90 protein-coding genes, 1 tRNA gene and 1 riboswitch (2 of these 92 cut by a window edge) are annotated in these 115343 nt (G+C 46.3%); of the genes, 20 read left to right on the forward strand and 71 right to left on the reverse strand.

Annotated features, from left to right (window positions below):
- Together C170_RS11260 and C170_RS11265 are read right to left on the reverse strand one after the other, a co-directional pair.
- Window positions 1-164 carry the beginning of a UxaA family hydrolase gene (locus tag C170_RS11260; protein WP_200868498.1) on the reverse strand. Its footprint begins 1351 nt before the window's first position, so 164 of the gene's 1515 nt are visible here — the first part of the coding sequence; its start codon is at window positions 162-164; its stop codon lies beyond the left edge, outside the window.
- Entirely contained in the window at window positions 161-1678 is a 1518-nt protein-coding gene (locus tag C170_RS11265; RefSeq protein WP_036609504.1) for a tagaturonate reductase, read from the reverse strand. Before C170_RS11265 ends, C170_RS11260 begins: the two co-directional genes overlap by 4 nt.
- A 192-nt stretch (window positions 1679-1870) precedes the next feature.
- On the opposite strand from C170_RS11265, the gene C170_RS11270 reads away from it, so the two are divergent.
- The 3 genes from C170_RS11270 (at window position 1871) to C170_RS11280 (ending at window position 5569) form a co-directional block, all read left to right on the forward strand.
- Entirely contained in the window at window positions 1871-2746 is an 876-nt protein-coding gene (locus C170_RS11270) for an AraC family transcriptional regulator (protein ID WP_036609506.1), read from the forward strand.
- Between the two features lie 142 nt (window positions 2747-2888).
- Complete coding sequence (locus C170_RS11275) at window positions 2889-4877, forward strand: elongation factor G (protein ID WP_036609508.1); 1989 nt, start codon at window positions 2889-2891, stop codon at window positions 4875-4877.
- 14 nt (window positions 4878-4891) lie between these two features.
- Window positions 4892-5569 (forward strand): tetratricopeptide repeat protein, encoded by a 678-nt coding sequence (locus tag C170_RS11280; protein ID WP_026081149.1) that lies wholly within the window; start codon window positions 4892-4894, stop codon window positions 5567-5569.
- A gap of 113 nt (window positions 5570-5682) precedes the next feature.
- Here the strand turns inward: C170_RS11280 and C170_RS11285 are convergent, their stop codons facing one another.
- From C170_RS11285 to rpiA, 12 genes are all read right to left on the reverse strand, one after another.
- Window positions 5683-6744 (reverse strand): phosphotransferase, encoded by a 1062-nt coding sequence (locus C170_RS11285; protein WP_051447126.1) that lies wholly within the window; start codon window positions 6742-6744, stop codon window positions 5683-5685.
- Between the two features lie 92 nt (window positions 6745-6836).
- Window positions 6837-7463, reverse strand: a complete 627-nt coding sequence (locus C170_RS11290) for a GDSL-type esterase/lipase family protein (protein ID WP_017689264.1) — start codon at window positions 7461-7463, stop codon at window positions 6837-6839.
- Between the two features lie 200 nt (window positions 7464-7663).
- Window positions 7664-10831, reverse strand: coding sequence for an MMPL/RND family transporter (locus C170_RS11295; protein ID WP_036609510.1), 3168 nt, complete (start codon window positions 10829-10831; stop codon window positions 7664-7666).
- Complete coding sequence (locus C170_RS11300; protein WP_036609512.1) at window positions 10828-11286, reverse strand: MarR family winged helix-turn-helix transcriptional regulator; 459 nt, start codon at window positions 11284-11286, stop codon at window positions 10828-10830. Before C170_RS11300 ends, C170_RS11295 begins: the two co-directional genes overlap by 4 nt.
- A gap of 219 nt (window positions 11287-11505) precedes the next feature.
- The gene (locus C170_RS11305; RefSeq protein WP_036609514.1) at window positions 11506-11943 is read right to left on the reverse strand and encodes a GNAT family N-acetyltransferase; all 438 of its coding nucleotides are present in this window, start codon (window positions 11941-11943) and stop codon (window positions 11506-11508) included.
- A 290-nt stretch (window positions 11944-12233) separates the two neighbouring features.
- Window positions 12234-12947: a class I SAM-dependent methyltransferase gene (locus C170_RS11310; RefSeq protein ID WP_036609516.1), complete on the reverse strand. Its 714-nt coding sequence runs from the start codon at window positions 12945-12947 to the stop codon at window positions 12234-12236.
- Between the two features lie 68 nt (window positions 12948-13015).
- Window positions 13016-13969 carry an alpha/beta hydrolase gene (locus tag C170_RS11315; protein WP_036609518.1) on the reverse strand — a complete coding sequence of 318 codons (954 nt, stop codon included), beginning with the start codon at window positions 13967-13969 and terminating at the stop codon, window positions 13016-13018.
- A gap of 36 nt (window positions 13970-14005) precedes the next feature.
- Window positions 14006-15715: an ATP-binding protein gene (locus tag C170_RS11320; RefSeq protein ID WP_036609520.1), complete on the reverse strand. Its 1710-nt coding sequence runs from the start codon at window positions 15713-15715 to the stop codon at window positions 14006-14008.
- 15 nt (window positions 15716-15730) lie between these two features.
- Window positions 15731-16819: a cobalamin B12-binding domain-containing protein gene (locus tag C170_RS11325; RefSeq protein WP_036609522.1), complete on the reverse strand. Its 1089-nt coding sequence runs from the start codon at window positions 16817-16819 to the stop codon at window positions 15731-15733.
- A gap of 286 nt (window positions 16820-17105) precedes the next feature.
- On the reverse strand, window positions 17106-17567 hold the full coding sequence (locus C170_RS11330; protein ID WP_017689273.1) for a MarR family winged helix-turn-helix transcriptional regulator: 462 nt from the start codon (window positions 17565-17567) through the stop codon (window positions 17106-17108).
- 15 nt (window positions 17568-17582) lie between these two features.
- Entirely contained in the window at window positions 17583-18182 is a 600-nt protein-coding gene (locus C170_RS11335; protein ID WP_051447127.1) for a GNAT family N-acetyltransferase, read from the reverse strand.
- A gap of 25 nt (window positions 18183-18207) precedes the next feature.
- On the reverse strand, window positions 18208-18879 hold the full coding sequence (rpiA, locus tag C170_RS11340; RefSeq protein ID WP_017689275.1) for a ribose-5-phosphate isomerase RpiA: 672 nt from the start codon (window positions 18877-18879) through the stop codon (window positions 18208-18210).
- A gap of 510 nt (window positions 18880-19389) precedes the next feature.
- On the opposite strand from rpiA, the gene C170_RS11345 reads away from it, so the two are divergent.
- Window positions 19390-21132, forward strand: coding sequence for a methyl-accepting chemotaxis protein (locus tag C170_RS11345; protein WP_036610901.1), 1743 nt, complete (start codon window positions 19390-19392; stop codon window positions 21130-21132).
- Between the two features lie 79 nt (window positions 21133-21211).
- On the forward strand, window positions 21212-24886 hold the full coding sequence (locus tag C170_RS11350; protein WP_051447188.1) for a non-ribosomal peptide synthetase: 3675 nt from the start codon (window positions 21212-21214) through the stop codon (window positions 24884-24886).
- A 135-nt stretch (window positions 24887-25021) separates the two neighbouring features.
- Here C170_RS11350 and C170_RS11355 read toward each other — a convergent pair whose 3' ends face one another.
- The 3 genes from C170_RS11355 to C170_RS11365 form a co-directional block, all read right to left on the reverse strand.
- Window positions 25022-25642 (reverse strand): TraX family protein, encoded by a 621-nt coding sequence (locus C170_RS11355; protein WP_235200754.1) that lies wholly within the window; start codon window positions 25640-25642, stop codon window positions 25022-25024.
- Window positions 25643-25719: 77 nt separating this feature from the next.
- Entirely contained in the window at window positions 25720-26361 is a 642-nt protein-coding gene (locus C170_RS11360; RefSeq protein ID WP_235200755.1) for a GNAT family N-acetyltransferase, read from the reverse strand.
- Between the two features lie 126 nt (window positions 26362-26487).
- Complete coding sequence (locus C170_RS11365) at window positions 26488-26961, reverse strand: RbsD/FucU family protein (protein WP_036609525.1); 474 nt, start codon at window positions 26959-26961, stop codon at window positions 26488-26490.
- A gap of 231 nt (window positions 26962-27192) precedes the next feature.
- Between C170_RS11365 and C170_RS11370 the strand changes: the two genes are divergently transcribed.
- Window positions 27193-27639 carry a MarR family winged helix-turn-helix transcriptional regulator gene (locus C170_RS11370; protein WP_235200756.1) on the forward strand — a complete coding sequence of 149 codons (447 nt, stop codon included), beginning with the start codon at window positions 27193-27195 and terminating at the stop codon, window positions 27637-27639.
- A 30-nt stretch (window positions 27640-27669) separates the two neighbouring features.
- Entirely contained in the window at window positions 27670-29013 is a 1344-nt protein-coding gene (locus C170_RS11375) for an MFS transporter (RefSeq protein WP_036609527.1), read from the forward strand.
- A 158-nt stretch (window positions 29014-29171) separates the two neighbouring features.
- On the opposite strand, the gene C170_RS11380 is transcribed toward C170_RS11375, so the two are convergent.
- The 4 genes from C170_RS11380 to yicI form a co-directional block, all read right to left on the reverse strand.
- Window positions 29172-30473 carry an MFS transporter gene (locus C170_RS11380; protein ID WP_036609529.1) on the reverse strand — a complete coding sequence of 434 codons (1302 nt, stop codon included), beginning with the start codon at window positions 30471-30473 and terminating at the stop codon, window positions 29172-29174.
- Window positions 30474-30555: 82 nt separating this feature from the next.
- A complete protein-coding gene (locus C170_RS11385) occupies window positions 30556-33504 on the reverse strand; it encodes a glycoside hydrolase family 3 C-terminal domain-containing protein (RefSeq protein WP_036609531.1) in 2949 nt (982 codons plus the stop codon).
- Window positions 33505-33523: 19 nt separating this feature from the next.
- Complete coding sequence (locus C170_RS11390; RefSeq protein ID WP_036609533.1) at window positions 33524-34534, reverse strand: phosphotransferase family protein; 1011 nt, start codon at window positions 34532-34534, stop codon at window positions 33524-33526.
- A gap of 99 nt (window positions 34535-34633) precedes the next feature.
- The gene (gene yicI / locus C170_RS11395; protein ID WP_036609535.1) at window positions 34634-36952 is read right to left on the reverse strand and encodes an alpha-xylosidase; all 2319 of its coding nucleotides are present in this window, start codon (window positions 36950-36952) and stop codon (window positions 34634-34636) included.
- 172 nt (window positions 36953-37124) lie between these two features.
- Between yicI and C170_RS11400 the strand changes: the two genes are divergently transcribed.
- Window positions 37125-38045: an AraC family transcriptional regulator gene (locus C170_RS11400; protein WP_036609538.1), complete on the forward strand. Its 921-nt coding sequence runs from the start codon at window positions 37125-37127 to the stop codon at window positions 38043-38045.
- Window positions 38046-38226: 181 nt separating this feature from the next.
- Here C170_RS11400 and C170_RS11405 read toward each other — a convergent pair whose 3' ends face one another.
- The 20 genes from C170_RS11405 to C170_RS11500 all read right to left on the reverse strand — a co-directional run bounded on the left by C170_RS11405 (window position 38227) and on the right by C170_RS11500 (window position 67576).
- Window positions 38227-39147 (reverse strand): hypothetical protein, encoded by a 921-nt coding sequence (locus C170_RS11405; RefSeq protein WP_036609539.1) that lies wholly within the window; start codon window positions 39145-39147, stop codon window positions 38227-38229.
- Between the two features lie 385 nt (window positions 39148-39532).
- Window positions 39533-41392, reverse strand: coding sequence for an adenine deaminase (locus tag C170_RS11410; protein WP_036609541.1), 1860 nt, complete (start codon window positions 41390-41392; stop codon window positions 39533-39535).
- A gap of 310 nt (window positions 41393-41702) precedes the next feature.
- Window positions 41703-44078 carry an RNA polymerase recycling motor HelD gene (gene helD / locus C170_RS11415; protein WP_036609543.1) on the reverse strand — a complete coding sequence of 792 codons (2376 nt, stop codon included), beginning with the start codon at window positions 44076-44078 and terminating at the stop codon, window positions 41703-41705.
- Window positions 44079-44322: 244 nt separating this feature from the next.
- Window positions 44323-44784, reverse strand: coding sequence for a hypothetical protein (locus C170_RS11420; protein WP_036610913.1), 462 nt, complete (start codon window positions 44782-44784; stop codon window positions 44323-44325).
- Window positions 44785-44964: 180 nt separating this feature from the next.
- Entirely contained in the window at window positions 44965-46032 is a 1068-nt protein-coding gene (locus C170_RS11425; protein WP_017689291.1) for an FUSC family protein, read from the reverse strand.
- A gap of 300 nt (window positions 46033-46332) precedes the next feature.
- Window positions 46333-47055, reverse strand: coding sequence for an HD domain-containing protein (locus tag C170_RS11430; RefSeq protein ID WP_081745915.1), 723 nt, complete (start codon window positions 47053-47055; stop codon window positions 46333-46335).
- 1 nt (window position 47056) lies between these two features.
- Window positions 47057-48496: an NAD-dependent malic enzyme gene (locus C170_RS11435; protein WP_036609544.1), complete on the reverse strand. Its 1440-nt coding sequence runs from the start codon at window positions 48494-48496 to the stop codon at window positions 47057-47059.
- A gap of 207 nt (window positions 48497-48703) precedes the next feature.
- Window positions 48704-50776 (reverse strand): beta-galactosidase, encoded by a 2073-nt coding sequence (locus C170_RS11440; RefSeq protein WP_036609546.1) that lies wholly within the window; start codon window positions 50774-50776, stop codon window positions 48704-48706.
- Window positions 50777-50891: 115 nt separating this feature from the next.
- Window positions 50892-51977 carry a glycoside hydrolase family 53 protein gene (locus C170_RS11445; RefSeq protein WP_081745916.1) on the reverse strand — a complete coding sequence of 362 codons (1086 nt, stop codon included), beginning with the start codon at window positions 51975-51977 and terminating at the stop codon, window positions 50892-50894.
- 32 nt (window positions 51978-52009) lie between these two features.
- Window positions 52010-52888, reverse strand: coding sequence for a carbohydrate ABC transporter permease (locus tag C170_RS11450; RefSeq protein WP_036609548.1), 879 nt, complete (start codon window positions 52886-52888; stop codon window positions 52010-52012).
- A 29-nt stretch (window positions 52889-52917) separates the two neighbouring features.
- On the reverse strand, window positions 52918-53808 hold the full coding sequence (locus C170_RS11455) for an ABC transporter permease (protein WP_017689297.1): 891 nt from the start codon (window positions 53806-53808) through the stop codon (window positions 52918-52920).
- Between the two features lie 189 nt (window positions 53809-53997).
- Complete coding sequence (locus C170_RS11460) at window positions 53998-55683, reverse strand: extracellular solute-binding protein (RefSeq protein WP_036609551.1); 1686 nt, start codon at window positions 55681-55683, stop codon at window positions 53998-54000.
- A 123-nt stretch (window positions 55684-55806) separates the two neighbouring features.
- Complete coding sequence (locus C170_RS11465; protein ID WP_036609553.1) at window positions 55807-57435, reverse strand: response regulator; 1629 nt, start codon at window positions 57433-57435, stop codon at window positions 55807-55809.
- Window positions 57436-57497: 62 nt separating this feature from the next.
- Window positions 57498-59252 (reverse strand): sensor histidine kinase, encoded by a 1755-nt coding sequence (locus tag C170_RS11470; protein ID WP_036609555.1) that lies wholly within the window; start codon window positions 59250-59252, stop codon window positions 57498-57500.
- A gap of 300 nt (window positions 59253-59552) precedes the next feature.
- Window positions 59553-60251 (reverse strand): hypothetical protein, encoded by a 699-nt coding sequence (locus C170_RS11475; RefSeq protein WP_036609558.1) that lies wholly within the window; start codon window positions 60249-60251, stop codon window positions 59553-59555.
- A gap of 181 nt (window positions 60252-60432) precedes the next feature.
- The gene (locus tag C170_RS11480) at window positions 60433-61962 is read right to left on the reverse strand and encodes an ABC transporter substrate-binding protein (protein ID WP_036609560.1); all 1530 of its coding nucleotides are present in this window, start codon (window positions 61960-61962) and stop codon (window positions 60433-60435) included.
- Between the two features lie 133 nt (window positions 61963-62095).
- Window positions 62096-63004 carry a carbohydrate ABC transporter permease gene (locus C170_RS11485; protein WP_017689303.1) on the reverse strand — a complete coding sequence of 303 codons (909 nt, stop codon included), beginning with the start codon at window positions 63002-63004 and terminating at the stop codon, window positions 62096-62098.
- Between the two features lie 17 nt (window positions 63005-63021).
- Window positions 63022-64008 (reverse strand): ABC transporter permease, encoded by a 987-nt coding sequence (locus C170_RS11490; protein ID WP_036609563.1) that lies wholly within the window; start codon window positions 64006-64008, stop codon window positions 63022-63024.
- 180 nt (window positions 64009-64188) lie between these two features.
- Window positions 64189-65802: a response regulator transcription factor gene (locus C170_RS11495; protein ID WP_036609565.1), complete on the reverse strand. Its 1614-nt coding sequence runs from the start codon at window positions 65800-65802 to the stop codon at window positions 64189-64191.
- Window positions 65795-67576, reverse strand: a complete 1782-nt coding sequence (locus tag C170_RS11500; protein ID WP_036609567.1) for a sensor histidine kinase — start codon at window positions 67574-67576, stop codon at window positions 65795-65797. The genes C170_RS11495 and C170_RS11500 overlap by 8 nt, the downstream gene beginning before the upstream one ends.
- A gap of 401 nt (window positions 67577-67977) precedes the next feature.
- Here C170_RS11500 and C170_RS11505 point away from each other — a divergent pair, with 401 nt between their 5' ends.
- The gene (locus C170_RS11505; protein ID WP_036609569.1) at window positions 67978-69420 is read left to right on the forward strand and encodes a membrane protein; all 1443 of its coding nucleotides are present in this window, start codon (window positions 67978-67980) and stop codon (window positions 69418-69420) included.
- A gap of 22 nt (window positions 69421-69442) precedes the next feature.
- On the opposite strand, the gene C170_RS11510 is transcribed toward C170_RS11505, so the two are convergent.
- The 5 genes from C170_RS11510 to C170_RS11530 form a co-directional block, all read right to left on the reverse strand.
- On the reverse strand, window positions 69443-70042 hold the full coding sequence (locus C170_RS11510; protein WP_051447129.1) for a DUF4269 domain-containing protein: 600 nt from the start codon (window positions 70040-70042) through the stop codon (window positions 69443-69445).
- Between the two features lie 2 nt (window positions 70043-70044).
- Window positions 70045-70251, reverse strand: a complete 207-nt coding sequence (locus C170_RS11515) for a YwbE family protein (RefSeq protein WP_036609571.1) — start codon at window positions 70249-70251, stop codon at window positions 70045-70047.
- A 214-nt stretch (window positions 70252-70465) separates the two neighbouring features.
- On the reverse strand, window positions 70466-71254 hold the full coding sequence (locus tag C170_RS11520) for a polysaccharide deacetylase family protein (RefSeq protein WP_051447130.1): 789 nt from the start codon (window positions 71252-71254) through the stop codon (window positions 70466-70468).
- A gap of 66 nt (window positions 71255-71320) precedes the next feature.
- Window positions 71321-72259 carry an aldo/keto reductase gene (locus tag C170_RS11525; RefSeq protein ID WP_036609573.1) on the reverse strand — a complete coding sequence of 313 codons (939 nt, stop codon included), beginning with the start codon at window positions 72257-72259 and terminating at the stop codon, window positions 71321-71323.
- A gap of 109 nt (window positions 72260-72368) precedes the next feature.
- Complete coding sequence (locus tag C170_RS11530) at window positions 72369-74393, reverse strand: Na+/H+ antiporter (RefSeq protein WP_036609574.1); 2025 nt, start codon at window positions 74391-74393, stop codon at window positions 72369-72371.
- A 214-nt stretch (window positions 74394-74607) separates the two neighbouring features.
- On the opposite strand from C170_RS11530, the gene C170_RS11535 reads away from it, so the two are divergent.
- Window positions 74608-74907: a hypothetical protein gene (locus C170_RS11535; protein ID WP_036609577.1), complete on the forward strand. Its 300-nt coding sequence runs from the start codon at window positions 74608-74610 to the stop codon at window positions 74905-74907.
- Window positions 74908-75005: 98 nt separating this feature from the next.
- Here C170_RS11535 and C170_RS11540 read toward each other — a convergent pair whose 3' ends face one another.
- Window positions 75006-75488, reverse strand: a complete 483-nt coding sequence (locus tag C170_RS11540) for a MarR family winged helix-turn-helix transcriptional regulator (RefSeq protein WP_036609579.1) — start codon at window positions 75486-75488, stop codon at window positions 75006-75008.
- Between the two features lie 270 nt (window positions 75489-75758).
- Here C170_RS11540 and C170_RS11545 point away from each other — a divergent pair, with 270 nt between their 5' ends.
- Window positions 75759-76874, forward strand: a complete 1116-nt coding sequence (locus C170_RS11545; protein ID WP_036609581.1) for an FAD-dependent monooxygenase — start codon at window positions 75759-75761, stop codon at window positions 76872-76874.
- Window positions 76875-77023: 149 nt separating this feature from the next.
- Here C170_RS11545 and C170_RS11550 read toward each other — a convergent pair whose 3' ends face one another.
- The 9 genes from C170_RS11550 to C170_RS11590 form a co-directional block, all read right to left on the reverse strand.
- Window positions 77024-77251, reverse strand: coding sequence for a hypothetical protein (locus C170_RS11550; RefSeq protein ID WP_036609583.1), 228 nt, complete (start codon window positions 77249-77251; stop codon window positions 77024-77026).
- Between the two features lie 213 nt (window positions 77252-77464).
- Window positions 77465-80041, reverse strand: a complete 2577-nt coding sequence (locus tag C170_RS11555) for a glycoside hydrolase family 2 protein (protein WP_036609586.1) — start codon at window positions 80039-80041, stop codon at window positions 77465-77467.
- Between the two features lie 90 nt (window positions 80042-80131).
- Entirely contained in the window at window positions 80132-81718 is a 1587-nt protein-coding gene (locus C170_RS11560) for a helix-turn-helix domain-containing protein (protein WP_036609588.1), read from the reverse strand.
- Entirely contained in the window at window positions 81715-83496 is a 1782-nt protein-coding gene (locus C170_RS11565) for a cache domain-containing sensor histidine kinase (protein ID WP_036609589.1), read from the reverse strand. Before C170_RS11565 ends, C170_RS11560 begins: the two co-directional genes overlap by 4 nt.
- A gap of 30 nt (window positions 83497-83526) precedes the next feature.
- Window positions 83527-84381, reverse strand: coding sequence for a carbohydrate ABC transporter permease (locus tag C170_RS11570; protein WP_164783106.1), 855 nt, complete (start codon window positions 84379-84381; stop codon window positions 83527-83529).
- A 36-nt stretch (window positions 84382-84417) separates the two neighbouring features.
- On the reverse strand, window positions 84418-85299 hold the full coding sequence (locus tag C170_RS11575; protein WP_036609591.1) for a carbohydrate ABC transporter permease: 882 nt from the start codon (window positions 85297-85299) through the stop codon (window positions 84418-84420).
- Between the two features lie 101 nt (window positions 85300-85400).
- The gene (locus tag C170_RS11580; RefSeq protein WP_036609593.1) at window positions 85401-86714 is read right to left on the reverse strand and encodes an extracellular solute-binding protein; all 1314 of its coding nucleotides are present in this window, start codon (window positions 86712-86714) and stop codon (window positions 85401-85403) included.
- A 258-nt stretch (window positions 86715-86972) separates the two neighbouring features.
- On the reverse strand, window positions 86973-89066 hold the full coding sequence (locus C170_RS11585; RefSeq protein ID WP_036609595.1) for an acyltransferase family protein: 2094 nt from the start codon (window positions 89064-89066) through the stop codon (window positions 86973-86975).
- A gap of 575 nt (window positions 89067-89641) precedes the next feature.
- On the reverse strand, window positions 89642-90202 hold the full coding sequence (locus C170_RS11590) for a flavin reductase family protein (protein WP_036609597.1): 561 nt from the start codon (window positions 90200-90202) through the stop codon (window positions 89642-89644).
- Window positions 90203-90434: 232 nt separating this feature from the next.
- Here C170_RS11590 and catA point away from each other — a divergent pair, with 232 nt between their 5' ends.
- Window positions 90435-91082, forward strand: coding sequence for a type A chloramphenicol O-acetyltransferase (gene catA / locus C170_RS11600; RefSeq protein WP_036609601.1), 648 nt, complete (start codon window positions 90435-90437; stop codon window positions 91080-91082).
- An 82-nt stretch (window positions 91083-91164) separates the two neighbouring features.
- On the opposite strand, the gene C170_RS11605 is transcribed toward catA, so the two are convergent.
- On the reverse strand, window positions 91165-93804 hold the full coding sequence (locus C170_RS11605; RefSeq protein WP_036609603.1) for an adenosylcobalamin-dependent ribonucleoside-diphosphate reductase: 2640 nt from the start codon (window positions 93802-93804) through the stop codon (window positions 91165-91167).
- Between the two features lie 502 nt (window positions 93805-94306).
- Here C170_RS11605 and C170_RS11610 point away from each other — a divergent pair.
- The 3 genes from C170_RS11610 (at window position 94307) to C170_RS11620 (ending at window position 98435) form a co-directional block, all read left to right on the forward strand.
- The gene (locus tag C170_RS11610) at window positions 94307-96070 is read left to right on the forward strand and encodes a DEAD/DEAH box helicase (RefSeq protein WP_051447131.1); all 1764 of its coding nucleotides are present in this window, start codon (window positions 94307-94309) and stop codon (window positions 96068-96070) included.
- Between the two features lie 3 nt (window positions 96071-96073).
- On the forward strand, window positions 96074-97273 hold the full coding sequence (locus C170_RS11615; protein WP_036609604.1) for a YqhG family protein: 1200 nt from the start codon (window positions 96074-96076) through the stop codon (window positions 97271-97273).
- 277 nt (window positions 97274-97550) lie between these two features.
- Complete coding sequence (locus tag C170_RS11620; protein WP_036609605.1) at window positions 97551-98435, forward strand: hypothetical protein; 885 nt, start codon at window positions 97551-97553, stop codon at window positions 98433-98435.
- A 120-nt stretch (window positions 98436-98555) separates the two neighbouring features.
- Here the strand turns inward: C170_RS11620 and C170_RS11625 are convergent, their stop codons facing one another.
- Complete coding sequence (locus C170_RS11625) at window positions 98556-98774, reverse strand: YqzE family protein (protein ID WP_036609606.1); 219 nt, start codon at window positions 98772-98774, stop codon at window positions 98556-98558.
- Window positions 98775-98969: 195 nt separating this feature from the next.
- On the opposite strand from C170_RS11625, the gene C170_RS11630 reads away from it, so the two are divergent.
- A complete protein-coding gene (locus C170_RS11630; protein ID WP_036609607.1) occupies window positions 98970-99716 on the forward strand; it encodes an N-acetylmuramoyl-L-alanine amidase family protein in 747 nt (248 codons plus the stop codon).
- Here the strand turns inward: C170_RS11630 and C170_RS11635 are convergent.
- A complete protein-coding gene (locus C170_RS11635; RefSeq protein ID WP_442789428.1) occupies window positions 99691-100485 on the reverse strand; it encodes a divergent polysaccharide deacetylase family protein in 795 nt (264 codons plus the stop codon). The two genes, C170_RS11630 and C170_RS11635, sit on opposite strands and share 26 nt — an antisense overlap.
- A gap of 451 nt (window positions 100486-100936) precedes the next feature.
- Here C170_RS11635 and C170_RS11640 point away from each other — a divergent pair, with 451 nt between their 5' ends.
- Window positions 100937-102631, forward strand: coding sequence for a carbohydrate-binding protein (locus tag C170_RS11640; RefSeq protein WP_036609608.1), 1695 nt, complete (start codon window positions 100937-100939; stop codon window positions 102629-102631).
- A gap of 145 nt (window positions 102632-102776) precedes the next feature.
- Here the strand turns inward: C170_RS11640 and C170_RS11645 are convergent.
- Together C170_RS11645 and pelA are read right to left on the reverse strand one after the other, a co-directional pair.
- A tRNA-Leu gene (locus C170_RS11645) sits at window positions 102777-102860 on the reverse strand.
- Between the two features lie 176 nt (window positions 102861-103036).
- Complete coding sequence (pelA, locus tag C170_RS11650) at window positions 103037-103990, reverse strand: pectate lyase (RefSeq protein ID WP_200868499.1); 954 nt, start codon at window positions 103988-103990, stop codon at window positions 103037-103039.
- Window positions 103991-104418: 428 nt separating this feature from the next.
- Window positions 104419-104550: riboswitch (cyclic di-AMP (ydaO/yuaA leader) on the forward strand.
- 5 nt (window positions 104551-104555) lie between these two features.
- Here pelA and C170_RS11655 point away from each other — a divergent pair.
- On the forward strand, window positions 104556-105020 hold the full coding sequence (locus tag C170_RS11655; RefSeq protein WP_036609611.1) for a C40 family peptidase: 465 nt from the start codon (window positions 104556-104558) through the stop codon (window positions 105018-105020).
- Window positions 105021-105093: 73 nt separating this feature from the next.
- Here C170_RS11655 and C170_RS11660 read toward each other — a convergent pair whose 3' ends face one another.
- The 4 genes from C170_RS11660 to C170_RS11675 all read right to left on the reverse strand — a co-directional run bounded on the left by C170_RS11660 (window position 105094) and on the right by C170_RS11675 (window position 106911).
- Window positions 105094-105423: a carboxymuconolactone decarboxylase family protein gene (locus C170_RS11660; RefSeq protein WP_017689352.1), complete on the reverse strand. Its 330-nt coding sequence runs from the start codon at window positions 105421-105423 to the stop codon at window positions 105094-105096.
- A 141-nt stretch (window positions 105424-105564) separates the two neighbouring features.
- Window positions 105565-105783 (reverse strand): hypothetical protein, encoded by a 219-nt coding sequence (locus C170_RS11665; protein ID WP_036609613.1) that lies wholly within the window; start codon window positions 105781-105783, stop codon window positions 105565-105567.
- A gap of 119 nt (window positions 105784-105902) precedes the next feature.
- Entirely contained in the window at window positions 105903-106232 is a 330-nt protein-coding gene (locus tag C170_RS11670; RefSeq protein ID WP_036609615.1) for a hypothetical protein, read from the reverse strand.
- 97 nt (window positions 106233-106329) lie between these two features.
- A complete protein-coding gene (locus tag C170_RS11675) occupies window positions 106330-106911 on the reverse strand; it encodes a xanthine phosphoribosyltransferase (RefSeq protein ID WP_036609617.1) in 582 nt (193 codons plus the stop codon).
- Window positions 106912-107115: 204 nt separating this feature from the next.
- Here C170_RS11675 and C170_RS11680 point away from each other — a divergent pair, with 204 nt between their 5' ends.
- Window positions 107116-108171, forward strand: coding sequence for a YkvI family membrane protein (locus C170_RS11680; protein ID WP_036609619.1), 1056 nt, complete (start codon window positions 107116-107118; stop codon window positions 108169-108171).
- Window positions 108172-108306: 135 nt separating this feature from the next.
- Here the strand turns inward: C170_RS11680 and C170_RS11685 are convergent, their stop codons facing one another.
- The 6 genes from C170_RS11685 to C170_RS11710 form a co-directional block, all read right to left on the reverse strand.
- A complete protein-coding gene (locus C170_RS11685) occupies window positions 108307-109437 on the reverse strand; it encodes a glycosyltransferase family 4 protein (protein ID WP_036609621.1) in 1131 nt (376 codons plus the stop codon).
- Window positions 109438-109630: 193 nt separating this feature from the next.
- Window positions 109631-110179 (reverse strand): GNAT family N-acetyltransferase, encoded by a 549-nt coding sequence (locus C170_RS11690; protein WP_036609623.1) that lies wholly within the window; start codon window positions 110177-110179, stop codon window positions 109631-109633.
- 106 nt (window positions 110180-110285) lie between these two features.
- Window positions 110286-111326 (reverse strand): hypothetical protein, encoded by a 1041-nt coding sequence (locus tag C170_RS11695; protein ID WP_036609625.1) that lies wholly within the window; start codon window positions 111324-111326, stop codon window positions 110286-110288.
- Window positions 111327-111423: 97 nt separating this feature from the next.
- A complete protein-coding gene (locus C170_RS11700; RefSeq protein ID WP_036610933.1) occupies window positions 111424-112227 on the reverse strand; it encodes a Cof-type HAD-IIB family hydrolase in 804 nt (267 codons plus the stop codon).
- A 267-nt stretch (window positions 112228-112494) separates the two neighbouring features.
- Window positions 112495-113241: a pseudouridine synthase gene (locus C170_RS11705; protein WP_036609628.1), complete on the reverse strand. Its 747-nt coding sequence runs from the start codon at window positions 113239-113241 to the stop codon at window positions 112495-112497.
- Entirely contained in the window at window positions 113238-114932 is a 1695-nt protein-coding gene (locus C170_RS11710) for an RsmB/NOP family class I SAM-dependent RNA methyltransferase (protein ID WP_036609630.1), read from the reverse strand. Before C170_RS11710 ends, C170_RS11705 begins: the two co-directional genes overlap by 4 nt.
- 221 nt (window positions 114933-115153) lie before the next feature.
- On the opposite strand from C170_RS11710, the gene C170_RS11715 reads away from it, so the two are divergent.
- Window positions 115154-115343 carry the start of a thioredoxin family protein gene (locus tag C170_RS11715; RefSeq protein ID WP_036609632.1) on the forward strand. 359 nt of this gene lie beyond the right edge of the window, so only the first 190 of its 549 coding nucleotides appear in the window; its start codon is at window positions 115154-115156; its stop codon lies off the right edge, out of view.

Here is a 115343-nt window from a genome sequence, read left to right on the forward strand (position 1 = left end):
TGCACAGCAATCTTATGCCCTTTGGGCACGTCATCCAGCAAGGTAAAAGAAACACCGTCTGGCAGGGTAATGCATTCTCCTTTCGCATAATCCCGAAGCGCTATAATGACATCATCCTGTGGTTGAATGGCAATCCAGTCATTGATTGTACTTGTTGTGTTCATTTCCCTTCACCTTCCAACAATCCGATTTCACGAACAAGTGCTGCACGCAGCCCTTCTCTTGCATCCAGATTTTCGCCCCAGATCAGGGTATCTGACAACACAGCCGCTACCCGGTTATCCAGTTGGTTCTGATCCCTGTTAAGCGTGTCATAACCGTCCCAGTGTGCAGCCAAAGTAGCCAGGACATCCGGGTCATCCCGCAGCAGAATGTCCTCTCCATTCAGTCGTTGTGCCTTGTAACCTTCTGGCGTATTTACCGGACGATAGAGACACAATAATCCAGCAAACCCTTGAATTAAACGTTCTGGCCAACTTCCCTGATTTTGCTCGTAAGACAATAGTGTTGGCAGCACACGCACCTTGAATTTTCCGATCGTATTCAAAGCAATATCTTGCAATTTGTGATCAATATATGGGTTAAGGAACCGTTCGAACACTTCTTCTGCATACTGGTCCAGCTGATGATCGGGCATATCCAGAGCAGGCACGATCTCCTGATGCACAGCTTCCCTGATCCATGAGCCAAAATACGGATCTTCCATCGTTTCTCTCACATGCTGCTTACCTTGCAGAATGCCGAGGGATGACATTAAGGTATGTGACCCATTCAAAATACGAACTTTGCGTACCTGAAAAGGCTTCAGATCTTTCACCCAATGTACATTGAGACCTGCCTGCTTGAGAGGAAGTTTTTTGTCCAATGATTCATCACCCTGAATGGCCCAGAAATGATATGGCTCTGCCGTATTAATCAACTGGTCCTCATACCCCCAGCGATTCGTCAGGGAATCGGCTTCCTCCTGGGTCGGCGCACCTGTTACGATTCGATCTACCAGATTGTTCAAGAAGTGATTATGGTTCTCGATCCATGAGCGGAAGCCTTCCGAATACCCATAATCCTCACTATGACGGAGAACACAACTGCGAAGCACGTCACCATTGCCTTCAAGCAGCTCGCATGGCAGATGAATCAAACCTCTGGATGGATCACCATCAAATTTCAAATATCGCTGATGCAGGAAAACTGTTAATTTCCCCGGAAATGATTGGACGGGTTCACCCTCGATATAGTCCGCATACGTATATTTCAATCCTGATTCGGTTGTATTGGAAATAACGAACTCAAGTGAAGGCAGTTCCGCCAAGTTCAGAAAGGCATCCCATTCCTCATACGGATTGATACACTGTGAGAAAATGGAGATCAACTCTGTCCGCTCAACCGGCTTTCCTTGAGACAGCCCACGCGTAATCATCGTATATAATCCATCCTGATCACGAATCTGCTCCAGCTTGGCTTTGCCTCCCGGTCGTGGTTGGGTAACAGCTACACTTCCATGGAATTTGCCTTGTCTGGCACTCTCATGAAGCATCCAGTCTGCAAATCCCCGCAAGAAATTACCTTCTCCAATCTGCAAAACCTTCACGGGACGCTCCATAATCTCCTTGCACTTGCGCTGACCATCGCTCCCCAGTAAATTCAGCTTCAACCTTGGCCGTTTCGTGCTTGCCGACATGGACACTCACCTCATCGATTATTTGTACTGTCGGAATGCAGCTCGAAGGCTCTGCACCCTTTTATTGTAAACGCTTTAAATTCATTGTATCATCAATAAAAGGAAATTAAATTGCTTATATTGCGGTAAATATACTCTCTCATGACCAGGTATAACATCTCGTTGAAGACGATCGTCTGGAAAGGAGTCTTTATGGAACGTTCACCTGTTCGTACGACTATTCAAGCAGAATCCGGTATTCCCTTCCGCCTGGTGTACAGCGATACCAAATCCCCTCAGAACGAATTGCCAGATCACCTTCACGACTGGCATGAAATTATCTATGTATATCGGGGTCAGGGAAGCATCTTTATTGATACGGGACTTGAGAATATGCAGGAAGGAGATCTGTTCATTATACCGGGCAGCACGGTTCATCGAGCTTTGCCGGATGCAGGCAATCCTGTCACATCTTCCGCATTGTTCTTCAGCCCGGGCTTACTGGCATCGACCGCCGGAGGCGCTGCTTCTTCCTTGCTAAGCCTGTTTGAACGTTGTCGTAAACAACGTGTGTATAAGAGGCATTTGAACACAGAGGAGCAATTACAGGTGGCCGCCCTCATTGATGATATTCAGACCGAATTCCAGCTCGGTCATCATCTAAGCGCACATGCGGCCCTGTTAAGGCTGCAACTGTTGCTCATTTTTCTGGAACGTCTGGAAGCTGCTGGACCTGCGAATCCGGGTAAATCCGCTCCGGGTCCCTCATGGCTCTCTTCTACGATCTCTCATATTGACGAGAACCTTCGGAATGGCCTTTCCCTCCCTGAACTGGCGCAGTACGCCTCTGTATCCCCTGCCCATTTCAGTCGTGCCTTCAAACGATACACGGGAATGACTCTAACGGATTACGCATTAGCACGAAGGGTCATTATGGCGAAAGAGCATCTGGTGCAAGGTGATGAGACGATGGCAGCCGTTGCCGATGCTTGCGGGTTCGACAGCCTGCCCCACTTTTACCGTCAATTCAAAAAATTAACCGGCACAACACCCGCAGCATACCGCAGAACCATGAACAGTTCTCGTTAAAATAGAACCAGACTGGAACATAGGTGCCTGGGCCTAATCATATATATCCACATATTCTTCCATATGGAAGATGTGGTATGATAATCTGGATTATTACTTGTCGGAAACATTGCATTCCGTTGTCAGAGGAGCTTAGCATTCCATGTTAAACGAATTGAATCGCAGGAATATTGGTATCTTCGCCCATGTGGATGCGGGGAAAACAACCACCACCGAGCATATGTTATTTGAGAGTGGTGTCGTCCGCAGTCCGGGACGTGTAGATGACGGAACAACAGCCACAGACTCCCTGGACATTGAGAAAGAACGTGGCATATCCGTTCAGGCAGCCATGACCTCTCTGATCTGGAAGAACACCATCATTGACCTCATTGATACGCCTGGTCACATTGATTTTAGCTCCGAAGTAGAGCGAACGCTACGGGTAATGGATGGAGCTATTCTCATTCTGTCGGCAGTAGAAGGCATTCAGTCCCAGAGTGAAGCCATCTGGCATGCCCTTCGTTCACTTCGCATCCCAACCATCATTTATATTAATAAAATGGATCGGATTGGTGCGTCTGCCCCAGCGGTAATGGAGCAGATTCGTTCCACCCTGTCCCCTTTCGCATGCGAAATCCAAACGTATCAGTTCCACGAAGATTCATTTCATGGCATCGACTCGCTATGGAACCCGAATCAAGATTCTCTGTCAGATGGCACACCTTCCATTCCAGGTCTGGTCGAGATACTTGCCGAGCTGGACGAAAAGGTCATGGAAGCCTACATCCAGGAGACTCCGTTATCACAAAGGGATCTGAATGAAGCATTCCTGCGGTATGTGCATCAGGGTGAGATGTTCCCTGTGTGTTATGGGGCTTCCGGCAAAGGAATTGGCGTCACGGGATTGCTGGACACGGTCCTTGCATTTCTGCCTCCACCTGCACAACCAGTGGACTCTCCCGTATCCGGTGTTGTGTTCAAAATTGAACGTGACCGTACGATGGGCCGCACGGCATACGTCCGTATGTATGGTGGCAGCTTACACAATCGGGATACCATCCATAATTCGACGCGGGAGCTTGAAGAGAAAGTGACGCAGATTCGCCGTATGGATGGACGGAAATGGGCGGATACCGGTGCCGTTCACGCGGGGCAGATTGCTGCGCTGTATGGACTGAGTGACACACATGTGGGTGACATTATCGGCAATCCTGAAGGTGTACCTCCTCTGCCACAGATGGCTGTGCCTTTGCTGACCGTACAAGTACATGGCAAGGACCCGGCACGTTACCCCGATCTTGTCGCAGCATTGCAAGAATTGACGGATGAAGACCCCTTACTCGACCTGCAATGGTTGCCGGAGGAACGAGAACTGCATCTCAAGGTCATGGGAACCATTCAGCTTGAGATTTTATCCAGCCTGTTGCTGAGTCGTTTTGGATTGGATGTCGTGTTTGATCCGCCATCCGTCATCTATAAGGAGACACCACGTACAGCCGGAGAAGGTTACATCGCTTATACGATGCCTAAGCCCTGCTGGGCCATCCTTCGCTTCAAGATTGAACCTTTGCCTCGCGGAAGCGGTCTGATCTATGCCTCAACCGTAAGGACAGAAGATCTGCTGTTACGTTATCAGAATGAAGTTGAACGACGAATTCCGGAAGCCTTGTCTCAAGGTATGCTCGGTTGGGAAGTAACCGATCTGCGCATCACGCTGGTGGAAGGGGAACATCATGTCTGGCATACACATCCGCTGGATTTTGTTGTAGCCACGCCTATGGGAATCATGGATGGATTGGCGAGAACAGGTACCACGTTGCTGGAACCCCTTCTTCAGTTCCGGCTGACGGTCCCGGAGGAATACGGCGGTAAGGCCCTTAGTGATCTGGTACATATGCGGGCAACCTTCGAAGCCCCCGTCATTGGTAGCGGACGTTGTATTATTGAAGGAGTTATGCCTCTTGCCACCTCAATGGATTATCCGGTGAAACTGCGTTCCGAGACAAGCGGCCGCGGAGTGCTTACGACTTCGTTTGCCGGATACCAAGATTGTCCTGCGGATGTGAATCATACTTGCAAACGCAGAGGAGTTAACCCGCTGGATCAGTCGAAATATATTTTAAGTGTACGAAACGCGATTACATCATAAATGGAGTTGAACCTGTGCTTATTAAATTTCTTATCTTTGGCCTTCTATGGCGGATTGTAGGTAATCCGTTCATTGCCATCCTCATTTTACTCGTTATACTGTATTTCCTGGATCGTCGTTACGTTGGGGTGTTCCCAAGCTTCACGAAACCTCTCAAACGTATGCGTAACATCTCACGGCTTCGGCAACAGCTTGCGATGAGTCCCAATGAAGTTTCTTCCAAGCTGGAACTGGCTCGCCTGTTAATTGAGCGCAAGCGTTACAGCGAGGCACATGCCTTATTGCTTGAACTGGAGCGCCCATACGAACAATCAGCTGAGTACTGGGAGGCATTAGGGACAACTGAGCTTCATTTGGGCAACATCGAAAAAGGCGAACGTCATATTTTGCAAGCCCTCGAGATCAACCCCAGAGTCAAGTACGGACGCCCGTACCTAACCCTTGCTGGAGCCTTCAAAGATACGCATGAGGACAAAGCGCTGGATTATGTGCATCAGTTTCAGGAGATTCATTCCTCTTCCAGTGAAGCTTATTATCTGCTCGGTTCGGTTCACCGTTCCCTTGGGCGCAATGCTGATGCAAAACAGGCTTACGAGCAATCCTTGAACGTGTATCGTTCGTTGCCCAAATACAAAAAACGCCAGGAGCGCCGCTGGGCTGTCCGCAGTTGGTTCCGCAAACGTGGATTGTAATGTCATTCGCTATACGCTGTAATCTTCATATATCACTTTTCTAACCAATAAAAGTGCACTGATCTCTGCCCTCGTATGAGCAGAACCAGTGCACTTTATTCTTAATAACGATATTAATACACCAATATCTCACGCAGTCGTTCTTCATGGAGATGCATCCAGTCAATCCGCTGTTTGAGTTTCACAATCTGCTCCACAGCCACTTCCGGGTCATCTGTACCCTCGAACATCCGACTGATGAAATGCATGACCACATCCAGACTACGCAGCAAAATCAATCGAGGTATAGCCAGCAATTCTTCCGGTTTCAGGCTGACCTGTTCCCGAAATCCCCTGATCAGTCCCTCCTGTGCCTGCCACATCCAATCTTCACTCTTGTCCATGGTAAGGAGGTCAGACATCGGAACAGCCAGCTCCATTACCCGCAAATCCCATGTCGCAAATTCAAAATCCAAAATGGCACAGATTTCACCATCCTGCTGATCTACCAATACATTCGAGGCATTCACGTCCCCATGAACCAATTGATGCGGCAGATGTTCCATACCCCGCAGGGCTTCAAACAGATCTGGCAGCGCCTCTCTCAGTTGCTTCAACTCATTTGCACATGAGGCCAATTGCTCTGGCGGGGATGTGCATAACTGTAATAATCGTTCTGGTGAACAGAGCGGATACGCATCCTGAATTCGATAATATGGTGGATACACAGGTTCAAGTGGTATATCCCGGGTAGCCATAACAGAAGACAGGGCCCCCGCCGCTTTACCGAGCCCTATCAATTGATCTGGTGTATGCCAGATGGGATTGACGCCTTCCTTATAATGAAACAGAGTCACGATTTTGGTATGACCTGTCAGGGTATCTTTTACTGGAAGGAACGTACCTCTCTCACCAGATAACCGCCTTACAGGTGAAGGTGTATCAAGCTTAAAGTTCGAACGTTGTAGGGCTTCCAGCACCTCGTGTTCAAAGGTGATTTTCATCGGATCATTATGTGTTTCATATTGTCTCATGACGTAATTAGTCCCGTCTACATGGAGCATGTAAGTAGAATTATTCATCCCACCCTTTCCACGCTCGCCTTTCCAATCCGATGTGAAACCATATAAGGCCAACACTTCGGATATACGTTGCTGCTCTGAAGGATGGAGGGAACCGGAATCGATGTTTTGCACCAAAAATTAACCCCTTTATCTCACAAAATGGAACTGACTTCTATTTATCTTAAAGGAAGTCCATCGCTTGGTCTAGTTCTGTTCCAAAGTGATCAAGAGAACGGATAATATCCCGTCCGATTAAGCTGCTCCGCAATGACACGATACCCTCTTGCATTGGGATGCACTCTGTCCCAGAACAACAGTTCACGTTCACGACCTTCAAACCTGTCATACACCTGAGCACACGCATAGTTGCCTGATCCGGCTCCATTCAGAAACGAATTATATTGGCGCACCCAGTACGCAGCTTCCGTCGCTTGTGGATACGGGTTGTACAATCCGATGGATCGGACCATATACTCATGGTTGCCCTTTAACTGCCGAATGTGCCGCATGATCTGGGATACATTACTGCGGGTTTCTCCAAGCACCTGTGTCATTTTGCTGGCATTTGGAATGCCATTACTTGCTTTAAACGTACGAATCAGATCATTCCCGCCAATGGATATGGTAATGATATCCGCTTCACGGAGCGATTGCCGCACTCGGGGATGCGAAGAGATCATCTGCAACATTTCCCCCGACGTCAGTCCATTGACGCCCATATTTTCCATGGATACAAACGTACGAACATTCATTTCTGCCATTCGCCGATATAAAGGAACAAAGCCGGTGCCCAGCAACGCTCCTGTACCTACCGTTAATGAATCTCCTATAGCCACATATCGATATACCATCCCGTCGCCCCTCTCTGCTGTGATTTCTCTGAACAATAATGAATTGCTCTATATCTTATGATGAGTGGCAAGACAAGGCGCGGGATGGTGTCCTTAGGCATGCACCTTTCTTTTGCACAAGACCGTGATCCTTCTGTGGAGGTAAAAAAAGAAAAAAGCCCTGCCGCATAACGCGGCAGAGCCTGATTCATTGCAATGTATTACATGCCTATGGTCCGATCCGAATCAACGGAATCTGATTGTTCCTTGTTCGGGAACGGCCACCAGTTGGCCCGGCCAAACATCTTCACCATCACTGGGACGAAGAATGGCAGGAACAGCAGAGAGTACAAGATCAGTCCGCTAAGGACTACTGTGGCAATCTGCATCATCGAGAGAACACCGGATGGATACATCGCAGCAAATGTACCGCTCAGAATGACTGCGGCAGATAGAATAACGGTGCCCATGTTCTTCATCGCGTACAACATCGCATCCTGTACTTTCATGCCTTTGTTCTCATTGAAACGGTCCATCAGGAAGATGCTATAATCCACACCAAGTGCAATCAGCATAACAAATCCGAAGAACGGAGTAACCCAGCTAATGCCTGCGAATCCGAGGATATTAACAAAGATCACTTCAGTTAACGCCATCGATGTGAAATAAGCCAGTAATAAGGAAACAATCAGATACAATGGCATAATGACCGAGCGAAGCAGTACGACCAGAATAATAAATGTGCCTGCCAGCATCAGCATTACAGTACGTGTATAGTCGTTATTCGAGATCTCCTGCAAATCTGCAAACGTGCTGGTAACGCCACCTATGGCGATATCTGCTTTTTCAAGTGTACTGCCTTGTACCGCGCGAAGTACTGCCGCCTCAATGTCAGGAACACGATCAATGGCTTCTGTTCCGTATGGATTTTCGGCGAAAATAACATCAATTGTCATCGTTTTCCGATCTTCGGACAAATACGTATCAAATACCTGTGTGAAGTCTTTGCTGTTCAGTGCTTCTTCAGGAACGTACCAGCCTGCCAGATCGGAATCTGGTGAATTTTGCAATTGCGTCAGGTAGTCCTGCGCTGAATCCAGTCCCCCGGATACCTGTTTAATACCATCGACACTCTGGTTCAGTCCATCTGTCAGTTGTGTCAGCTGACCACTCAGATCCGAGAAGCCTTGCTGAATTTTCTCCTGACCACCCTGAAGCTGGCCAAGTCCATCCTGAATGGAAGGAATTTCACTAATCACTTTGCCTTGACCATCCGCAGCCTGTTTGAGACCGGATTGCAACTGACCGATTCCCGTTACAATCTGGCCCAGGCCATCGGCAAGCGCCTTTTGTCCGGCTGCTGCGGAGGCAAACCCTTCATTGGCCTGATTAATTCCAGCAGCGGCTTCCCCAAGTTTGGTCTTAATCTGACCCAAACCTTGAGCAAGCTGCGCTGTGCCAGAACCTGTTTCACCAATCGTACCTTTGATACGCTGGTAATCAGAATCTTGCTGCAATTCAGGATAACGCTCTTCAAGTGCTGTGAAGGATTCGGACAGACTGGTTAGAGCTGTTGAAACCCCGTTCAGCTGTTGTTCCAGTTCGCGGGTTCCATCCCCCAGCGCAGCGACCCCTGCTCCCGCCTGACGATAGGCTTCAAGCAACTGATTGTTCGCCTGTGCAAGTTGATCTGCACTCGTTTTGGCTTGCTGAAGTCCGGCTTTCAGATCACCCGCACCTGCGGAACCATCTCGAATGCCTTTTTCAATCTGCCCAAGTCCCTGACTGAGTTGCGTGATACCCGATTGCAACTGGGAGGTTCCTTTGGTAAGTTCACCTGCTCCATCAGCAGCTTCTTTTAACTGTGGTTCATTTTTACTTAGCTGACTGCTGGCTTCACTCAGGCCATCACGGATTTTGTCCAGACCCGTCTTGCCTTCACCCAGTCCATCCGATAATGTTCCCACTTGCTGTGTAACTTCAAAATCTTTAATCTCATCACCCGTAGGTCGTGTCATACTACGGACACCAGAGACTCCGGCTACTTTCTCTACTTCCCGGCTAATTTTCTCGGCAACGGCCATATACTTTGCATTATCCATCGCTTCATCGTTCTGGATAACGATCTGACCCGGCAGCGATTCACCCGGACCAAAGCTGTCAGAGATAATGTTAAACGCTTTTACGGAATCATATTTTTCACCAATCTCATCGAGACTATTGAACGACAGTTTGCCATCGTAGGTTGCCAGAAGAGGCACACAGACAGCTGCAACGATGAGCAGCGCAGCCCATGGACGTTTAAGTGAAAAGCGACCAGCTGCACCATAGATTTTGCTCTCCGCATGTTCAAGTGAACCCTTCGACGGCCAGAATAACTTCTTGCCCAGCACCGCCATGAAGAATGGCACGATGGTCACCAAGGCAAGCATCATCACAGCAATACCTACAGCTACGGCAACCGCAGAACGGTACAACATAAACTGGGCAAAGCCGATCGCAATGAATCCAACCAGCACAGCTAGTGCTGAGAAGAGTACCGTTTTACCGGCAGTACGATAGGTCGCAATGATGGCATCCCACGTATTCTCATGATGAGCCAGTTCTTCCTTGAACCGACTGATCAGCAGGATACAGTAATCCGTACCAATCCCAAACATGACGGCGACCATAAAGATCTGTGTAAATGTGGATATCGGGAAGTCCATCCCATCCACCAGAAATGCAACAATCTGTTGCGATACAATGTAACTGATCCCCACCGTCAGTAGCGGGACAAAAGGAGCTACAAACGAACGGAAGACCAGGAACAGAATGAGTAAAATAAAGACAACTGTAATATATTCCGATTTCTTAAGCCCCTCTTGGGAACTTTCAATGGTGTCCTCATCAATCAGACCTTTACCGGTTATGTAGTGCTCCACATTGACGGACTTCAATGCTTCATTCAGGTCTTCCCGCATTTCCTTGACCGTACGATCTCCCTGATCAATGGATAGCGATGTTAGAATCGTTTTTCCGTCAGCTGAGATCATCTTCTCGGACAGTTCAGGCTGAGAGAAAGGTTCCAGAATGGACAGAATACCGAGCTTCTCCTTGTCGGCCTCCAAGTTTTTAACGGCCTTCTCTGCCTCTTGTTTCCCCGTGGTGCCCAGCCCATCGGGATTATAGAATACAAGGGCGATCTGGCTCCCCTGTTGTTCTCCTTTTTGTGCTGCAGCTTCATTCAGAATCGCTGCTGCCTGGGTGGAAGAGTACCCTTCCGGAACCGAAAACTGTCCCTTTTCCCGAATCAGTTCACTCATGTTAGGGGCGGTAAACATCAACACGGCAGCTACAACAACCCATAGCCCCATTAACCACCATCTTGCTTTTAGTATCGTTCTCATTCGTTCTCCCGTCCTCCTTCATGCGATAGCAAAGCTGCAAGCTTCTCAAAAGATTCAATGAAAATTCGGACTTCTTCCGGTTTAAAATGAACCAGATACGGCTCCAGAATCTGCTGTATTTCCTGTTCTGTTTCCCTGTATACCTGTCGTCCGGTATCCGTCAGTGTCAGATATACAACGCGGCGGTCACGTTCATCCCCGGCCCGATGGACCAGATCGCGATCCACCAGCTTGTTGACCAAAGCGGTAATGCTGCTCTTACCTATACACAGAAGCTCTGCAAGATCAGAGGGCGTGCAGAAAGGTTTCTCTTCAATCAGACGAAGTGCGCAGAACTGATCGGTCGTTATGGTCTGCCCCACTTGTTCGCGTATCCGCGTATCAAACCGCTTATTGACCATAAAGGAAGCATCCAAATAGCGGTTCACCAAACTTTTTGCATCCGGTGTACTCATTCTTCATTCTCCTTTCCCAAATCTATATAGTTCACTTAACGAACTATTCTTCTGTGAAACTATTCTATAATGAAACAATCTTACAAAGCAATACTTTTTTCCTTCTTTTTAGATGAAAACGACAAAAAAACAGGACGTCCGACTCAGCTCATTGCCAAATCCAACATCCTGTACTGATGATAATCCATATATTTTTTAAAGTAATAAAAGGTCTCTGTGCTACTCTTCGTCCGTATCTTCCTCTTTTTCAAGCACACAACGGAATCGCTCCACACCTGGGTATAATTCACCCAGACTATATACCACAAACCCCGTATTCCGATAAAACTCGACGGCTTCCAACTCGGTCTCAGCGATCAGTCTATCGGGATTGTATGTTGCCAACAGTTGTGAGATCATACCACGTCCATAATTTTTAAAGCGGTTTTCAGGCAAAACCGAGATATGATGAATGGTAACCTCACTTGTTCCTGTCTTCTCATATCCAATCAGACCGATCAATTGTCCCTCATCTTCGTAACCGCCCATTTGCAATTCGTCTTTCTCTACATATTGTTGCAACGCACGGTTCAAGTGATCCGGATCAGGAAAGACCGAGTAGGACAACAGCTCCTGTACTTCCGGCTCCTGTATGCGTGATTTCAGATTAATTAACACTTTGATTCCTCCTATACCTTGCTTGTTTCCGTTATCGTATTGTAGTCGTTAGCCTCTAAAAGTTCAAGTCGTGTGCCGATTCGACTCCGATACCCTCCAGCACATTTTGCTCAGCATTGGTATCGTGATGCACATAGGATACAATATCTTCCCGTTCTGATCTGCGACAGCCACACGCGTGTGGCTCCCTCCTCCATCCATCCCTATTACATATGTATTCATCCTTAACCATCTCCCTTCAGACCACACATTAAGAGTGCCGGGTCCATTGTCAGGTCCCGGCAGAGAATTTATTGCTTTTGTACAGCAAAACGAAGCAGTTCACAACGGAATTGTGTCGGTTCATCATACTTTTCCTCTTCAATCGTCTGTGTAACATGCTCCTGAAGCAGAATATTCCAGCCTTTGTAGGCATCCTCCAGTATAGCAATCGCCTCGGCTGTGGGCAGGTTCAGCTCAATTAATGGTTTAATCTCCTTGCCTGTATTGATTTCTTTTTCCTCCACATTGGTGCTCATCGTAATACAATGAATGCCCCCTGTACGAGTTCCGGCCTGTAACCGGTCTATCGCTTCCATGAAGGCTTGCTTATTTGAGACATGTTCCAGACAAGAACATGCAGCAATAAAATCAAAATAGTTTGGCTCCACAGCATAATGTTCAACATCTGCTCTCACTGCCTGTACGATATGATCAACCTGATATTCTTTCGCATACTTGCGAAGTCCGTCTATGGCCTCATCCAGCAAATCCACACCGATGACTTCACTTTTCGTTTTTGCAAGGCGCTGTGCAATCGGTATCGTATGCCTTCCCACTCCGCATCCCAGATCGAGGACACGCAATTCCTCCTTGTGAGCAAGTAGACGTTCCAGCATATCCATCACCATAGGCATGGGCCTCGACATCCAGGTACCAGAGGCGAATAATTCATTATTCTGATAGAAATTGGAATGATAACCTGCCTCTGCTTTTCGCGCAGCCTCAAATTGTTCGTTTCCCATCAAGATACCCCCATCGTTTAGAAAATGATTTGCATCTTCTACTTAATACCCAGATTGTCACAAAAAAATCAATTAACAGCAGGTGACAGATTTTTCTTCATAAAGGATTCCAGCGCCGCCTCATATCCGGTGCGATCGACTTGAAACGCTGTGCCATGACCGGCACGGGGGACGGTCAGCAATTCCTTTTTGGTTGGGCAGGCTTCATACAACCTGTACACCATTTCCGTTGGTACAAACGTATCCGCCTCTCCGTGGATGAATAACACGGGAATGTTAACTTTGGCAAGCTGCTTGAGAGCCGAAGCCTCTCTAAAGGAATACCCTGCTTTCCACCGGGAGATCAGACTTGTGACAGGTATAAACGGAAATGCAGGAAGCTTGTATAATTGCTTTAACTGGAACGTCAGTTCTTCTTCCACGGATGTATACGCACAATCAGATACAATCGCTTTAACCTGAATCGGCAGAACTTCACCACCTGTCATCAGTACGGTTGCTCCTCCCATGGATATGCCGTGCAATATGATTTCCCCTTGTGTACCCACTTTTTCAAGCACCCAGTTGGTCCACTGGACATAATCCTTCCGATCTAACCAACCAAAACCAATGATATCACCTTCACTCTGTCCATGACCTCGATCATCTGGCATGAGTACGTTATAACCGTGCTTTTCCGCATAAAACCGGGCAAATCCAGCCATTTCTCTGCCTCTACCCGAATAACCATGTGCCAGAATAACCGTCTGATCCGACCCTTTATTGGAACCGAGCCATGTACCATACAGTTTTAATCCATCATGTGATTGAAGAGATATCTCTTCTGTAGGCTGAGCATCCAGCCACTTCAGGTCAGAAGCACTGCTAATGATTTCATTGTCCGGTTCAGGCATCAGATTTGGATTATCTACCAAAAACGTTTTTGCTGTACGGCGAATGGCCGTTTTGAAAAAATAAAGCCCTCCTGCCCACAGAAGAGCAAGAACGATCAGTACCAGTGCTGCAAGTACGTAGAATAACATGAACGAGCCCTACCCTCTTTCCTTATTAAGATATATTCAATCTTTACTTACTCGTTGCAGTGCTACACATGCTGCTTGATAGGCGGGTAACAAAGCATCTAGCAAAGGTTCTGCTTTCCGTGATTGACCTTCCTTCGCCAACTGCTCTATCCGGGCAAACAAAGTTGATAAATAACGAATCCCCAGGCTCAAACTCCCTGATTTCAGATCATGGGCTACCTCGGTTGCAGCAACATGGTCACCGGACACAATATGTCTGCGCAGCGCCTCAATTTTGCCAGGTGTATCGGTACGATACATGTCCAACAACATACCAAGGAGTGTACGATCGCCATCGGTGTTTAATTCCGCAATCTCATGTACGATGCTCATATTTAGTACCTCGGTCGGTTCGGAGGATTGCTGCCACTTCTCGATCATCTTGCTCAGAATTTCCAGCGTGAAGGGTTTGCCAATAAAGTCATTCATCCCGGCTTCCTTACACTTGTCTTTCTCTCCCTGCATGACATTACCTGTCATTGCAATGATTGGTGTGGTATGGCGCATTTCATCCATTTCTATCGAGCGGATTTTGCGTGTTGCCTCCAAACCGTCCATCAATGGCATCATATAGTCCATGAGAATCAAACTGTATTTTTTGCTGAGAAAAGCAGCTATTGCCTCTTCCCCATTCACTACAGCGTCCACTTGGGTTATTCCCAGTTTCTTGAGCTGCAACATAACAAGCTGTCGGTTGATGACATTATCATCGGCCAGCAATACAGATACAGAAGGAGCTTCATCATCCATATCCTGCCCCTGTTGCTCTTGAGCGGAAGCAACAGACTGGTTAGCGGACTGGTTACCGTCTTTCTTACCAAGTGTAAGTTCGAACCAGAATGTTGATCCTTCACCCTCCTGACTGTCTACTCCAATCCGACCTTCCATCAGTGTAACGAGCGACCTGCAGATCGATAATCCAAGGCCCGTTCCTCCATACTCACTTGAGCGTCCTCGTTCAGTCTGCATGTAGGGTTGAAATAACTGGTTCTGATCTTCTTCCGAGATACCAATCCCCGTGTCTTCGACTTCAAATCGGATCATTTGTGTAACTTCATCATCTTCCACAAGGGTGACTCGTATCCGCACCGTACCTTCTGATGTGAATTTGTTCGCATTCTGAATTAGATTGATCAGTATCTGTGTAATCCTCGTTGGATCCCCTTCAAGAAGAGTAGAGATTCTGGGGTCACAGTCTATCGATAACTGATTTCCGTTCTTTCTGACTTGGGGTTCGAGCAAACGAACAATATAGTTTATCGTCTCTTGCAGATCCACTTCTCCCAGTTCAAGTCGCATCTGACCCGCCTCAAGTTTGGACAGATCCAGAAGATCCTGAATCAGCTTAAGCAGCAGTTTGGCAGCATCCTGTATAACGGAAACGGAATTCTCCTGTTCTTCAGACAATGGAGACAGCTTCAGCATCTCAGCCATCCCCAATATGCCATTTAATGGCGTACGAAAATCATGACTGATGCCTGCAATAAATGCGATTTTTGAATCACCTGCATCTACTGCTTGCTGACGTGCAGCTTCAAGACTGTTATTGTTCTTAGCAAGCATACGCTGGAGTGTCACCAGTTCATTATTCATATCCGAGAATTCCGAGAGTGTCCGTTCCTCTTGCTCTTTACTCCGGATCATCTGATCCGATAACTGCTCAATCGTTCTGCGTAGCCTCTGTATCTCTCCGCTCTCATTAGACATCACATCATCCCTCTCTTAATCCCTAACCATATCAAGCTGATTACATGTAGCTGGCTGAGCCAGTAATTGTTCTGCAACCGCTACCGCTTCATCGGCTCCTGGAGCATAACCGTCAGCTCCTATCGTTTTCCACAACTCCTGATCAATATTGAAGGGATATCCCCCAACCATAATCTTCACATGTGCCGTTGCCGGATGATGACGGATCAGATGAATCAACTCTTTGGCCAGATGAAGGTGATACGTCATCGTAACCGATATCGCAACAACATCGCCCTGATGCCGCTCTATAGCCTCTATTACACTTCCATTGGGAACATTGGCTCCCAGATAGTGCGTATCCCAACCTTCCATCTCGAACACATCTGTGAGCATACGCAGCCCGATCTCATGTTGTTCACTGCCTACACAGGTAGCCACTAGTTTTTTATCCTGACCCGTATGATTCAACCAGAGGGAATAAAGACGTGACATAAATGACTGGGTCGCTGCCGTACAAAAGTGTTCTTGCCCCACACTAATACGATGGCATTGCCACAATCGTCCAATTTCATATTGGGTGGGCTGAAAGATATATCGATAAATATCACGAATCGTCACCCCAGCTTCTAACTGAGCTTCAATGATCTCAAAGGCTTCTTTCCGTTTATTCTCTAGCAAACACTGTAAGTAAGATTGCGCAGCATCTCCATATGGCATGGATTCGTTGATGTAACCCGCCTGTGACTCCATATGTGTTGTTCTATATATTCCCATCTCCAGATACTCGAGCAGAAGTGACTTTGACGGATGGTCAAATTCTTCTTCCAATGTCTCTTTGATCAGATTGAGATTAATCGCCAGATCTTCTGGTGATACCTTATAACCCTCAAGTAGAACTTTCAGCCAGGCAATATAATGAGTAAACAGACCTGGACTCTGTACGAGCGCACTTTCTGCCAAATAGTTCAAGCTATACTCCGAATCCTGTTTGGTTCGCATTTTTCCATTCTCGCCAAATCGCTCAAGTAAATCGGGCTGTCTGAGATACTGTTTCTCCGTTATTTTATCAGCTAAGTTCGCAGATTCCTGGAGCAAACGTTCTCCTGCTTCTTGATGACTCATAGATGCACCCCTCCTCATACCCGCATCCTACTCAATCTTCATTCGTGACTAATCCAGAATGAGATTGATGTTAGCTGACTTGCAATCGGGATAGGTTCTTCTACTTGATCCAATCCATCCATTCCGCTCTTAATCGTTATGTTCCATTATACATGAACTTTCGATAATCATGTTTTACACACGATGAATGTATAGAACAATCTTCCTATATTATGGAGGGCCTTGCAAGTCAGTCAGCCAGTATATACCTGTACTTTTCGAGATCCACAAAAAAAACTGACCTGCGTTATGAACGCAAGTCAGTTTTCCCTTCTGCCGCCAGTCCCAGCTTCTTCAACATCTTAATCGCATCCACTTTCTCGGAAGGGTCAAGTCCTTCCAGAGCATCAATGATGACCTGATGGTGTTGAGGAAATATCTGTGTGAACAATTCTCTTCCTTCTTCGGTTAACTCAGCGTAAATGACACGCCGATCTTCCTTGGATGGTCGACGAAACAGCAGATTTTTATTTTGCAACTTATCTACAACGTACGTAATATTACCACTGGACATTAAGACCTTTTCACCAATCTTTTGCAATGCCTGCGGTCCCTTATGATATAACAAATCAAGCACACCAAATTCTGTCGTATTCAGTCCGTGACTCTGGATGTCCCGATTGGAACGTGAGGTCACAGAATTGTAGGCCCGAACAAGAACCACGAATAATTGTAAAGACAGTTCCCGGTTGTCCTCCGTGTTCAGCATTTCAATAATCCTCCATCAGTTGTTTACATTTCGGCTCGTATGAGGGGCCAGCTTCTGCTCCCACTCCTCACGGAGCATACCCATACGAATTGAATCATAGTACTGCCCGTGAACGATGCGACACTTCCGCATTCGCCCCTCCACCTGTAATCCGGCTTTCACAGCCGCACGCATCATACGTTCATTACCAGACCAAGTAGTCAATCCAACCCGAACCAAAGGCATCTGTTCGAACAAATGACTTGACCACATGACAAGTGAGCGTGTACCAACCCCGCGTCCCCACTGGACAGATCTGTATATTACAATCCCCATTTCCAGCCACATGGATAACTCATCTTCTATGTAATAGCTGATTGTACCCACAATTTGTCTGTCGGATTCAATAATACGGATTGATACGGGTCTGGAATCGCCTGGATCTACGTCCATACGTTTGAGCATACCTTGTTCAAAAATTTCATAACTTTCGTGTTTAAGTGGGTAATAGGGTGCATCCCATTGCTTCCATTCAGGTACATCATCACTGTAGATCAATTCGTAGAGTTCTTTCAGATCCTGTTTCTCCACACACCTGAGTACAAGTTCACCATCAACGATTGGCAGTTCTTTCATACGATGAAAAGCACCCTCTTCCTTATTAAGAACGATGAAGCTCTTCGATACTTCCGTCCGCATTGGCAAGAATGACTGTACTAGCCATATCCACAAATAGTCCGTTATCAACAACACCTGGTAACATGTTCAATTGGACATTAAGGTCCGCAGCGTGATCAATCGCCTCCAAGTGGCAATCTGCTATCAGGTTTCCGTTGTCTGTCAGATAACGTTGCTGTCCATCCATCCGCCACTGTGGTTGACATCCCAATTGTTCGAGCGCCTGGAAGGTCCACTCAGAAGCAAATGGAACCACCTCAACTGGAAGCGGGAATTTCCCCAACTTTTGTACGGCTTTGCTGCCATCCGCTACAATAATCAATTTGTCACTATTGGCCGCCACGATTTTCTCACGCAAAAGAGCACCGCCCCCCCCTTTAATCAGGTTAAATTCGGGATCTACTTCATCAGCGCCATCAATGGTCAGATCCAGACGTCCAATCTGGTCAAATGGGACGATGGGAATCCCCCATTCACGGGCAAGCTTGTCCGAAGCCTCTGAAGTGGCAACCGCTTGAATGTTCAATCCATCACGTACCCGCTCACCGATCCGGCAGATGGCATAATAAGCTGTTGAACCTGTACCCAATCCAACCTTCATTCCATCTTCAACATATTCTGCCGCACGCTCTGCTGCTATCTGTTTAAGATTCATCTATAAACCCCCGCTGCTCATAATTTGAGAAATGCATATGTAGTTATTATAGATAAAACCGCTTCCGATGTATATCCGTGCCTTCTGTTGCATCTCTGCCATCATATTTTTGTTTTGTTGAAGGATGTATTTTTACCCACCATGTTATAGAATACAGAATGAAGCTAAAAAATGGGAAATTTTAAAATAAACAGTTCTAAATACCTATAAACCATCTGATATGTCCATAAATACGTAAAATATTAAAAAAAATTTAACGATACTATTCAATTTAACGACATTTTATACGACATATTAATTATAGATGTGTTTTAATAATTAGACACCTATGGTTCATACGGTACATAAGTCTCTACGAAAGCGACTGATAAACCAAGACCATGGTCGCATAAATTTCCTTTGGAGGGGATCACGGAATGATCTAGTTCACTGTACCAATGCAACCCTAAAGTTTCTTAATTTAAAGAAGATCAGGAGTGGAATTTAGTGAAATCATTAAGTTGGAAAAGCATGTCGTTTTTCTCCAAAAATTTGTTACTCTCATTTACCAATATCGTTATCATCGGGGTAGCACTTATCGCAAGCAGTTACTATTTTCAAAAAACAGTTCTTGTTGAACAGCTGCATGGACAGGTGGAACAAATTACCAAAAAATGGGCTGAAGATATCAATCCTGCCGAGGTACAAGCTGCTATTACGGAAGGTAGCTATGATGGAGCAACACAAACGAAATTACGAGCGTATTTCGATGAGATGCAAGAATATTATCCTAACATTGCACAAGCCTACATCTTCGGTGTTGAGCTCGGTGGCGATAACAAGAGATTAACTTCCCTTGTAGCGATGCCAACCAACCTAAGAGAGGCTTTTCAAAGTGAGAACGTAAATATTGGTGACATGTATGAGCAGCCGGTCGTTGTAGCCAATGCACTGAAAGAAATGCTTAATACGGATCGCCCAACATTCACAACATTTTATTCCGATGATTTCGGAACATGGACAACCATTGCATATCCAATCAAAGACAGCAACGGAAAGATTTTCTCATATTTTGCCGTTGATGCAGATGCATCAGCCGTACCCGCGGGACTAAACTCCTTGCTCAAAAACGGAATTATCATCCTTGTGGCCTTCTTGCTGTTATTCCTGATTATCCAATACCTTGTAGTTAAAAACACACTTTCCCCTATCCGTCACTTGATCAAAGGAATTGATGACGTAAGTCGGGGTAATTTGAATGTCAACATTCCGACAGGCAAAGACGATCTGGGACTCGTTAACGAGAAGTTCAACACCATGGTTCGCAAAATCAACGATACTATCGTTAAAGTGCAAATCACGTCACAAGAAGTAAATCAGTCTGCCAAAGAGCTATATGAAGTTTCCGAGCGCAACAGTGAGAATGCAGATTCTATCAATAATAATGTAACTCAAATCACTTCAAACATTCGTTCACAGGAACAGGCAACCCGGGATAGTGCACGTGCCATGTCCGAGATGGCTACCGTAATCCAGACGATTGCCAGCAGCTCGGCAAGTGTAGCGGATGAAGCCTATGAGATGGAACGTCGTTCGCAACAAGGTAACAGCGTTGTCCGTCAGGTGTCTGAACAGATGAATCTGATTACGGAATCGGTTAAGAATACCGCTTCTGCCATTGAGGTTCTGGAGAGTCGTTCACAGGAAATCGGCGATATTCTCAATATCATCTCGGGTATCTCCAGCCAGACCAACTTGCTTGCTCTTAATGCTTCCATTGAAGCAGCTCGTGTTGGTGAAGAAGGAAGAGGATTTGCAGTTGTTGCAGGTGAAGTACGCAAACTTGCCGAGCAGTCTGAACAAGCAACCAGCCAGGTTGGCGTATTGATCCAAGAGATTCAAGCTGGAATTAAACAAGCTGTACGTGCAATGGAACAAGGTACGTCAGAAGTAGATACAGGACTCAGCGTAGCCGATCAAACAGGACAACTGTTCGAAGATATTTTAGAAGCAGCGAAAAAAGTATCTAATCAGATTCAGGAAGTATCAAGCGCGACAGAAGAAATCTCTGCGGGTACGGAGGAAATGACCGCTACAGCGGACGACTTGTCTTCAAGCGTAAGCAAGACAGCAAACAGCAGTGAACAAATTTCCTCATCTGTTGATGAGCAAAAAGCATCTTTGATTACACTGGTAGACTCCTCCACACGCCTTAACAGCATGTCTGAGGAACTCCAAGAATTGATCTCTCATTTCAATGTAAGCAAACAATAATTCAAATCCACAAACATTCGGTTTGAACCAAGGAGGAATAACTGAAGTGATTGAAAACCAACCATCTTCTTCCCATTCCATGGAATCTAGCTTGCCAGTTCTGCAGATTCCACTGGATTTTGGGCGACGTCAACAATCATTCTCTTATCAGTCTGCTCAAATCACATTACATGCTTCTCTGAGCCGTGAACTTAAACAGAAGTATGGAGAACAGATGGTGTACCCGGTACTCCTCTCAGCTTATGCAGCCTTGTTATTCCGATTGTCAGCTGAACAGGAACTTGCCATAGGTATACTTTCCCCCGATCAGGCAGCTTCCTATCTTTCATTACAGATTCAGGGGAAATTGACCTTCAGCCAACTATGTCATCAGGTTTCAGAGCAACTCAAGATTGAATACACGTTGCAAAACGCTGGATACCCTGAATCGTTTTTTATGCTGAATAGTGTACAGTTGCCTCAAGCTCCTCAAATATTAAACTGGAACGTTCGAGATGATCAGAACATGCTCATCCTCGATCTGTTCTATGATAGTTCACTGTTAAAAGAGTCTACGGTGCTGAGATATGCAGAATATTATCAGACTCTTCTACTCGCTCTTGTGCGTGACGGTGAGAAAGCAATCGGTACGGTAGATATTCTTTCCGCCTCAGATCGATTGCTTTACCGTGAAATGAATGATACTTCTGTTCTCGAACCAGAGAATCAGACGGTTCATGGCTGGTTCGAAGCAACGGCAGCGGCATATCCGGATTCACCGGCGATAACATCGCCATCCAAAAGTTATACGTACAGGGAATTGAATGAACGAGCTAATCAGGTTGCACGTGTTCTGTTATCCAATGGATTGCAGAAAGGTGAATTCGTCAGTATCTTTATGGATCGAAGTCTGGAGACGATCATCTCCCTGCTTGGTATTCTGAAGGCAGGTGGTGCATATGTTCCGATCGACCCTGAGCATCCACAAGAACGTAACAGTTATATCGTGGAAGATACGGCGTCCTCCTTCGTGCTGACAACGGAGGCTTCTTATGCCCAAGCTTCCAGCTTGTTCTCCAGTATAGCTACGGTCCGTCAGATTCTCGCTGTGGATGGTCGTTTAGCCGGATTTGCAGCAAGTAACCCCAATCTGGATATTCAACCGGATGATCTTGCGTATATTATCTACACGTCAGGGTCGACCGGTAAACCCAAAGGAGCACTGATTGCCCACCGGGGTGTAACCAATCTTGGCAGTGTGGTTCAGCGTGATTGTGACATTCAACCAGGTGATGTATTAACCCAGTTTGCTACATACAGCTTTGATGCATCCGTGTGGGATACCATTGGCGCCTTGTTCTATGGAGCAGAATTATATCTGTTGTCTGCGGAAGAACGTGTATCCGTTGAAGAATTCGCAAGTGCAATTGAACGGACAGGAACAACCATCATTACGATACTGCCTACGATTTTCTTCAATCAGCTTGCTTCCTACTTATCCGATGAAGGTTTCCACAAGCTGGCCAAAGTCAGAATCATTACTGTAGCCGGAGAAGCGTTATATGGTGAACAGGTTCGTGCCTTCCAGCGCAAATTTGGAAACCAGATTGATATTGTTAATGTGTACGGACCTACCGAATGTACAGTAGCCACAACTACTCACCGCATCAGTGAGCAGGTTCCCGAACATGTGGTGAACATCCCTATCGGTAAACCGATTCATAACTACAAAGTATACATTGTAAATGAAGAACAACAGCTCTGTCCGGCAGGTGTACCTGGTGAGGTATATATTTCTACCCCTGCATTGGCCAAAGGTTATCTGAATCAGCCAGAACGTACAGAGCAAGCATTCATTGAGAACCCGTTTGCGATAGGTGAGAAAATCTACAAGTCTGGCGATATTGCCAAATTGCTGGATACCGGGTTGCTCGAATATGTTGGTCGCAGTGACTCACAGCTAAAAATTCGCGGTCACCGGATTGAGATCGGGGAGATTGAAGATCACTTTGCACGGCTTGATCAGATCCAGAACGTTGCCGTCATTCCGAAGAAAGAATCCGACGGACAAAATATGCTGGTTGGTTACTTTACATCGAAAGATGGCAGTACCCTCTCTGTTTCGGACATCAAGGCAGAACTGACGGAGAAACTTCCATCTTATTTTGTACCAAAGTGGATCTGTCAGCTGGATGAAATGCCGATTGCACCAACTGGAAAAATCAATCGCAAAGCGATGATATCTCTGCCTCATGTGGAACGACATGAAGATCGCCCTGACCGGGTCATGCCTGAGACGGAGACGGAATCCATTATCCTGGACGCATGGAAAGAAATCCTTCAGCACGATGACTTCGGTGTCGAAGACAGCTTCTTCAATATCGGTGGTGATTCACTCCGGGTCATTCATGTACTGGTCATTCTGAAGCCACATTATCCACAGCTGAAAATCGCCGACTTCTTTGCCGAGAAAACAGTCCGCGCTCTCGCTCGTCGTGTGGAAGTATTGTCTCTCAGTGCAGCAGTAGTTACGGATTCAGTGGTGACCGAAGGTATGATTACACAACTATCCGAACACCCTGTGGAGCTGACATCCCAGTTGGGTTATCCGCTCATTCGTGAACCTGAGCATGTGTTACTGACCGGAGCGACTGGTTATCTGGGCTCTCATGTGCTGCAACAGTTAATTCTGAATTCCAGTACACGAATCTACACCCTTGTTCGTCGACCTTCCAATGGAATAACTGCAATGGAACGTTTGACTAACGTGCTGGAAGGATATTTCGGCAAACAACTGACTGACCAACTCTCCACTCGCGTGGAGATTATTGAAGGGGATCTCGAACAACTTAATCTCGGTCTGTCCGATGAACAAAGGGCTTATGTTCAGGATCGAATTGACCGTGTCATCCACTGCGCTGCAGACGTCCGTCATTTTGGCGATGCCGATCAGTTCGCCAAAACAAACGTGGAAGGAACGGTCGCATTACTAGACTTGATTCGTAGCAAACCAGGTGCTTCCTTCCACCATGTATCCACGATGGGTATTCCGGAAGATCTGGCACTCAGCGGACAATGGGAATCTTCCCTGCAATATGATCGGTTCCCGGCTGACTTGCATGTGGACAACCTGTATTCGGACAGCAAGCTTGAAGCCGAGAAAGTGCTCATGATTGCGGCAGAGGAAGGTGTACCTGTCAGCATCTATCGTGCAGGTAATCTCACTTGCCACTCCGAAACTGGACGCTTCCAGTCCAATATTGATAGCAACGCCTTTTATCGTATGATCAAAGCAATGTTATTGCTCGGCAAGGCTCCTGCAGCTGACTGGATGGTTGATTTCACACCGATAAACTATGCAAGTGAAGCTATCGTTCATCTGGCCTTACGTCAGGATACCGCCGGTCGTGTATTCCACATCTGTAATCCGGAGCCCATCCGTTATGATGAGCTGATCCGTTCTGTGAATCGGGCTGGTTACGAAGTCGAAACGCTACCTTTCGCTGATTACACACGTTGGTTGTTCGATGCCAGCATCAGCAAAGAGCCGGAAGCTCTTCAGTTGGCTATTGCACAGCTTGAAGGCGACGGTGCGAAGGATTCAGCATATGTCTATGCTTGCCCTGTCACAACGGCTTATGTGGAACCTGCTGGCATCTCATGTGCAAAAACAGATGATCGCTTCATCTCCGCCATGTTAGACTACGCCGTTCAGATTGGATATTTCCCGTCTGCAATCCGGCGCCATAACGGCACTTCTACAGCGATGGAGTAAGTTCTTTATTTTCAACACTTCGTACATTAGCAATAATCATAAATAACACAAATGAACACAAAGAAGCCACCTTCTCGTCAATAAATGACGATGAAAGTGGCTTCTTTGTTTTTGGCTTCATTCCGGATCACTCTTTTAGACCCATCGGATAATTGCAATGATGGCAAGATGCGCTGGATAGAAATAACGCCAGACCCAACGTGGCCCCTTCATACGGAATCCCGCTTGGTAATACTGAGCAATAGCAATGCCGGCGGTTGCGAGCACACTATACATTTGCACAGAGCTGTTATGCAGCAGAAGATATAGTCCATTTAACACGACATGTGCTACGACAAGTACAGGACCCTGGAAATAGCGGAATAACAGAACCAATAACAACCCGTACATCCCGTAATCCATTTGGCTAATTTCCATGAACCAACCTGCTCCAATTACAATCGGAATCGCCAGTAGTTTGGATGGCAATTTATCAATAACGAATAATACCAACAGGGCTGACCACAATGTCCATACCACGTTCAGAGAATAATGATTAAACGCAGCCATGAACGGCACCTGTGATATGATCGCGATCCAGAACAGCCGCCATATGTATTTTTGTACGTCTCGTGTATGTTTATAACCGATATACACTGCAAAAGCATAGATTGGAAAAGCGATACGACCTATGATCCTCAACTCTATAATATGTGGAAAAAAGACAGCCCCTATATGATCAATTAACATCGTGATCATGGCAATCCACTGCATCATGTTGCGACTCCCCTCCCTTGTTGCCGACGACACAAGTGTGCCATTCATTCATATAGTGCGTCTTTTTGAGCAACCTCTTATACGTTAAGTTCATAATACATGAATTTGGTATCCTGTGCATATCCTTCGGATTCATATAAAGCTTGCGCTTGTTTGTTACTTAACTCAGTTGAGAGTGATATACGAAGAACTCCTCGCTCAGATGCCAATTGCTTGGCTGCTTGCAAGAGCTTCCTAGCAATGCCTTGCTGACGATAATCCGGATGCACATATAGATCATTAAGCACCCAGACAGGCCCCATCGATACCGAACTAAAACTGGGATATAGCTGAACGAATCCAGTACAAATTAAGCCTTTCGAGAGTGACATAACGTTACTTTCATCTGTCCCATGATCACTTTCCGCATCTGTTTCTGCTACCAAAATCACCGATTCATGGCCTTCCATTCGTTCTCTAATATACTGACGTGCTGCCTCAATATCAGCATTTTGGTTGTAGAACATCCTGTACTCATTGAACAAACGTCCCACTTCGTTACTATCAAGAAGACCCGCTTGTCTGATTCGGTGCTGCATTTTACTCAACTCCTCTGGTATGGAGACCATCGTCTCCTCGTTTGTATTTCTTTCAATTGTAAAACAGTCCTTCCCTTTTCCCCATTCATCATCTGCATCAAAGTTTGTAGTATCTTGAGCTGTGAGCTGACATTCGTTCATGCGCGCTTCCAGATTGCATCTTGCTTATCTAGTCCATGCCCATTCTGTACGTTTTGTTATATTTACTTCGTATTGACAAAAATAAAAAGGCGACCAAAGCATCCACTGCTCCGTCGCCGTAATTAATCAGTTCGATTCAGCATTCTGCTGTTCCTGACCAGGATCAGCATCGGGGAAAATGACACCTTTCTTCAAAATCAGATTGGCGTATTGCGCTCGCTCACCAGTTGCAACAATCACATAGGCATTCGAAGCCCGTTTATAAAAATCAAATCGTTCTTCATGATCAAAAGCATCCGTAATGCCTTCGTATTCTTCAATCAACCGGCGATAGTCTTCCCATATGATCGGGATCACCTGATCCCCTTTCACAACCTGCATGACAGCAGCGGGACGCTCAGCATAGGTATCCAGTGGATATAATTGCAGGATGGCATCCAACAGTTCAACAACTCCCAGTGCATCACAGCGTACCAGTCGCTTGGCATGACTGGCTGCGGGGAAATTGCCATCCGCCAGAACCAACTCGTCTCCATGACCCATTTCGGACATGATTTTGAGTAACTCTGGAGGTATTATTGCGGGTATATTCTTTAGCATACACAGCTCTCCTTGGTCATCTCCAACATTAGTTAGAGCAAATTGGTTTTCTCCATTCTTCAAGCACGCTAGACATCGATTATATAAGAGCGGTTTCATCACTATTCTAACAGTATTTTTGGATCATTGCACAGCGCACACGTACGTTCGATATGAGAATATTTCATTTTGACAAAAATACTTGTTTGACATATAGTTGTTGTAACAACTAATTAATTGGGACATTTTATTATGGAAGCGAGGTCTAGCAATCACATGGACTATACACTGGAACAATCTGTTGGATTCATGCTGGGTTTCACACACCGTAAAGCAGTAGCTTTACTTGCGACGCGATTCAAACCTTATGATATTACGACAGAGCAATTTTCTGTTCTCTTTAATGTTGACCGCGGCGAAGGTGTGAATCAGAAGGAGCTCGCTGCACGTGTCTTCAAAGACCAACCCACCACTGCGCGGATTATTGATCTGCTTGAGAAAAAAGGCTGGGTAGAACGCCGGACCAGCGAACAGGATCGCAGAGCCTATCTGTTATATCTCACCACGGAAGGCAAAGCGTTAATTGATATCCTCGTTCCGATTGAAAGAGAAATGAATAAAGAACTTGCTGAAGGTATATCCGAAGACCAGATGGAAGCATTTAAACATACTCTTTCCCTCATTAACCGCAACTTGTAATGAATCACAACTCAGGGGGAATACATCATCATGAAAGAACAATCTACACAACAAGTTAGACTATGGACCACCGATTTTATACTGCTGATGCTGTGCAACTTCTTGTTGTTCTTGCAACTGCACATGATTGTCTCTCCGCTTCCGTCCTACGTTCAGGAGCGATTTCACGCCAATGCGTTTGAAGTAAGTTTATTCACCTGTCTGTTTGCACTAAGTGCCATTGCAGCCCGTCTCTATTCCGCGAAAGCACTGGAGAAGGGCCTTCGTAACGCCATGATCTATATAGGCCTGTCCGTAGCCCTGCTGGCAACGCTCGGCTATTATTTTGCTGCGGGCATAGCTGTACTCTTGTTGCTCAGAATGTTGTTTGGTATCGGGTTTGGTATGAGCAGTACCGCTTTTCCAACGATGGCCTCGGACATTGTGCCCGTCAAACGAATGGGTGAAGGTATGGGTTACTTTGGTCTATCGACTAGCCTTGCTATGTCTATGGGGCCAATCATTGGGGTCACTCTGCTCCAGGGTGCAGGTTTTGTAACCCTGATGTTATGCACTGCGGGTGTGCTCGCTGTGATCTATCCACTGAGTTATTCGCTGACACGCAAAAAAGCAGTCAGAACCGATGACAGTACAACCATCATGCCACAAGCTACAACAAGTGCTTCAGGATCCAACCCAAAACAGAAGACACCTTTCAACCGCAAGCTGATTCTGCCCAGTGTGCTGAATTGCCTATTATCCATCACCTATGGTGGGCTTGTCGGATTCATCGTTTTGTATGGTAAGGAAGCCAATCTGGCCAATCCTGCGCTGTTCTTTTTGTTCAATGCACTCGCCGTGTTATTGGTTAGACCATTTGCAGGACGGATCTATGACAATAAAGGTCCAAAAGCACTGCTCATTCCAGGGGCAATATTCGTTGCTGTCGGCCTCATTCTGCTCTCGTATGCAACCTCCATGTCCCTCCTGTTCATTGCTGCCTTTATCTACGGAATCGGTTATGGTTCCATGCAGTCGTCTCTGCAGACCTGGATGATTCAAGTTGTATCTCCTACTCAACGGGGTATGGCTAATGGTATGTTTTTGAACTCGCTGGATCTGGGTATTGCGACCGGTGCCCTTCTTCTTGGCGCCATTGCGGCCATAACCAGTTATACCGATATGTATCGATATTCCGTGATGTTTATGATTCTGTTCTTGCTTATATATCTGATTCAAGGAAAACGAAGCGGCAGCTTCTCCATTGAACCTCACGCTCTGCTCGCTCATACTCATATTACCGCAACGGAACCACCTCAAGATCAATCCAAGAATTCAGAATCTGGAGCCGGCAACACCGAAACTAGCCAGTCGAATAAAAGCAAACACGAATGATTGGTTAAGGTCATTCTGCTCATAGAAACGAGAAACGCGTTTACACCCAGAAAGCAAATTCATCCGCTTTCTTAGGCGTAAACGCGTTTTTTTTGAACAGATCTGGATGTTAAACTTAAGACAGCATGGAAATGAACGCAGCATACAGCACCGTCTATCTAAAATGGACTTTTCTTGCGACCTATGGAAACATACCCTCTACTCGTCTCGATCACATCCATAGATGTTTCATCCTGTTTCTGCTTGCTTCCTGAAGTAGGTTGATCTCCCTTATCCGGCTTAACTGCAAATAAGGTGAGCAATCCGCCCACTGCGCCAGACGCAGCGAGCACACCAAAAAGCAGGAAATGATGAGAACCGATCAACAAAGAAACGACAGGTGGACCGAGAGATACCCCAATGAATCGCATGCTGCTGAACAGAGCCGTGATTGTGCCCCGCTGTTTTTTGTCCACGCCTTCTGTAATCAAGGCATCCAGACATGGTAACGTTGCACCTATTCCGGCACTTCCCAATGTGAAAAGACCTACTACAACATAGATATTATCGAATAAACCTATAACGCCAAGGGATACCGTCAGAAGCGCAAGTCCTGCAAAGCCAAGCCATTTCATTCGCGTTTTGTTCTTGCCAATCCACTTCCCTGCCAGGAAAGAAGACAGACATAACGCTGCCAGCGGAATCGCAAGGACAAGTCCTTTAAGTACACCTTTCAGGGCAAATTCGCTCTCCAACGTCTCGGATAGATAATATAACACACCAAAGATGACAAACATGCAAATACCACCGATTGCAAACAACGCATACAACCAGCGTCCCTTTTCTTTTAATACGTCACGAATGGATGCTACAAATTCAGGAAAGGTGGGAGGCTTTTCTTTTTTCCGGGGAGTCTTCACCAGGAAAATAACAAGAACCAGCGAAAGCACACAAAGGATAGGAATAGCCATGAATGGCGCATACCACAACCAGACCGCCAGCGCTGCACCCAGAATCGGACTTATGACTTTACCAAACGTATTCGAGGTCTCAATGATACCCAGACTTTTACTTACTTCATTCTCATCATTAAACATGTCCCCAACCAACGGAATAACAATAGGAAATGCGCCCGCAGCACCTATTCCCTGCAATAACCTGCCACCCAGAATGGTCCAGTAGGCTATGTTTCCGTTCAGCATCCATGCTGCCACACCAGCGACAGCACCTCCGACGGCTGCAATAACGAGGCTGGGAATGATAACTGCTTTTCTGCCAAAACGATCCGACAAGTACCCTGCAAGAGGAATAAGCAGGATGGCAACGACAGCGTAGACTGTAATGAGCATGCTGACCTTAAATGCAGATACCTTCAATTCACGTTCAATCTGTGGCAGGATCGGTATTAGCATGGAATTACCCAAGGTCATAATTAAAGGGATGGAAGCAAGTGCGACGAGGTCCCACTTTTTATCGTTCATACCACAACCACCTTTACAGATTCTACACACAACAGCATTATTGTGCTTGTTTCGGAGGTTGATTATTCAGGACATGCTACAACTACAACAATCTAAAGTGCCGTAACGCTGCTCCACCTTTGAAGACAATATATAGCGCATTCACCTTATGTGGCGCCTCAAGCAAACACTGAACTGTTGTCCACTTGATATCTTTCCCATTCACACTGCCTCCAGGTCCAGAAACTTCACACACACCGAGCAGTTCGCCCTCCAGTCCTTCGGAACGAATCTCCAATCTGCCCTCTTCCCCAAAAGCTGCCACTCTGGCTTCAAATCCTTGTATTTCTTGAACAGCATTATGGTTGAAAGCAATCCAAGACGACTGCTCCTCTCGATATAAAGGTTCCTCCGGAGTGATTGCCCGAACTGCCGAACGTCCTTCCAGACATTCATCCAGTAGAACACCTGCACAAGCATCGTAATTCTCGGCAAAGGTAAGCAAGTGCAGCGGGCGATCAGGAATCGTCTCACCTTCAATTTTAATATCAGCCGACTGACGTATATCTGCGGAAGAACGCCCTGCCAGGATGGCCCAGGTCGCGGTCTCCAGGCAGTATCGATCTCGGGTAACATCCCATAGCGCAAGCTTCTGAACAGGAACTTCGAAACTTATCGTAACACACGTCCCTGCTTTGACTTGAACACGACGGAAAGCAAGCAGTTGCTTCTGAGCACGTTTCACTCGGGAGGTATATGAAGATCCATAGATCTGAACAACTTCATCACTGTCACGTTCACCCTTATTGTGTACCTCCACCTCAATCTTCAATTGATCTGTGGTGGTGGATTCCCCCGAAGCACTGCGACTTACACGAATCGCTTCGTATTCGAATTCGGAATACGTCAGACCATGACCAAATGCATATTGAACCGGTCCTTCATGATACATATAAGTCATGCCATTCTGAATGATGTCATAATCCATCATGTCAGGAAGCTGTGATTCGTCTTCATACCATGTCATGTTTAATCTGCCTGCCGGGGCATAATGACCTAACAGCACATCTGCAAGCGCGTTCCCCAATTCCTGACCTGCATGTGTCATATAAACGATTGCGCGGGCAATACCTTTCAACTCCTGCAAGGCAAATGGATAACTGCCCATAATGACAACCACTGTATTGGGATTAGCTTCACATACGGCTTTGACAAGCTCGACCTGACTCGGCGGAAGCAGTAGACTTGGGCGGTCAATTTCTTCTTTGCCGTTGATATATGGGCTGTTGCCAACAACAACGATAGATGCCTGACTGCTACGTGCGGCTTCTACGGCATGTTGTATTCCGCTGGTCACAATATCAATATTGAATGCAGAAGGTATCTGTGTATTGCCTGGTGACTGACTTGCGTGTCCAGAGTCACCAATATCATTCGGATTTGTACCAGTAGCTGTAGTTTGTTCTCCTTGTGGCCGGAGTGGTGATACAGCAGATTGTCCCTGATATTCGCTCAGTCCAACAGGAATACCGTTCCATGTCCGCAAGGTGTTACTTCCATCCGTTAGAGGATCTATTCGAACAACTTCCTTCACAAACCAGCCACCAATCTCCGGTGCGTTTGCCTGATAGATTTGCTCGGTTAAGCTAACGTATCGATTATTATTTACACTTCTCAGCGTATGACTTCCCCAACCCCAATCCTGATGTACAAATTCGGCTGCTGTGTATGCACTGCCCTCCGGTACAGCGACGAGTGTACCTTCCGCACCCAAGGTTATAACCTGACCGTCTGTTGTCTTCAGCTGAATACGGTCATTACCATCGACATAGGTCACGTCTGCTTCAGGTAGCCGATTGCGCAATCCATCGAGGACGGATACACGATAAGGCAGTGTGCCACTGTACCAATCGGTATAGACAACATCCGCAAGTGGCCCAATCACACTGATTTTCTGCAACGCTTCTGCCTGCAAGGGAAGTAATCCATCATTTTGGAGCAAAACAATCGATTCGGCAGCGGCACGATAACTAAGTTTGGCATGTTCCGGTGCACATAATACCGACTCGGGAATAGACGCATATGGATTGAGCCCGGACTGATCGAGTTGTCCAAGTCGCATTCGCACACCAAAGATGTTGCGGATCGCTCTGTCCAAATCAGCTATTTCCAACAGATTCCGGTCAAGAGCCTCCTCCAGAGCAGATACAACAAGATCAACTTCATCTGTAAGACAATCCACTCCTGCCTTCAATGCACCTGCTGCTGACTCGGCATGGCTGGTATGGTAACGGTGATAATCGACCGTCTGGGACAAATCCCCACCATCACATACAATAAAACCGGGCATCGCCCACTCACCCTTAACCACATCATTCACATATGGACTTTCAATGGCAGGTGTACCATTGATGGAATTGTAAGCTGTCATCATGGACAAGGCTCCACCTTCCACAAATGGTGTCTCAAATGCTTTTAAATAATATTCATGCAGATTGCGCGGATCAATGCTGGATGAACAATTCAGCCGATCTTTCTCATTATTATTGGCAAAAAAGTGTTTCAATGTCGCAACCATTTTCAGATAAAAAGGATCATTCCCCTGCATACCTTTGACGAGAGCCGCCGACATTTCTCCCGTGAGGACCGGATCCTCGCCATATCCCTCTTCTGTTCTACCCCAGCGTGGGTCACGTTCCAGATCAACCGTTGGTGCCCACAAAGTTAGCCCGTGAACTTCAGGATCACGGTGATGATATGCCCTAGCTTCATCGCCAATGACTGAACCAATCTCCCGCATAAGTCTCGTATTCCAGGTACTCGATAGACCGAGAGGTTGCGGAAATACCGTCGCCTCCCCTTTCCATGCAACCCCGTGGGCAGCTTCGCCCCCAACGTTGTAGGCTGGAATGCCCAGTCTTGGTACAGCTGCTTCGCGTGTAGGAATTAGTCTGATCTTCTCCTCCGTTGTCAACCGTGCAATCAGGTCATCCAACCTTTCCTCAAGTGAAAGTGACGCGTCCCACATCGGGTATTGATGATACTCCTTCATCCTTCATTCCCCCTGCGAATTAGTTAAGTCCAAGTTGCTTCCATTGCTCCAGTAAATCCAGCGTGCGCTGGCGATACTTCTGACCATCTTCAGGTTGATTGACCTGATGTTCATGAACGTAGGCATTAAAATACGAAGACAGTATTCGATAGGCAAGCCTGCGTGCCTGTCCTTCAGCGGATGAGTCCAGTGGACGATCATATCCTTCATGAAAAGCCGCTGATTCTGACGACAATATTGCTTCAAACTCCCTGTCGGCAAACATGGAACGATCTCCGTCGATGATGGCCGCAATGTTTAGCTCACCGTTTTCTACATGAACAAGCACGTTGGCTTCCCACAGGTCATTATGAACGAGTACCGGACGGATCACTTGATCAAATAAGTCTTTATTTTTCATGAATATAGCTACGATCTCTTCTCCGACACCTGGCATATAATCGGCTCGTGCCGCTTTAAGTGCTGTTTCTTCTGCAAAAGAGTACAGCACCTCGGACCATTGATCCGAGCCTTTAATTGAACCGTCCCCCTGCGGCCAACCAAACGATGCACCCTCGATCTGATGCATGATGGCGGTATAGGCGCCAAGCTGATGATACAATCGCTCTTTGTCTATATCTGAAATCGATTCGTGATCGAGTTGCTTACTCGGGATAAACTCCATAAACATGTATGTTCTTGGGATGATGGACCCGCTGTCATCACAAGCGATAATGTTGGGAGCAGGAATGCCTGCCTTACGGTAATATTCATACACAATCGGTTCAGCCGCCATCATCGTACGTTCAAACGAAAATAGGGGATCACTCGCAGAACCAGCCGCCATCTCACCCCGCTCTGGAGCCAAACGTAAAATCACATCCGTATAGGATGTATGTTCAAGTTGAATCCGATAGGTTGTATTAAAAAGTCCACCTTGCAGGAGACCAAATTCCTTCACTTTGGTATCGCTTCCAAAATTATTTTCTACCAGATGATGCAGCATCTCTGCTGATATCGTGCAGTGCAAACCGGAATTCATTGTACTCATTTCATTCAATCTCCTATCATCGTAGACAAACAATCTCCTATCATCGTAGACAAACAGACGGCACCTTTCGGCACCGTCCTTTTCTTTTACTATATCATTTTACAGTTGGATTGTAAGCGCGTTTGCGCCTGTTGCTGCTGTAACAACAACACCATTTGCACCAGACACTTGGGAACCACCTTCAACGCTGGATACACTTTCAATACCGCGAAGCACGATGTTCCAAGGTTTACCTGCACCTTCAGCACGAACATCCAGCACTGATCCATTACGTGTAACGTTAACTGTCAGCTCCTGTTCAGCCGCTTGGTTCACAACGACAGCTTGAGCCGTTTGACCATCAGCCAGTTCGAACAAGTGCAGGGACACATCATTTGCAAAGTCGTAATCCGGTTTACTATCCACCGCACCCACAGCGATCAGACTGTTTGGCTTAATCATCATTGGCAGTGTTTTAAAGTCATGGTTTTCACTGATCCAGCGTCTACCTTGTACTTTCGCTCCTGTCAGATAGTTCGTCCAAGTTCCTTCAGGCAGGTAATAACGCACATCACCTTCCTTGTTGAAGATTGGAGCCACCAGAATCGAGTCACCAAACATATATTGCGTATCCAGGCTGTATGTTGTTGGGTCCTCTGGGAAGTCCAGCAGCATAGCGCGCATCATCGGAATACCTTTTACCGTTGACTCAACCGCAGAATTGTACAGGTACGGCATCAGGCTGATTTTGAGTTTGGTAAAGTCACGAACAACGTCCACGGATTCCTCGTCAAACAGCCAAGGCACACGATAGGAAGTGCTTCCGTGCAGGCGACTGTGTGAAGATAACAGTCCGAATTGTACCCAGCGTTTGTATACGTCAGGGCTCGCTGTGCTTTCAAAACCACTGATATCATGGCTCCAGAATCCGAAACCGGAAAGCCCGAGTGAGAGGCCACCGCGAAGCGATTCAGCCATAGATTCATACGTGGAAGAGCAGTCACCACCCCAGTGAACCGGGAACTGTTGCCCACCTGCTGTTGCAGAGCGTGCAAACAGGGCAGCTTCGTTTTTGCCAATCTTCTCTTCGAGCAATTCAAATACAGCTTTGTTATAGAGCTGTGTATAATAGTTGTGCATTTTAACCGGATCAGAACCATCGAAGTACACAACATCTGTCGGAATTCTTTCACCAAAGTCAGTCTTGAAGGAATCTACACCTTGATCCAGCAGGACTTCCAGCTTACTCTTATACCAGTTCACAGCATCCGGATTCGTGAAGTCAACCAGAGCCATACCTGCTTGCCACATATCCCATTGCCATACGCTGCCATCGGCTGTTTTCACCAGATAACCGTTCTCCATACCTTCATCGAACAAGTAGGATTTTTCTGCAATATATGGATTGATCCAAGCACAGATTTTAAGGCCCTTCTCTTTCAGACGTGCAAGCATGCCTTCCGGATCCGGGAACATCGCTTCATCCCATACAAAATCAGACCATTGGTATTCCTTCATCCAGAAGCAGTCAAAATGGAATACAGAAAGTGGAAGATCACGTTCAGCCATACCATCTACGAAATGATTAACCGTTGCTTCATCATAATCCGTTGTGAATGATGTTGTCAGCCACAGACCAAAAGTCCATGCGGGTGGAAGCGCTGGTTTACCTGTTAATTTCGTATAATTATCAAGTACATCCTTTGGATTGTCACCGCCGATAATGAAGTATTCCAACGTCTCGCCTTCTACGCTGAACTGAACTTTAGATACATTCTCGGATGCAATCTCGTATGATACGCGTTCAGGATGGTTTACAAATACGCCATATCCTTTATTGGACAGGTAGAACGGAATGTTTTTATAGGACTGCTCACTGCTTGTACCGCCGTCCTCATTCCAGGTATCGACGATTTGACCATTCTTAACAAACGGTGTGAAGCGCTCACCGAGTCCGTAAACGTATTCACCAATACCGAGATCAAGCTGCTCCCGGAAGTACGCTTCCTTGCTTGGACCTGTAATATAACCAGCAGCTCTTTGACCGCTACCTGTAATCCGTTTTCCTCCATACAGGAAGCTAACGTCCCAACCATTTGTTTTGTCGATTTGAACTTCCAGGTTGCCACTTTTCAAAACAGCACCTTGTTCATTTTTTGAGATCTCAACGTTGGCTTCTTGTGTGTTAAGCTCAAATACAGGCCCTTTTTTCACGCCGCCCTTATGGTGATTCAAGGTTACACGAATAACGTTAGGCATTGGTGAGCTGTACGTTGCTTTCAGCAATGTACCGTTCAACGTGTCGCCTTTGCTGCGAATATATTTAGTTGCCGCATATACGGTCACAGAATTATCTTTTTGCACAATATCACGAATGTCAGTCGGGTTTTGAATCTGGTACCCTTCACGAGTCATCCAGAATCCATCAGTAAATTTCATGTTTTCTTTCCCCCTTTGGTTATATTATAATAATATTGATATTAATAACGAATTTCTTCTCTTATTTTGACCAAATATATCACGATTTTGATAATAACTACCCGATTCTTGAATATCATCACCAATCTATGGAAACGATTACATTAATAATGATACAAAAGGAGAATCTGATATGGAACGTGAACGATTACGGGAAGACCGGATTCACGGCAATGCCATGTATCCCGTCAGTGTGTACCCGGATATTCAACAACTGAACGGGGATAGCATTCTGGATTGCCATTGGCATGATGAGATGGAGTTCACCATGGTGACCAAGGGCTGCGCCGTCTTTCAGATCGATATGAACACTGTTGAGGTTCAAGCTGGAGAAGCGATCTTCATCAATCGAGGCGAGATTCATGCGGGGTATCTGAAGGGCGATGTGCCCTGCGTATTCTCTTCCATTGTATTTAATCCCGAGCTGCTTGGCAGCCGTACCTTCGATACGGTCCAAGAGAAATTCATCGGTCCACTGGTACGCAAAACGGTGATTCCCCCCAGTCATATCAAGGCAGATGAGAACTGGGGACAAGAAATTCTGGATCTCCTGAAACGCATATTTGCAGACCATGCTACCCGAACCGAAACGTGTGAAATGTCAACAAAAGCGTACCTGTACCTCATATTTGCCCGAATGTTCGAACATATGAGACCTGCTCCGCTCAAAGGCACTGTGGCTACAGGGAGTCATGACAAGGTAGAGCGCCTGAAATCCGTGCTCAGTTATATTCACAAACGGTATCCTGAACCATTAAAGCTGAAAGAACTGGCCGATGAGGCCAATATGAGTGAAGGACACTTCTGTCGTTTCTTCAAACAGATGGTGCAGAAAACACCTGTTGATTACATTAACTATTACCGTGTTCAGCAGGCCTGCGTTCAGCTTGAGAATACGGATCACAAAATTGTTGATATCGCCATGGATGTGGGTTTTGAGCATCTAAGCTACTTCATCACTACATTTAAAAAGCATAAAGCCACTACACCTTCACAGTATCGCAAAATGTTCTATGAGAACGTAGGAGTGGAGTCTGCCCTGGTACAGGTGTAAAAGGGTGTAAAAGAAGAAGGTGCTCACAGCTATTCAGCTGCAAACACCTTCTTTATCTACTTTATCAACTTTCCTGGGAACGAGTGAGGTAACGATCTGATCTGATCTGAGCCACATTGTCTCAGTTAGAACTCATCTCATTGGCTGCTATCAGCCTAACGCTTTGAAGCTTAACAGTGTCTTACTTTTTCAGCGTCTTCCATGAAGTGTACTCATGTACGGAGAAACCGTCAAAGGACGCATATACTGAAGCCATTTTTTCGACCAACTTTAATTGTGCTTCCATATAAGCAGATCCCTCTTCATAAAAAGTAATGAAGTCACCTTCCTTGCTTTGCTTTGTTTCCACGGCGATTGAGATCGTCTTGCCAAGCAGAGCTGCTTCCGCAAGTTCATCCTTCGCTACACTATAGATTGCAGCAGCTGTATCGCGGTAAGCCATAATGGTGATGGAATCAAACTTGCGAATCATCCAACTGCTTACGGCCATCGTTGAACCCGGAATTTTGTAGTTATCCAGCCAGAAAGGCAGATCAGCCGCAACCGGCATCTTCATCCGTGATGCTCGCTCAACAATGTACTCCACATTGCCTTGCCACTGCGTAATTACACTGGCCTGATTGATTTTCCATTGCGGGTGCACATGTGGTTCAATATCCAGATGAATACCAGCAAATTTCTCATTGGACAACGCCTGCGCCTGATATGCCTCGATCCAGTCCAGGAAAGATGCAATCTGCTCCCGACTTTCCGTCAGCCCCCAGGCTGATCTTCCATCCATGACGTCAACCGCAATGTTCTTGGCTCTCGCCTGGCGGATAAAACTTTTATACTCAGGAATCTTTATATCCCGGTTCATCTGCAGATAGATCGTATTGATCTTGTTCGCTGTAGCGTAATTTAACACCTCTTGAGGATTACTTCGGATCTGGGTGGTATCCCACACCCAAGTCGCTCTCACTGGCACATCAAGTTTTCCATGAATCGTTGCATAACTGTCAACTGAACCATCCGCTATGGCTTTGGAAGAACAGGCTGTACTCGCACACAGGATCAAACAACTCAGTAATACGATAAAACGGTAACCCCTTTTGCTTTTCATATTTGTACACTCCCTCTGAAGTTATCAGCTCTGACGTGCAAATCTGGATGAAATTGTGTCGTTTCATATTCATTTAATGGATACTTATTAGGTACGACGAATTTGGATTGCTTTTATATGCAATATCATCTTTAAGACTTACGACGAAAGAATCATATAACTATATTTCGGGAATTCGTAGTTCTGTATGTATAGTTCAAAAGTCACAATTATTTATTATTTTCAAATTCAATCCTTATTCCAGCATGACTTCAGTCATTATTGCCATATGTGCACCAAGCTCCAGAAGACCTAGAAAGCGTTTTCTCTCAAAATACACTAAAAAACCGCCCTAAGGCGGCTTTATATTGAACCCTATTTAATGATGTCTAGTCGACATTTCCGTTCATTCATTTCCCGATGGAGCTACCGGTGTATTGTCAACCACTTCATCGAAAAGAGACACCAGTTCAATACCTTCTGCCGAGATCCGCACAAGACCCTTGTCAGACAAACGTAATTCTGGAATCACAACCAGTGCGAGCAACGAAAGCGTCATGAACGCATTATTCAACGTACATCCTGCGGACTGTAAAGCTTCACTGACTGCTGCCGATTGGGCTGCAACGACTTCGAAAGATTCAGTTGACATCAAACCTGCAATCCGCAGCGGGAATTCGGTTCCCCCTGCTGCCGTTACCACGGCCACCCCGCCCTGCATACGAATGACGCGATTACCGGCTTCAGCCATTAACGCATCATCATTACCGATAATCAACAGGTTGTGACTATCATGAGCAACTGTCATCGCAATCGCTGCAGGTGATGTGAAGCCGATGCCTCCAACAAGCGCTACCGCTCGATTCCCGGTTTGTTTGTGACGCTCCAATACCGCAATTTTGCATACTTCCCCTGAAGTTGAAACCATAATCTTGCCATTCTCTACGGTAACAGGCAGGTGTTTCTCCTTTGTATCCACATGGTTCTCTGTCACATGAATGACTTTGGCACCAATCGTCCCCTCTACAATCGGTGCAGCCAACTCCAGATCTTCCGGCTGAATATTAGCTTCTAACTTCACCGTGTTCAGCGCTTCCTCCGGGTACGTGAAGCTGTCCCAGACCGCCGTCATTTTCCCATTCTCGGCTACAACTTGCCCGGCAGCAATTGTCATGCCCACACGTACATCCGCCAACCGGCCGTCCAGCAGAATAATATCGGCTATATTGCCCGGAATAATTGCACCAATGTCGCGCGCAACACCAAAGCGCTCAGCCGTGTTAATGGTTGCCATCTGGAAAGCCGTAACCGGCTTAACCCCTTGAGAGATTGCGAGACGAACAACAAAATCCATATGTCCTTCTTTGAGCAGCGATTCAGAACTTCGGTCATCGGTCACCAGCATCATCCGGCGTGTATCCAGACCAAGCTCAGTGCAGGCTTTGATCGTCTCAGCCACATCATGCCATGCCGAACCTTGACGCATCTTCGCGTACATTCCGAGTCGCAGACGTTCAACCACATCTTCCTTGGTCACACATTCATGATCCCCTGTAACGCCACTCGCTGCGTAGGCTGGCAGACGCCAGTCATCTGCAGCCCAGGTGAAATGACCGTCTGCCACTTTACCTGCCCGGAGGGTCGCCTGTATCTCACCAATCATCGTCTCATCCCCATAGACCACTCCAGGGAAGTTCATCACTTCACCAAGACCAATCATGTCCGGACCCCAGGAAAGAGCCTCAGCTACCTCTTCAGGCCCGATATAAGCACCTGTTGTCTCCAATCCTGGATGCGTGGAAGGCACACAGGAAGCCACCTGCATATAAGCAGCCATCGGTGTGGTCCGCGCTTCATCCAGCATCAGTCTCAGACCTTTGAGGCCAAGCACGTTAGAGATCTCATGAGGGTCAAAGAAACCTCCGGTTGTGCCTGAAGGCAACACCGCTCTCGCAAACTCGGTTACTTTCATCTGTGTACTTTCGATATGGCAGTGTCCATCCAGCAGACCAGGAGCGATATACTTACCGTTTGCTTCAATAATCCTCGTATGTTCTCCGATAGTGTGGCTTACATCTTTACCGACATAAGCGATTCGAGCTCCCTGTACAGCTATGGACATCTCAGGTAAAATCTCACCCGATATCACGTTTACCAGCGTACCTCCCCGAATGACCAAAGTCGCTGGCAAATCTCCCCGTGCTGTAGCGACCAGATCCGGTACACAATCGGCCATAAGTGGCCGTTCAAAAGATGATTTGTTCATTTTGTTGCCTCCTTTAATAAACGATCCAAAAAAAATATATTGTTACGATTATATGAGTCCGGACCTCATGTGTAAAGAAAAATCACATCCATTGTCCTTGAATACAAATTATCAAGTCATTTTTATCCACGGGACCCAATCCTTACGAATTCACGTTAGGTATTTTTATCAATACGATCACCTATATGGCTGTAACCTCATCACGTATAATTCCCTCGCTAAGCTAGCTTCTTCCCGATATATGTATCATATACAGAAAAACTCCCGTTCCATTGAACGGAAGCCTTCTTCATGCATATGAAGTGTTATGTCAGTCCACTTGCGCAGCAGACACCTTGCCAAGATCATACTTTTCTTCCGACTGGGCGGTAATGAACGGACTAAGTGCGCCCACGCAGTAAACGTGCAGTAGATGCATCGCTCGTGTGCAAGCCGTATAGAACAACTTGCGTTCATGCTCCTGAGCATACTGCTCCGCAGAGCCGTCATAGATCAGGACTGCATCGAATTCCACACCTTTGGCCAGATACGCTGGGATGACATGAACACCCTGCTCAAAAGCCAGCGTCGTTTTTTTGATTAACTTCGGTGCTGTGGGCAGCGCCTTACTCAATGTAGCATGTACGTCTCTGCTCTCTTCGGCGGTTTTGCAGATAACTGCAACCGATTCGTACCCTTCCTTAATCAAGTGCTTGAGGTCTGTCGTGATGACATTCATATGACGCTCTGAATCAGAAGAAACGATCACTTTAGGTTTCTCACCGCTGCGGTTAAATGGAATAATCTCTTCCCCACCAGGCACCATGCCACGAGTAAACTCCACGATCTCCCGGGTAGATCGATAACTTCTGGTCAGCTCAATGACTTCCGTGTTGTCTGGTCCGTACAGGTTAGTCAAAGGTCCTGTTCCACTAAGTACTGAAGAGTGGGCATAGATTGCCTGATTAAAGTCACCAAGTGCTGTTATTTTCGCCCGTGGGAACAATCTCTTCATAAATGCCAACTGAAACGCAGAATAATCCTGGGCTTCATCAATAATGACATGACGAATATTCGAGTTAATATGGAATCCAAGCATAAGCTCACGCAAGTACAAGTATGGCGTAATATCTTCATATGCCAACTCCTGAAGCTTCAATCTGCGTAAAGTCATCTTACAGATTTCATCCCATTGAGCAGGCAGCGCTTCATCACCCAGTAATCGTTCCATCTGAGCCTGATCGTTAAATAGATGTGCATATAATTGTCTTATATCAACGAATCGTAAGGACTTAATCCATTTTCGCAACGGTTTGAGTCGGTCACTGACCACCATACGTGCCAGAATCCCTCTTTCCTGCTCGAAGTCATTAAACGTATGGGTCTTTCCTTTTTGCTTGCGCTTCAACCGTTGATACGCACGTTGCAGATCCTCCGGCTCCATCAGATCAAGCTGCTGATCAACCCAAGGCGCATCCAGTTCACCTTTACCAAAGGCAGACAGTTCTTTCAGCATCCAGTCCCGTAACATCTCCAGTCGACTCACCAGCTTAACGGATGACTCGAAACTGTAGAATTTCTCAGCCATAGCCTCTGACGTGACAATCGCTCGGCCCTGGAAGCGAACCGGCTTGAATTTCATGCCACCTGACAACATACTTTCCTTATAACGTGTAATCACCTTGAGGAACGTTTCGGACGACTTGAAGCGAATGCTGGACATGCGAACATCGTAATCGGGATCTTCCGTCCCCGTAAGTACATATTCAAGCTGAATAAACGGATCTTCCAGTTGATATTCACGACCCAAACGGCGCTCCAGATACTCCTGGAAGGTCGTTTGCAACATGTTTTCCTCCCCAAGCTCAGGCAGTACCGTGGAGACATAACTGTTGAACATTGGATTTGGTGAAAAAAGAACCATCTGATCCGCTTGCAGATGCTCGCGGTATTTATAAAGAAGATATGCCACACGCTGGAGCGCCGCGGATGTTTTGCCACTGCCGGCTGCGCCTTGCACAATGAGCATTCGTGTCCGGTCATTACGGATAATCCGGTTTTGCTCCTTCTGAATGGTCGCTACAATACTCTTCATCTGTGCATCCGAAGTTCGACTGAGCACGGCCTGCAACAACTCATCACCAATCGTGACCCCTGTGTCAAACATAAACCGGATACGACCATCCCGAATGACAAACTGTCGCTTCATCTCTATATCACCGCTGATCTCCCCACTGGGTGTATGATACGTGATTGGACCCGGTGCTCCGTCATAATACAGGTTGGAGATTGGCGCACGCCAGTCGTAAACCAGAAAAGATTCTTCCTTCTCATCCAGCAACGATGCAATGCCGAGATAAATGCGTTCTGCATTTGGATATCCATCTTCTTTGAAATCAATGCGCCCAAAATACGGTGAATGATGCAGTCGTTTCATTTTATCCAACGCAGCCGCTGTATTGAGATGACTGCGCTCCCGATCGGACAATACCTGTGACTGCTGCCGCATGCTGGTTGAAGTCTCCCCGACATCATCCGCTTCGCTAAAGTTCATCGTGACTTCGTCCCAGAAGTCTTTTCTCATGCCAACCACTTCGTCACGGAAGGAACCAACTTCATCTTCCAGCGTTGTGATCTTGCGTTCAATCTGATCGGTCACGGTGTTGACCCGTTGTTGTTCCTCATTCCATTGCTGATCTGTACTCATATGTTAATAGCCCCTCTTTCCCCGGATTGTGTCCTCAAAATCCCATTTGACAAGCCCGAAAAGGCAATGGTATAATTATTAGAAAGTAAACATTTTAATTATATGTTAATTAGTTCTAATTTTCTGAAAACCATTTTTTATTGTACCAGTGACAACGTCCCGATGCAAGCGGAGGCGTTTTTTGTTGTTTTCTTCTTCATTATTACCCAATCACCGGGTACTCAACTGACTTAGCTACTCCTGCCTACTTTCGTAATTCTTCAATTGTCTCTTTCCAGCGTGTAATTGCTCCAAGTTCATCTTTTAATTGAAAGGTTATTCCTGAAGTGATCTCCGCATATGGCGCGTGATCCACACGTACCTGGAGCACTTGTGCTTCAAAACGATCTCTCGGATGGACAGCCCCCTTCATCTCAGGAAGCCGTTCTACTTCTGTACGAATATGCAGCAATCGATGTCCTTGAACCGCAATCAAGGTAGCCTTGCCTGTTTTGCTCATGTTCATACTGGTCTGTGTACCTTGCCATAGAGCCAGTCTAAGCTGATGCGGATTTATCGCAATCACTTCCCCCATACTGATCATGGCCTGATGCGGCCACTGATCCTCAGATACGGTCAGCAGTTGCATGGCTTCATGCTGTTTATGCTCCAGATTTGTCCCACTCAACCATTCCATTAATTCAGCGTCCAATTCCTCTATAATCATGTCTCTATCCCTCAGTTCGTTAATATTCATTCATGCCCTTCAGCCCTATGTATGACAAAACAACCCGGACACGATGGTCCGGGCTATGTTGTAACTACATTGTATATGATCGCCAAGCAGGTGCGCAATTCGCACTTAGAGAGGTTGTTCAAAAAGTCTACTTTTGATTACGAATCATGCCTAAGGCCACTTAAGCCAATTCAAAATTTTGTCCTGTGATTCTTTGTCTTCACTGGCGCTATGCACATGTTCGGCAAGTCGATTCAAACGTTCCAACTGATATCCATAATCATAAATGGCAGCAGCCACGATAGACAATCGTAACATCCCTTCCTTGTCGATATCAAACTGGGTGATCGCCTGCTCCATGAAACGGTCATTATCCAATACAAACTGTGCGGCCTCTTCCCCATTAGGTTTCAGCTTATCCTCGAACTTGAGCAGTGCATGCTCATGGAATTTGATAACCAGTTCTAGATGTGAGTCAAAAAACTGATCCATGGCCGTTGTCCGCGGTGCCTGGAAATAGTGGCGTTCCACCGAATCCAGCACCTCATACCCTTTTTGCAAACTCAGCAGCATTTGTTTGTAGACCACCATCTGACGAGTTTCGCTGAATTTCGAACGTTTCATCTTTTTCTGTTCCTCTTCGAACAAGTTATACTTGTCGGACAAAGACTTAATGGAACCGCCCAGGTTGCTTTTCTCCTCCCGGAATACAACTTCCTTGATCTCATCCGAGATCGAAGTTCGCAGAAGCAACGACATACCACTGAATACACTATGGATCTGCTTCACGAACTGAACCTTCGGTTTCGGAGGAAATACCGTAATGTTGATGAGAAACGCCGATACAATACCAACCAGTGTCAACAGAAAACGATTGAGTGCAAAATGCCAGTCACCCGATGCTTCCATAATGGATACAACCGTGACCAGTGTAAGGCCAACCGTCTCACCCATATTTAATTTAAGACAGATCATGATGACAAGTACAATAATTAATCCAACGGCGATTGGCTCATTGGACAACACCATGCCCCCCACCAGGGCGACAATAGCTCCCAGCGTGGTCGTTTGCAATTGATCCAGGAAGTATTTCCAGGAACGATAGATGGAAGGCTGCATGGCGAATATAGCCGCGATTGCGGCAGGCACGGGAGATTGCGGGTTCAAGAACAGGCTGCTTAGGTACAAGGCAAGCGTGACCGCGATCCCCGTCTTAAGTACACGCGCACCAAACGACATGGTGATGACCCCTCCTCTTTACCGAACCTGAAGTTTTACATTTGATAATCATGTTCATTATTACCCCATATTTCTTTTTTTGCCTGAATTCATTCAGGAGAACGATTTATTGTACCATGTAAGGTCTTCCGTTGCCATGTCATAAGTCAGAGGTATTATGAAATTGATTTCTTTATGTATGTTAATACACATTATTAACCCAAAAAGAAGCAAATCTTCAAAATGGATTTTCGCCACTTCAAAGATTCGCCTCTGTTACTTATGATACCTCTGTGGAATTCTCATGCTTATTATGCCTGCCTAACGGTCCGTGCCCTCCCATTCCCTTTTGAACTGGTCCACAAACTGCACCATATAATCATGACGCTGTTCCGCCAGCTCCTTGCCATAGGCGGTGTTCATCAGATCCTTGAGCTTGAACAACTTCTCGTAAAAGTGATTTATCGTTGTGCTGCGCCCATTGCGATATTCCTCTCGGGTCATCTGCTCCCGTGGGGGAAGGGACGGATCGTACATCTCGCGCCCCCTGGCGCCTGAAAAGGCAAAGGTTCGCGCGATCCCAATCGCACCCAATGCATCCAGTCGATCCGCATCCTGTACAACCTGTGCTTCAAGCGAACTGACCGCAGGACGCTGTCCTCCCGCATATGAGATGGTGCTAATAATACCCACAACCTTGTTACGTATATCCGGGTCAAGAGGCTGGGTATCCAGCCAGTCATTCAGTTTGGCCATCCCGGCTTCCAAGCTCTCATTCAGCTTCTCATCCGGTACATCATGTAATAATGCAGCCAGTTCGCAGACAAATGGATCTGCACCCATGCGGTGAGCGAGTTCAACCGCAAGTGCGGTTACCCGTTCAATGTGCGGCCAGTCATGACCATCACTATGCTTGGATGAGTCCCCTTGAACAAAGGATCGGGCGGCGCGCAGAACAGCCTCTCCTGCCGTTATTCCATCTATTTTATGCATGTGCCCTAATTCTTGCAGATTCCCGCCAGGTTGAAGAGGGTTCTCTGACATCTTACGATTCCCCGCCTTCACGGGCCTGTTCACGAGGAATACGTCGAGCTACACCCGTCTTAATAGCTGCTTCAATTACGCGACTGCGCATCGATTTGACTACTTTATCATTGAACACACTCGGAATAATGTAATAACGTGTACGCTCTTCGTCCGTAATGGCCGAAGCAATCGCTTGCGCGGCTGCCAGCTTCATTTCTTCATTAATTTCGGTGGCTCGGCAATCCAAAACTGCCCTGAAGATGCCCGGGAAACATAACACATTGTTAATCTGATTCGGATAATCGGATCGTCCTGTTGCCATTACAGCCACAATGTCTTCCACCAAGGCAGGCATAATCTCAGGCACCGGGTTTGCCATTGCAAACACGATTGGATCTTCTGCCATGGTCTCTATATCTTCGCGAGTTAACAGATTGCCGCGGGATAGGCCAATGAACACATCGGCTCCACGAATGACATCACGCAGCGAGCCAGTCTCCAGTTCGGGATTAGTACGAGCTGCATAATCACTCCAGACTTCATTCTCATAGGTTTGTGTTCGTACAATTGCACCCTCACGATCGACACCTATAAGCCGGCTGGCCCCCGCGGACAATAATATGTTGCTGCATGCTACACCTGCTGCACCGATGCCACAGACCACAATCTTCACATCTTCAATGGACTTGCCCACCAGTTTGAGCGCATTGATCAGACCAGCATATAACACAACCGCTGTGCCATGCTGGTCATCATGAAATACAGGAATGTCCAATTCCTCATTCAGACGACGTTCAATTTCGAAACAACGCGGTGACGAGATATCCTCCAGATTAATGCCGCCAAAACCAGGTGATATCGCTTTCACAGTACGTATGATTTCCTCGGTATCCTGTGTATCCAGGCAGATTGGGAAAGCATCCACACCTGCAAACTGTTTGAATAACATCGCTTTACCTTCCATGACAGGCATCGCTGCACGAGGCCCAATATTACCAAGCCCAAGTACCGCACTGCCATCAGATACGACGGCCACTGTATTCCGTTTAATTGTCAATGAGAAGGCTTTGCCGGGTTCTTCTGAAATGGCTGAACATACACGAGCCACATCCGGAGTGTACACACGTGACAGATCTTCCCGGTTTTGAATCGGGGTCTTTGGTGTTACTTCGATCTTACCGCCCAGATGAAGCAGGAAAGTCCGATCCGATACGTTAATAATGGATACACCTTTGAGCTGGCGCACCCCTTCTATAATTTTACTGTTATCTTGTGCATCTGTAACTGCGACCGTCAAGTCGCGCACGCTTACATCCTGATTGGTGGAAATCACGTCGATGGCAATGATGTCTCCCCCAGCTTCCGAGATGACCGAAGCCACTTCGCCAAACTTGATATCCTTAGTTGTCATTTCCAGTCGAATAATAATGCTGTTACCATCCAGATTTCTTTGATTCATTTCCATTCCTCCCAGACTGAAAGTCTTGAGTTACATGTTACGTGTTTGTCTTCGCTACGCGGACACGTTTATCCTTTATCTTGTCCAGAAAAAGTGGTTCAACAGCCAAATGCATAAATTAAAAAAGATGCCCTGAACACCAATGCAGGCGTTCAGGGCACTCTTTTTCTATCCTAACTCCGTTTATAAAGTAAGGATGAACCTATATTATTTTCGAGCAGCCGGTCTGCGCAGAACACAAATGTCATATGGCTTCAAGCTGAGACTTGCTTTCACAGCATCACCACTGAGCAGATCGGTATAGGACTGTCCATCTAGTTCAACCAGCTTCTCATCTGGCGTGTAGTTCTGTACAAACACATAATCTGCTGTACCATCTGTACGCGTATGTGCCGTTGTTCCGGCAGGCAGCTCAGTTTCAAGTCCACGCTCAATGTTCAGGTCAGCGATTAGCTTCGCATAGAAATCATCATAGAATGGTGCTTTCAGACGTGTCGCTACGTAATATGCTTTTCCTGAACCCAACTGGTTAACCGTCAATGCAGGGCGTCCAGCATAAAAGTCAGAACGGTACGTAGCCAGGGACTTCGCGCCTTCCAGATGAATCAGATCACACAGTTCAATTGCATCATACGCTGTTTTGAGCTGAAGCTCATTGCCCTTCTCCGGAATGATTCCGTTCAGATCACGATCATGCAATCCGTCAATTTCCTCGGACCAGATGCCAAGTGTCTTACGCAGCGGGCCTGGGAATCCACCCAGGAAACACAGATCGTTTTCGTTAACAATACCAGACCAGTAAGTTGCTACAAACGTACCACCTTGTTCTACAAACTTCTCAATACGTTCTCCGACACCTTCACGTACCAGATAGAGCATTGGCGCAATCAGCAACTTATACTTGGACAGATCTGCATCCATATCAATAACGTCTACAGCGACTCCCTTTTTCCAAAACGCTTCGTAATGCTCTTCCACGGTCTGCTCATACTTCACACCGATATTACGCGGTCCCTGGGAATCATTAACGGCCCAGCGGTTTTCCCAATCAAAAATGATTGCAACTTCTGCCGGAACCGCTGTTCCTACAATGGCTTCCATGCCTTCAAGAGCCGTTCCTACGTCGGTGACATCTTGGAACACTCGAGTGTGTTCCGTTCCTACGTGGTCTACCACCGCACCATGAAGTTTCTCACTGGACCCCCGGCTTTTTCTCCACTGGAAGTACTGAACACTATCGGAGCCGTGTGCCACAGCCTGGAGAGAAGAGAGCAGATGCATGCCAGGTTTTTTCAGCTTGCTGACATCTTGCCAATTCGTTGAACTTGGAGTACTCTCCATCAGCAAGAACGGCTGACCGCCTTTGATAGAACGAACGATGTCATGCATCATTGCGATCCGGGATGCCTGTTTCGCGTCGTCATCTGCATCATGCCAAGTCGGATAACTGTCCCAAGAGAGGAAATCCAGAATATCAGCGAACTTCCAATAGTTCAGACCGCCATAGAATTCCATCAGGTTTGTTGTGACTGGCAGATCAGGATTCTGAGCTTTCAATGGTTTTGTTTCATGCACGATAAAATCAGCTGTCTGGTCCGTAACGAAACGGCGCCAATCCAGATTCATTGCGTGTACCTGTGTCTCACCGTGTGGAGCCGGAGATTCCACTTGACTCCAGTCTGTAACCGTATGGCTCCAGAATGTGGTCCACCACGAATGATTCAGTTCATCGAGTGTTTTATACTTCTTCTGAACCCAACCACGGAATGCTTCCTGACAATAATCACAATGACAGTCTCCGCCGAACTCGTTCGAGATATGCCAGCCGATTACAGCCGGATGATCCGAATAACGTTCTGCCAGTTTTGTGTTAATCGCAGTAACCTTCTCACGGTATACCGGGGAAGTATAACAATGGTTGTGACGGAAACCATGCAGATTGCGGACACGCTTCTCGGATACGCGGAGCACTTCCGGGTACTTCGCGGACATCCAAGCAGGTCTAGCACCACTTGGTGTAGCGAGGAATGCATAGATACCGTTTGCTGCAAAACGATCCAACACCTGATCCAACCATTCAAACGTGTATACACCCTCTTCCGGCTCAAGGGATACCCATGAGAAGATACCAATGGACATCACGTTACACTTGGCAAGCTTCATCAAGCGAATATCTTCTTCCAGAACTTCAGGATAGCGGAGCCATTGCTCCGGGTTATAGTCTGCGCCATGCAACATGTGCGGGGCTTTGGAACTTACAGGTGGAAATTTGTATGTCATAATGACAACTCCCTTGCTTTAATTACTGTTTTTTTAGTTTATATACGATAACGATAACGATAACGATAACGATAACGATAACAACGACTTCACAGACGATACATATTACGCTAGATTACACGTATGTCACGACATCTGATTCTTCAACAGTAGCAAGTGCTGTAAACGATTCCAACTTGCGACCTTTAAAATCAAACATGGTGAGGTTGCCCCAGTTATTCGGATGACCGACGGACCATTCTTCTTTACTTGGTATCCAGGCAGGTTCCCAATAATAGAATCCGTGACCCAAACCACCAGGAACTTCGCGAATAATCTGCAATAGATCCTTCAGGTATTTGGTCTGTCCCTCTACACTTGCAGGGTATCCTGGTAACAACATATCTTCCTGATTCAAAATCCATTCAATGCCTTCCGGCTGCTCCAGCGTCCAGGGATAAGCGGTTTCAACTACATTGATCGGTTTGCCATAACGCTCAGCCAGATCATGAAGATTGTCACGTAATGCGTCGAGTGTGCCATGCCACCAAGGGTAATACGAGAGACCAATGATATCAAACTCCACACCCAGTGCTTCAAAGCGATCGTAAAACTTGCGGCTCTCGGCGTTATCTCCACCACGATCAATATGTATCATAATCTGAATATCCGCGTCAACGGATTTGACCGCAGCAATTCCGTACTTCACAAGGCCTGCAAAACGCTCCCACTGTTCGTCCGTATCATGCTCTTCTCCACCAACACGTCCCTCATTCCATAACATGCCTGGTGTAATCTCGTTGCCCACCTGCACCATGTCCGGAAGCGCATCGTGTTCCTTCAACGTTCTCAGAACGTCAGCCGTATACATGCATACCGCACGTTGAAGCTCTTCATAGGACAGGTGCTCCCATGCTTTCGGCTTCCATTGATTGGCTGGATCAGCCCAGCGATCAGAATAATGGAAATCAAGCAAAAATTTCAAGCCCTGTTCCTTGATCCGTTTGGCTACCTCCACCGTCCGCTCCAGATTGCAGAATCCACCAACAGGATCATTCCAGATTCGAAGTCGTATCGCGTTAGCGTCATTAATCTTCAGGATGGACAGCAAGTCTTGTTCCTTGCCATCCACATCACTATAACTCCCGCCATGCTGTTCGATTTCATCCATAAAGGACACATCCATTCCCAGAATGAATGTCTTTTCCGTCAAGTTGCTCACTGTATCAACCTCCATTAATTTGGGGTACAGGCTCAGCCTTTAACTGAGCCCAACGTCATACCTTTGACAAAGAAACGTTGCAGGAAAGGATACACAATCAAGATCGGTGCACTTCCGATGAATATCTGAGCTGCCCTTACCGTAGTTTGAGAGAGGGCTTCCATTTCTTTTGGATTCATGCTCATGCTACTCATATCACGTCCAATAATGACCGTTTGCATAAATGTAGCAAGTGGGTAATCCTTGGCATTATTCATGTAGAGCAATCCATCAAACCAGGAATTCCAGTGGAACACCATACTGAACAATGCAATTGTTGCAATGGACGGCATCGAAATGGGAAGAAAGATCCTGAACAATGTTCTGAAATGGCTAGCTCCATCCATCAGGGCCGCTTCCTCCAGCTCTTTTGGAATACCGCGGAAGAAGTTCAGCATCAGAATGACAAGGAATGTGTTAACTGCCCCAGGGAGTACCAGTACCCAGAAGGAATCCATCAACCCGATCTTCTGGATAACCATGTAGAACGGCACCAATCCCCCGTTGAAAATCATACTGAATACAAAAATCCAGGAGTAGATCGTTCTGCCTTTGAATTCACTATTCTCTTTGGACAACGGATACGCCGCCAGGAACGTAATCAGCAAGGTAATAGCTGTACCGATCACTGTACGTAGAAGTGAAATCCAGAGCGAGTTCAAGAAAATTGGATTGTTCATCGTTTTTTTGTAAGCCTCAAGTGAAAAACCTACGGGCCAGAGATTGACCAGATTGGCATCGGCAGCAGCCTTTGTACTAAAGGATACTGCCAGTACATGAATCATTGGTACGATACACATAATGGCGACCAAAATCAGAAAGCAGGTATTGACTATATTAAACACGCGATAAGGCAATGATTTATGATACATCGTGGTCCCTTCTTTCTCTGTTCATTCGTTTAGAATATGCGATATCCAGCGTATTTTTTGGCTAAGCTGTACGATACAAGGATCAAGATCATACTAATAACCGATTTGAACAATCCGATCGCGGTTGCAAAGCCCATCTCACCATTCTGCATTGCGGAACGATATACAAATGTATCAATGATGTCACCCGTTTGATATACGAGCGGGTTATACAAGTTGAATATCTGGTCAAATCCGGCATTCAGTACGTTACCAAGCGCCAGTGTTCCTACAACCATCAACATCGGCACAAGCGAAGGGATTGTAATGTGCAGTGTCTGTTTCCAGCGTCCTGCTCCGTCAATCTCCGCTGCTTCGTACAACGCTGGATTAATTCCGGCAAGGGCAGCCAGAAAGACAATCATGTTATAGCCAAATTCTTTCCACACATCTGTCAGAATGACCGTAGATCGGAACCAACTGTTGTCTCCCAGGAAGAAATATGGCCCAAGTCCAAAGGTTCCCAGAACCCGGTTAACCAAGCCGCCTGTTGACAACAGATCTATCAAAATCCCGCCCAGAATGACCCAGGACAAGAAGTGAGGTAAATATACGAGTGTTTGAATCGTTCGCTGTACAGCCATCTTGCGAACCTCATTCAAAAGAATGGCAAAAACAAATGGAACAAATAAATTGAAAATCAGTTTAAGTACAGCAATAATTAATGTGTTCCAGATGACCTGTAAGCTGTCTTCACGTTCAAACAAATATCTAAAGTTGTCCAGCCCAACCCATTCAGAACCGCTAATCCCAAGCCATGGCTTGTAGTTCTGGAACGCCATAATGATTCCGCCCATAGGCACATAACTGAAGATAATCAGAAAGATAATGGCTGGCAACAGCATAACGTGGAATGGCCAAGTGCGTTTCAAAGTTCTCATGATTGCTCCCCCTGTATTTCTTCCTACTCAAGTACTCCCTGAGTGGCTTATAATGCGATTATATCAACCTTTTACGGGGTCCAAACAGCACATAAAAGCAATATAAATGGCACAAATTCAACCACTTTGCCTCAGCTCTAATAAACAAAAAAAGCGCCCAGACGTTAGTCGTCTGGGCGCTCCTTGTAATTATTTTTTCACACTGTCATACCATTCGTTAACCTCTTGCGTAATTTGGTCACCGCCACCGGATTTCCACGTTTGTACAAAGGTATCAAACGCATCAACCGGATTTTTGCCATAGATAATTTCGTTAAATGCTTGATTCTCGATTTTGTTCAAATAGTCAAGCTTGGATTTCATCGTCTTTGTTGTCGGACCTGTGAACATGTTCTTGAAGGAAATTTCTTCTTGGCTCAGCAACACTTTCGCTGCTGCTGGAGTCTCTTTACCGTAGTTGACAGCAACATCTTTTTCAAGCTTGGTTTCCGGCTCTTTGCCATTGGCCAAATTCATCAGAGCTTTCATCTGTGCATCTGGAATACGAGCACCGTCACGAACAAGCAAATAACGTACAACGTTCACATATCCGCCTTCGATCTCGTCAATCGGCATTTGTTTTCCATCTGCATCCAGTTGATAATCATAGCCTGCAAACAGACCGTTATCATAAGGGCTACCTGGTGCCGGGTCTGCATAATTGTCAAACAGGTAGTTCTGATACGTAAAGAATGCTTCTGGGTGTGCCATATCTTTTTTGATCAACGTAACACCATTAACGAACTGTGTCCCGTGACGCATCGCTTTGCCTTCAGGACCAGACGGAATTTCAATCGGTTTCCACACGGCACTCGGTACATTTTTCACTGTATCGAGAAGTGGCCATCCACTCATCCAGTAAGGTCCTGGAATAATACCCGCAGTTCCTGCAACTGCTGGCTCTGCTGTTTTGTTCTCATCCCATAGAGCTGCTTCCTGCGGGATATATCCTTTTTTGAGCCATTCGCTCAATTTGGTCAGACCTTGCTTCATACCCGGATTGATAGAGCCATACTCCAGCTTGCCGTCTTCCCCCAGATTCCATTGGAACGGCAATGTTCCATATGCTCCGAAGATCCAAGATGGGTCTCCCATCCATGTATTCATGGAAGTTTTGAAACCAATGCTGAGCGGAGTGACTTTATCAGGAGCCAAGCCGTCAGGGTTATTGTTTTTGAATGCTTCCATCACTGCTTCCAGTTCGTCGATGGTTTTTGGTGCCTTCATGTTCAGCTTATCCAGCCAATCCTGACGAATCCAGAGCAAGTAATCATTGTTGTAGGCATAGTCCAGAACAGGGATACCCATTCTTTTTCCATCACGACTATACTGGTTCCATACGTTTGGATCTTGTTCAATTGCTTTTTTCCATGTGTCCGAAGCATATTTATCGAACAGTGGACCTACTTCTTGATACATTCCAGAATCAATCAGATCCTGAGCAAGCAGATTATCACCTACGTTTACAATATCAGGCATTTCCTGTCCTGATGACATCGCAAGACGAAGCTTGGTTGCAAATGCTCCATTTGTGTCTGTTACTGACCACAACGATTTGATTTCAATCCCGAATTGATCTTTGGCCCACTTGGTTGCCACGTTATTTTCCATGGATTCGCCATTTTTAAATTTCAGCTCTGGATCGATTCCCCATGCTGTAGTAATAGTAACTGCCGGATCATATTTCTCTTTGTATTCGTTTTGGGTTCCAGATGTACTTGGTGTTGCACTATCTCCGCCCCCACTGCCTCCTGAACATCCTGCAAGAACGACAGTTAGACTCAGCGTTGTAGCGAGAAGCGTCAAGAATCTCTTTTTTGTTGATTGCGCTCTCATGTTGTTCCCCCTTAAATCGTTTTGGTTACCCTTTCATTATAGGCTGACCAGGCCTTTGAGCCTATGATACGAAATCAAGATTTCTGCACCTTTGCCAACCTATATTCTGGAATGTTGTTGAAATTATGCCTGATCTCGAAATTCATTTGGTGTCATACCATAATGTTTTTTGAACATTTTGCTGAAATATTGCGGATTTTGATAGCCAAGTTCACTCGTAATCTCGTATATTTTTTTGTTGCTATTCTTAAGCAGATATAGAGCACGTTCCATGCGCATACGAATCATGTAGTCCCCAAGACCTTCCCCAGTCTCTGCCTTGTAAATTTTCGATAAATATACGGGGTGTAAATATACCTTGTCCGCAATCATCTTCACCGACAGATCCTGTCCTGTATCTCTTGTCACCAACTCCTGAACCTGCTTGATCACATGTCTGCGGCTCTGCACACCTTCCTGATCGGACAACTCTTCCTGAAGCTTCGCCAGCATCTCGGTGGCCCAACGCCGCAGCTTCTCGGGGGATTGAATCAACTGATGAGCAAGGAGCAGATCGAATCCCGCATGATCAATCTCATGCACCAGATGCCCCTGTTTATGGGCGATATACATAAATGCATTAGTTACCGACAGATACATCTCATACACATGTTCTCTGGACAATCGTACCTGTTCTGCCGCGTCAAAGACCGTGTTCAGCTTACGCGCTGCCGCTTCCCATTGCTTGGTCTCGAGCAATTGCGGAAGTACAGGCGGTTTGTACAGCTCTTCGAGCGCCTGCGTTGCATCATTCTCCGGTCTTTTGCTGAGTGCCTGATCCATGTCCATATATATAATCTTGTGTTCTTCCGGTCCTGAAAGGACAAGCGAACCCAGACTTTTTCGATAAGCTGCTGTCAACTCGTTAAAGGGAAATGACGGTGTAACTACCATGGACAGATCTCCCTGTAAATATCGAATGACATGCTCACGGAAAGTTTCAGCTGAGATTCTCAGCGTCTCCAAGTCCATCTGCGGAGCTACGATCTGATCTTGATTCTGCAAGAACATAACCAGACACTCATGGGGTCCGCGACCAAACCACACGTTAAATTGCTCTCCGAGTACTTCCTCTGCAATATTACCTACCGCAAAATCCATCAGATCCAGAGACTGCTGGTCCATTGATGAGAAACGTCCTGTAAGGCGAATCAGCATCATCACAGCCGATTGTTCTGGATCGATATGAATCTCATATTGTTGCAGTTGTTCCCGAAGTGCCCGCGCCGTGATCTCACGCCCCAGCAGCAGATCATGCATGAGATTTTCTCGTAAAATTTTATAGTCAGACTTCCGACTGTATAAAAGCCGGTGATATTTATCGAATTCATCCCAATCATCGCGAAGAGACGTAATGGCTGCCGACACCGACCCCATAAACTCATCATCGTTTACGGGTTTCAGGATATAGTCCGCTGCCTGCAATTGAATGGCTTTTTTAGCATAATCAAAATCGCTGTGACCCGTTAGTAAAATACAGCGGATATGAGACCAGCGCTTGCTTACCTCTGCAATGAGATCCAGTCCTGACATGCCAGGCATACGAATATCGGTAACTACGATGTCTACTGCATTTTCCTCCATAATCTCCAACGCTTCCTTACCGGATGCGGCACGCAGAACGGTCGTTACTCCAAGCTCTCCCCAGGGGATCGTAAGTTCCAGACTTTCTGTTACGTATGTCTCATCATCTACCAGTAATATATCAATCAAGTGATTCACTCCCTATTTCGTTCATTCTGCAAATGGATTCCATCGCTACACATTCCAAGTGCTTATCCTTCATTCTCCAGAAGAAACTCCTGTTCGGCAGGCCATGACAGCGTAACGCGTAATCCACCAAGTTCCGATTCCGTTACATCCAGCCCTGCCTGCTCCCCATATCGAAGCTGGAGTCTCTGATTCACATTCCACAGGCCACAGCCCATCTCCTGATCCATCGTTCCCCTGAGCTTATTCAGAAGAGCCTCACGTGCCTCCTGCGTCATGCCTTGCCCATCATCTTCAACTACAAGAACCATGACACCGCCCTGTTTTTCCCCGGATACTCTTATTTCTCCAGCCTCCGCGTCCGCTTCGATACCGTGAATTACCGCATTCTCCACTAGTGGTTGCACGATGAGTGGCGGTACCTCCTGTCTTAACATCTCATCAGACAGATCAATCTTGTAATGAATGCGGTCCATACGCATCCGTTGGATCTCCAGATAACAGCTGACAAATTCAATTTCTTCTGTCAACGGTACCACGTCCCGCTCCTGTCTTGTCGTATACCGATAATATCGGGATAGATTATGTGACATCGCTACAACAGCGTCCATACGCTTGAGTTTCGCCATACTTGTAATGAAAGAGAAACAATTATAGAAAAAGTGCGGGTTAATCTGCGATTGCAGCTGCTTCAACCGAGCTTCACGTACATGAATCTGTTCCAGGTAAACGTGTTCAAATAACTGCTGGATCTGCTCCACCATCAAGTTGAAACGTTCGGACAGGAAACTGAATTCATTGCGGCCCTTTGGCTTAATCCTCACGGAATAATCCTCCTGCTTCAACCGCTGGAACCCGCGAATGAGTTGTTTCACTGGCACCTGCACCTGTACATAGAACAAGTACGCCACACCAAAACTCATTAACAACAAACAAATCATGGAAGAATAGAACAGCATATTGGATTGATGAATGGGCTTCAGAATATCTGATAGCGGCATATAGTCCACCAAATACCAGCCTGTTGTACTGGATTTCACAGTGTTGACCATATATGGCTCGTTCCCGATCACTACTGTACGATTATCAACGTCCTGAAGTTTATGGATGGACAGTTCTTCCATCAACTGATTCGTTAATGAACGATCTGAAGTCCGGTTATAGATAACCCCCGATTCTTCACGGAAATAGAAGGGATCATGCCTGCCATCGTCCTTGAATTTGTCGAGCATATCCCGAATGTTGTCACTATCAAACTCCAGTTTAATAATCGTTTCTGCATTATTAGCCGGGTCTTTAATACCGTATGGGGATACCGTAATCCAGCTAAACATGAACCGATCATCTTCCCCATCCTGAATTTTGCGTACATCCCAGCCGGAAATGATATTTTCCCTTAGCGCTTCTTTATCGTAAGAACGTGCGTCCCTTTCGGAAACCACCCTGCCCAGCGAAGGAGAATACAGATATAATTTCGTGGCCCAATTGGATGAGCTTTCCTGAATACTCAGCTTATTCTGAATACGTTTGACCAGGTTGATCGCATCCAGATCAAAGTAGTTACTGTCCGCATAGATTCGCCGGAAGCTGCCAATATCAGGATCATGTATGAGCAGATTAGGCCATGAGGATAACAGTTCGATGTGTGTGTTCACTTGATTTTGGAAAAATTCAAGCTGGTTACTATTCGATCGATTCAACTCATCTCTGAGAACAGCTGTTGTTTTGTGATTGGAGTACCAGTACAAAAGCACTACAGGAATCAGCATAATCAGAATAAGAATGACCATTTTGGAAAACAGGTTTGTCCGATATGACATCTTTTCATCTCACCTTGTCTTAATTTGTCGTGACATTAATTGTAATGATGTAAGCGCTAAAGACAAACTATTTTTTTTGAGACAAACCGATTCATTATCTAGCGTAAGCGTTACCAATTCAAGGGGGAAGGAGATAAAACCAATATTTCTGCACTAAATGCAACTTCCACGCACAAAAAGAGCCAGCGATTAGCCAGCTCTCTATCTAATTTCAGTATATATCTTTAATCGTTCTATTCAACTCAAACTTTATTCCACTTCTGTTTATGTAATTATTCTTTTTTTCTATGAAAATATCAACTATGGAATATCATAATCAAATACCGTATTCGCTCCATCCACGCCTACATCCAGCACAATATCCATAAGTTTCCCATTGACGAATAGAGGGGATTCCGCTTTCCCGTAAAACTCCAACTTGCCTGTAAACGTTCCATGGCGTTCAATCTCAACATGTACGGGCCTTAATTGGACAGACTGCAAGGCTTCCAATAGGGGATCGTCCTTAAACTTATAACTGCGTGCGAGATCAGGCAATAACACGGCGGATACGGAATCTCTGCCGTAATTTTTGAGTGTCAGATCACAGGTTGCTCGGGTCTCACCCGTTTTCAGCACGTTAAAGGTACAAGAGCTTGCATTCTGTACATAGGATACCGCATTAATGCCTGAAGCTCCCCACTTGGCTACATACATGAATTTATCTGTCATGTACGAATAACTGAGAACGATAGCGATAACTACGATCCATAACCCCTTTGCAAGACCGGGGAATGATTTTCCAATCTCTTTGCGAGTAAGGTAGAATCCACACGCGAATATCCCCAATCCGAGGAAAAGTGTGATATGAACTCCACTCAAGTAAGATGTAGTATACGGTGATATACCTATTGCTGACAGCATGGTATCTCCAACAGAAAAACCAAGATGATGGTTAAATGTAAAGATGATAGCAAATAGCAATAAAGCCCCTGAGAACACAAGTCTGGTTCTCGACACACGAACACCCCCTAATCAACCACCTTATTATATCATATTTTTCCTATTTATGATTAACAATCCAAATCAAAAAACAACAATAAAAAGAACGTCTTCGGTTGTTCACCGAAAACGTCCTCCATTTTCACCGCTGACAAGAGCTTGTAATAACACAGGTCTCTCTGTCATGGCTAACGATCATTTATTGCTTAGACAAGAATGCATCGAGTTGTTCCTGTTTGGCTGCAATAATTTTATCGATTCCCGCTGCTTTCAATTTCTCCAGATATTTCGGAATCATCTCATTTGGATCAACTGCGCCCGATGTCATACCCGGCTTGAACTGTTTGTTCACGTTGTTGACAGCCGCAATTTCATTTTTGACAGATTGGCTGTTGAATGTAAAGCCCAGTGCTGGCGACTTCACACCTTTGGCGTTAAACTCTTTGAACTTCTCCCATTTCTGTGGATCTTCATTATCCCAGAGGAAGTTCAGGAATTGGTTACCCAGTTGCCATTGTGCACCTGGATTGTAGGTACGACTGTTGGCATCTACGCCATCAGGGAGAGCAATGATATTATCCTGTCCGTCTTTTTTCACATAATGTGTACCTTCAATTCCGAAGTTTAACAAGTTGTTAATTTCCTTGTCGGAATGCAGCAGGTTAATGACCTGCATCGCTTTCTCCGGTTGCTCTGAAGAACGGGAGATCGCGAGCATCGCTCCAGATGCATCACCCGTCGTGATTGTCGGCTGTGTCATTTCAATCTGAGTGAGTGGGAAACCCACATACCCTTCTTCTTCTTTATCCTTGCCTGGCTTCATGCCATCTGTCCAGAGAAACGCTTTTCCAGCCTTCGCCTGGTCTTTCGGGAACACATTGGACGTAGCAGCATCACTGTTGATATATCCCGCTTGATACCACTTGCGAGCGAGTTCAGCCGCTTCTTTGAATTCTGGGGTCTCCACTTCATTCAGCACCGTTGTTCCGCCTGCTGTTTTGGAGATAACTCCAGGTACGGAAGCATCACCGAGATAATCCCAATCCAGATTCTCTAACAGCCCATTACCATTGGTATTGGACATATAGAATGGTGTGATGGCTGGCTCGTTTTCCTTGATTGTTTTGAGAAGTGGCTCCAGATCAGCCCATGTCTTTACAGCTGTCAGGTCCAGCTTATACTTGTCAGCCAGATCTTTACGTACCAACACACCACGTGTGGCAGCAAGTTCCTTATTCGTAGGAACGCCGTAATTCACGCCGTCTACCTGGGAACCTTCCAGAAAGGCAGGGTCCAGGTTTTTCTTAATATCCTGACCATGTGCATCAAGCAGATCATTTAAGGGCAAGAATGCGCCTTTAGCTACATTCACCGTGTAGTTCTGCCATGCTGCTGTGAAGATAATGTCTGATTTTTCACCTGAGGAAATCATGAGATTCAGCTTGTTATCCCACTGTCCCCAGTCAATTGCATTGATCTTAAGCGTGGCTCCGATCTTTGGTTCCATCTTTTTGTTAATCTCGGCTTCCACCAGAGCGACATCCTTCTGTGGTGTACCTGGATAGAATAGTGTCACTTCATAGGGTTTGCCCCCACCTTCACTTGCTCCTCCGCCTTCTGCGCCAGGTGTTGTTGTTCCACCCTTGTCTGATGAGCAAGCAGCCAGCACCAGGCTCAGCGCCATAACCGTTGCCATCATGCGTGACCATACCTTTAATGATCTAACCAATTGAACCCCTCCTGTCATGTGTTGAACCATACAACCGAATTCCCCAATTCACAATTAAACCGATAACTACTTCTGTATATGCCCTTTCAGTCCATCTTCATTTACCTTGCCCACTCCGCTAACCGGTTCAGAGTTATCCCTTCACAGCGCCAACCGTAAGACCTTTGATGAAATAACGCTGGAAGAACGGATATGCCAGTACAATTGGACCAATACCGACTACAGCCATCGCCATTTGTAGAGTTTTGTTAGGCAGATTCAGCAATCCACCCTGCGACGAAATCTGTGAAGAGACGTTGGAGTTGGTTGTTAAATATTGAATATCGAGCAGCGTCCGGTACATAAGGTACTGAAGGCTGATCGTCCGGTTATCTGATATAAAAATCATGCTAAGGTACCAGTCATTCCAGTAATTCAATGTACTGAACAACGCGACGGTTGCCATTACGGGAAGAGAGAGCGGAAGCACGATACGTGCAAACGTTCTCAATTCTCCCGCACCATCAATCCGAGCCGATTCCAGAATAGACACCGGAATGGAGTTCGCGAAGAATGTACGCATGACCAGTACAAAGAATGGGGATAGCAGTAGCGGCATAATGAGTGCCAGTAGGGAGTTTTTCAGATCCAATACGTTGACATAGACCAGGTACCAAGGTACCAGCCCCCCATTGAACAACATTGTGAAGAAGATGAAAAAGGCGAACCAGCCCCGGTAAGGCAGATCTCTCCGTGAGAGCGGATACGCATACAATGCGGTCAGCGCAACACTTGTAATGGTACCTACAACGGTAACGATAAAGGATATACCATACGAGTGAATGATCTGATCCATATCTCTGAACAGAAACTCATAAGCCGTCAGGCTGAATTTCTCTGGAATAAGCTTATATCCATTGGCAATTACTGTTGTCTCGTCCGAAAATGAGATGGCGAAGACAAGCAGGATCGGCACGATACAGGCAATGGCATAGAATAGAAACATCGCATGAATAACGGATGCGGAACGCTTCGATACGGCTAGTGGATCACGTGATTTCACAGCTGACTTGCCTCCTCTCAAAATAATGCATTATCTTTATCAATTCGCCTTACGATGGTATTGGATACAAGAACCAGTACAAATCCAACGATTGCTTGGTATAGACCAGCTGCTGATGACATCCCGATATCTCCACCGATAAGGAACGTACGATATACGTAGGTATCCAGTACATTCGTTACAGGGAACAGCGCTCCCGATTCCAATGGAACCTGATAGAACAGACTGAAGTCTGCATAGAAAATACGACCAATTTGTAATAACGTCATAATGACGATTAATGGGACGAGAAACGGAATGGTAATGAAACGGATCTGATGCCATTTGGTTGCGCCATCGAGCACAGCTGCTTCATAATATTCTTCATCGATACCCACGACAGCTGCCAGATAAATGACGGCATAATATCCAATATTTTTCCATGTGTTCACCAGTGGCAAAATATACGGCCAATACTTCGGCTCTGAATACCAGTCGATCGGCTGACCGCCGAACATCTGCAGGACCGTTGAGTTCATGAAGCCTGAATCCTTGCCCAGGAAAGCCAGTACCAGATAACTGACCACAATCATGGACAGGAAATACGGTAATAACATAAGTGATTGATATAACTTGGACATTGCCTTGTTCTTCACTTCATTGAGCAGAATAGCAAGCCCGACACCTACTAAGAGATTTAGTGCAATAAACACCGTGTTATACGCGAGTGTATTTCGGGTAATTTCCCATGCATCACTGGTTGAGAACAAATATTTAAAATTGTCCCATCCACTCCATGGGCTACCCCAAATACCATCAGCATAGTTTACATTTTTGAATGCGATCAGAACGCCGAACATCGGCATATAGTTGTTCACCAGTAGAAACAGGACACCTGGCAAGAACATGAGATACAGCACCTTGAATTTGCCAAGATTGTGCCACACAGACTTGCGCTTTCGGACTGTTTCTCCCGATATTTCCGATATCCGTACTCCCTTACCCGCCTGGGGTTGTGTCTTCATAACTTGTTCTCCCTCACTCCTCTTGAATTCTTCCTCAGGATGAAGCTCCGTTGCGGCTCCTGTGGTTCAAGTATACGGCGGGGCGAGTAAGACCTCTATCTGCTGTGGTGACCTGTTGACTTATCAAATTATGACTTTAGTACCAAAAAAAACAAAAGACGCAGCATGCTGCGCCCTGAACTATACGGTACGTGACTGTTTTCGAAACTCCTGTGGCGTTATACCCGTGCACTTTTTGAACATTTTGGTGAAATGCGAGTAATTGTAGTACCCCACCTTGCCAGCGATATCCGTCACTTTGACGGTGGACTGGGACAACAATGTCTTCGCTTTGGCTACTCTGCCCTGCAGGATAAACTCAGATAGGGACATCCCCTTCTCTTTCCGAAACAGACGTGATAGATAAGCGGGATTGAATCCGGCAAAAGCTGCAAGTTCCTCTCGCATAAGTTCTTCACCAATATGAGTTTCAATATAAACGCACAACTGATCCACAATGGTCATAGGGCTATGATCGTCCGGGTACAACACCGGGATAACACGATCAATCAGATCCGACGTCCATTGCTTCAACTGCGGCAACGACCTTGTCACCATACTCTCTTCCGGCTCCCGTTCACCCGGATACAGACTGCGTATGGACACGTTTTTCTGATGAAGCAGCGGATAGACCACATGCAGCATGGCATGATAGTAGAGATGTAGCATTTCAGGAGACAACCCCTCCTGTGCAGCAAGCAACTCAAAAATCTCATCCACACGTTCTCGCAAATCCCCTACTTTACCTGTCTCAAAAAGAATGGATAATTCCGAAAACCATGGAATAGGCAAAAAGCGATCTTCATGATCTCTTCCCCGCTCATCATAGACAAAAACTTCTTCAAGCTCCTTAATATTGCGCCGCTCCATATCCATCAGTTCATTTAACATGCCTTGCAGCTCAGTTACAGCAACCGGGGCACCAACATAACAGGACAACCGACAGTAGAAATACGTACCACATTCCTGAATATATCCCTGACAACGTTGTGCCACTTCGCTCGCACTCGGAATGATGCCATCTTGCTCATAAGCAAGCACAATATTTAATCCACTTTGATCCTGAAACACCTCACCGGGCTTGTCGCCAAGCAGCATCTCTTTGGCTGCATTACGAAGGGCATATTCCAATACCTCTTCGTCACGCAAATCAAAATCACGCACCCATTCCTCTACCGAGATCACAATGGGTAACACACGAGCCTGCGGATCAATCTCGGCACCATACAGTTCTGCGAGCTCTTGCAACCGTTGTTCGGTTAACGTGATACGCTGAGAGATGGCATCTTTCCAAAAGCGTTCCGTCAGTAGCGGTTTATGGGTTTTCCAGCGTTTGTATACGGTCTCATAAACTTCGTTGGTACGGGTACGCTGCTCTCCATCCTTGATCTTCTCCACCGCCTGGGTGACTACCTTAATCAATTGATCCGCTGGAGCCGGCTTCAACACATAATCAAAGCTGTTTAGCTTAATGGCTGTCTGAGCATAATCGAATAAAGCATGCCCTGTCAGGAAAATGGTCAGTATGCCTGGATCATGTTTTAACACCCAACTTTGCAGGTCAAGCCCTGTTTCACCAGGCATCTCGATATCACAGATCATGATATCAATAGAATTAACCTTTAAAATCTTTCTTGCCTCTTCGGCATCACCAGCACTGTATACCTGGTCAATGCCTGCTGCTTGCCAATCGACCCCTTCCACCATTGCTTGTAATGCATATACTTCATCATCCACGATCAACAGGTTACGCATAGGCTCCCCCTTCTTCCTCTTCGGTCTGAGCGGGTAAATCAATGATGACTTTGGCGCCATGATCCACCTCATTGCCAAACTGCAAACTGGCTTGATCACCATACTTCACTAAAAGCCGATGAGCCACGTTCCATATACCGATATGCTGTCCACTCGGGTCTTCAGCGTATTGTCCATGCTGCAGACGCCCCAACAATTCCTCTTCAAATCCGACACCGTTGTCCACAATCATCAGTTGAAGCACCGTCCCATCGACCTGACCGGACGACTTCTCACCGAGGCGCGCCACGATCCGAATGACAAAGGCTTGTGTCCGGCGCTGAAATCCATGAATAATGGCATTCTCCACAAAAGGCTGAATGGTTAATGGCGGAATCACATAATGTCCCAGATTCGACTCAACATCCAGTTCAAAATCGAATCTGCTTGGAAACCTCAGCTTTTGAATTTCTAAGTAATGACGAATGTGCTCGAGCTCTTCATCCAGACGAATAACACGTTTGCCTGCACGCAGACTGAATCGAAAATAATCGGCCAGATGACCAGCCATCTGCTGCACCAACTCATGTTTTTGCAAGGAAGCCAAGCTATGAATAATATTGAGTGAATTCAGGTAAAAGTGAGGATTGATCTGCATCTGCAGTTGTTTGAACTCTGCCTCCCGCGTCCGCAACTGTTCCTCATACACATCAATCTTCAGATGCCTGATCTCACTGGTCATTTGATTGAAACTTCGTGTCATAAATTCAAGCTCCGAAGAAGATGGCGGGTCCAGCTTCACATCGAGATCTCCACGGCTCACCCTTCTCATGCCTCGGATTAACGCATTCATCGGACGGAATAACAGATGCCGCAAAAAGATTAGTGCAGTAACCAGAATTACTGCCGCACCAATAGGAAGCAGACGAATGATCTGCTGGAAAAACGGGAGGTTACGCATCATGTCTTCCTCAGGCAGCAGCACGATATAATTCATCTCGGACATGGCCGAGGCAATACCCAACATCAAATATTGACGTGCCTCTCCCTTGTTCACAACTTCAGAGATAACCTGATACGGATTCTTCAGGCCGGGAATATGCGCTGCAGCCAGCTGAATCTGTGCAGTATTTAATGTGGAATCCGATAGTGCCCCACCGTCTGTTCCAACAATGACTGCGCCTCCCCGATCTCCGGATTCGGTAAATTGTTGTGTATGATTCAGTGCATTCATATCAACAAGTGCACCTGCATAGAACTGCTGGTTGATTCGCACCGTTTTCACCAGCGCATTCCACGTCCCGCCACGCACGATGCTCCATTCCGGCTTCTGGATATCCCCTTCCAATTGCTGCATCTGGACTGGCATACTCTCCTGCACAACCGACTTTTTGACATCATAATTGCCTGAAGTCGCAAGCAGCAGATCATCATTCACGGCATCATATAGAAAAAAAGAATCGATTAGATTATAAAAACCGATATCTGTCATGAATTTGTTCATAATCCGTTGCTTTGCAATGATATAATCACCACTGCCGTATTTCAGAAAAAACAGAGAGATAATATCCGGGTCCCGCTCGCCCAGACTATATAAATACCGATTCGTCTCCTGTAACACACGTTCATTTTGCTCCACACTCTTGGCGAGATGATTCATATTGGTGAGGGATACTTTGTCACGTACAACTTTCATGGCGTAGACATTGTTGTAATAAAGCAGCATGAATAATGGCAGCATGATCAATGTAAGACCCACTATAAATTTAAAACGAAGTGAACGGATAAAATTCATCGATTATGGATTCCCGCCCTTTTAGAGGTAGTTCAAAAAATCCGCTGTACTGAAACCAGACTTTTTGAATACACACTTTTTAGTTCAACATAGTTTTTTCTATTTTCTTCCTTATGATGGCATGTTTATTGTAATCACCCCTGCTTGCCATTGTCTATGGGGTCCCGTGACCTTCACATATCAATTCTGGTGACTTCCATCCGCTCCAATTTCAAGAGTAACAAGCTTCATGTAGTAATAAATTCTCCAGTTGTAAAATAAATCCTTCATTTATAGCTCAAAAGCTTCTCCCTAAAAATAAATGCTGCGGCAAGCGCCGGACTCCACGAACGCCCGATCTTGACATGCATACGATATATCACTCCTCGGGTTAGTCACCAGGATGTAGGGAGGCCTGTTCGATGAATATTCAACTCACTGCGTTACACTATGTCTATCTGGCATTTATCGTCTTGATCATCGCAGTTATGATCCGGCGCAGGGACACCACCATCATCTGTGTCGCGGGTATTATGACCATTGGACTTCTGGCAACAGAAACCTTAAGCGGGTCAGTTGCTGGGATCTTCAGCAGTTTTATCTATGCAACAAAAGAATTGCTAAGTACGATCTTTATCATCTCGATTATTGTGGCGATGAGCCGTGTTCTAATCAGAACCGGCATTAATGAGGTCATGGTAACACCCGTCACCCGGTTTATCCGTTCTCCTCAGGTTGCGTATTGGGGTATCGGATTGATCATGATGGTCGTATCGCTATTTTTCTGGCCATCCCCGGCAGTAGCACTCGTCGGTGCAGTACTGCTTCCTGTAGCCGTGCGTGTAGGTCTTCCTCCGATTGGAGCTGCTATTGCCATGAATCTGTTCGGACATGGAATAGCACTGTCGGGAGATTACATTATTCAGGGGGCTCCCAAACTTACAGCTGATGCGGCGGGTATACCGGTTACTTCCGTCATGACGGCCAGCATACCTCTGGTCATTGTCATGGGCACTGTATCTACACTTACAGCCTTCTGGATGCTGCGCAAAGAGATGAAATCAGGTTCACCTGTTCATTCCCCAAATTTTATATCTGGTACCGTGAGCACGGAACCTTCTTCTTCATCAGAGGCTGTGTCCACCTCCCTACCCGCTAATCAGCCTGTTCAACGTCAAGCCATGTCACCCCGTCTGCAAAAGGCGTTTGCTCTGCTTATCCCTCTGTTATTCGCAGTTGATGTGATTCTGATGTTTGTATTGAAGTTGCAAGGTGGCGACGCAACAGCTCTAATTGGCGGAACCGCTGTGGTTATACTGATCGCTGTCACCCTTGCCGCACATCAACATGCGGGACCAGAGGAAACGACCAACTATTTAATAGAAGGATTTCAGTTTGGTTTCAAGGTGTTTGGACCGGTTATTCCCATAGCCGCGTTTTTTTATCTGGGAGATGCTGCAATTACGGAGTTGTTCATCAACCCTCTTCCTGAAGGTTCACACGGGATTGTGAATGATCTCGGGGTCGCGCTTGCTGGGCTGGTGCCATTAAATGATACGGTGGGCGCCATTACAATGACGGTAACCGGAGCAGTGACCGGAATGGATGGTTCGGGGTTCTCGGGGATATCCCTGGTTGGCTCGATTGCGTCCATGTTTGCAGGCTCGGCAGATTCCGCACCTGTACTGACAGCGTTAGGTCAGGTTGCAGCTATATGGGTAGGTGGTGGAACCTTAATTCCATGGGCATTGATTCCTGCTGCTGCAATCTGCGGAGTCAATCCCTTTGAACTGGCAAGACGCAACCTGAAGCCTGTACTGCTGGGACTCACGGTAACAACAATTGTAGCCATCTTTCTGATCTGACCAAAGGGTTATGCTAAACCGTTCAAAAAGACGTGCGTGAACGCGCCCAGTTCCAGAGATCTTCACGTTTCATCTCTGCCAGATGCAGCATGTCCACATATGGATCTCCCTGTAATCCAAGTACAGAAGCAAAAGCAGGCTCCGTCTTCCACCCTGCCTGTTTCAGTCTGCGGATCTCACGGTGTCCCGCGTCTCCCCACAGTTGCAACAATCTCCACTCTACGATCATATGTAGGTATGCATTCTGCCTGTAAACTGGCACGGATTGGGCAAAAATCTCCACAGGCCAATGTCCCACTTGCAAATTACAAGTCACATAAGGACGTTGGTCTGGAAGATCCCCACCACGTACACATTGAAACTCAGCAACGGCTCCGATTCGATTGTGTATCTCGGCTTCAAACACGTCCAGATCTTCTGCATAACACAACAGATCCAGATCACTGCCCGGTATATCAATATCAATCGGTACCGTTCCTGCTGGATATGGGTGATAGTCAGCTAATATATTGAGCAATCCACTGCTCTGTAACACATGATAGGCGTCCTGCTGACGTGCATTACCCGAAGCCAGATGTGCCATTACTTCTGCGGTAGTACTTATCTCCCCGCCTTGGACCACAGTTATTTCGAGCCTCCTGCAATGACCTGTTTCACACGTCCCACTTGACCACTCGTCAGTCGTACTTTGATTCCGTGTGGATGCGTAGGTGACTTGGTTAACAGATCCTTCACAATGCCACGTGTCAGCTTACCTGTAGCTTGATCCTGCTTCAGCACAATGTCCACTTCCAGACCTGGCTTAATATTTACACGTTGATGTCCATTCATTATGTTCACTCTCCTCTATGTCGTAATTCATATCTTGTATACTATATAACCCTTAAACACAAAGCTCCATCTATTGTAGACGTTTTGGTTTCAAAACAAAAGGGACACGGCAATAACCTCTTAAGGCTGATTCCATGGTTGATATGAAGACCAAGATAAAGAAACCGCAGGTCTCTTCATCTGAGACCTACGGTTTCTAATTGGATTACCATGTTCAGGGCTTTACGTTCTTCAATGAAGAAGAAGGTGAAGTCCCATCCTTCGCAGCTTCACGTGCCTTCACTGCAAGCAGCTCAGACACCGTCACGAATTGGTACCCCTGCTGCTGCAGTTTCGGCAGGATCGTTTTGAGTGCTGCTACCGTATGCGACTTGCCTTCCACCTTATCGTGGAATAGTACAATATCCCCATTACGTGCGTTCTTCAACACTTTGTTAACGATAGCCGATACACCTGGAGAAGCCCAGTCCCGTGTATCCTGATGCCAAGACCAGAGTACAATGGTATACCCTTTTTGTTTGGCAGCCTGGATGACCATGTCATTGTAATAGCCGCCCGGTGGTCTGAACAACAGGGGACGCTCCGCGCCAGCTTTAATGATGGAACTTTCCGCTTCGTTCATATCCTTCATGTACTTGTCCGCACGTGTTGATCGAACTGCATACGTGTGCGCATACGTATGGTTGGCGATTTCATGCCCTTCGAGCTGTTCCTGCTTAATCAGTTTAGGAAATTTATCTGCCCATTTGCCAAGTACAAAAAAAGTTCCTTTAGCATGATACTGCTGTAACAAAGCCAGGATCTGCGGAGTCTGAATCGGATCTGGTCCATCATCAAAGGTAAGGGCGATGAGTTTATCCTGTGTGGGAACTTCCCACACAATCTCTCCTCGTTCCTCATAATACTGACGGTTCTTCTGTACAGGCTTCGCATAGGCAGAACTGCTACCCAGCAAAATAATTAGCGTGAACATTCCGATGACTCGGGCTGCCTTCAGGTTCATGTGGTGTCCTCACTTTGTCTTCATACGTAAACTCCCTGTTAGCATTTCCCGATTCACCCGAACTCATTAACGAAAGATCTGATCCACGACTGCAATTTCCTCAGCAGTTAATTCCACATTTAATGTTTGCAGATTGTTAATGACCTGCTCTGGTCGCTTGGCACCCGGAATCAATGCATCAATAGAAGGCTGAGTCAGGTACCAGGCCAGAACCAGATGAGCGACCTCAACATCTTTGGATTGTGCTATGCTGCGCAGTTGTTCAACTTTATCGAGATTTTCAATGAAAGCTTCACCTGTAAACAGCGGGTTCTTTGCCCGTCCATCCTGAAAGGTTGTATCACGATTATATTTCCCGCCCAGCAGTCCCGCTGCCAGAGGGAAGTAAGGAACAAAAGAAATGTTATGCTCAGCCGTATACGGCAACAGCTCTTTCTCCGCATCTCTTTTGAACAGATTATATTCAGATTGCAGTATGTCTACATACCCGGCTTTGTTGGCTTCACGCAACTGATCAATGGAGAAATTAGATACGCCAATGGCCCGGATTTTGCCAGCGTCTTTTAATTGTTTTAACGCATCTACCGCTTCATCCTTAGGTGTATGTTCATCCGGAAAGTGGATGTAGAACAGATCAATGTAATCGGTTTGCAGACGTTTCAACGCCTCATCCACGGATGTTTTCAGAAAAGCAGGTGAGTTATCTATGACAATCTTGCCATCCACAAATTTATGAGCTGCCTTGGTTGCAATGATGGTATTCTGCCGCTGACCAGTTTCCTTCAGTACTTCACCAATCAGTCGTTCGGAATGCTCCGGTCCATAGATGTATGCCGTATCCACAAAGTTAATACCTTGTTTCAAAGCTGTACGAACCACTTCCTTACCCGTCTCATCATTCAGCATGTCCGGATAGATATTATGTCCGCCTACTGCATTCGCACCCAGTCCAATGGGATTCACGATCAGATCCGTCTTGCCCAACCGAATTTGTTGTTCTGCCATGTCTCATCTCTCCTTCACTGTTCGAATAAGTATAATTTAGTTGTAACGTCTTTCTTGTCCCATATTATATCAAACCGTTTAGCATATTTAAAATATCGGATTTATCGGATTAGGTGTTTTTGAGCGCAGTTGCTTCCACGTCGTTAATAAACCGGCGCAGTTTTGCAGCCACATCACGGGTGATTTCGCCGTTTTCATACAGTTGTTGCACTGTATTACGCTGTTCCTGAATCGCCACCATCTGCAACTCCAATTTCTCCTGATTAAATGGATCTTCCGTTTTACCCTGGTTCCAGGTGCGCAATTTGGCAATTACACGCTCATACTTGGCAATGACCGACAGTGCGACTACTCGATTCCCATCGTTCATATGGGCACGAATAGCCTTAATTGCCGCTTCAGAGGTGCGCAGCTTCACCTGACGGAACAGTTCTGCATTTTCAAGCATAAATGGTTGATTCGGCTTCTGGGACCGGTTGGTGAAGAGATGTCCTAACACACGACCGATCTCGCTGATCGAAGTCATGAACTGAGTGTTTGCACGATTCGCCAGCATCATTTCCTTGCGATCCAGCCAGCTGTCACATTTGAAGGCCGCATCAGAAGCAATTGCATTTTCGTCTAACATTACTTCAACTTCTTTACGCTCCGCCCGGGTGGCAATCAGGTTAATAGCCGTTTCTTGTTTCTGAATATCTTTGCGTTTATCGGCGGTAAGCTGACCTGCGGCCTGTCTGATGTACTTGGACAAGTCGGAGACAACTGCGAGTGCCGCAGCTTTGTTCTCATCGTTCATTTCGGATTTGACAGCTCGTATTGCCGCATTGAGCATAATATCATGTGCTTTTCGTTCTGACTTCTGCGGTGTTTCTTCTGTGGATTTCCCATCGTCCTTGGCCAGAACCGGAAGAAACACGCTCGCCGCAATCAGGGAGAAGAGGATAACCCCTGCCGCGAGGAAAATAATCAGATCCCGTTCAGGGAAAGGTGATCCATCCTGAAGCACATAAGGAATGGAGAACGCACCCGCCAATGTTACAGCCCCCCGTACCCCAGAGAGGGAAATGATCGTAATATCCTTGAATCTGGGCCGGCCAATTGAGGATTTGGTACGCAGCAATTCATTCCCTTGCCAGAACAGATAGATCCAGAGAAAACGCAGAACCAGCAATAGCACCGAGATCAAGCCCACGTATCCCAACACCTGCAGATTGTTAAACGAAACATTTTCAAAAATGGTACTCAACACATCCGGGACCTGTACACCCAGAATAACAAACACCAGACCATTTAGTATAAATAAAATGACTGACCATGTGCTCGCAGATACCACCTGCATTTTTAACTGAACCGATTCAGCGCGGTCACGCTCTATGGCGTGGATGATACCGCCTGCCACTACCGCTAGAATACCTGATACCCCAATTTCTTCACTTACCAGATAGATGATAAATGGCGTCAGGATTTGCAGCAGCATGTGAATGGTCACATCTTCCATGCCCAGTCTACGGATCCATACCCCTAGCCTGATTAACAGAAAAGATAACAAAGCCCCGACAAGAAGTCCGCCAATCGCAATCAGAATAAAACTGAAGGTTGCATTCGCCAGGGAAAACACACCTGTAACTGTGGCTGCAATCGCGAATTTAAAGGCCACGAGGCCAGATGCATCATTCATTAATGCTTCACCTTCAAGAAGCCTATGTATGCCTTTGGGCAGATGTACCCGGCCCGCCATGGCGCCAACGGCTACAGCATCTGTCGGGGACAATATGGCTGCGAGAGCAAACGCAGCAGGTAACGGAATCGAAGGAATCAGCCAGTGAATGGCATATCCCGCCACAACCACCGTCACGAACACAAGCCCTAATGCAAGCAGAAGTATCGGTGCACGCAGATTCCATAATTCATTCCTTGGCGTTCGCTTACCATCGTTGTATAACAAAGGTGCGATGAACAGTACAAAGAACAATTCCGGATTCAATGGCAGGTGAACACCTGCGGGAAGCAAAGCTATAGCTACACCAAGCACGATTTGAATGAGCGGAATGGGAATAAAGGGTACAAACCGGTTTAAAATATTGGATAAACCAATCAGTACCAGTAATACAAGTACGGCAATAAATATTTCCATGATGACAATCCCTTTCCGCTATAGAAGTGGTGAAACCTTTGTTTTATAGGTTTATTTTAACATAATCCAACCTTTATTATAAAAATGTTGTCATATTCATATACCCATTTAACTGCTCTCAGACTAGTCTGAATGAAAGATTTCTGATGGATTCTGTATATAAGATGTTACAATATGCTCAGGACAATACCCGTTTGGAAAGGAACTTGCATCTATGGCATTTGGAATTAAACGACAAGAGCTTGCTGCGTGGAAGGAACAAGTGGCTCGGGGTGAGATTGCGTACCTCACTCATTTCTGGATTGACAACCGATTTCCCGGTATCACCAGTGTCACCAAAGTTGGCTGTGCAGATCTGGAACGTCTCGAACGTTGGTGCAACGATCATGGGTTGGACCCGGGATACATTCATCGGCGGCAGCCCTTTCCCCACTTTGACCTGATGGGCAGCAAGCAAAAAGAAATTTTGATCCAGGAAGGCATGACAGATCATGTGGTTCGCTTTCATTTGTAAACCAACTCAAAAACGCCAGTCTTCAAGGTTCATCCCCCCGCAATTAGGGACGAACTCATGAGGACTGACGTCTTCAAGGAATCAAGTCATATTATGGACTACCGGTGGATCTGCTCAAACGACTTCATGTTCTCCAGCAGTTTCAGTTCAATTTTCTTCAGCATGCCAAACATCTGCTGTTGCTCCTCTTCGGAAAGTGCTTGCAACAATTCCCACGTCATTCGGCCGCGATTCGCATTAAGTGTCTTGGCAAGCTGCGCGCCTTCATCCGTTAAGGACAGCCACACAATTCTCCGGTCTTCTTCACTGCGCACCCGCTGGATCAACCCTTCCGTCTCCAGTTGATTCAGTACAATGGTGGTTGCGCCGGAAGACAAACTGAGTTGTCTGGCCACATCAACTGCCATACAGCGTTTTTCACGTAAAATCATGCCCAATATATGACTTTTTGTCGGATTCAGTTTACAGTTGGTTTCGGTCTTCTGCTGCTGATCCAATACTTTATTTTTATATCTGAAGAAGGCCTCCAACAATTGATCCACATTTGCCAATTGAGAGTTTCGCTCCGTATCCGGGCTCATAAACGTTCCTCCTGCCTTTCATCATAACCTACCTTATATTGTAACATATTTACACTATGATGTTTGTGAAAAATGCGCTTGTATCCGACACCCTATCGTTGACTGCAAGACTCTTGTTTATTTTGGGTTTCACCTATTGCATTATGACAAAGGGTTTGTTTATAATAACTTATATCTTTAAAGTTACTTTTAGTTACTTAATAATTTTAATAAATCTGTTGTTATAAAGTAAATAAAGCGTCACCATTATAATGCAAGGGACTTATGCACATGAATCAGAATTTACAATCACCATTAAAAACGGATGTTTGCATCGTCGGCGCTGGACCTGGCGGTGCTTTGCTATCTTATTTACTGAATCAAAAAGGAATCTCCACGATGCTCATTGAGCGGCAGCCCCATCTGCACAAGTCGTTTCGCGGGGAGTTGCTCAATGTGGACGGCGAAGCCATTTTAAATAAACACGGCCTCTATTCCCTCATTCAGGAACGCGGAGCACTGCTCTTGGAACAGATTCAGTATTGGGAAAATGGGCAGATTATTCATACGGTATCACCAGGCAATGGAGAATCTCATGTTGGTATTCATGTACCCCAAGATCATCTCCTGGAAGCCATCGTGTCGCACGCTCAGCAGCACAGTTCATATGAACAAGTACTATTCAATACGATTATGACCGGTTTGTTACGAGACAAGAGCGGCCAGACCGTTGGTATTAACATTCGGCAAAACGGCGTTCCTGCCTCCATCGAAGCATCCGTGATTGTGGGTGCAGATGGCAGATACTCTGCTGTACGCAAACATTCCGGTTTGACTCCCGAGATTCGCAAGCATGGGTATGATCTGCTCTGGGCGCGCATTCCGGCACCCGTAGGTTGGGAACCCGCTGTTCGAATGGCCAGCATGGATGGTCAACAGCTCGCACTGTTCTCACAGTTCGGCGGTTATGTTCAGATTGGATGGAACATTCCCGAGGGAGCATATTCCAAGCTACGAGAGCAGCCGATTGCTCCTTTTGTAGATAAACTTGTATCCGCGTTTCCTTGCCTGTCTGATTCTGTAGCTGCCAACATTCAGAGCTGGAGTGATTTTGTTCTGTTATCTGTTGAAAGCAGCTATTGCCAGTCGTGGGCACAGGACAATGTTGTACTCATCGGTGATGCCGCTCATACCATGACCCCAACCGGTGCGTTTGGACTTAATGCCGCGCTCGAAGATGCGGATGTGCTCTCCGAATTACTTGTCCAAATGGCTGCAGATCAATTCAGTTCCACTGCACAACTTCAGGAACTTCAGACGATTCGCAGTGCAAAGGTACAGCAGCAACTTGCTCGGCAAGTGGAGATGGAATCCTCTTTCCAACAGCGGTATGAATCATTTCTTTAAAACCCGTTAAACCAGATAAAATAACCGATTAAACTTCAAGTGGGATACAAATACCTCCCAAATGCCCAAACAGCCGTTCACTTCCTCTTGGAGAAGAATCGGCTGTTTGGCTTGTTTAAACTCTTTTTTATGTAATTCCGTATCCTTCTTCATTTTCGTTTACGTGGAGCAAACGTGTCTTCTCTGGGTGCTTCTTGTACAGTATTAACGTCCTTCGGATAGGATGAGATGTTGTCTTTTTCATATACTGCTTTCTCCAGATTACTTAAGCGGCGCAATACTTGTTTGCTTTTACGAACGATATATACAATACCAATAATCAGCAGGATCAACATCAGAATGAATATAACCATCTCCGGGTAAAAGACAAATGACATGAATCCACCTCCTTTGAAAACGATTTCTTTATCATTCTAACCCGAATGTCCCAAGATGTGAACCCGATTGGAAGTTTCGCTTGTGGAATAAGGACTAAACCACCTGACACAACGACAGGAACTCACCCTGCTGCAAAAGTAAAAAAGGTGGCATCCCTGATCAGGATTACCACCTTGATCCTCGAATAAGATTCGAAGTCTATTATTATTATTTTATCCTTCTCTGCCGTTCATGGCACTAACTCGAAGTTCCGTCAGAGGCAGAGACGTTTGCTCTGGATGACGTAGTCTCACTGTTCGGCTCTCACCCGGGAGCAGATCGAAATAATTGTCACTGAATCGGACACGCCCAAGGGGAAGCTCCAGCTTCACCAATCGTGCAATCCCACCACTGGCCGTAACCGTAACAGACTTCTCCTCCTCGTTCACATGTACGCTCAATTGCGACTCTGGCAACGTCACATCCTTAGGATCGCGCAAGAAGTAACGATTACTCGGTGCCGCAAATCCTTCGGATACCAACTCAACCATTACTTCCTCCGCGCGTCTACCCTGTAACACCTCTACTTCAGTTAATACAACAATACACCGTGAGGATTGGGATGTTACTTCAACAGCATGTGAGCTGGAGTAGATCTTCTCTCCATCAAATGCATAGACATTGAGTTGAAGCTCCCCTTTCAAGACGTCACGTGTATCGTTCACAACCCACAACGCAAGCGGCTCACCCGGCTCATGCTCCAGTGACAACAGGACAGGATGAAAGAATATTTTCCCATAATAAAAGGATGCCTTCGGCAGTAGTTCATAATCAATCATGGACCAGCTTGTTCCTGGCCAACTATCGTTCAATTGCCATACAAGCGCTCCGCTGTTGCGGTGATTGATGCGCCGGAAATGTTCAATTCCATATCGTAGCCCTTCTGCTTGAGTAAGCATGGAGTAGTTCATATACTCTTCTATATCTTGCGGAATCCCTGTATAACCCTCCATCAGCAAAATACCTTTTTGATGATTGGTATCTTTGTTACGATAGGCCATCTCCGGACTGCCCCAGTAAAACTGACCTGCGGGCATATTTTTCTCCAGTGTGTAACGATTGGCCGAGGCATGCATACCAAATTCACTGCTAAACAACGCATGATCCTTTTTATAATTTTTGAACGTTACACCTTCAATGCTGTAGTCCAGCAGCGGTGGCTCTCCATGCTTCCTTGGATAGACCGAACCATGCCATACCTGCCAGTTGTGGCGATCCCCCACATCCGGGTCATTCGCATCCTGACCGTTGCTGTCGCCGAACGGCGAAGAAGGCCAGTACGGATGAGACAGATCCAATCGCTCTAGCACTTCAGGGATTAGCTCATGATAGATCTGTTCACCGTAGAACGGGCTGGTAATATCTCCACTTGCAGACTTCATATCATAGAGCCAATCTATTTCATTATTCCCACACCAGAGGGCAAGCGAGGCACGGTTACGAAGACGTAAGACATTGTTTTCTACCTCTTGCCTTACATTATCCATGAAATCACGATTGAAATCCGGGAACAGTGCATTCGCGAATGCAAAATCCTGCCACACCAACACCCCTTGCCGATCACACTCATCGTAGAAGACATCCTTCTCATATATACCACCAGCCCAGACACGCAACATGTTCATATGCCCTTCCACCGACAGCTCGACAAGCTCTCGATATCGAGAGTTCGGGATGGCGCCAATCAGATGATCAGCCGGAATCCAGTTGGCTCCCTTGGCGTAGATCTTGACTCCGTTCAGGATAAAAGCAAACGCATCTTCACCCCGTTCATTGTGAAGAGCCAGCTCAATCGTTCGTAACCCATAAGGCTCGTTATAACGATCCACTTCAACGCCATTTGCGAATAATGTAACCTCCAGCGTATACAGATAAGGTTCACCCAGATCATGAGTCCACCATAACTGAGGTGACGTAACGTTTAATGTGGCATCTGCTATACCACCCTCTACGGGTAGTTCAGTGACACTTGCCACCTCGTGTCCACTGCGATCCAACAGACGAACATTACAGGTCGCAACCACAGCCTGCTCACGTTTCTGTCTGCTACGGTAAGACAAGACCGACTTCACATCCGCTGTGACATGTAAGACTGCCAACTCTGAACTGACTGATTCCGTACGAGCATACACATTTTCCAGCTTGGCGATTGTTCGTTTTTCCAGCCTTACCGCACCCCAGATCCCCACCGTAACCATGCGTGGACCCCAGTCCCAGCCAAAATTCATCGCTGCTTTTCGCAACCATGGCCGTTCCTTCGTATACGAGGACCAGTCAAAGGTTTCTTTGTCCCGGTGATGCAGGTGAAGCGGATCAAACTTGACAGCAATCGCATTCCAGCCGCTGCGTACCAGAGACGTTACATCAAACGTATGTGACATAAGCATATTGGCCGTTTTCCCGACCTCATGGCCGTTGACATATACCGTTGCAAACGTATCCAATCCTTCGAACACTAATTCAAAGTGCTCCTCTGTCTCTGCATCGCTCACCAGATTGAAGGTTGTGCGGTACCACCATTCCTTTTGCTCAATCCAGCGACTTTTGGCATCATTATGTCCGTAATAGGGCGGATCAATGATACTGCGCTCAACCAGTGCAGCATGTACATCGCCAGGCACTTCAGCCCCAATCCAGAAACGGTCATCCAGCGCAGCTGCTGCCACATCCATTGCCCGCTTCTCTCCAACTTCAAAATGTTGTATCTTCCATTGTCCCGATAAATCCTGACTTGAACTATAGGTCTTCATCCGTATGCCCTCACTCTCCAATAACCCTGAGTAATACCATATCGAAAACGTTTGCAATAAGGCAAGACATGTTTCCTAATCTGCTCATTTCTAACTTCCCGAAGGCTTGAACGACATTGCCTCTTCGCGATATTCACTCGGGGTTTTGCCGGTATGTTTTTTGAACAGTCTGCTAAAATATTTCACGTCCTCGTAGCCGCTGATTGCAGCGACTTCACTGACCTTCGCTGGAGACACCGCGAGCATATCCATCGCTCTTCGTATACGCATATCGGTGACAAAATCTCCGAAGGTCACACCCATTTCTTTTTTAAACAGTTCACTGAGGTGACCTGGATGCAAATGAACATGTCCAGCTACCTGCTGCAGATTAATATCCTGCGCCAATGAAGATTCAATATAACCAATAGCCTTCTGCACATGGGCAGCCTGTCCCTGACCCATTCGGCTATGATAGACATGCATCAGACCATACAGATGATGAAACAGCATATCCCCGAGCTCCGCAGCCTCGCCATCCGGTTCCGGCAACCAAGGCTCCAGCCTTGCGGGTTCTTCACGCCCTGTGGCTCGCATTGTGCGAGTCAGCCAGCGATGACCTGCAATGACGGCCGAGTGCAGACAAGCATTGAACGAATCTGGTGTGACCTCCGGTTCTGTAATCAGATTAGCCACAAGTTCCCGCGTCCAAGTCGTTAACGTGACTGAATCATTATCCAGCAATATTGTACCAAGTCTGGTCTCCTCTTCGTGTGTAAGTACAGTTTTACCACCTCGGCGATCCTGAACGTGCTCATAATGCCATACTTTATCATCCATCAAACCCCGATATCGAAAGGCAGCTGAAGCAGTTCTGTAGCTTTCGTGCAGATCTGCATATCCACGCATAGGCAGACCTACCGCTGCGCGCAGGGTGCACTTCAGTAATTGCTCCACCCGACGTAATGCACTCTCCAGCCTGAACGTAGTTTCATGTTCCACAGGCGGCCATGAAACTACACAGATAATTTGCTGTTTCTCTACATGAGCAATGGCACCAGGTAACATATCCTCCAGGGTATTCTGGACCGCAAATCGTAATAGCGCATCCGAGGATCGATCCCAACCCTCTGCTCGAAGAATAATGACTTGTCTGAGAATCTGTTCATCATCAAGGCCAACAACCCCTGCCTCTTTTCCAGCATCAGATCGCAAGAATGAAGGAAAATGGCCCGAAGCGGTGTCACCATCAATGATCCATCCAGCAAATAACCGCTCTCGATTCTCCCGCATAAGCTGTCCCTCTCTGGACTTCTCTGCCCAACGTTCCGTGATGCGCTGTTTGGCCTGTAATACGGTTTTGATGATCTCTTCCGGCTTACTTGTTTTGAGCAGATAATCTGTAACACCTTGGCGAATCGCCTGTTGGGCATAAGAAAAGTCATCGTATCCGGACAAAATAATGACCTCCAGCTCAGGTAGCAATCGCAGGCCCTCTTCTGCCAGTTCCAGCCCTGATCTGCCTGTCATCCGAATATCCGTCATCAGGATATTCGGACGTTCCTCAGCCAAACGTGTTAACGCCTCCTCTGCCGAGGCAGCAGGTTGAAGAAGTTCAATTCCGAGTTCATGCCAAGCGATAACGCTGGCAAGCCCTGTACGGATAATCACTTCATCATCAACAATTAATAGTCTCATGGTAAACCCTCCAAGATTGGAATGGAAAACGAAATCCGGGTACCTCCCCCAACCCTGCTGTCTACTTCAAGCTGTGCATCCGCTCCATAATGGAGCAGCAGTCTCTCATTCACATTGCAGAGCCCATAACCGCCTTGGTTCAGCTGTTTTTCCGGCTGTTTTCCCTTCCATTCCCTAATGCTTATCCTTAATTGCTCCAGTCTGTCCGGCTCCATGCCTACACCATCATCCAGCACCAGCACATTCATCTGTTCATTATCCGGGTCCTTACGAATCATTATAGTGATGGTGCCCACGCCTACTTTGGGCTGAATGCCATGAATCATGGCGTTCTCAACAAGCGGTTGCAGCAATAGCTTCAGCATCATTCGCTTCTCAAGCGCTGGATCTACGATATAATGCAACACAAATTGATCAGGGAAACGAATCGACTGCACACGCACATAATGGCGAATATGAGCAATCTCCTGTTCCACAGGGCAGTAATCCTGACCATTATTCAAGCTGATACGCAGAAAATCACTCAGGCCCTCAACCATATCCGCAATTCTCTTCTCTTCAGACATTAAGGCAATCCAGTGAATCGAAGAGAGCGTGTTATATAGGAAGTGCGGGTTAATCTGTGCCTGAAGCACTCGAAGATCTGCCTCTTTTTTGCGAGCTTCACCTCGAATAATCTCTTCCTTTAATAACTGAATATGTGCACCGAGCAGATTGTAACTCTCCCCAAGCCTGCCAATCTCGTCATCACTTTCAGACCGAAACAGCGGAAGAGGACGTTCCGGATCAATTCGGGACAGATGTCTGGTAAGCACACGAAGCGGCCTCGTCACACGCCGCACCGTAAACCAGACCAAGGCAGCACTGATCACAGCAGACATGGCAACGGCGCAGCCGGTTAGAATAAGAATGTACCGATTCTCGGACTTGTATTGGTCGTAAGGGACTGTTCCAACCAACGTCCACCCCGTCAATTCTTCCGGATAATAGAGCAACGTCCGTTTATCGTCACCACTGCCATACGTGGTGGTTCCGCTACCGCCATCCTGAATTAACGTTGTAATTCCTCGTTCGACACCTTCCAGCTTAAGTCCAAGCCGGGATTTGTCCATCGAAGACAGAATCTCTCCAGAACTGCCGATGAGTTCCAGTCTGCCTTGCCCTCTTCCTAATCCCAGAGCGGCCCATCCCTTGGATATGGCCTTCTCATCCAGACTAATGGCTAACCAGCCGATGGGCCGATAATCATGGATACTGCGGATCGGCCGAACCAATGTGATCACATTTTGAATACCCGCGTAATTCTGCACCGGGTATACTCCCGTCCATTGTTTGACTGCTTCACCGCTTGGAACAGAGGGATACGAAAGGTTCGATTCATTGGATTCATACCAGGTAGCTGTTGACAATGTGGCATCAAAACGTCCCGGATATATGGCGATGTTCGCAATATATTTCTTGGAAGCCGCCAGATTGGTCATCCTGCCCAGGATATCCACCCGGTCCAGCTCATGATCTTCATTGTGGCTAAGATACTGCTGGATGTCCCGTTCTCCAATCAGGAAAATGGAGAGATTCTCGGCATCTTGTAACATATAACGAAGATTTGCTTCCACCTGTTTCAGCGTATCCATGCCGGACAGCTTTGTTTTTTGCTCTGTAATGCGGGAAGAGATCAGAAAGGCGAACAGACCCAACGCCAGCAATGGCACAATCATTGAAGCCGTCACGACGACCGATAGCTTCCTTTGTAACGAAGATGTGAGCCAGCGTGCCAAACGTTTCTCCTCCTCTGGATGTGCTTTCGCCTATCCTTTGACAGCTCCGGCTGTCATGCCTTTCATAACTTGTTCCTGGAATATGAGATACAAGATAATGGTTGGAATGACCGATAGGGTCATGGCAGCAAGCGTTAATCCGTAATCGGTTTGATACCCATCCGCAAAGTTCGCAATGGCCAGCGGTAACGTTTTCAATCCGGTTTTGTTGATGAATACAAGCGCAAATGAAAAGTCATTCCACGCATGCAGGAAACTCAGGATCGTAACCGTTGACAACGCAGGCACAGACATGGGTAGCATGATTCGGGTAAACAGCCCCCAAAGTCCTGTTCCATCAATAAAAGCTGCCTCTTCAATATCACGTGGAACACTTGTCAGATAAGCCGTAAGCACAAAAATGGCCGTAGGCAATGCAAAAGCCGTATAAGGTAATATTAAGGCCCAGTACGTATTTAGCAAGGACATCTGTTTCATTAGAATAAATAAGGGGACAAGCGTACTATGGATCGGAATGAGCATACCAACAACAAAGAAGGTCATGATCAACCCTTTCCAGCGAAACTGGAAACGAGCCAGGATGAATGAAGCCAGCGCTGCAATGAACAGCGTCAGAATAAGTGATCCCACCGATACGATTAGTGAATTGCCAAAAGCAGTCCCTAGTCTGGAGCTTTCCCATGCATTGCTGAAATTGGCAACATTCCAGTTTTCCGGCAGACCAAAGGGCCTGCTATAGAAATCTTCATTTGTTTTGAATGCACTAATCACGAGCCAGTAGAACGGATACAATGTTAAAATACCATAGACCGTTAGCAGCGTCCAAACAATTCCGCTACGTAAGCGACGAATCGGATGGCCCGAGCTGCTTCGAGGTGATGGCATGGATACAGGTGTCACGCGCATGATAGCTCCTCCTCTCTATTGATTCTCTTTTCGTTTGCGACTGGTTAGCCACTGGCTTGTTCCGATCAGCAGCAGGGAGATCAGTACGATGGTTGTGGAGATCGCACTACCAAAACCATATCGGTATGTTGTAAAGGTTGAATTGTACATATACGTTGCAAGCAGTTCCGTCGCATGTGCCGGACCACCCTTGGTCATGATGTAGACCAGATCGAATGATTTCAGACTACCCGAAATACATAGAATGATCGCTACCTGAACCGTACCCCAGATTATGGGCAAAGAGACCGATACCAGTTTCCGAATCCCTGAAGCACCGTCTATTTTGGCAGCATCATGAATCTCGCCGGGAATATTCTGCAACGCCGAGATGAAGATAATCAGATACAACCCGACAAAGCTCCAGAGCAGCGGCGGTACCAATGAGAAAATGGCAATCTTGTCATCGGAAAGCCATTGCAGCTTCCAACTTTCCAGCCCCAGTGCGTCCAGCAGAAAGTTCAATATCCCGATCTGCGGATGATAGATATACTGCCAGATCATACCGATAACGACAGTGGATAACACCATCGGCAGAAATACGGCTGAGCGCAGAAACCGCTGTAACGGATTACTTTTGTGTAAGATGACCGCCAACATCAGCGCTAACGGAATTTGTCCAAATACCGATGCCAACACAAAAATAACGTTATTTTTCAGTGCCCGCCAGAACACAGGATCATGCCAGATCTCCACGTAATTATCCATACCAATATATTTGGATGCGCCGATGCCGGACCAGTTGAAGAAACCGTAGTATGCCGACCACACGACCGGTACAAATACAAACAATGCATAAATGATGACTGCCGGGGCAAGCCCCAGCATAATAAAACGCCGACTGCGCAGTGCGTTCATCTGTTCACTTCCCTTCCATAAATGCCTTTACCAACTTGCAACTGACTGTCTCATTCATACTTAAAACCCCTCCCCTGCCGGGAAGGGGTTTTAACGAATGGTTACTGACTAACTGCATTGGCTTGAGCCGCCTGAATTTTAGCCGCAATGTCTTCGGCCTTGCCGCCCATAAGCAACTCTTGCAATGCATTATTAATAACCTCAACCGTTGCCGATCCCAGCTTGGAATCGTATACTGGCGTGATCTTCACTTCTTGCATCAGATCATATAATTCAACGAACAATGGATGTGCTTTGGTTTTGTCCAGATCAATCTTGTAACTCACCAATGTGCTGCTATCCAATGTGGCCTTCTGACCATCAGGTCCTGCCAGCGCGTAGAACAGCTCCATCGCTGCCTCTTTTTGTGCACCGCTCAGCTTTTTACTTACACCTAACCCGGTTCCTACTACACCGGATGTTGTTCTTGGTTCACCCTGACCTCCGTCCACTGGAGGAAGAATCGTAATATGTGTGTTGTTCAACACCTCTTCAGGTGCATTGTTCACCAGATTTGCCAAGGCCCATCCGCCGTTCATGACCATCGCTGCCTTACCTTGGAAATAAAGCTGCATCATCTGTGTCTCATCGATACTATTGAATCCATCCTGGAATGCCTTGGTGTTGCCAAGCTCCTGCATCTTGTTCAAGGCTTCAATAAATTGTGGATCGGTAAAGCTTGCACCCTCTTGTGCTGCCGCTTTCAGGAACCAGTCTGTGCCGGTAATCCGATCAGCCAGTGTACTGAATATCGTTGATTGAGCTACCCAGTTGGCTTTGTTGCCAAGTGCCATGGGAATGACTTTATTTTGATTAAAAGTAGCAATCGCTTGTTCCAGTTCCGCCCAGGTCTCAGGCACTTTTACGTTGTACTGTTTGAAAAGAGCTTCATTGTAATAAATGAAGGAACTTGGCGCCAGATTCATCGGCACGGAGTAGATATTCCCGTCTACGGTGTATCCGTCCAGTGCATTCGGGATAAAGTTATCTTTCCACTCCGGCTTTGCGTCCAGCTCTGCATTAATGGGCTGTAACAGATCCCCTTTGACAAATTCCTTCGTCATGGCATCCGGCCACATCACGAACAGGTCTGGCATCTCGTTGGCAGCGGCCACCGTACGAAGCCGGGTTTTGAGACCATCTGTTGGCAGGCCTTCATCCACAACTTCAATATCTGGATGCGCCGCGCGGAAATCTTCAATTATTTTGCGCATCGCAACCGCCTTTGCATCCTGTCCGGTCCAGTTGTGCCAGAGTGTGACGGTTACTTTGTCATTGCCGCTGCCTCCTTCTGAAGTGTCCCCGCCAGCACAGCCAGCCAGAATAATGGAGAACAATGTTATTGCCAGGAAACCCGAAAGCCATTTTTTCAACATCTCTATAATCCCCCTCGGCGATTTGAATACACTTATTGTAAATGTTAACGCTATCATACCGTAAGGTGACGATCCACGGATGCAGGGGTGAAAAATATCGGTTCCCCTGTTTGGAATTTACTTTGCTGACTTATTTGTTCATAACATATAAAAAGAGCCCTCACAATGAGAGCTCTTTCTTGTTGCAGCCGTCGGTAGCTTCACCCCAGGCTATATATAATGAATAAGTGCTAAATCGTATTAAATATGGATTGCGTATTATTGGATACTGTTCTTCACCAGTTCTGCAAAAGCTTCGGACCCTTGCGTAGTGAGATGTACGCCATCTTTTTCAAAATATTCGTCATGTCCCTCACTTGCACTGTTCCAGTCAATTAACGAGACATTGCTGTATTTGGATGCTGCTTCATTCAACGCCCTGTTCACCGTTCGTTCCCATGGACGAGGTACGCGCACAGTAACCAGATATACCCGATCCTCATCCTTCAGATAATCAAGCACAGCATTCAAGTTTTTGGAGTTAAAAGAACCATTCGTCCCGAGCTCCAGCACCACTTTGCTGCCCATTTGGTTGTTTTGCTTCAGACCTTCCAATACATCGCCTGCCTGCCACATCTGACGACCGACATGTCCGTCCACATACACTCCTGATATACTTTGCTCCAGATACGGTTTTGCATCCAAAATCACCGAATCTCCAATGACAGTATAATGAACCTTACCATCCTGGGCTGGAGGAGCCGTTTCTTCATTGTCCTGAGATGAATCAGGTGTATCATCCGTATGATCCGTATTATCGGATTGATTCGCTCCGGCGTCATCCGATGTATCATTCTCGTTCGTCACGGAGTCATCAGCCGCCTTATCTTCAGACTGACCGTCCTTGCCAGGATTCACTGAATTGTCCTGTTCGTCAGGTTTTGAATCTGGAGCAGACTCTCCTGTTGGCTTCTCATTTTTCCCCGGATCATCTTTCGTTCCTGCTTCCGGTTTATGGGTATGAGCATCGTTCTTTTGGCCAGAGCCTGACGTTCCTGTAATAGCTGGCAACACATCCTGTCCCTGTTCCTCCGCTACGGAATTCTCTCCATTTAATGTGTTGGACATCGATACCGAATGGGAATCGGAGTTCGCTGCATGGGAGACCATCATCTGAGATACCGTATAGGACAACAGCAGAATCGTCATCAACAGACCTGCCCGCTTCCACCATACGTTACGTATACCGATCGATGACCGCCCTCTTCCCCATAATCGGGACCAAGAATCACGGAATCCATTGTACCGAATCGGATTTTCAATATATTTAAGGGACAATGAGGCCAGTACAACCGTTACAGCAACCTGTAAAATGATTCGTACAGGATGTGCTCCTCCCGTATCCACCGCGGGATTGGTTAACATAATGACAGGATAATGCCACAGATATAATCCGTAGGATCGCTCTCCGATCCAGCGTAATGGCTTCGCGCCAATGATACGTGCCAGGAAAGACGATGGGTGAGCCAACACCGCTACCAGCAACGTTGTTGCGATAGCCTGAAGCACCATGCCCCCTTGATACAGAAACGGATCGTATTCACTGCTGTTCAGCATCATGTAGATTAACAAAGCGAGCGCAGCAAGTCCCGACACATCGAGCACAAGCCGGTTCATGCCAGACAGAGAGTTCGATAGCTTGCGACTAGGCCACACCACGGCAAGAGCAGCACCAGCAAGCAGTGCGAATGCCCGCGTGTCTGTTCCATAATATACACGGCTCGGGTCCAAATCCGGATTATACATGATGGCCATTGCGCCAGCAGATAATTCAGCTGCGACGACAATGAAAACGACCAGCCATCCCTTTCTTTTGAACACTACGATTGCTGCGATCAGTAGAAGAGGCCATATAAGATAAAATTGCTCTTCCACAGCCAGTGACCAGAAATGTCCAAACGGTGATGGAGGGCCAAAACTTTCGAAATAGGAAACGTTGTGAAAGATATACCACCAATTGCTTATGTATAATACACCCGAAACGATATCACCACGAAGCGCAGCAAGCCGGGATGGATCTGTACAAGCCAACCAGATCATCACCACAGCTGTCATAGTCAGCATGCCTGGAAGCAAACGCCTTACCCGTCTTACCCAGAAATCACCGAGTGAAATGCGTCCATGTTCCTGCCACTGTGACACGAGAATATCTGTAATTAAATATCCCGAGAGAACAAAAAATATACCTACACCGAGCAGTCCGCCCGGAATAAAATCCAAATTCAGATGATACGCGATTACCGCAAGTACAGCGATGGCTCGCAAGCCGTCAAGTCCGTTCATATGTCTCTTACGATTTAACGATTGTGACATGCATGCCCCTCCTTGTTACTGTGAGTCAACAACATCGGTGTTGGGGGCATAAAGGAACTCCTGATCGTTCTGGTTGTCATTAACATACGTATTGCACCTTCCATCTTTCATTTACAGCATAAGAAAAGCTTCTGTTCGAAGCACGATCCGATGATGCGACATTCTGTGTGAATTCTATAGACTTAAGGAAGACGTGTGGCCAGTCCATTAAGTTTTAATCATTACGATATTATTTATATTCATTCGTGAGTTCACGTTTAGCATTATACGCCCGTATAAAGCCTCATACTTTACAGGAATAGTTACAAACGATTAAACCGATGTAACCTTTCCTGCCAGCTCATATAGCTGTAAAATCATACTCTAATTTTGTCGTTAAATATAGTACTTTTCATCGAGTGGCTAAAATTACCTGTCCCGCTTGCACAAACCAGCATACCCACGCACACATCGATTGAAACAATTGAATTCATAACAAAAGGCTGCCGACTTGCTCAGCAGCCAATATCCATTATAAACCTATGTCAGACCGGATTGAAAGTTTTGCTCATAATTGCTTCTTCTTGCCTAGGACCCTAGAGGTGGAACGGGTGAATCTTTTCTTCTGTCCTCGAATCCATGATCCGGTATGCTGAACGCCCTGTGTACATTGGGATTTGCAACTTCTCCAGATCAACCATTCCATTCTCCAGGAAGTACTTCTGATCCTGATATCGCTGCAACACTTCGCCTGCAATCCATTCATGGTCACCATATGTCGTAATCTCCATAACCTTGCATTCATAAGCAAAATAAGCATCTGTCAACATGGGTACACTTACCTTGATTCCTTCCTCATACGGAATGCCGAATCTTGTGAATTTATCCGTATCTCTCCCACTGAACGTTCCTGCAGCTTGAATCCACTCCGATCGATGACCTGGCAGGAAATGAACACCGAATACGCCACTCTTCTCAATGAGTTCATAGGAGTATGTTTCCTTACGAAGCGAGATGCCATATACGCCTGGTGATGACCCGATGTATGTATGCCATCCGGACGCCATCACATTCTGGACTCCCTCATGACGTGAAGTCACCACCGCTACCATTCCAGGATAAGAATAAAATATAGGTTCTTCTATCGGCTGACGCATCTAATCCCCCCTCTTCTTCGTTATAAAGACAACTTTAATTATAAAGGAATGAAACAGGTTGAAAAAGCGTTTTGCAGACGATTTCGCTATAAGCGTCACATTCAGTATCATGTTATACTGAGATGGATCAATTTCTAAAAATACGATACTGGGAATGTGATAGGATATGGTCAAATCAGTCAAATATACCTCCTAAATAAAGACATTATTCAAATTTAGGAGGTTATAACTTATGTTTAATTCAATCGTGATAGATCAGTGGGATCGAAAGCCATACTTTGACCACTACTTGAATCAGGTCAGATGTACCTACAGCATAACTGCTAATCTGGATATCACTCTATTGATCAACGAACTGAAGCTTAAAGGATTGAAGTTCTATCCCGCTCTTATTCACATGATCTCTACGGTTGTCAATGCACACAGGGAATTTCGAACTTGTTTTGACGCCGAGGGGAGATTGGGCTACTGGGACGAAATGTCTCCGAGTTATACAATTTTTCATGAGGACAACAAAAGTTTCTCAACGATCTGGACAGCATTCCATGAAGATTTCGAGACGTTCCACATTCGTTATCTGGAAGATATGAAGAATTACAAAGATCACAAACAATTTGTTGCCAAACCCAATGAACCGCCAAATACTTTTCCCGTTTCCAGTATTCCTTGGGTGAACTTTACCGGATTTAATCTGAATATTTATAATGAGGGTACCTACTTGTTGCCTATTTTCACGATGGGGAAATATGTTCAACAGAACGATAAAGTATATCTTCCCTTATCCGTTCAGTTACATCACGCCGTGTGCGACGGCTACCATGCTGGTGTTGTATTTAATGAATTGCAATCACTTTCAGATCGATGCCAAGATTGGTGTTAGTTATCTAAATGACAAAAAGGCATTCCTGACTTCGTAATGGAGTCAGGAGTGCCTTTCTTTTTCTCTTTTTTTCAAAAGATATTTAATTGCATTTACTGTACCCACAGTTGCTGCATGTTTTGCAACCTTCCACATTCATCAGGGATGCCGAGCCGCATGAAGGACATAAATCTCTCGATTCGATAAAGGTTTTCTGATCCTCCACTTTGGGATACGTGCTCTCCACTTGATTCTGTTCTATTAATGCTTCAGTTTGGTTCTCCTGCACATCGCTCTGTAAATGACTTTCCAATGCTTTGGCGACTGCATCAGCAATCGATTCAACCCTGTTGGCTCCGAAGCCAATCGCTCCCGAACCACCGATTCCCTTGAGATGTTTGATCAACAGTTCAACCTTGTGCCCATGATCTCCATATCGAAGGAACAGAGAGCATACTCGACCAAGTGCCTCAGCCATGGCAAACACGTCCGATCCCGCTTTGCCCACGTTCAGGAAGATCTCACCCGGCGTTCCCTCCAGATCATTGATCGTAATGTAAGCCATACCAAATGGCGTATTGATTTTGTATGTTGCACCACGCAGTACCTGAGGACGGCTTCTATATTGTTTATCCAGCACTGTAGAAGAGGATGGGGCTTGATCGGAAGAATGCGTTCTAACACCAACCTGGCTATTGGAAGTTCCATCACTTGCCTGTACTTCAGCATTATTCGGGTTTTCTATAGCAGATACGACTGTCTTCTCTTCAGCTTCCGCCGTGTTCTGATCTTCACCTTGAGTCTCTTCCTTCTTCGACGTGGACAACACCTGCACATCCCTGCTGCCATCACGGTATATCGTTACTCCCTTGCAGCCAAGGTCGAAGGCCAGTTCGTACAGCTCAGCCGTATTCTCCACTGTAAAATCAGCCGGACAGTTGGCCGTCTTCGAGATTGAACTATCTACCCATTGCTGAATCGTTGCCTGCACCCGGATATGATTCTCAGCCGACAGATCCATCGCCGTCACATAATAGTCGGGTAAAGCTTCACCTGGATGTTCATCCAGCCAATCTTGTGCAATCGGTACGAACTGTTCATCATAACCTAGACGGCTTTGACGGAAATACTTGAAGGCGAAATACGGCTCAATACCTGTTGATGTGCCCACCATCGTACCTGTACTGCCCGTTGGCGCCTGTGTGATCAGTGTGACATTTCGAATGCCTTGTTTACGAATCGCCTCTCCCACTTCAGGGTACGTCGCAACCATGTTTTTCATAAATCCACTCTGTAAGTAAGGTTCAGCTTCAAATGCTGGGAAAGCACCCTTCTCTGCTGCAATCTCTGCCGATGCTAGATAGGCCTCCTTCGCCATGAATCCATACAGTTTATCCAGAAATTCAAGGGATTCAGGACTGCCGTATCGTATACGCAGCTTAATCATCAGCTCTGCCAGCCCCATGGTGCCAAGCCCAACCCGGCGTTCACGCTGCTGATTCAGTCTATTTTCCTCAAAATGATATGGTGTTGCGTCGATGACATTGTCCAAAAATCTAGCCGAGATACGAGTGGTTTCCGCCAGTTCATCCCATGCCACATCATGATTTGTTTCATCGTAGAATTTGGACAGATTAATGGCAGACAGATTACATACACCCCAGCCAGGCAGGCCTTGTTCCCCGCACGGATTAGTACAGATAATCGGATTGAAGTACCAGCTGTTGGACATCTGGTTATAGTACTCCATGAATACCACACCAGGCTCTGCCGATTTCCAGGCTGATTCAATAATGGTATGCCAGATTTCGCGAGCCTTCAGTGTACGATAGTGCACCACCGAATGACCCGCGGCTTTCCATTGCTGCATATCCCCGTTCCACTCGGTGTCGTAGTCCGGATCGTTCGTATCGGGGAAAACCAAATCCCAATCTCCGTCCTGCTTGACAGCCTCCATAAATGCGTTGCTCACACATACAGACAGATTGGCATTGGTCACCTGCCCCATCGCTTGTTTCACAGTAATAAAATCAAGCACATCCGGATGCCAGTCATTCATCATCAGCATGAGCGCACCCCGGCGGCTTCCGCCCTGTTCAATCAGTCCAGTCGTATAACTGAACAATCCGCCCCACGATACGGAACCGCTGGATGATCCGTTGACACCTTTCACCACCGCTCGGCGAGGACGCAAAGAGGACAAATTAATACCTACGCCTCCCCCACGTGCCATAATTTCCGTCATCTCGGTCAAAGTCTTCATGATGCCACCCCGACTGTCTTGCGGAGACGGAATGACATAACAATTGAAAAGTGTCAGCTCATCGCTTGCCCCCGCACCTGCAGCAATGCGGCCTCCGGGTACTAACTTCCAATCTTCCAACACAGAGCGGAACTTGGACTCCCACGTTGCCCGCTTATCGGCTGTGGATTCGACAGAAGCCATCGCTTTGGCAAGACGGTCCCACATCTCTTCCGGTGTTTTTTCTATGTTGAGTGTCAATTTCTCCACGTTTGTCTCAATCATCTCTCCGCTTCGAGTCCTTACCTGTACAAGCTGACCCTTACGTTCTATGATTTCGCCCACTTCCTTGGTTGGGAACTTCGGATCATCCTTCGTTAATACCAATACCACATCTCCGACCTTGGCATTATTCGAATCAGCGTCCTTCCAGGCGTATCGATCCAGAAATATTTTTTCGCTAAGTCCTTCTAATTGGTACGATCGTTGGTTCGATTTCATCGCTACATTCAACCTCCCCGGCATAAAGCTCCATTTTCACTATAAAAGTAAATTATGATTAAACACCACATATAGTGATATAAATTCAGTATAATACACCATATATTGATTTTCCATATGACTTTTATCATAATCCATCTTCATATACTCCCTATACTCGGACAAGCTTCTTGTAAATAAACTGTAGTTCACATTGGTTCAACTAAACTTTTTACACAAGAACGGAGAGGACAGAAATAACCTGAAGAAGCGAAGCGTTGGCCTAAAAGCTTTCTGAAAGAAAGCTGCATCGAAAGCATACGCTATCCCCGGGTTTTCCCCCTTTGGACAAGGGAATCAAAAAAAATCTGGGGATAACAGCGATTGGAAGGTTATTCTGTCATCGGAGTGACAAGTGTAAATATTCCTTATTTGAACCCACATAGTTATGAACTGACTCTCATTCGTCCATACTATTACCTACGAATAAAACGTCATCACGTATGGCAGGGGAGGAAACACCATGAACCGGAAAAACCCGCACCACATGAATCAACCTGTAGCCGAGCTACCCGTTCCGTTGGAATTTGATCGGACCTGGATTAATCAATTGGAATCACGACTGGATAAAGGAGGTCCTTGGGGGGATTATCGACTCTTCCAACTGGGTATTCAAGCCGAAGAGACCAACCTGATTCCCAATTTTGACGAGATCCAATGTCTCAAGCATCTACAAGGCCTCACTCCACTCCCTCACCAGATGGACACTGCTCGCAGAGTATTATTTGAAATGTCAGGCCGGGCCATTCTCGCCGATGAGGTGGGTCTTGGCAAAACCATTGAAGCCGGTCTCATTCTGAAAGAATATATGGTTCGGGGTCTCGTATCCAAGGTACTCATTCTCGTGCCAGCCTCTCTTGTACTGCAATGGGTACGGGAGTTGAATTCAAAATTTGGCATCCCTGCTATTGCCCAGAAAAAGGCCTATTCCTGGCAGAATGAAGTGGTTGTTGCTTCCATGGATACAGCCAAACGTGACCCGCATAAAGATATGCTGCTGAATACCGACTACGACATGATTATTATTGACGAGGCTCATAAACTCAAAAACAAGAAAACAACCAACTATCAATTCATGCTCAAATTGCGCAAAAAGTATTGTCTGCTGCTCACAGCTACACCTGTGCAGAACGATATGAGTGAATTGTTCAATCTGATCAACCTGCTGAAGCCCGGTCAACTGGGTCGTCAGGGTGACTTTGCGGCCAACTTTGTTGTAGACAAACGGGTTCCGAAAAATCAGGAACAGCTTAAGAACGAGTTATCCAAAGTCATGATTCGTAACCGCCGCGGCGAAGGCCCTGTTCAATTTACCAAACGGAATGTCTCCAACGTGAATCTGCAACTATCGCCCGAAGAACAAGCGCTTTATGATGGCGTGACTTCCTTTGTTAAAGACCAGTACCAGGAAGCTGGCGGCAACCTGAGCAGCATGCTCTCCCTTGTTACATTGCAGCGTGAAGTGTGCAGCAGTCGGGATGCTGTATTCGTGACGCTGGTTAATCTGTCGAAGAAACTTCCGCTGGACTCTCCCCTTCGGGACAAGATTTGGGAACTCGTTGCCCATATTAAAGCGATCAAGGAGAATACCAAAGCGGAGAAAACGATGGAACTGGTTCGGAACATGAATGAAAAAGTAATTATCTTCACTGAATACCGGGCCACGCAGGAGTATCTGCTAAACTATTTCCGCAACAATGGGCTTACGGCAGTACCCTATCGGGGTGGCATGAATCGAGGCAAAAAAGACTGGATGATGGATCTCTTCCGCGGGCGTGTGCAGGCCATGATTGCAACCGAAGCAGGTGGTGAGGGCATCAATTTGCAATTTTGCCATCATATGATCAACTTTGATCTGCCTTGGAACCCTATGCGGGTAGAGCAGCGGATCGGTCGGGTACACCGGCTGGGACAGCAAAATGACGTGAACATCTTCAATTTATCCACGACTGGAACCATTGAGGAACATATTCTGAATCTGCTGCATGAGAAGATCAATATGTTTGAGATGGTGATCGGCGGGCTGGATGTCATTCTGGAACGGCTGGAGAAGAAGGAGTCTATTGAGAAAAGTTTGTACAAGATCATGCTGGAATCACAAACTGATGAAGATATTCGCCGAAAAATGGATTCACTTGGACAATCGCTGAACTCTATTCAACGTGAGGTTTCAGATGAAGGGCCTGCCGTATCCGGGTTGTTAGATCTTCGTAAAGGAGGTAGCTAACTCATGACCATGTCTCCCCATGAAGTGCAGGCTTATGTTCTCACCTATCTGGAAGCACTGGATTGTCAGATTATGGAGCGTTCCCCTGCCCATGTTACAGTCAAACTCTCTCCTGAGGCGGACAAAGCGTTGACCAATCGCCCCTATTATTGGGGGTTCGTGGAACGAACCGGAGCACCCGCTGAGACGATGTCCTTTACATTTATATTTGATCCTGACAGTTATCAGCAGGCCATTGAAGCAGCAGAAGCCAAAGCTGCGCAAGCATCACCTCCTGCTGTTCCTAACCCCGATGGAACGAATGGCGTAACCAACGGCAGTCCTCAAGGCGAGCCACCAAAAGAAACTATTTTAGGCCGTTACTTCGGTATTACGCCATCGTTGCCACAGCTGGGGCCAGGACGAATATTGCGTGAAGAAGTGGTGTATGGCAGTCGCAGACTGCAGCAGATTTTCGGCGCTGCCCGTGAAGGCGGTGCCTTCGTGAACCTGTTCGAACAGGCTGCCAAACGGCAATTGCGGGCTACAGCGCCAGCCGTATATGAGCCTTGGCTTGGTGTCTGTTTCAAGGTGGAATTCGCCTGTGATTTGAAACGGGAGGAATTGCATTTTCTCGGCATTTCCCTTCGCTCGGGTGAAATTATAGAAAAATTCGGCACCAAGCTGAACCGACGTGATCTTAGTCCGAGGCTTGCGGAGAACATGCATGTACAGACAGCTAAAGTTTCGTTATTTGATGCCGGAGCTGCTTTGGAATCTCATTTGACGAACCGCTTGTTGGAACTCGATTATAGCTGGGCAGAGAAAGCACAAGAGCGGCTTGATCTGGAGCTGGACGTGTTGGACACCTACTATGAGGCGGTACTTCGGGAAGATACCCCTGAGGTAGAATCACCAGGTAACATAACCTCAGACACGGAGAATGAGAATGTCCATTCTGACCGTACGCCACCTGCACCACTGAAAAAAGTTGTGGATATAACTAACGCTAAACCCATTGGAGCAGATGTAGAACTGGCGGCAGAGGCCGCAGTACCGATCGACTCCGAGACAGATGCCGAAGAAGAGAAAGCAAAACAGGCGGTAATCGATCGCGAAGCTATGAAACTGCAGTATGAGACACGCCGGACCGAGATGATCTGGCAATATGAACCCAAAGTGAAAGTGACTGCCATTAGCAGCGGCATGTTTCACTTAAGATAGACGAAGACACTACTTTTCCTGCAAATGCTGGCAAAAGTAGTGTTTATTTATGATCAGCTACCCGACAGGTTGCAGCAACCTTTGCATAGCCTGTCCCCTAGAATGAAACTAGGACCCGCTCAGGTAACGGATAAATGAAAAAGTAGGTGTAAATTTGAGACGATTCTTTCATACGTGTTGGAACAACGCTTGGAAAACAACCTGTATAACCTTGGGCTTGCTCAGTTGTCTTGCCCTATTCTCTTTTTGGTCGATAGCCAATGCAGAGGAACAAAAAATGTCTTCGCTATCCCCCGCATCATCAACAGAGTATAGCTCCAAACATCATGCCATTCAGAATGAAAAGCTAGCTCCCGCTGCTGTGCAACAGTTTGCAGAGCAACAAGCTGTTACACTTGGTACAGCTAACGGCGAAGTGCATTGGAAGAACGCCGACCTGGACTTCTACCCTCTGGGGCCGGGTTTACATAGCTGGCTTGTACAAGCTGAGTTTGAAGGCAAACCTATCGGATATATGATTATTACGGCCACAGAGCAGGGCCAGTTGATGCTTAGTGAATATGGTCATGGAGAACAGTCACCATACGACAATGAACTTCTTGGACAAGCCTTGGATCGACAACATGTGAATCTTGAGGTATTACTCGCTGGCGGAGGAGAGCTTCATCTTGGTTATGCTCTTCCCCTACTGGCTTATTGGAAAGTGGAACAACCTAATCATCCTGCACTTTATATTGAGGCTACGAACGGAGATGTACTACCTTCAGAGTTACTGAACCTGCTGGAGGCTGATTCCAAACAGAACTCTGCCAGCATAACTGATTTATCCACAACGCCATCTTTATCAGTCGATCCACTTCATCTTCGCCCCGTCTTCAATCCGGCTGACAATTTGTTGTGGATTACCTCCAAACCTGTTGCTGCCGACCGGGCACAAGATGTGATACAACACGGGGAGAATCAAGAGATTGTTTTCTCAGCGGGTGATCGTAACGTTGTATACGGTGGTCCTCTACCCGTTAGCGGTTATCAGCTATGGCATGCAGATCAGGAAGCAGAGTCCATTCTATATGTAGCGCTAGGTGGAAAATCATCCATTCAACGCTTTGTCCCTTTAAGCACATTGCAGCAAGATGGCCATTTTTACCTCGTAAATCCTTGATCATCAGCAAATTCTTAAGACACAGTCAGATAATTTGTAAAACAACAAATAAGACGCCTTCCCATTTTATTAAGGGATTGCGTCTTTTGGTTTACCATTAGTGAAATAGGTAAGGGATAGTCACCCTTTTCCCGAAGAACTTCGTTTATGAGACTGTGTATCGAATTCTTTTTCCTTTTTCCCCACCCACAGGGATACAGCGAAAGGGATCATACCAAACCACTTCATCGCCCACGGCTCTTTCCTTTTGGTGCGACCTTTCCGCTCATCCTTCGGCGTATCGATATAATGTACTACACGTTGCGTAATGTATTTTACCAACTCATCACTTTTGGCCATAACCTCTGCCTCCTTCGCTCCTGCACTTTCACGGAGCTTACGATAGTTCTATTGTGTGCAGGATGTGCAATGGTTAAACATTTTTTTATTGAAAGGAGTATGAAAACCCTCAAAATGCACAGTCTAATGCCAAAGGTATCCATACAGTCTTTAATCTGCATCCGGTACCTATTTCATGAAGGAGTGTGTATTCCCATGTATAAGCTACTGACCGCTTCGGTGGCCTTGCTCATTAGCTTCCATTGTCTTCCCATCCTGCCCCACCATGTCGCGCATGGAAAAGCAGCCCCGTCCCAGAACAGTCCATCCATGCTACCAGTGACCGATGGAGATGCTTATCGCTCAAGTCATCATGCCTTTGCAGCACCCGTTATCCTGCTCGACGTAGGCCATGGGGGTATTGACGGTGGTACGTCAGCCCAAGGTGTGCTGGAAAAAGATATCAACCTGGCCATTAGCCAAAAGGTCTATCTCCTGCTTCGCAGCAAAGGTTATGCCGTTATCATCAATCGACTTGGTGATTATGCACTTAGTGATGAGAACCGCTGGCTGAACAGCCGCTCCCGTCATACCAGAGATCTTGCTCAACGTAAAAGCCTTAGCGAAGAAGTAAGTACAGATATCGTGGTCAGCATTCATGCGAACTGGAGTCCCCGATCGACAGCACACGGCCCGGTGGTACTGCACCAGAAAGAAGGCAGGAGTTATTTGCTGGCCCAATCCATTCAGGATGCCATGAACAAGTTGTACGAAACGGAGCACGGGGTTGTATGGGGCAAGCCCTTTTATATATTGAATTACGTGAAGCAACCTGCCGTCATCGTCGAAACCGGATTTTTGAGCAATGCGGCAGATCGAGCCAGAATGAATGACCCCGCTGAGCAAAAACGAATCGCCCAGTCCATTGCCAATGGCATTATTTATTATCTGTCGGTAGTGTAGGAGCAGACTGCCATTGCCACACATCTCGAACCAGATCACCAATCCCTACAAATTGGACCTGATTTTGCAGACGGGAGACGGATTCACGAATTACTGCGGATGTGTTCATCCCCGAATGACCGACATGACCAATGACAACACAGATATCCTTGTCGATCGCACGCTGAGCAGCCAGATCCAGTTGCTTGCGAATGTGTTGCTTGGAGTTTTGATCATCCAGGAAAATGTCATTACCTACAGGTGGCATGTTTTTGGATATGGCCAGTTCCCCCACCACGGAGCGAAAGTTCGTACGACTGTCTACAAAGAAGAGACCCCGCTCCTTGCATACATCGAGCACAATGGACATGATGCGTTTGTCCGAAGTAATTTTGGAACCCATATGATTGTTCATGCCAATGGCGTGGGGCACATCATCAATCGCTTTCTCCACGCGTGAGCGGACTTCTTCATCTGTTAGATTGGATGTGATTGCACCCGGGCCCAGCCATTCAGGTCGTCCTTTCTTGGGTTCCATGGGCATGTGCACAATCACATCCATTCCCTTTTCATGTGCAGCCATCGCATCTTTCTTCGTTGTTGGTAAAAAAGGCATAACCGCTACCGTCAGTTTGACTGGCATCGCCAGGATCTCTGCCGTACCCTTCATGTCATTACCAACATCATCGATGATAATCGCTAACCGTTTGTGATTCGATGTGGACTCTGAAGCTGCCGCTGTAGGCCCTCCTGCCGATATGCCTGCGTAAAACACAATCAATAATGCCATGATACCTGCAATGAATCGATAATTCTTTCTCTGTACCTTCATCATGATTCCCTCCCCGTAACTTCTGTGATCTCATTGTTTGATAATGAAGGGAGGAATATGTAAGCCAAAGCCTTCCTTAATGATCATACCCCCGCCCATTGAAGACCTCTATCTCAAGCGAATCCCCCATCATTCCAGTTTTCCCTTTTGCATTCAGACAAGAACTGTCATTGAATAGTTAGAAAATAGAGATTAATTAGAAAAAATACTGTAATTTGTCAGGTTTTCAGTTTAGGAATTTTTTAGTAGAATCAACAAATGAAAGAGGTTCTATGCTTCAATTCTATCCTATGATTTATGGAAGGAGGTTTTGAAAGGGTTTACATAAAATAAATGCCAGACAATCCGCTATTCTTGTTTGTTATTCCTGGTTGCGGTTTCTCTATGTAACTTACTATTATCGAGGAGGATGAAAGTAGTGAAATTCAAACTAAAAAAGACGATTAATGTTCTTTTGGCCTGTTTAACAGCCCTGCCTTTGATGTTAACCCCGACAAATGTGTCAGCAGCCAGCGATGCCAACATTAATTTGTCCTCGGAAAAACAGCTGATCAAGGGCTTTGGGGGCATTAACCTTCCTGCCTGGATTGGTGATCTGACTCCCGCTCAACGTGAAACTGCTTTTGGTAATGACCAGAATCAATTAGGCTTCTCCATTCTCAGGATCTACGTTGATCCAGATTCCAATAACTGGTATCGTGAAGTTGCCACAGCCAAACGGGCTATCGAAAAGGGTGCTATTGTATTTGCATCCCCATGGAATCCTCCAAGCAGCATGGTTGAAACATTCAACCGCAATGGGGACACAAATGCCAAACGTCTGAAATACGACAAATATACCGCATATGCGCAACATCTGAACGACTTTGTAACCTACATGAAAAATAACGGCGTAGATCTGTATGCCATTTCTGTACAAAACGAACCGGATTATGCTCATGACTGGACTTGGTGGACTCCACAAGAGATCCTTCGATTCATGAAAGAAAATGCCGGGTCCATCCAAGGTACCAAAGTCATGGCGCCTGAATCCTTCCAGTACTTAAAGAACATATCCGACCCAATCCTGAATGATCCGCAGGCACTTGCCAACATGGACATTCTGGGAGCACATACGTATGGAACCCAGATTTCGAATTTTGCCTACCCTCTCTTTAAGCAAAAAGGAGCCGGTAAAGAACTGTGGATGACTGAAGTGTATGTTCCAAACAGTGACAACAACTCAGCAGACCGCTGGCCTGAAGCATTAGACGTTTCCTATCACATGCACAATGCCATGGTAGAAGGTGATTTCCAGGCCTACGTGTGGTGGTACATCCGCAGACAGTATGGTCCGATGAAAGAGGACGGTACCATAAGCAAACGCGGGTATAATATGGCTCATTTCTCTAAATTCGTGCGTCCAGGCTACCTGCGAGTCGATGCAACGAAAAATCCGGATACGAACACATTTGTCTCAGCCTATAAAGGTGATAACAAAGTCGTCGTCGTGGCAATTAACCGTGGAACTTCAGCCACAAGCCAAAAATTCGTTCTGCAGAATGGTAATGCCTCTACTGTGTCCTCATGGATTACGGACAGCAGTCGAAACCTGGCAAGCGGAACCTCGCTTAACGTATCCAATGGAGCCTTCACGGCACAGCTCCCGCCTCAGAGCGTAACAACGTTTGTTGCCAACGTTACTGGCGGAAATAGCGGCGGGAATACAGGCAGTGGCACGACGTATGAAGCCGAGACCGGAACGTCACTTACGGAAGCTGCCATTGAAACAATCTACCCCGGTTACACTGGCTCCGGGTATGTTAACTTCAATGCGATGACTGGTTCAGCCATTCAATGGAACGGCATTAATAACACGACAACAGGTACCAAAAACGTAAAGTTTCGTTATGCGCTGGAAAGCGGCACTCGGAACCTCGACATTTTTGTGAACGGAACCAAAGTCATCAGCAACGAGCCCTTTCCCGCTACGGGAAGCTGGTCCACTTGGGTTGAAAAAACAATACAGGTCCCCATGAACACGGGGACCAATACATTGAAAGTGGTTACCACCGGATCGGAAGGACCGAATATTGACAGCGTTAATGTTACCGCAGCACAATAAACGTTCCGTATGGCTGATGGAAGACATTTGCTGTACGTGCAGCTAAGCACTAACCTCTTGAATACTCATCACTAAAGTTAGTGTTATATCAAAAAATGCAAAAAAAGACTCCTTAAGCGTTAGCTTAAGGAGTCTTTTTATTAGATGCGGTCGAGAGGACTCGAACCTCCACGGGGGTTAGCCCACACGGACCTGAACCGTGCGCGTCTGCCAATTCCGCCACGACCGCATATTGTATCTTCGTCATCCATATCGGCGACAAGAAATAATATATCATGCGTAATCTATCATGTCAACACTGAAAATAATAACAATAAAGCCCGAATCAGACGTCCATGTCGATTCGGGCCTTACCTTTAACTGTTGCTAATAGTTTGGTTCATTAATACGGAAGCATACTACAAATTACAGCTTGGAAGGCCAGTTGCCATACCATGCATAACCGCCTCTTCTTTCTTTATCAATATCACTTAATTTGTATTTAACTACCCCGTCACGACCAATAAAGATTGGTTTATCCGTTCCGATCTCATAGAAGCGTGCCCAAATTGGTGCAGCTTTGGAATCAGCGATAATTTTACTATCTCCATTAGCTCTTTCATACTTGTAACCCGTAATTTTCACTTTGTTAAACCAAGCCTCCGCTCCTTTAATGGATGCGGTAATTTTAGCGTTAGCAGGTCTGGTTTTCAGAAATTTAACAATCGTTACACTCTCTCCAGCTGTCAGCGATGGCACTTCGTAGATTCTTGCGCTCGCTGGTTTAAGAGAGCTGGAATCATGTTGTTGTCCCCATGCTGTCAGCTTACCACCTGAAACGACCTGTGTATTCAGAATCGCCTCCACACCTTTGGCAACTGAATTTTTACTGCGGTTAGCAAGTGTACTGTCGATAAATGAGAAATCACCTTTGCGTGCCGCTACTTCATCCAGCATGATCATTACATTAATCATGGCATCATCATTGTAAGTGATGTGCTTGTGGTATCCGGAGCTTTGGTAAACTTGTGGCCACCCGCCGTTTGAATACTGCATGTTGATCAAAAAGTTAATTCCTTTGATTGCAGCTGTGGAGTAACGCGGATCATTCGTCTTTTTAAATTCCTTCGCCAATCTTCTAATTTCTGAGTATGTAGCCTTGTTGTCTATCGTGGACTTTGCCCACTCTCCACTTGTCTGTTTATAATCTTTTCTCCAACCTCCATCCGGCAGCTGGTTCTTCAAAATATCAGAAATACTCGCTGTAGTACCCGACGCATCTGCAGCAGATACCGTCCCTACAGGGAGAACTGCCATTCCAACTGCTGAGAACACCATCGTACATGCCAGGACAAAAGTAATTATTTTCTTCGCTTTCAAATGTAACACTCTCCTATGTTCGTTTTTATAAATCTTCCACTTCTACTTTACCTATGATACGCGTCTCTAAACCTCCTTTATTTGTATTTATCGCATAATAAAATCAATTTTAATCCAATATGTGGATTGGATAATCAGATAATATGCAAAAAATCGATTTTTGTCAATATATGCAACTCAATGAATATAATCTCTCTAATTCTACATAAAGGAATAGTTCTTTTAACTCATGACAAACCTATCTATTTATCCAAATTCGTCTTAAACGAATCAATAATGACGTTTTTGTCATGAATGATACCCCAACTTGATCCCTTTTTTCATATAAAAACCTTAATTCCGCTAACATTGAGGTATTAAGAAAGGGTTTAAATGGGTTTGACAATTACGCATTTATGCAATATAGTTTCAAATAGTTACAAAAACTTAATTATTCATTGCCGAGTTTCATGTTTGAAAACGGGGGAACCAATTTGGGTGAATTATTCTTATACATAGGAAATATAGGGAACCTTCTACCGAACCCTTAGCTAACTCCGTAGGCATCGAAGGGAGAACATTGATTTTGAAAAAACTGATTATCTCCATTTTTGGAGCAGCTGTATTATTTACATCCGGGGCAACAAGCACAGAGGCAAGCAGTATCAACTCCGTAGTGAACAACATGACAGGTATTCCTTACAAATGGGGTGGCACAACTGTAGCCGGCTTCGACTGTTCTGGTTTTATGAGATATCTTTTCAACAAATACAGCATTGAATTACCACGTACTTCGCAGCAGCAAGCCAAAGCAGGTACTCCCGTTTCCAAGAGCAATGTTCGGACAGGTGATCTGGTGTTCTTTAATACAACAGGCAAAGGCATTTCACATACAGGTGTATATATCGGCGGCGGACAATTCGCTCATGCCTCCAGCAGTAAAGGTGTAAGCATCACGAAGTTATCGAATCCATACTTCAATGATCGTTATGTAACAGCACGTCGGGTAACTGGACAGTTTATGTATGATAAAATGTTAGGTAAAATGTGATTCACATACAAAAAGGCATCGGTTATTAACCGGATGCCTTTTTTGCACTTAAAAATTTATGTTGCATTGCTTACTAATGCAGCGCCTTCTGCACTCGCATCGCACCCTGAGACAGGGCATGTCCTCCACCAACAGCTCCGGCCACGGCTACGGTCTCCATGATCTCCTGATCAGTTGCACCCTTGGCACGGGCTTCTTCTACATGGTAGAAGGTACATACCTCATTGTTGGCGAATAATCCAATGCCAAGCGCAATTAGCTGTTTTGTCTTCGCATCAATCACGCCAGGTTGGAAGCATTCTCCGGTAAACTCATGATACGACTTCACCACACCTGGCAGCACATCGCTTAATGCTCCAATCTGATCCTTGTAGGCATGAACTTTATCATTCATCAATGTCATGGCTTGTAGCACACCCTCTCGGCTATAGTTACAGATCTTCCTCACTGTACCTATCTTCTCTCCCGAGTGAGCCAATTATGCCAAGAAATCATGGTAATTCCAAACATTTAACGCTCATGGCCCTGCCATAATTACAAGCTGTTACTCACTAAGTGGACTCTGGCGCGGCTCGCTGAACAGCTGATAGCTGTAACCTCGGTCCAGCTTAACTACACGTCGATTCTGACGACGTATAAGTACCTGCTCGCCATCCCAGGCAACCACAATCCCCTTCACGTCGTTCGATTCCAGCTCGTCCCGTACGACTCTAACTTTCTCACCTGACAGACGCAGGGCGTCCAATTCTGTATCACTAATCATCTTCATGGCTCCTATATTTCAAATTTATTTACAAAAAGAGACCTAAATGAAAAGTCATTTAGGTCTCACGTGACTGTATTGGACTGTCATGTCATTCGAAATTATGTCCCGACTGAAAGTTACCGCTGCGCGTGCTCTTTGCTGTCGTTCTTCTCGAACCAAAAATCAAGCACTTTGGCGGACATCACACGTTCTTCAAGGTACTCCACTTGATGCGGTGTAAATTGTTCTTTCCAAGAGAAGGACAACTCTTCGCACAAGCCTACAATCGTCAGTAATTCTGACCAGGCAACATAGCGTTTGTACCAGAAAAATTGAGGATGTTCAATCATATAGGGATAAAGGTCATCGAATTCCGTATGTTTACAATCCAGGGCACGTTCAAAATGAACTTTCGATTCCGCCAGCTTATCATTAAAAAATTGTTCTGTTGCCGGTTGGTTCCCCATGGTGTTGCCTCCTCTCCCTAACATAACCCCATTATAAATGAAATCGGCGGTCATGCAAAGGCATAGTTCAAAAAATAGGCCCTATTCCTTTAAAATGTCACATTTCGTTATCGTCAAATTGTACTGTTCCATCGTTCAGGGAACGAATGCGTACCAAGGCTTCCACCGGAATACCCTGTTCACGAATCGTGCGTGCCCCTGCCTGGAAACTTTTCTCGACCACAACGCCGAATCCGACGAGTTCCGCACCGGAACGCTCGATAATTTTGATGACGCCACGAGCGGCATCTCCATTGGCAATGATATCATCAATGAACAAAATGCGGTCATTCTCATGAATGAACTCGCGGGATACCATAATGTCAGTTACAATTCCTTTGGTAAAGGACGGTACACGTTCACAGTAAGCATCAGGATCAGCCAGAAGTGTTTTTTTGCGACGGGCGAATACAAGGGGCACCCCAAGTTCATAGGCTGCGGCAAACGCAACCGGAATCCCTGAGGATTCTACCGTGATTACCCGAGTTACTCCACTTTCACGAAAACGGGCAGCAAACTCACGTCCCATCTCCATCGTTAATGCAGGATCAATCTGGTGGTTCAACAGACCATCCAGCTTTAATACTTGATCCGAGATAACCACACCTTCTTGTAAAATTCGTTGTTTCAATAATTCCATGATTTGACCTCCCAAGCCTATCCTATGAGGTAAAAGTATCATATATCTATCTATAAGTTCAAGCGAAATTGCCTGGGCGTTGTCCTTGGGACGCATTTCAAGCCAAAGCTCATTATCGATTGTCATGACTTTCGTGGGTCAAGCATACCTTGTACCATGGTACCCGCATGTCCAAACTATACAGGGGCCTGAGAGGGGAAACACATGAAACAGGCATTTCGGGTGCTGCAGATCGCATTTACATACATTGGAACGGTTGTTGGAGCCGGCTTCGCTACAGGGCAGGAAATTTTGCAGTTTTTTACCCAGTATGGCAAATGGGCCACCATCACCATAGGCTTATCCACCATGCTCTTTGTCTGGTTAGGTACCAAAATGATGCTGATCGCTCACGATACCGGGTCCCGCTCTTATGAGGATCTGAACAAACATTTATTCGGCCATAAGGCGGGCAAATGGATCACCTGGGTGACCCTTCTCATTCTCATTGGCGTGAACAGTGTCATGCTTGCCGGAGCAGGCTCCGTTTTTGTCGAGCATCTGGGTTTGCATTATCAGACAGGTCTGATCGTCACACTTGTAGGGACATATCTGCTTCTCGGTCGGGGCATTCAAGCCATCCTACAAATGAATAGCATCGTTGTGCCCATGATGCTCCTGTTATCTCTGCTCATGATCACCAGTACGATCCATCATCCAGGTGCTTCCCGATTCATCACACTGACGACAGACTCAAACCCTATTCAAGTGTGGCTGTCTCCACTATTGTATACTTCATTCAATCTGGTGTTGGCTCAAGCTGTTCTTGTGCCTGTAGGTAACCAGATTCGTAGTCGGAATGTGCTGAAGTGGGGTGGAGTATTGGGTGGAATTGGCGTTGGTTTCATGCTGATGGCAGCTCATTTTGCCATGTCAGCTCAGATGCCCGGCATCATCCAATTCGAAATCCCGATGGGCAGCATTGCCTTTCAACTTGGATGGGCAGTGCAATCTGTATATGTATCCCTTATTTTCATGGAAATATTCACTACCTTTGTAGCCGATATCTATGGAATGACCTTGCAACTGAGACAACATATACGTGTCCATCCCCGTTTCATTACATTAACCATTATGCTATTGTGTTACTCACTCAGCCAGTTTGGATTCAGTTCCCTGCTGTCCATCCTTTACCCCATCTTTGGAACAATGGCATTAATCTGGGCTGCCAAATTGGTACTGAACCGCTGGGGCACCTTTCGTAAACGCAACAATATATAAATCTCACGGTCCATGTATTTCATGAATATGAGCATCCGTTTGCCTTCTAACCACAATTCACCGCGGGTACTCTTTCCTTAAACATGACAAAAGGCCGCTGTTTATCACAGCGGCTCGCACTTTTTGCTCTACGTTTTAGGCTTGGCTAGGAAACTGTAGATACATCTTTTTCAGCTCATTGACTGATCTGCCGAGCGAGTAATGTGTCTTGGCTTTTTCACACGCTGAACGGGCAAGTTCATAACGATAAGCCGGGTCCAGCATCACCTTTTCAAGCGCTTCAGCCAATGCAGAAGGATCTTCTGCCGGTACAAGCAACCCATTGCTACCGTTCTCGATCTGTTCCGGTATACCACCTACATCCGTACCCACAAGGGCAAGACAACTCAGCGCCGCTTCAGCGAAGACGGAACCAAATGCTTCTGCCCGTGAAGGAAGTACAAAAATATCAAAGAATGGCATGAATTCCTCAGGGTGCAGCGTGTAACCATAGAAAATGGTCTCATTATAGATCCCCAATCGTTGCGCCAATTCTTCCAGATCAGGACGAATCGGTCCATCTCCAATAATATGTAACACATAATCATGACCTCGACCCTTCAGTTCCGCACAAGCTTTGAAAAGAATATCCAACCCTTTTGCCGGAACAAGCCGACATACCGTGACCAGCTGTGGTATCGCATTATCATGAGGGATCGGCTTAAAGCGCTTCTCATCAAATCCATTGGGAATCACACCGATGACATCAGGTTCCTTCACGTAGGGAGCCAGATAACGGCGGAACGAATCCGACACCGTCAAAAGGCGCTCTGCCTGGTGTTCCAGCTCACCATATATCGCAAGCAGGAATCGATGCTCCGGTCCATCCGTTTCAATGCGTCCATTAAGGATTAATTCTCGTTCATAACTGGAGTGTATCGTCTGAATGAGGGGTGTATCCGGGAAAACTGTTTTCATCGCAAGTCCTGCAATTGGGTGGTGGGCATGGATCAGATCATAGGGCTTCTGAATACGCAGTTTGGTCCACCAAAGATAATCACGATAAGTTTGAATATATTTTTGGACAACAGGACTATCCTGATATTCCGTCCAGTCAAACGTTTCGAACTGAACTTCCTCTCTGCCCTTGTTGCGAATTCGCTTTGGCAACGAGAACAGATCCATTTCCCACCTCGGGGTTGTAAATCTCTCTTGCATATACGGAATCATAGAGGATACACCTCCGGGCTGCTCCGGAGGAAAGAAAAGCGCCTGCAGCAATTTCACCGTTAGTTTCCCCCTTTCTAACTTACGTACTAATCTACTATCCATTATGACATAGGGAAGCCGGAACATCTATATTACGATAACTCGTATATACAACATATTCATGAAACGTTCCCCTCAGAAGCAAAAGCTCTAATTCAGCAGCCCATCGCTTGCGGTTGTCGTCAACATATTCATAGGATAGTCAGAATTCTCAGCTCAGTAGCTCCACGGGCTTCTCATATGTACTGTAACCATCGGTCTCTCCCAAAAAAGTATACCCGTTCCGCGCGTAAAAGGCGTTCAACGTAGCATTGCTCGCTCCGCAATCTAACCGAACAGTATGTTTGCCTTCAAAATGTATCCCGCTGCTGGACCATTGCAAAATGGACCGTCCTAAACCGCTCTGAGCATATTTTCTTCGAATCGCTAGCCGATGCAGATAAATTGCGCCATCCTCGGCATGAGCTTTTGAACCCCAAAGATGAATATCCCAAGGACTTGGCTGAACCAAAAGGATGACCATCCCCGCTACGTCCGCCCCTTTTTTAAATACAAACACATCCCCACGGCGAATCGCCCCTGCCGTATCATGTGAATCTTCACCTTTAAGCAAAGCGTTCCATTGGGAAGAACCTTGGCTCTGTAACCATTCGGCTGTCTCCACCAGCAGCGACATCACATCCTCCGTATCTTCCGGCTTCGCCTGAACCGCTTGAAAACCATCGTTAATATATTCGCTACTGATCCTGAATGAGTGCATCATTGTTCTCCTCCGCTTCCTGATCTCTTTTAAACTAATGGTACTATACCGGGAAATGGATTTTTCGTCAAAATGAGAACAAAAAAAGGTAAAAGGCGGTTGCCCTTTACCCATCTATTCTGGCTTCATCAATAATCTGATTTCGATACAACATCGTCAGGTGCAAGGTGTCAAACTCCATTTCCTTGTCCAACTCCTGCATCAACACTTCGACCAGGCTCTTTCGCTGAATGCTGGTACCAGGAACCTCGTAATCAATGTATCCCGTCAGATCGGAATGAGAAGTGTCTATTGTTGCTGTTCCCACAGGCAATCCACCTCGCTCCTGAAGAAACAGCTCATATACCCGGAACTCCCGATCCTTACGCTTCAGCATGACATAACATGTTTCTTCAGCAGCTTCCAGCTCATCCAAATCCGATTCATCGGTATCCTCAAATTCCTCGGAGAAATCGCGATGTACCCACTCTAACGTTTCGAGTTCGTTGCCCTGATGCCACATGCGGATTGTAATCGTATCGATGATATCTTCATCCAGCTCTCTGACCAGCAACTCTGCCGCAGCTTCCAATTGATTCTCTTCCGGCTCGTCATACCAGTGTATTTCACCTTGTACATCAGCGCCATATTGTTTTAAGGAAGCTTCTGCTAGTTCCTGCCCTTCGACATCATTGAAAATATAAGTCGATATGCTGCGTCCTGCACTTACCATTTCCATCTCCAGAACCTGATCCCGATCTTCATATGTAAACGATTCGGCTTGTGAAACAGGGATTACCTTACTTCCACTGCTACCTATATCGTCATAGCTGCCTTCGTCATGATTCATCTCTTCAGACGGCCACACTGTCTCTGACTCAGGCATATGCAGAACCGTATGTAATGAGCCACAACTAACCAGCACTTCATAATACGCAGCTTCCAACGCATCTGCAAGAGATCGGACATAGGCATGCACTTTTTCCACGATACGTTGCTCTGTATCATCTGGCAGAGACTCCTGCTCGATCTGAAGACTACCTGATAAACGATCTCCTTCTCTATACACAAGGAACAGTGAGCCTGCATATTGACCATTGACCATCACGTCCTGTACTTCTCCACCTGATGTCCGCAGGTCTGCAACCAATTCCACATCATAATTCATCACGTGTCCTCCTCCATTCCTAACGTTATTCTCTTAGGATGCCCCTGAGGACGGTAGATTATGAGGAAAGCGTGCATTTTAAGTATAAGATGTAGGGTTAGACGGATAACACATATTTTTGGATTGCGTGTGCCACACCCTGCTCGTTATTGGAGCGTGTAACCTCGTCCGCAGCAGCTTTCACCTCGTCCGGTGAGTTATCCATGGCAATGCCTTTGCCCGCAAAGGTCAGCATCGTAATATCATTGAAGTAGTTACCAATCGCCATAATCTCCGAAGGCATGATTCCTTTCGATTCAGCAAGCCTTTTAAGTGCATCGCCTTTGGACGCTTCGGGATGCATCAGATCAATAAAAAAGTCACCACTCCGTGTCATATAATAAGGCAGATTCCAGGTAGACCATTCCTGAAGTACTGCATCCATCTGTTCAATCGGACCAAATGCAGTGAACTTCGCCAGCGGTTCTGTCATGTCAACCCACTTGGGTAACTTCAGCGGCTCGGCCATAAAGTTGTAATACATCTCACGCACCTGCAACCCCAAACCTTCCGGTTGATCCACATACAGACCAAATGCTGTATTGATGTCAAAATGTACTCCATTGGTTCGACAGTAAGATATAATCGGCTCCAGTCCTTGTCCATCTAATGCAAAATGATGAACTACCTCACAGGTATCGACTTGCGCGGTAACGGCGCCGTTATGCGTAATCACATATCCATCCAGTCCCATCTGCTCCATAAAAGGAATCGTGTTGGCAGGACCTCTACCTGAACACAGGACAATCTCTGCTCCCTGACGGGAAGCTTGGATCAAGGTCTCCTGAGTCCATTCGGTAAGTTCATGATGATCATTCAGCAATGTTCCATCTACATCAAGTGCAATTAATTTATAAGTCATTCTGGCTTCATCCTCATCTGTTAGTAGTCGCACCCACCCAAACCCTCCCTTCCGAGGGAGGGCCCCAGAGGGCTCTGCCCTCTGGACTCCCGTCTTGCTCACCGGTGTTAGGTCGGGTCTTGCTATGTCACGGTTGTTGTAGGAACGCTTGTTGCCGGGCACACCGCTGGTCAGCGGGGGTCCCACCCAAGCTTAACCGGGACCATTACGGGCAGGGCTTTGCTCTCTGCCCGGCTCCCTGCTTCACTTCGTGAAGATCGGGAGCTTTTACTTCCGCAGAAGGCTCAACTCATCTGCGGTTAGTTCACGATAGCTTCCGATAGCAAGATCGGAAGCTAGTTCCAGCTCACCCATCGCTACGCGTTTCAGATAGACCACACGCTTGCCTACCGCCTGAAACATACGTTTCACTTGGTGAAACTTCCCTTCGTGAATAATAAGCGAGATCGACGAGATCGTGCCTTCTTCCGTCTCTTCCTGACCGAGTATAGTCAGCTGAGCAGGTAATGTCTCGTACCCGTCATCCAATTGAATGCCCGCCTTGAAACGTTGCACATCCGCTTCATCCACGTTTCCCAGCACACGGGCTTCATAGGTTTTGGGCACATGCTTGCGTGGAGATAACAGATCATGGGCAAGTGGACCGTCATTCGTAAGAATGAGCAGTCCCTCCGTATCCTTATCCAGTCGTCCCACAGGAAAAGGATTGAACACCCGATCCTCTTTGCGCAGCAGATCCAGTACCGTCTTATCTCTGTTATCCTCGGTAGCAGACACAACACCCGGAGGTTTATGCAGCATCAGATAGATCATCTCCCGATACACAATCCGCTCCCCATCAGCTTCAATGACGTTGACCTCGGGATTCACCTGTACACCACTGTCTTTCACCGCTTTGCCGTCCACATGGATTCTGCCTTGTTTCACCATCTTTTTGAGTTCACTTCGTGTTCCCACACCCATATGGCTTAATATTTTGTCCAGACGCAACGTTTGTTTGCCTTTTCCACTCATACCGATGTCCACCTCCAGCCTGCCGGATATTCATTCTTCAGTACACCATCCAGCCATTTTCCCCAGCCAGCGGCATAACCATCTACACATACAAGAACGTACCCTTTGGCAAACGTATCCGCCTTGAGCACCACTCGTTCTTCTTCAATATTTAACGTTTCGCCCTTGAGGTATCTCACGGCTTCGCCATCAGCGGATGACAGATTTACGCTTCGCCGTGCTTCAGATGCATTCAGAGCACACGCAAGCGGATGGGACGGAACAAATCGTCCATTCTTGATCGTTCCCATAAACCAGCCTGGACGAATGACTTTCAGTCCCTCCAATCGAGCTGCACCAACCGATGATTGATACACCCGATCTCCATAACATACCGTCTCTCCAGTTAACTCAATCTCCAATTGTTCTTTCATAAACTGACTGTAGATCGCAACCGGATCAATACTTGCCGAATCAGCTCCGCGTCCATGACCCCGTTCCGATTTACGACCACCGTGATCTTTACCTTTTTTGCCCTGTTTACCCGAATTCTTGCCGCCAGCCTGTCTGTCATGGGACTCTCGGGATTCGATTCGCAATAAACGTTCCTTTTTACGATCAGCCTTGGTCATAGCAATTGAAGAAGCAGCAATAGAGTGATCCTTGTTCCCCTCTGCTTCAATCCTGGACACATCCACGACCTGTCCATACTCCATTGCTCCTTCTTTAACTACTCCAGGTTGATCTGTTTCTAATTCTTGCCCTGCACAATGCTGCAACACAGCGACATAATGTCCCTCTCCTTCCAAAAGGTGAGGCCACAATCTTGCGGTGCCACGCGTTTGATCCAGTACAGCTTCCGTCTCTTCTGCCTTCTCCGGCATCATCTGACGTACCCATTCCGGACGTCCTGGAGCAAACCCTGTCTCTTCAGGAATGTCCATTACTACGAAATCACGGTTTACATTCAGGAACTCCGCAATCATCGCTTCATTTTCCTCCGGCGCAAAGGTACATGTAGAATATACGATGGTTCCTCCCGGGGCCAGCAATCGTGCCGCAGTCTCCAAGATATCCCGCTGCATGAGCACACATTTATCCACCGAATGATGTTCCCACGATTTCACCATGTCTTCATCCTTGCGGAACATGCCTTCACCTGAGCAAGGCGCATCAATTAATACTTTGTCAAAATAATGAGGAAATGCATTTGCGATCCGCTCTGGCGACTCATTCAATACAACCGCGTTACGCACCCCGTACAATTCCACGTTCTTGGCTAGCGCTTTTGTGCGTTCAGCATGGATATCGTTCGTCACAAGTACACCCTTGCCTTGTAGCTTTGCAGCAATCTGTGTGGTTTTCCCTCCCGGAGCAGCACACAGATCAAGCACACGATCTCCAGGTTCCACCTGCAATAATTCAACTGGAGCCATTGCACTTGGTTCCTGTATATAATACAGGCCTGCATGATAATAAGGGTGCAGCCCCGGTTTAACACCATGAGGTACATAGAATCCTGTCTCACACCACGGAATAGGTCTTAGATCAAACGGAGCAATCTCATCGAATTGTTCCATCGATATTTTTAGCGTATTCACTCTCAGTCCCGCATGAGGAGACTGTTCATAAGATTTCATAAATTGTTCAAACTCATCACCCAGCAAACTTTTCATTCGCTCAGCAAATATCAAAGGTAACTTTACACCCATATTCCCACTCATCCTGTCTTGGTAAGATTGCAATATCGTTTTATTTTATCATATCCAAGCTTTGCTTTCCTATCATATCGTATCTATTCCACTACAGCGTGTAATGTAGTATAATGGCAAGTAGATTGATTCCTGAGCAAAAATTCGGGTGTTTATGCATATTATCCCAACCTTTATTTTTGCCCAAACTATATTTCGATATGATCGATGGGGGATGTCCAATGAAATCCAAGAAGAAAAAGAAAAGTGCTGCGATCCTTATTTTCCTGGGTATTTTAATCATTATGATTGCAGCACTGGTTGTCGTAGACCAGCAATCCAAGAAACAGATGGATTCAGTGGAAAATGCTTATGGCATCGCTGCTTCCAAGCTTAATCCAGCTACACGGGAGCTACTTAGTGATCCCAACT

The organism is Paenibacillus sp. FSL H7-689 (assembly GCF_000517905.1).
Lineage (GTDB): Bacteria > Bacillota > Bacilli > Paenibacillales > Paenibacillaceae > Paenibacillus > Paenibacillus amylolyticus.

Bases quoted from the DNA above. Each gene is read 5' to 3' on its own strand.
- C170_RS11680 (WP_036609619.1), top strand. From the start codon at position 107,116: ATGAAACAGGCATTTCGGGTGCTGCAGATCGCATTTACATACATTGGA.
- C170_RS11560 (WP_036609588.1), bottom strand. From the start codon at position 81,718: ATGAGACTATTAATTGTTGATGATGAAGTGATTATCCGTACAGGGCTT.
- C170_RS11520 (WP_051447130.1), bottom strand. From the start codon at position 71,254: ATGAACCTGAAGGCAGCCCGAGTCATCGGAATGTTCACGCTAATTATT.
- C170_RS11675 (WP_036609617.1), bottom strand. From the start codon at position 106,911: ATGGAATTATTGAAACAACGAATTTTACAAGAAGGTGTGGTTATCTCG.
- C170_RS11310 (WP_036609516.1), bottom strand. From the start codon at position 12,947: ATGGGAAACGAACAATTTGAGGCTGCGCGAAAAGCAGAGGCAGGTTAT.
- C170_RS11550 (WP_036609583.1), bottom strand. From the start codon at position 77,251: ATGTCATTTGTCTTTTACCCGGAGATGGTTATATTCATTCTGATGTTG.
- C170_RS11360 (WP_235200755.1), bottom strand. From the start codon at position 26,361: ATGAACGAATGTCAGCTCACAGCTCAAGATACTACAAACTTTGATGCA.
- C170_RS11460 (WP_036609551.1), bottom strand. From the start codon at position 55,683: ATGAGAGCGCAATCAACAAAAAAGAGATTCTTGACGCTTCTCGCTACA.
- C170_RS11330 (WP_017689273.1), bottom strand. From the start codon at position 17,567: ATGCTGAACACGGAGGACAACCGGGAACTGTCTTTACAATTATTCGTG.
- C170_RS11530 (WP_036609574.1), bottom strand. From the start codon at position 74,393: ATGGAAATATTTATTGCCGTACTTGTATTACTGGTACTGATTGGTTTA.
- yicI (WP_036609535.1), bottom strand. From the start codon at position 36,952: ATGAAATTTACTGATGGATTCTGGATGACTCGTGAAGGGTACCAGATT.
- C170_RS11265 (WP_036609504.1), bottom strand. From the start codon at position 1,678: ATGTCGGCAAGCACGAAACGGCCAAGGTTGAAGCTGAATTTACTGGGG.
- C170_RS11420 (WP_036610913.1), bottom strand. From the start codon at position 44,784: ATGATTATAGAGGAATTGGACGCTGAATTAATGGAATGGTTGAGTGGG.
- C170_RS11370 (WP_235200756.1), top strand. From the start codon at position 27,193: ATGGAAGCGAGGTCTAGCAATCACATGGACTATACACTGGAACAATCT.
- C170_RS11275 (WP_036609508.1), top strand. From the start codon at position 2,889: ATGTTAAACGAATTGAATCGCAGGAATATTGGTATCTTCGCCCATGTG.
- C170_RS11315 (WP_036609518.1), bottom strand. From the start codon at position 13,969: ATGTTATTCTACGTACTTGCAGCACTGGTACTGATCGTTCTTGCTCTT.
- C170_RS11345 (WP_036610901.1), top strand. From the start codon at position 19,390: ATGTCGTTTTTCTCCAAAAATTTGTTACTCTCATTTACCAATATCGTT.
- C170_RS11640 (WP_036609608.1), top strand. From the start codon at position 100,937: ATGAAAGTAGTGAAATTCAAACTAAAAAAGACGATTAATGTTCTTTTG.
- C170_RS11535 (WP_036609577.1), top strand. From the start codon at position 74,608: ATGGCATTTGGAATTAAACGACAAGAGCTTGCTGCGTGGAAGGAACAA.
- C170_RS11385 (WP_036609531.1), bottom strand. From the start codon at position 33,504: ATGAAGGAGTATCATCAATACCCGATGTGGGACGCGTCACTTTCACTT.
- C170_RS11710 (WP_036609630.1), bottom strand. From the start codon at position 114,932: ATGGGTGTAAAGTTACCTTTGATATTTGCTGAGCGAATGAAAAGTTTG.
- C170_RS11380 (WP_036609529.1), bottom strand. From the start codon at position 30,473: ATGAACGATAAAAAGTGGGACCTCGTCGCACTTGCTTCCATCCCTTTA.
- C170_RS11505 (WP_036609569.1), top strand. From the start codon at position 67,978: ATGAATATTCAACTCACTGCGTTACACTATGTCTATCTGGCATTTATC.
- C170_RS11490 (WP_036609563.1), bottom strand. From the start codon at position 64,008: ATGAAGACACAACCCCAGGCGGGTAAGGGAGTACGGATATCGGAAATA.
- C170_RS11435 (WP_036609544.1), bottom strand. From the start codon at position 48,496: ATGAATCAAAGAAATCTGGATGGTAACAGCATTATTATTCGACTGGAA.
- C170_RS11635 (WP_442789428.1), bottom strand. From the start codon at position 100,485: ATGGCATTATTGATTGTGTTTTACGCAGGCATATCGGCAGGAGGGCCT.
- C170_RS11670 (WP_036609615.1), bottom strand. From the start codon at position 106,232: ATGGGGAACCAACCGGCAACAGAACAATTTTTTAATGATAAGCTGGCG.
- C170_RS11665 (WP_036609613.1), bottom strand. From the start codon at position 105,783: ATGATTAGTGATACAGAATTGGACGCCCTGCGTCTGTCAGGTGAGAAA.
- C170_RS11570 (WP_164783106.1), bottom strand. From the start codon at position 84,381: ATGCCATCACCTCGAAGCAGCTCGGGCCATCCGATTCGTCGCTTACGT.
- C170_RS11365 (WP_036609525.1), bottom strand. From the start codon at position 26,961: ATGCTAAAGAATATACCCGCAATAATACCTCCAGAGTTACTCAAAATC.
- C170_RS11540 (WP_036609579.1), bottom strand. From the start codon at position 75,488: ATGAGCCCGGATACGGAGCGAAACTCTCAATTGGCAAATGTGGATCAA.
- C170_RS11575 (WP_036609591.1), bottom strand. From the start codon at position 85,299: ATGAACGCACTGCGCAGTCGGCGTTTTATTATGCTGGGGCTTGCCCCG.
- C170_RS11625 (WP_036609606.1), bottom strand. From the start codon at position 98,774: ATGGCCAAAAGTGATGAGTTGGTAAAATACATTACGCAACGTGTAGTA.
- C170_RS11455 (WP_017689297.1), bottom strand. From the start codon at position 53,808: ATGAGAACTTTGAAACGCACTTGGCCATTCCACGTTATGCTGTTGCCA.
- C170_RS11290 (WP_017689264.1), bottom strand. From the start codon at position 7,463: ATGGTATATCGATATGTGGCTATAGGAGATTCATTAACGGTAGGTACA.
- C170_RS11500 (WP_036609567.1), bottom strand. From the start codon at position 67,576: ATGAATTTTATCCGTTCACTTCGTTTTAAATTTATAGTGGGTCTTACA.
- C170_RS11270 (WP_036609506.1), top strand. From the start codon at position 1,871: ATGGAACGTTCACCTGTTCGTACGACTATTCAAGCAGAATCCGGTATT.
- C170_RS11660 (WP_017689352.1), bottom strand. From the start codon at position 105,423: ATGACATTGATGAATGATAAAGTTCATGCCTACAAGGATCAGATTGGA.
- C170_RS11470 (WP_036609555.1), bottom strand. From the start codon at position 59,252: ATGTCATATCGGACAAACCTGTTTTCCAAAATGGTCATTCTTATTCTG.
- C170_RS11425 (WP_017689291.1), bottom strand. From the start codon at position 46,032: ATGTCGTTTGGTGCGCGTGTACTTAAGACGGGGATCGCGGTCACGCTT.
- C170_RS11350 (WP_051447188.1), top strand. From the start codon at position 21,212: ATGGAATCTAGCTTGCCAGTTCTGCAGATTCCACTGGATTTTGGGCGA.
- C170_RS11705 (WP_036609628.1), bottom strand. From the start codon at position 113,241: ATGAGTGGAAAAGGCAAACAAACGTTGCGTCTGGACAAAATATTAAGC.
- C170_RS11295 (WP_036609510.1), bottom strand. From the start codon at position 10,831: ATGAGAACGATACTAAAAGCAAGATGGTGGTTAATGGGGCTATGGGTT.
- C170_RS11610 (WP_051447131.1), top strand. From the start codon at position 94,307: ATGAACCGGAAAAACCCGCACCACATGAATCAACCTGTAGCCGAGCTA.
- C170_RS11580 (WP_036609593.1), bottom strand. From the start codon at position 86,714: ATGTTGAAAAAATGGCTTTCGGGTTTCCTGGCAATAACATTGTTCTCC.
- catA (WP_036609601.1), top strand. From the start codon at position 90,435: ATGTTTAATTCAATCGTGATAGATCAGTGGGATCGAAAGCCATACTTT.
- C170_RS11405 (WP_036609539.1), bottom strand. From the start codon at position 39,147: ATGAAAAGCAAAAGGGGTTACCGTTTTATCGTATTACTGAGTTGTTTG.
- C170_RS11555 (WP_036609586.1), bottom strand. From the start codon at position 80,041: ATGAAGACCTATAGTTCAAGTCAGGATTTATCGGGACAATGGAAGATA.
- C170_RS11585 (WP_036609595.1), bottom strand. From the start codon at position 89,066: ATGTCACAATCGTTAAATCGTAAGAGACATATGAACGGACTTGACGGC.
- C170_RS11630 (WP_036609607.1), top strand. From the start codon at position 98,970: ATGTATAAGCTACTGACCGCTTCGGTGGCCTTGCTCATTAGCTTCCAT.
- C170_RS11590 (WP_036609597.1), bottom strand. From the start codon at position 90,202: ATGCGTCAGCCGATAGAAGAACCTATATTTTATTCTTATCCTGGAATG.
- C170_RS11390 (WP_036609533.1), bottom strand. From the start codon at position 34,534: ATGAGTACAATGAATTCCGGTTTGCACTGCACGATATCAGCAGAGATG.
- C170_RS11700 (WP_036610933.1), bottom strand. From the start codon at position 112,227: ATGACTTATAAATTAATTGCACTTGATGTAGATGGAACATTGCTGAAT.
- C170_RS11300 (WP_036609512.1), bottom strand. From the start codon at position 11,286: ATGAGTACACCGGATGCAAAAAGTTTGGTGAACCGCTATTTGGATGCT.
- C170_RS11620 (WP_036609605.1), top strand. From the start codon at position 97,551: ATGTCTTCGCTATCCCCCGCATCATCAACAGAGTATAGCTCCAAACAT.
- rpiA (WP_017689275.1), bottom strand. From the start codon at position 18,879: ATGAATCTTAAACAGATAGCAGCAGAGCGTGCGGCAGAATATGTTGAA.
- C170_RS11320 (WP_036609520.1), bottom strand. From the start codon at position 15,715: ATGTCTAATGAGAGCGGAGAGATACAGAGGCTACGCAGAACGATTGAG.
- helD (WP_036609543.1), bottom strand. From the start codon at position 44,078: ATGAGTACAGATCAGCAATGGAATGAGGAACAACAACGGGTCAACACC.
- C170_RS11375 (WP_036609527.1), top strand. From the start codon at position 27,670: ATGAAAGAACAATCTACACAACAAGTTAGACTATGGACCACCGATTTT.
- C170_RS11325 (WP_036609522.1), bottom strand. From the start codon at position 16,819: ATGAGTCATCAAGAAGCAGGAGAACGTTTGCTCCAGGAATCTGCGAAC.
- C170_RS11690 (WP_036609623.1), bottom strand. From the start codon at position 110,179: ATGCACTCATTCAGGATCAGTAGCGAATATATTAACGATGGTTTTCAA.
- C170_RS11525 (WP_036609573.1), bottom strand. From the start codon at position 72,259: ATGGCAGAACAACAAATTCGGTTGGGCAAGACGGATCTGATCGTGAAT.
- C170_RS11450 (WP_036609548.1), bottom strand. From the start codon at position 52,888: ATGTATCATAAATCATTGCCTTATCGCGTGTTTAATATAGTCAATACC.
- C170_RS11615 (WP_036609604.1), top strand. From the start codon at position 96,074: ATGACCATGTCTCCCCATGAAGTGCAGGCTTATGTTCTCACCTATCTG.
- C170_RS11515 (WP_036609571.1), bottom strand. From the start codon at position 70,251: ATGAATGGACATCAACGTGTAAATATTAAGCCAGGTCTGGAAGTGGAC.
- C170_RS11335 (WP_051447127.1), bottom strand. From the start codon at position 18,182: ATGAAAGAACTGCCAATCGTTGATGGTGAACTTGTACTCAGGTGTGTG.
- C170_RS11695 (WP_036609625.1), bottom strand. From the start codon at position 111,326: ATGAATTATGATGTGGAATTGGTTGCAGACCTGCGGACATCAGGTGGA.
- C170_RS11605 (WP_036609603.1), bottom strand. From the start codon at position 93,804: ATGAAATCGAACCAACGATCGTACCAATTAGAAGGACTTAGCGAAAAA.
- C170_RS11440 (WP_036609546.1), bottom strand. From the start codon at position 50,776: ATGACATACAAATTTCCACCTGTAAGTTCCAAAGCCCCGCACATGTTG.
- C170_RS11355 (WP_235200754.1), bottom strand. From the start codon at position 25,642: ATGATGCAGTGGATTGCCATGATCACGATGTTAATTGATCATATAGGG.
- C170_RS11545 (WP_036609581.1), top strand. From the start codon at position 75,759: ATGAATCAGAATTTACAATCACCATTAAAAACGGATGTTTGCATCGTC.
- C170_RS11410 (WP_036609541.1), bottom strand. From the start codon at position 41,392: ATGAACAAATCATCTTTTGAACGGCCACTTATGGCCGATTGTGTACCG.
- C170_RS11495 (WP_036609565.1), bottom strand. From the start codon at position 65,802: ATGCGTAACCTGTTGATCGTGGATGATGAAGTATATGCATTACAAGCA.
- C170_RS11430 (WP_081745915.1), bottom strand. From the start codon at position 47,055: ATGTCAGAGAACCCTCTTCAACCTGGCGGGAATCTGCAAGAATTAGGG.
- C170_RS11400 (WP_036609538.1), top strand. From the start codon at position 37,125: ATGGAACGTGAACGATTACGGGAAGACCGGATTCACGGCAATGCCATG.